The sequence below is a fragment of the Gibbsiella dentisursi genome (assembly GCF_039539505.1).
Classification (GTDB): domain Bacteria; phylum Pseudomonadota; class Gammaproteobacteria; order Enterobacterales; family Enterobacteriaceae; genus Gibbsiella; species Gibbsiella quercinecans.
The window spans coordinates 172658-288000 of the sequence record NZ_BAABDG010000002.1 but is presented as its reverse complement, the minus strand read 5'-3'; the positions used below and the strand labels follow the sequence as shown (position 1 = coordinate 288000).

The 115343-nt window shown below is 57.0% G+C and carries 109 protein-coding genes and 1 other RNA gene (2 of these 110 running past the window's edge); 42 read left to right on the top strand and 68 right to left on the bottom strand.

The features are described from left to right. On the bottom strand, positions 1-2779 hold the 5' portion of the coding sequence (gene mscK / locus ABFX35_RS01705) for a mechanosensitive channel MscK (protein ID WP_346080815.1). It extends 524 nt beyond the left edge of the window; 2779 of the gene's 3303 nt are visible here — the first part of the coding sequence; the start codon lies at positions 2777-2779; its stop codon lies off the left edge, out of view. Between the two features lie 209 nt (positions 2780-2988). After that, complete coding sequence (gene acrR, locus ABFX35_RS01700; protein WP_346078816.1) at positions 2989-3672, bottom strand: multidrug efflux transporter transcriptional repressor AcrR; 684 nt, start codon at positions 3670-3672, stop codon at positions 2989-2991. A gap of 142 nt (positions 3673-3814) precedes the next feature. On the opposite strand from acrR, the gene sdeX reads away from it, so the two are divergent. The 4 genes from sdeX to ykgO all read left to right on the top strand — a co-directional run bounded on the left by sdeX (position 3815) and on the right by ykgO (position 8734). Beyond that, positions 3815-4996: a multidrug efflux RND transporter periplasmic adaptor subunit SdeX gene (gene sdeX, locus ABFX35_RS01695; protein ID WP_346078815.1), complete on the top strand. Its 1182-nt coding sequence runs from the start codon at positions 3815-3817 to the stop codon at positions 4994-4996. 17 nt (positions 4997-5013) lie between these two features. After that, on the top strand, positions 5014-8160 hold the full coding sequence (gene acrB, locus ABFX35_RS01690) for a multidrug efflux RND transporter permease subunit AcrB (protein ID WP_279023083.1): 3147 nt from the start codon (positions 5014-5016) through the stop codon (positions 8158-8160). Positions 8161-8327: 167 nt separating this feature from the next. Continuing rightward, positions 8328-8582: a type B 50S ribosomal protein L31 gene (locus tag ABFX35_RS01685; protein ID WP_095845579.1), complete on the top strand. Its 255-nt coding sequence runs from the start codon at positions 8328-8330 to the stop codon at positions 8580-8582. Between the two features lie 11 nt (positions 8583-8593). Continuing rightward, positions 8594-8734: a type B 50S ribosomal protein L36 gene (ykgO, locus tag ABFX35_RS01680; RefSeq protein WP_073529259.1), complete on the top strand. Its 141-nt coding sequence runs from the start codon at positions 8594-8596 to the stop codon at positions 8732-8734. 101 nt (positions 8735-8835) lie between these two features. Here the strand turns inward: ykgO and ABFX35_RS01675 are convergent, their stop codons facing one another. The 4 genes from ABFX35_RS01675 to ABFX35_RS01660 are packed head-to-tail and all read right to left on the bottom strand — an operon-like array spanning position 8836 to position 11542. Continuing rightward, the gene (locus ABFX35_RS01675) at positions 8836-9714 is read right to left on the bottom strand and encodes a metal ABC transporter substrate-binding protein (protein ID WP_346078813.1); all 879 of its coding nucleotides are present in this window, start codon (positions 9712-9714) and stop codon (positions 8836-8838) included. 27 nt (positions 9715-9741) lie between these two features. Continuing rightward, entirely contained in the window at positions 9742-10599 is an 858-nt protein-coding gene (locus tag ABFX35_RS01670) for a metal ABC transporter permease (protein WP_346078812.1), read from the bottom strand. Further along, complete coding sequence (locus ABFX35_RS01665; protein WP_346078810.1) at positions 10596-11306, bottom strand: metal ABC transporter ATP-binding protein; 711 nt, start codon at positions 11304-11306, stop codon at positions 10596-10598. The genes ABFX35_RS01670 and ABFX35_RS01665 overlap by 4 nt, the downstream gene beginning before the upstream one ends. Next, positions 11303-11542 (bottom strand): hypothetical protein, encoded by a 240-nt coding sequence (locus tag ABFX35_RS01660; RefSeq protein WP_346078808.1) that lies wholly within the window; start codon positions 11540-11542, stop codon positions 11303-11305. The genes ABFX35_RS01665 and ABFX35_RS01660 overlap by 4 nt, the downstream gene beginning before the upstream one ends. A 182-nt stretch (positions 11543-11724) precedes the next feature. Here ABFX35_RS01660 and ABFX35_RS01655 point away from each other — a divergent pair, with 182 nt between their 5' ends. The 3 genes from ABFX35_RS01655 (at position 11725) to ABFX35_RS01645 (ending at position 12859) form a co-directional block, all read left to right on the top strand. Then, the gene (locus ABFX35_RS01655; protein WP_279023070.1) at positions 11725-12078 is read left to right on the top strand and encodes a hypothetical protein; all 354 of its coding nucleotides are present in this window, start codon (positions 11725-11727) and stop codon (positions 12076-12078) included. Positions 12079-12237: 159 nt separating this feature from the next. Further along, a complete protein-coding gene (gene tomB / locus ABFX35_RS01650) occupies positions 12238-12606 on the top strand; it encodes an Hha toxicity modulator TomB (protein ID WP_279023068.1) in 369 nt (122 codons plus the stop codon). Positions 12607-12655: 49 nt separating this feature from the next. After that, positions 12656-12859, top strand: a complete 204-nt coding sequence (locus tag ABFX35_RS01645; RefSeq protein WP_279023066.1) for an HHA domain-containing protein — start codon at positions 12656-12658, stop codon at positions 12857-12859. A gap of 587 nt (positions 12860-13446) precedes the next feature. Here the strand turns inward: ABFX35_RS01645 and ffs are convergent. Further along, an RNA gene (gene ffs, locus ABFX35_RS01640) (signal recognition particle sRNA small type) lies at positions 13447-13543 on the bottom strand. A gap of 155 nt (positions 13544-13698) precedes the next feature. Between ffs and ABFX35_RS01635 the strand changes: the two genes are divergently transcribed. Further along, a complete protein-coding gene (locus ABFX35_RS01635) occupies positions 13699-14013 on the top strand; it encodes an MGMT family protein (RefSeq protein WP_279023065.1) in 315 nt (104 codons plus the stop codon). Positions 14014-14054: 41 nt separating this feature from the next. Here the strand turns inward: ABFX35_RS01635 and ABFX35_RS01630 are convergent, their stop codons facing one another. Next, positions 14055-14543 carry a YbaY family lipoprotein gene (locus tag ABFX35_RS01630; RefSeq protein WP_279023063.1) on the bottom strand — a complete coding sequence of 163 codons (489 nt, stop codon included), beginning with the start codon at positions 14541-14543 and terminating at the stop codon, positions 14055-14057. A gap of 227 nt (positions 14544-14770) precedes the next feature. On the opposite strand from ABFX35_RS01630, the gene tesB reads away from it, so the two are divergent. Then, positions 14771-15637, top strand: a complete 867-nt coding sequence (gene tesB / locus ABFX35_RS01625; protein ID WP_279023061.1) for an acyl-CoA thioesterase II — start codon at positions 14771-14773, stop codon at positions 15635-15637. A gap of 86 nt (positions 15638-15723) precedes the next feature. On the opposite strand, the gene amtB is transcribed toward tesB, so the two are convergent. From amtB to ABFX35_RS01600, 5 genes are all read right to left on the bottom strand, one after another. Continuing rightward, the gene (gene amtB / locus ABFX35_RS01620; RefSeq protein ID WP_121525299.1) at positions 15724-17010 is read right to left on the bottom strand and encodes an ammonium transporter AmtB; all 1287 of its coding nucleotides are present in this window, start codon (positions 17008-17010) and stop codon (positions 15724-15726) included. A 38-nt stretch (positions 17011-17048) separates the two neighbouring features. Beyond that, positions 17049-17387, bottom strand: coding sequence for a P-II family nitrogen regulator (gene glnK, locus ABFX35_RS01615; RefSeq protein ID WP_002208627.1), 339 nt, complete (start codon positions 17385-17387; stop codon positions 17049-17051). Positions 17388-17744: 357 nt separating this feature from the next. Next, on the bottom strand, positions 17745-19523 hold the full coding sequence (locus ABFX35_RS01610) for a SmdB family multidrug efflux ABC transporter permease/ATP-binding protein (RefSeq protein WP_279023057.1): 1779 nt from the start codon (positions 19521-19523) through the stop codon (positions 17745-17747). Further along, on the bottom strand, positions 19516-21291 hold the full coding sequence (locus ABFX35_RS01605) for a SmdA family multidrug ABC transporter permease/ATP-binding protein (RefSeq protein ID WP_346078784.1): 1776 nt from the start codon (positions 21289-21291) through the stop codon (positions 19516-19518). The genes ABFX35_RS01610 and ABFX35_RS01605 overlap by 8 nt, the downstream gene beginning before the upstream one ends. A 173-nt stretch (positions 21292-21464) precedes the next feature. After that, positions 21465-21926, bottom strand: coding sequence for an Lrp/AsnC family transcriptional regulator (locus ABFX35_RS01600; RefSeq protein ID WP_279023053.1), 462 nt, complete (start codon positions 21924-21926; stop codon positions 21465-21467). A gap of 121 nt (positions 21927-22047) precedes the next feature. Here ABFX35_RS01600 and ABFX35_RS01595 point away from each other — a divergent pair, with 121 nt between their 5' ends. Continuing rightward, a complete protein-coding gene (locus ABFX35_RS01595) occupies positions 22048-23088 on the top strand; it encodes a PLP-dependent cysteine synthase family protein (RefSeq protein WP_346080813.1) in 1041 nt (346 codons plus the stop codon). A 76-nt stretch (positions 23089-23164) separates the two neighbouring features. Here the strand turns inward: ABFX35_RS01595 and cof are convergent, their stop codons facing one another. Continuing rightward, positions 23165-23983, bottom strand: coding sequence for an HMP-PP phosphatase (gene cof / locus ABFX35_RS01590; protein WP_346078782.1), 819 nt, complete (start codon positions 23981-23983; stop codon positions 23165-23167). Positions 23984-24090: 107 nt separating this feature from the next. On the opposite strand from cof, the gene ABFX35_RS01585 reads away from it, so the two are divergent. Next, the gene (locus ABFX35_RS01585; RefSeq protein ID WP_346078780.1) at positions 24091-25785 is read left to right on the top strand and encodes an SgrR family transcriptional regulator; all 1695 of its coding nucleotides are present in this window, start codon (positions 24091-24093) and stop codon (positions 25783-25785) included. A gap of 119 nt (positions 25786-25904) precedes the next feature. Further along, complete coding sequence (gene queC, locus ABFX35_RS01580) at positions 25905-26603, top strand: 7-cyano-7-deazaguanine synthase QueC (protein ID WP_279023048.1); 699 nt, start codon at positions 25905-25907, stop codon at positions 26601-26603. 25 nt (positions 26604-26628) lie between these two features. Here queC and ABFX35_RS01575 read toward each other — a convergent pair whose 3' ends face one another. The 9 genes from ABFX35_RS01575 to bolA all read right to left on the bottom strand — a co-directional run bounded on the left by ABFX35_RS01575 (position 26629) and on the right by bolA (position 37362). Beyond that, positions 26629-27042, bottom strand: coding sequence for an acyl-CoA thioesterase (locus ABFX35_RS01575; RefSeq protein ID WP_279023046.1), 414 nt, complete (start codon positions 27040-27042; stop codon positions 26629-26631). Positions 27043-27181: 139 nt separating this feature from the next. Beyond that, positions 27182-27544: a ComEA family DNA-binding protein gene (locus tag ABFX35_RS01570; RefSeq protein ID WP_279023044.1), complete on the bottom strand. Its 363-nt coding sequence runs from the start codon at positions 27542-27544 to the stop codon at positions 27182-27184. 138 nt (positions 27545-27682) lie between these two features. After that, positions 27683-29566, bottom strand: coding sequence for a peptidylprolyl isomerase (gene ppiD / locus ABFX35_RS01565; RefSeq protein WP_346078777.1), 1884 nt, complete (start codon positions 29564-29566; stop codon positions 27683-27685). Between the two features lie 176 nt (positions 29567-29742). Then, entirely contained in the window at positions 29743-30015 is a 273-nt protein-coding gene (gene hupB, locus ABFX35_RS01560; RefSeq protein WP_095845600.1) for a nucleoid-associated protein HU-beta, read from the bottom strand. 214 nt (positions 30016-30229) lie between these two features. Beyond that, positions 30230-32584 carry an endopeptidase La gene (gene lon / locus ABFX35_RS01555; protein WP_279023040.1) on the bottom strand — a complete coding sequence of 785 codons (2355 nt, stop codon included), beginning with the start codon at positions 32582-32584 and terminating at the stop codon, positions 30230-30232. Between the two features lie 318 nt (positions 32585-32902). Then, complete coding sequence (gene clpX, locus ABFX35_RS01550; protein ID WP_095845602.1) at positions 32903-34174, bottom strand: ATP-dependent protease ATP-binding subunit ClpX; 1272 nt, start codon at positions 34172-34174, stop codon at positions 32903-32905. Between the two features lie 155 nt (positions 34175-34329). Next, the gene (clpP, locus tag ABFX35_RS01545) at positions 34330-34953 is read right to left on the bottom strand and encodes an ATP-dependent Clp endopeptidase proteolytic subunit ClpP (RefSeq protein WP_095845603.1); all 624 of its coding nucleotides are present in this window, start codon (positions 34951-34953) and stop codon (positions 34330-34332) included. 432 nt (positions 34954-35385) lie between these two features. Beyond that, positions 35386-36687: a trigger factor gene (gene tig / locus ABFX35_RS01540; protein WP_279023037.1), complete on the bottom strand. Its 1302-nt coding sequence runs from the start codon at positions 36685-36687 to the stop codon at positions 35386-35388. A 360-nt stretch (positions 36688-37047) separates the two neighbouring features. Continuing rightward, a complete protein-coding gene (bolA, locus tag ABFX35_RS01535; RefSeq protein WP_095845605.1) occupies positions 37048-37362 on the bottom strand; it encodes a transcriptional regulator BolA in 315 nt (104 codons plus the stop codon). A gap of 74 nt (positions 37363-37436) precedes the next feature. On the opposite strand from bolA, the gene ABFX35_RS01530 reads away from it, so the two are divergent. The 9 genes from ABFX35_RS01530 (at position 37437) to ABFX35_RS01490 (ending at position 46608) form a co-directional block, all read left to right on the top strand. After that, positions 37437-37685: a hypothetical protein gene (locus ABFX35_RS01530; RefSeq protein WP_131929011.1), complete on the top strand. Its 249-nt coding sequence runs from the start codon at positions 37437-37439 to the stop codon at positions 37683-37685. Positions 37686-37697: 12 nt separating this feature from the next. Further along, positions 37698-38276 carry a lipoprotein gene (locus ABFX35_RS01525; protein ID WP_279023034.1) on the top strand — a complete coding sequence of 193 codons (579 nt, stop codon included), beginning with the start codon at positions 37698-37700 and terminating at the stop codon, positions 38274-38276. Positions 38277-38331: 55 nt separating this feature from the next. Continuing rightward, entirely contained in the window at positions 38332-39810 is a 1479-nt protein-coding gene (ampG, locus tag ABFX35_RS01520; protein WP_279023033.1) for a muropeptide MFS transporter AmpG, read from the top strand. Between the two features lie 427 nt (positions 39811-40237). Next, the gene (cyoA, locus tag ABFX35_RS01515) at positions 40238-41197 is read left to right on the top strand and encodes a cytochrome o ubiquinol oxidase subunit II (protein ID WP_279023031.1); all 960 of its coding nucleotides are present in this window, start codon (positions 40238-40240) and stop codon (positions 41195-41197) included. A 4-nt stretch (positions 41198-41201) separates the two neighbouring features. After that, complete coding sequence (gene cyoB, locus ABFX35_RS01510; RefSeq protein WP_279023029.1) at positions 41202-43193, top strand: cytochrome o ubiquinol oxidase subunit I; 1992 nt, start codon at positions 41202-41204, stop codon at positions 43191-43193. Next, positions 43183-43797 (top strand): cytochrome o ubiquinol oxidase subunit III, encoded by a 615-nt coding sequence (locus ABFX35_RS01505; protein ID WP_095845610.1) that lies wholly within the window; start codon positions 43183-43185, stop codon positions 43795-43797. Before cyoB ends, ABFX35_RS01505 begins: the two co-directional genes overlap by 11 nt. Further along, positions 43797-44135 (top strand): cytochrome o ubiquinol oxidase subunit IV, encoded by a 339-nt coding sequence (locus ABFX35_RS01500; protein WP_095845611.1) that lies wholly within the window; start codon positions 43797-43799, stop codon positions 44133-44135. The genes ABFX35_RS01505 and ABFX35_RS01500 overlap by 1 nt, the downstream gene beginning before the upstream one ends. 17 nt (positions 44136-44152) lie before the next feature. Next, the gene (gene cyoE / locus ABFX35_RS01495; protein WP_346080811.1) at positions 44153-45043 is read left to right on the top strand and encodes a heme o synthase; all 891 of its coding nucleotides are present in this window, start codon (positions 44153-44155) and stop codon (positions 45041-45043) included. 200 nt (positions 45044-45243) lie between these two features. Further along, the gene (locus tag ABFX35_RS01490; RefSeq protein WP_279023026.1) at positions 45244-46608 is read left to right on the top strand and encodes an MFS transporter; all 1365 of its coding nucleotides are present in this window, start codon (positions 45244-45246) and stop codon (positions 46606-46608) included. Positions 46609-46655: 47 nt separating this feature from the next. Here the strand turns inward: ABFX35_RS01490 and ABFX35_RS01485 are convergent, their stop codons facing one another. Further along, on the bottom strand, positions 46656-47147 hold the full coding sequence (locus tag ABFX35_RS01485; RefSeq protein ID WP_279023025.1) for a YajQ family cyclic di-GMP-binding protein: 492 nt from the start codon (positions 47145-47147) through the stop codon (positions 46656-46658). A 322-nt stretch (positions 47148-47469) separates the two neighbouring features. Between ABFX35_RS01485 and panE the strand changes: the two genes are divergently transcribed. Continuing rightward, positions 47470-48381, top strand: a complete 912-nt coding sequence (panE, locus tag ABFX35_RS01480; RefSeq protein ID WP_346078770.1) for a 2-dehydropantoate 2-reductase — start codon at positions 47470-47472, stop codon at positions 48379-48381. After that, positions 48344-48934 carry a protein deglycase YajL gene (yajL, locus tag ABFX35_RS01475; RefSeq protein WP_346078768.1) on the top strand — a complete coding sequence of 197 codons (591 nt, stop codon included), beginning with the start codon at positions 48344-48346 and terminating at the stop codon, positions 48932-48934. The genes panE and yajL overlap by 38 nt, the downstream gene beginning before the upstream one ends. Positions 48935-48990: 56 nt before the next feature. Here yajL and thiI read toward each other — a convergent pair whose 3' ends face one another. Continuing rightward, entirely contained in the window at positions 48991-50439 is a 1449-nt protein-coding gene (thiI, locus tag ABFX35_RS01470; RefSeq protein WP_279023019.1) for a tRNA uracil 4-sulfurtransferase ThiI, read from the bottom strand. 188 nt (positions 50440-50627) lie between these two features. Here thiI and xseB point away from each other — a divergent pair, with 188 nt between their 5' ends. The 3 genes from xseB to dxs all read left to right on the top strand — a co-directional run bounded on the left by xseB (position 50628) and on the right by dxs (position 53791). Further along, positions 50628-50891, top strand: a complete 264-nt coding sequence (xseB, locus tag ABFX35_RS01465; RefSeq protein ID WP_346078766.1) for an exodeoxyribonuclease VII small subunit — start codon at positions 50628-50630, stop codon at positions 50889-50891. Positions 50892-50896: 5 nt separating this feature from the next. Further along, complete coding sequence (ispA, locus tag ABFX35_RS01460; RefSeq protein WP_346078764.1) at positions 50897-51799, top strand: (2E,6E)-farnesyl diphosphate synthase; 903 nt, start codon at positions 50897-50899, stop codon at positions 51797-51799. 126 nt (positions 51800-51925) lie between these two features. Continuing rightward, complete coding sequence (gene dxs, locus ABFX35_RS01455) at positions 51926-53791, top strand: 1-deoxy-D-xylulose-5-phosphate synthase (protein ID WP_346078762.1); 1866 nt, start codon at positions 51926-51928, stop codon at positions 53789-53791. Positions 53792-53868: 77 nt separating this feature from the next. On the opposite strand, the gene pgpA is transcribed toward dxs, so the two are convergent. The 6 genes from pgpA to nrdR form a co-directional block, all read right to left on the bottom strand. Further along, on the bottom strand, positions 53869-54363 hold the full coding sequence (gene pgpA / locus ABFX35_RS01450) for a phosphatidylglycerophosphatase A (protein WP_095845621.1): 495 nt from the start codon (positions 54361-54363) through the stop codon (positions 53869-53871). An 8-nt stretch (positions 54364-54371) separates the two neighbouring features. Then, on the bottom strand, positions 54372-55349 hold the full coding sequence (gene thiL / locus ABFX35_RS01445) for a thiamine-phosphate kinase (protein WP_346078759.1): 978 nt from the start codon (positions 55347-55349) through the stop codon (positions 54372-54374). A gap of 51 nt (positions 55350-55400) precedes the next feature. Then, entirely contained in the window at positions 55401-55817 is a 417-nt protein-coding gene (gene nusB / locus ABFX35_RS01440) for a transcription antitermination factor NusB (protein WP_346078758.1), read from the bottom strand. A 20-nt stretch (positions 55818-55837) separates the two neighbouring features. Then, complete coding sequence (ribH, locus tag ABFX35_RS01435; protein WP_095845624.1) at positions 55838-56308, bottom strand: 6,7-dimethyl-8-ribityllumazine synthase; 471 nt, start codon at positions 56306-56308, stop codon at positions 55838-55840. Between the two features lie 107 nt (positions 56309-56415). Then, on the bottom strand, positions 56416-57525 hold the full coding sequence (gene ribD, locus ABFX35_RS01430) for a bifunctional diaminohydroxyphosphoribosylaminopyrimidine deaminase/5-amino-6-(5-phosphoribosylamino)uracil reductase RibD (RefSeq protein WP_279023006.1): 1110 nt from the start codon (positions 57523-57525) through the stop codon (positions 56416-56418). An 11-nt stretch (positions 57526-57536) separates the two neighbouring features. Next, entirely contained in the window at positions 57537-57986 is a 450-nt protein-coding gene (gene nrdR / locus ABFX35_RS01425; protein ID WP_095845626.1) for a transcriptional regulator NrdR, read from the bottom strand. 190 nt (positions 57987-58176) lie between these two features. Here nrdR and ABFX35_RS01420 point away from each other — a divergent pair, with 190 nt between their 5' ends. Next, positions 58177-58731: a SadB/YajI family lipoprotein gene (locus tag ABFX35_RS01420; RefSeq protein ID WP_346078755.1), complete on the top strand. Its 555-nt coding sequence runs from the start codon at positions 58177-58179 to the stop codon at positions 58729-58731. 75 nt (positions 58732-58806) lie between these two features. On the opposite strand, the gene secF is transcribed toward ABFX35_RS01420, so the two are convergent. The 5 genes from secF to queA form a co-directional block, all read right to left on the bottom strand. Continuing rightward, positions 58807-59775: a protein translocase subunit SecF gene (gene secF / locus ABFX35_RS01415; protein WP_279023003.1), complete on the bottom strand. Its 969-nt coding sequence runs from the start codon at positions 59773-59775 to the stop codon at positions 58807-58809. Positions 59776-59785: 10 nt separating this feature from the next. Next, positions 59786-61633 (bottom strand): protein translocase subunit SecD, encoded by a 1848-nt coding sequence (secD, locus tag ABFX35_RS01410; RefSeq protein WP_346078751.1) that lies wholly within the window; start codon positions 61631-61633, stop codon positions 59786-59788. Positions 61634-61657: 24 nt separating this feature from the next. Continuing rightward, complete coding sequence (gene yajC, locus ABFX35_RS01405) at positions 61658-61990, bottom strand: preprotein translocase subunit YajC (RefSeq protein ID WP_279022999.1); 333 nt, start codon at positions 61988-61990, stop codon at positions 61658-61660. A gap of 154 nt (positions 61991-62144) precedes the next feature. Beyond that, a complete protein-coding gene (gene tgt, locus ABFX35_RS01400; protein WP_279022997.1) occupies positions 62145-63269 on the bottom strand; it encodes a tRNA guanosine(34) transglycosylase Tgt in 1125 nt (374 codons plus the stop codon). Between the two features lie 61 nt (positions 63270-63330). Further along, positions 63331-64401 (bottom strand): tRNA preQ1(34) S-adenosylmethionine ribosyltransferase-isomerase QueA, encoded by a 1071-nt coding sequence (gene queA, locus ABFX35_RS01395; protein ID WP_346078749.1) that lies wholly within the window; start codon positions 64399-64401, stop codon positions 63331-63333. Positions 64402-64521: 120 nt separating this feature from the next. Between queA and ABFX35_RS01390 the strand changes: the two genes are divergently transcribed. The 3 genes from ABFX35_RS01390 (at position 64522) to ggt (ending at position 67920) form a co-directional block, all read left to right on the top strand. Next, the gene (locus ABFX35_RS01390; RefSeq protein WP_346078747.1) at positions 64522-65103 is read left to right on the top strand and encodes an ACP phosphodiesterase; all 582 of its coding nucleotides are present in this window, start codon (positions 64522-64524) and stop codon (positions 65101-65103) included. A 232-nt stretch (positions 65104-65335) separates the two neighbouring features. After that, the gene (locus ABFX35_RS01385) at positions 65336-65938 is read left to right on the top strand and encodes a peroxiredoxin C (RefSeq protein WP_095845634.1); all 603 of its coding nucleotides are present in this window, start codon (positions 65336-65338) and stop codon (positions 65936-65938) included. Between the two features lie 218 nt (positions 65939-66156). Further along, entirely contained in the window at positions 66157-67920 is a 1764-nt protein-coding gene (ggt, locus tag ABFX35_RS01380) for a gamma-glutamyltransferase (protein WP_346078745.1), read from the top strand. 610 nt (positions 67921-68530) lie between these two features. Here ggt and malZ read toward each other — a convergent pair. The 7 genes from malZ to phoB form a co-directional block, all read right to left on the bottom strand. After that, positions 68531-70411, bottom strand: coding sequence for a maltodextrin glucosidase (malZ, locus tag ABFX35_RS01375; RefSeq protein WP_346078744.1), 1881 nt, complete (start codon positions 70409-70411; stop codon positions 68531-68533). A gap of 201 nt (positions 70412-70612) precedes the next feature. Next, on the bottom strand, positions 70613-72019 hold the full coding sequence (gene proY, locus ABFX35_RS01370; RefSeq protein WP_346078742.1) for a proline-specific permease ProY: 1407 nt from the start codon (positions 72017-72019) through the stop codon (positions 70613-70615). Positions 72020-72186: 167 nt separating this feature from the next. Continuing rightward, the gene (gene brnQ, locus ABFX35_RS01365) at positions 72187-73506 is read right to left on the bottom strand and encodes a branched-chain amino acid transport system II carrier protein (protein ID WP_279028066.1); all 1320 of its coding nucleotides are present in this window, start codon (positions 73504-73506) and stop codon (positions 72187-72189) included. A 448-nt stretch (positions 73507-73954) separates the two neighbouring features. Further along, complete coding sequence (locus ABFX35_RS01360) at positions 73955-75061, bottom strand: cobalamin-independent methionine synthase II family protein (RefSeq protein ID WP_279028068.1); 1107 nt, start codon at positions 75059-75061, stop codon at positions 73955-73957. 174 nt (positions 75062-75235) lie between these two features. Further along, positions 75236-76213: a PstS family phosphate ABC transporter substrate-binding protein gene (locus ABFX35_RS01355; protein ID WP_346078739.1), complete on the bottom strand. Its 978-nt coding sequence runs from the start codon at positions 76211-76213 to the stop codon at positions 75236-75238. Between the two features lie 14 nt (positions 76214-76227). Next, entirely contained in the window at positions 76228-77544 is a 1317-nt protein-coding gene (gene phoR, locus ABFX35_RS01350) for a phosphate regulon sensor histidine kinase PhoR (protein WP_279028073.1), read from the bottom strand. Between the two features lie 30 nt (positions 77545-77574). Further along, positions 77575-78264 (bottom strand): phosphate response regulator transcription factor PhoB, encoded by a 690-nt coding sequence (phoB, locus tag ABFX35_RS01345; protein ID WP_095845642.1) that lies wholly within the window; start codon positions 78262-78264, stop codon positions 77575-77577. 281 nt (positions 78265-78545) lie between these two features. Here phoB and sbcD point away from each other — a divergent pair, with 281 nt between their 5' ends. Together sbcD and sbcC are read left to right on the top strand one after the other, a co-directional pair. Further along, positions 78546-79778 carry an exonuclease subunit SbcD gene (gene sbcD / locus ABFX35_RS01340; protein ID WP_346078736.1) on the top strand — a complete coding sequence of 411 codons (1233 nt, stop codon included), beginning with the start codon at positions 78546-78548 and terminating at the stop codon, positions 79776-79778. After that, positions 79775-83026, top strand: a complete 3252-nt coding sequence (gene sbcC / locus ABFX35_RS01335) for an exonuclease subunit SbcC (protein ID WP_346078734.1) — start codon at positions 79775-79777, stop codon at positions 83024-83026. The genes sbcD and sbcC overlap by 4 nt, the downstream gene beginning before the upstream one ends. Positions 83027-84143: 1117 nt before the next feature. Here sbcC and qhpR read toward each other — a convergent pair. Together qhpR and ABFX35_RS01325 are read right to left on the bottom strand one after the other, a co-directional pair. Then, positions 84144-85208: an AraC-like transcriptional regulator QhpR gene (qhpR, locus tag ABFX35_RS01330; protein ID WP_279027017.1), complete on the bottom strand. Its 1065-nt coding sequence runs from the start codon at positions 85206-85208 to the stop codon at positions 84144-84146. A 225-nt stretch (positions 85209-85433) separates the two neighbouring features. Continuing rightward, complete coding sequence (locus tag ABFX35_RS01325) at positions 85434-86444, bottom strand: phosphotransferase enzyme family protein (protein ID WP_346078731.1); 1011 nt, start codon at positions 86442-86444, stop codon at positions 85434-85436. A gap of 402 nt (positions 86445-86846) precedes the next feature. On the opposite strand from ABFX35_RS01325, the gene eat reads away from it, so the two are divergent. From eat to rdgC, 3 genes are all read left to right on the top strand, one after another. Beyond that, the gene (gene eat / locus ABFX35_RS01320; RefSeq protein ID WP_095845647.1) at positions 86847-88214 is read left to right on the top strand and encodes an ethanolamine permease; all 1368 of its coding nucleotides are present in this window, start codon (positions 86847-86849) and stop codon (positions 88212-88214) included. 241 nt (positions 88215-88455) lie between these two features. Further along, on the top strand, positions 88456-89313 hold the full coding sequence (licT, locus tag ABFX35_RS01315) for a BglG family transcription antiterminator LicT (RefSeq protein WP_095845648.1): 858 nt from the start codon (positions 88456-88458) through the stop codon (positions 89311-89313). A 178-nt stretch (positions 89314-89491) separates the two neighbouring features. Beyond that, entirely contained in the window at positions 89492-90403 is a 912-nt protein-coding gene (gene rdgC, locus ABFX35_RS01310; protein WP_346078728.1) for a recombination-associated protein RdgC, read from the top strand. A gap of 63 nt (positions 90404-90466) precedes the next feature. Here the strand turns inward: rdgC and ppnP are convergent, their stop codons facing one another. Next, positions 90467-90757, bottom strand: a complete 291-nt coding sequence (ppnP, locus tag ABFX35_RS01305; protein WP_095845650.1) for a pyrimidine/purine nucleoside phosphorylase — start codon at positions 90755-90757, stop codon at positions 90467-90469. Positions 90758-91291: 534 nt separating this feature from the next. Further along, positions 91292-91816 (bottom strand): shikimate kinase AroL, encoded by a 525-nt coding sequence (gene aroL, locus ABFX35_RS01300; protein ID WP_121555748.1) that lies wholly within the window; start codon positions 91814-91816, stop codon positions 91292-91294. A 72-nt stretch (positions 91817-91888) separates the two neighbouring features. Between aroL and ABFX35_RS01295 the strand changes: the two genes are divergently transcribed. Next, the gene (locus ABFX35_RS01295; RefSeq protein ID WP_346078726.1) at positions 91889-92026 is read left to right on the top strand and encodes a hypothetical protein; all 138 of its coding nucleotides are present in this window, start codon (positions 91889-91891) and stop codon (positions 92024-92026) included. 2 nt (positions 92027-92028) lie between these two features. On the opposite strand, the gene ABFX35_RS01290 is transcribed toward ABFX35_RS01295, so the two are convergent. Next, positions 92029-94146 carry a TonB-dependent siderophore receptor gene (locus ABFX35_RS01290; RefSeq protein WP_346078724.1) on the bottom strand — a complete coding sequence of 706 codons (2118 nt, stop codon included), beginning with the start codon at positions 94144-94146 and terminating at the stop codon, positions 92029-92031. Next, on the bottom strand, positions 94139-95254 hold the full coding sequence (locus tag ABFX35_RS01285; RefSeq protein WP_279027026.1) for an ABC transporter substrate-binding protein: 1116 nt from the start codon (positions 95252-95254) through the stop codon (positions 94139-94141). The genes ABFX35_RS01290 and ABFX35_RS01285 overlap by 8 nt, the downstream gene beginning before the upstream one ends. A 149-nt stretch (positions 95255-95403) precedes the next feature. Here ABFX35_RS01285 and ABFX35_RS01280 point away from each other — a divergent pair, with 149 nt between their 5' ends. Next, positions 95404-95865 (top strand): GNAT family N-acetyltransferase, encoded by a 462-nt coding sequence (locus ABFX35_RS01280; RefSeq protein ID WP_095845654.1) that lies wholly within the window; start codon positions 95404-95406, stop codon positions 95863-95865. On the opposite strand, the gene ABFX35_RS01275 is transcribed toward ABFX35_RS01280, so the two are convergent. The 3 genes from ABFX35_RS01275 to ABFX35_RS01265 all read right to left on the bottom strand — a co-directional run bounded on the left by ABFX35_RS01275 (position 95852) and on the right by ABFX35_RS01265 (position 98004). Next, entirely contained in the window at positions 95852-96418 is a 567-nt protein-coding gene (locus ABFX35_RS01275; RefSeq protein WP_346078722.1) for a class I SAM-dependent methyltransferase, read from the bottom strand. The genes ABFX35_RS01280 and ABFX35_RS01275 overlap by 14 nt on opposite strands. 240 nt (positions 96419-96658) lie before the next feature. Continuing rightward, the gene (locus tag ABFX35_RS01270; protein WP_279027038.1) at positions 96659-96940 is read right to left on the bottom strand and encodes a YdgH/BhsA/McbA-like domain containing protein; all 282 of its coding nucleotides are present in this window, start codon (positions 96938-96940) and stop codon (positions 96659-96661) included. Between the two features lie 293 nt (positions 96941-97233). After that, entirely contained in the window at positions 97234-98004 is a 771-nt protein-coding gene (locus ABFX35_RS01265; protein ID WP_279027029.1) for a class I SAM-dependent methyltransferase, read from the bottom strand. 99 nt (positions 98005-98103) lie between these two features. Between ABFX35_RS01265 and ABFX35_RS01260 the strand changes: the two genes are divergently transcribed. Together ABFX35_RS01260 and ABFX35_RS01255 are read left to right on the top strand one after the other, a co-directional pair. Continuing rightward, positions 98104-98889, top strand: coding sequence for a helix-turn-helix transcriptional regulator (locus tag ABFX35_RS01260; protein ID WP_346078720.1), 786 nt, complete (start codon positions 98104-98106; stop codon positions 98887-98889). Positions 98890-99012: 123 nt separating this feature from the next. Further along, positions 99013-99693: a DUF2076 domain-containing protein gene (locus ABFX35_RS01255; RefSeq protein ID WP_279027031.1), complete on the top strand. Its 681-nt coding sequence runs from the start codon at positions 99013-99015 to the stop codon at positions 99691-99693. 182 nt (positions 99694-99875) lie between these two features. On the opposite strand, the gene ABFX35_RS01250 is transcribed toward ABFX35_RS01255, so the two are convergent. Beyond that, entirely contained in the window at positions 99876-100139 is a 264-nt protein-coding gene (locus ABFX35_RS01250; RefSeq protein ID WP_279027032.1) for an ABC transporter ATP-binding protein, read from the bottom strand. Positions 100140-100401: 262 nt separating this feature from the next. On the opposite strand from ABFX35_RS01250, the gene ABFX35_RS01245 reads away from it, so the two are divergent. Then, on the top strand, positions 100402-101013 hold the full coding sequence (locus ABFX35_RS01245) for a hypothetical protein (RefSeq protein ID WP_346078717.1): 612 nt from the start codon (positions 100402-100404) through the stop codon (positions 101011-101013). A 6-nt stretch (positions 101014-101019) separates the two neighbouring features. Here the strand turns inward: ABFX35_RS01245 and ABFX35_RS01240 are convergent, their stop codons facing one another. The 3 genes from ABFX35_RS01240 to pagP all read right to left on the bottom strand — a co-directional run bounded on the left by ABFX35_RS01240 (position 101020) and on the right by pagP (position 102673). Beyond that, positions 101020-101328, bottom strand: coding sequence for a putative hemolysin (locus ABFX35_RS01240; RefSeq protein WP_346078716.1), 309 nt, complete (start codon positions 101326-101328; stop codon positions 101020-101022). A gap of 59 nt (positions 101329-101387) precedes the next feature. After that, the gene (locus tag ABFX35_RS01235; RefSeq protein ID WP_095845663.1) at positions 101388-101876 is read right to left on the bottom strand and encodes a YjjA family protein; all 489 of its coding nucleotides are present in this window, start codon (positions 101874-101876) and stop codon (positions 101388-101390) included. Positions 101877-102079: 203 nt separating this feature from the next. Next, on the bottom strand, positions 102080-102673 hold the full coding sequence (pagP, locus tag ABFX35_RS01230; RefSeq protein ID WP_183096718.1) for a lipid IV(A) palmitoyltransferase PagP: 594 nt from the start codon (positions 102671-102673) through the stop codon (positions 102080-102082). Between the two features lie 597 nt (positions 102674-103270). Between pagP and ABFX35_RS01225 the strand changes: the two genes are divergently transcribed. Then, complete coding sequence (locus ABFX35_RS01225; RefSeq protein ID WP_346080809.1) at positions 103271-103990, top strand: DUF554 domain-containing protein; 720 nt, start codon at positions 103271-103273, stop codon at positions 103988-103990. Between the two features lie 4 nt (positions 103991-103994). Here the strand turns inward: ABFX35_RS01225 and ABFX35_RS01220 are convergent, their stop codons facing one another. Beyond that, positions 103995-105095 carry a DUF1615 domain-containing protein gene (locus ABFX35_RS01220; protein WP_346080807.1) on the bottom strand — a complete coding sequence of 367 codons (1101 nt, stop codon included), beginning with the start codon at positions 105093-105095 and terminating at the stop codon, positions 103995-103997. 181 nt (positions 105096-105276) lie between these two features. On the opposite strand from ABFX35_RS01220, the gene tehB reads away from it, so the two are divergent. Next, positions 105277-106134 carry an SAM-dependent methyltransferase TehB gene (gene tehB, locus ABFX35_RS01215; RefSeq protein WP_279028212.1) on the top strand — a complete coding sequence of 286 codons (858 nt, stop codon included), beginning with the start codon at positions 105277-105279 and terminating at the stop codon, positions 106132-106134. Between the two features lie 68 nt (positions 106135-106202). Here the strand turns inward: tehB and ABFX35_RS01210 are convergent, their stop codons facing one another. The 11 genes from ABFX35_RS01210 to ABFX35_RS01160 all read right to left on the bottom strand — a co-directional run. Further along, the gene (locus tag ABFX35_RS01210; RefSeq protein WP_346078713.1) at positions 106203-107714 is read right to left on the bottom strand and encodes a sugar ABC transporter ATP-binding protein; all 1512 of its coding nucleotides are present in this window, start codon (positions 107712-107714) and stop codon (positions 106203-106205) included. A 50-nt stretch (positions 107715-107764) separates the two neighbouring features. Then, positions 107765-108988: a sugar ABC transporter substrate-binding protein gene (locus ABFX35_RS01205; protein WP_346078711.1), complete on the bottom strand. Its 1224-nt coding sequence runs from the start codon at positions 108986-108988 to the stop codon at positions 107765-107767. Positions 108989-109108: 120 nt separating this feature from the next. Next, positions 109109-110143, bottom strand: coding sequence for an ABC transporter permease (locus tag ABFX35_RS01200; protein ID WP_346078709.1), 1035 nt, complete (start codon positions 110141-110143; stop codon positions 109109-109111). Further along, entirely contained in the window at positions 110140-111186 is a 1047-nt protein-coding gene (locus ABFX35_RS01195) for an ABC transporter permease (protein WP_346078707.1), read from the bottom strand. Before ABFX35_RS01195 ends, ABFX35_RS01200 begins: the two co-directional genes overlap by 4 nt. A 49-nt stretch (positions 111187-111235) precedes the next feature. Beyond that, positions 111236-111715 carry a nitrile hydratase accessory protein gene (locus tag ABFX35_RS01190; RefSeq protein WP_346078705.1) on the bottom strand — a complete coding sequence of 160 codons (480 nt, stop codon included), beginning with the start codon at positions 111713-111715 and terminating at the stop codon, positions 111236-111238. 3 nt (positions 111716-111718) lie between these two features. Continuing rightward, positions 111719-112090 (bottom strand): SH3-like domain-containing protein, encoded by a 372-nt coding sequence (locus ABFX35_RS01185; protein WP_268993564.1) that lies wholly within the window; start codon positions 112088-112090, stop codon positions 111719-111721. Beyond that, complete coding sequence (locus tag ABFX35_RS01180; protein ID WP_250645090.1) at positions 112087-112401, bottom strand: SH3-like domain-containing protein; 315 nt, start codon at positions 112399-112401, stop codon at positions 112087-112089. Before ABFX35_RS01180 ends, ABFX35_RS01185 begins: the two co-directional genes overlap by 4 nt. 13 nt (positions 112402-112414) lie before the next feature. Next, on the bottom strand, positions 112415-113026 hold the full coding sequence (nthA, locus tag ABFX35_RS01175) for a nitrile hydratase subunit alpha (RefSeq protein ID WP_346078702.1): 612 nt from the start codon (positions 113024-113026) through the stop codon (positions 112415-112417). A 406-nt stretch (positions 113027-113432) separates the two neighbouring features. Next, the gene (locus ABFX35_RS01170; RefSeq protein WP_131929008.1) at positions 113433-114038 is read right to left on the bottom strand and encodes an ANTAR domain-containing response regulator; all 606 of its coding nucleotides are present in this window, start codon (positions 114036-114038) and stop codon (positions 113433-113435) included. A 20-nt stretch (positions 114039-114058) separates the two neighbouring features. Further along, a complete protein-coding gene (locus tag ABFX35_RS01165) occupies positions 114059-115222 on the bottom strand; it encodes a transporter substrate-binding domain-containing protein (protein ID WP_346078700.1) in 1164 nt (387 codons plus the stop codon). An 11-nt stretch (positions 115223-115233) separates the two neighbouring features. Next, on the bottom strand, positions 115234-115343 hold the final stretch of the coding sequence (locus ABFX35_RS01160) for a nitrilase-related carbon-nitrogen hydrolase (RefSeq protein ID WP_346078698.1). The gene runs 1597 nt beyond the window's last position; the window shows 110 of its 1707 coding nt (coding positions 1598-1707); the start codon falls outside the window, past its right edge — the gene reads right to left on this strand; it ends in the stop codon at positions 115234-115236.

Genomic DNA, 115343 nt, shown 5'->3' with positions numbered 1-115343 from the left:
TGCGCACCGGCCGCTCAAACAGGATAATCAGGCCGGAAACAAAGTTGGCGAAGATTTCCTGCAGGCCAAACCCCAGCCCCACCGACAGCGCGGCGACCAACCACTGCAATTTGTCCCACGAAACCCCAAGCGATCCCAGCGCTGCCACGGCACCCACGGCAGTAATCAAATAGGTGAGCACGGTCGTGATGGCGTATGAGGTGCCCTGGCGCAGTTGCAAACGTGAAAGCACCAACACCTCGAGTAAGCCCGGCAGGTTACGCGTCATCACATAGGCGACGATGATCGCCAAGATTGCCACCAGCAGATTGCCCAGCGTCACCGTCTGCGGCATGTTACTACCGGCGATAACGCTGCTGTAGTGCCACAGGCTAATGCTGTCGAGATAGGCGATCACCGTAACCAGATCGGACCAAATCGCGTAAAGCGCCGTGGCGAATACCATAAACAGCACCATGGTGGTCAGGCGCAGCGACTGTTGGTTGATTTGATCGAGGGCCAGCGGCGGCTCCTCGACCGGCTCGCTGCCCTCCGCCCCTTCTTTCACCAGGTTTTGGCGCCGGGCGATAGCACGGCGATAGGCCAGGCGGCGGGCGGCGACGCTCAGCCCGCGCAGCGCGCTCAAATAGACGATGTTCCACAGGAAAAACAGATAAAGGCTATCAATCCAACGGTCGGCCAGCCGCAGGGTGGTGTAAAAATAGCCGGCGAACATCAGGCCGAGCAACATCAACGGTGTTGCGGCAATGGCCGTCACCAACACCAGGCGTACCGCATGCGAGCCCTTTTCACGCCAGCTATCGCGGCACATCGGGAATACCAACACCGCCAGTAACGCCAGCGTCAGAATGATCACCACCTGGCCAATCGCATCTTCCACCAGCCGCAGCGGTGCTTTTTCCCCCAGTACCGTCCAGAAAATCAACGGCTGCAACGCCAACCCCAGCCGCAGCACCTGGCGGCGGTAGTGCGCGCACAACGCGCCGGCGATATTGAAATGCCGTTCGGCGATCCCACCCGGCGAAAGCATGCGGAAGGAGAAGCTGAACACCAGCCAGAACAGCGATTCATGCTGCGATAGCGCCCACAGGAAATCGCTGATGCCCATTTCCGCCCGGTAACACCAGTAACCCGCGCCCAGCAGCAGGCCGCACCCCGGCACCACCTTCAGCAACGTCAGCGCAATGGCTTTCGGTGTATGCAGTTGACCATCACGTTTCAATTGCCCCACGTCATTAGCCAACTGTTGCAGATGCGCGTCGATCTGCCGGTAGCGCCAGCGCAACAGCCCGATCAATATCAGCAGCGGCACCAGGAAAACCAACGCGTTCAAGCCCCCGGCCAGCATTTTTCTGCCGTCAAAAGTGATATGCAGAGAAGCGAGCTGATCGTTGATCGCACCGGGCAGCGCCTTCAGCCAGGCCAGATCGATCGGCCGGTTGCTGTTCACCCAGAAAATTTGCTGCGTCAGCGTTTCCTGCAACGAATCATAAATGCCGCTCAACTGTTGCTGATTCACCTGCAGATTGATCGCTAACGCCAGTTGGTTGCTAAGCTGTTTGTTCAACTGATCCAACAGCTCACGGCGCATTTCAACAATTTCATCAAGTGCATCGACCACATCACCGTTGGCGCTTTCCTTGTTATCAACCAGCAGCTTATTGACGAAGTCGTCCCCTTTGAACAGATCGTCGCGCTGCTGATTCAGCTCAAACTGCTCCAGGCGCAGATCGGCGATGCGGTTGGTCATATCGGTCACCAGGCTGGCCGGCGGCAGGTTTTGTTGCTGCTGATAAAGAATGCGCGACAGCACCAGGCTGCCCTTGAGCATCTGTATCTGTTCTTTCAGGTTGCGTTCCGACTGCAAGCCGCGATCAAGCCAGTTCCTGACCTGAATATTTTGCTGGAACAGGGTATTGCTCTCTTGGGTTGCGGCGATCAGGCGCTGGCTGAGCTGGCGGTTGACGTCCAGCTCACGGCTCACCAGTTGATCATGTTGAATGTCGGTGGCGTCCGCCGGGTTCTGCGCCTCTTTGGCGGTTTTCTCCGACAGCGTGAGGCGCTTGCTGTTGACCACGCTCTGCAGCACCTGCACGGTGCGATCGAGCCGGTCGATCTGCCCATTGGTGTAATCCCGCTGCTTCTGTAGCAGATCCTGCAGTGTGGTGTTCGCTTCCAGGCTTTTGCGCTGCAGCTCCAACTGCGCGCTCAATAGCGCCTGCTCCGTGTTGTACATCACCTCCTGGGTGGTGCGCAGCGTGGCTTGGCCGGGCGTCTGGCCGTTGAGCAGGTTACGGATCGTCTGCAGGCGCTGCGATAGAGAATACATGCTGCTCTGCACCCGTTCCGGCTGGGTTTGCAGCGAGATAAGCTGGCTGTTGTAGGCCGACAGGTTTTCCTGGGCGTTCTGCAGATCGTCAAGCATCTGGTAGAGCCGGCTTTCCAACTGGCGCAGTGAAAGCGGCTGCAGCTCCGCGCGCATCGCCGCCGCATTCTGCTGCGTTTTCACGTCTTCCAGATCCTGCATCACCTGGCGCAGCTTGGCCGGCGCCTGTTGAACCTGCTGTTTCAACTGGGCCGAATCCTGCTTCACCCGTTCGATCGCATCCAGCAAGACCAGCGTACGGTTGAGATCCTGCTGTTCAAGCCGGTTTATCTGCGTCAGGTTTTTTTGCTTATTCAGCGCATCCAACTGGGCCTGCACTTCGCCGCGCGCCGGCAGATCGTAGCTGAGCGCCGCCCACGCGGGAGCGAACCACAAGGCAAGAAAAAGCGGCATGATAAACAGAAGAACGGTACGCAAAGCCCTCTTCATGGAGGGGCGCCGCACCGAAGAAGAGAAACGGCTGACTGACCTGCAACGCATGATTTCATATCTGTCCAACAGAAGAAGCTAAAGGGTAGCACGCGTGCTGGCGGAAGCAAAAAGGGGAAAACGTTGCAGAGAATGTCAGGGCCGGTTGGCCCCGGCGTGAAACCGCCTGCCGGCTAAGAGCGGGGACAATCGAGGTGTGGGTGCGCGGGCCCCTGCTCGCCGACTTTAAGCCGCAGCGTTGGGCAAAACTGCACCATTTCAATAAAGGTATCCACCAGCATTTCCGCCTCGGCCTTTAAATCAAAGCTCTCCGACATAAATAGCCAGTTTTCCATCAGGCCGGTAATATAAGCCCGCAAAATAATTGCAGCGCGCCGGGTATCGAGATCATTCGGCAGTTGCCCATGCCGTATAATATTGCGTAACCGCGTTTCGATACGCTCGTAACCGGCGAGATGAAGCGCCTTGCGCGCTTCATAAAGCGGCACCATTTCGCCGACGAATTCGCATTTATGGAATACAATTTCCAGCAGGGCCCGGCGGCGCTGGTCATCCACCGCCGATGAAAGAACCTGTATCAGCACTTCGCGTAAAATACGCAGTGGATTATCAGGGTACTTTGCCCGATACTCTAGTTCTAAGTCGTCTATTATCGACTCTGATATTTCCCAGACCTCATTAAACAGGTCTACTTTATTTTTGAAGTGCCAATAAATGGCGCCCCGAGTCACCCCAGCCGCGGTGGCAATATCGGCAAGCGACGTGGAGGAAACACCACGTTCAGAGAATTCTTTCACCGCAGCATCTAAAATATGCTGTCGGGTTTCCAGAGCCTGCTGTTTGGTTTTTCGTGCCATAGCGTTGCTTTTTCGGGGAAGCGTGATTTACATACATTTGCGAATGTATGTACCATAGCACGCACATATAATTAACGCAGCAATGGGTTTAAAAGCTTGTGATCCATTGATCATTTTGAAATCGGACACTTGAGGTTTTTATATGAACAGAAACAGAGGGTTAACGCCTCTGGCGGCAGTTCTGATGCTTTCAGGCAGCTTAGTGCTAACAGGATGTAACGATCAAGGAACCCAACAGCAAAGCGCCGCGGCTCAAGCGCCCGAAGTGGGGGTGGTTACCTTGAAGAGCCAACCACTTAATATGACTACCGATCTTCCAGGCCGTACCGCTGCGTATCGCGTCGCTGAAGTTCGCCCACAGGTCAGCGGAATTATTCTCAAGCGTAACTTCGTTGAAGGCAGTGATATCAAAGCCGGTGAATCGCTGTATCAAATCGATCCCGCGACCTATCAGGCAACCTATGACAGCGCCAAAGGCGATTTAGCCAAAGCCGAGGCCGCTGCCGCCTTCGCCCGCCAGACGCTTAACCGTTATAAACCCTTGCTGGGCACCAATTACATCAGTAAACAAGACTACGATGATGCAACCTCCACCCTGCAACAGGCCAATGCGGCAGTCATCGCCGCCAAAGCCGCAGTGGAAACAGCACGTATCAACCTGGCTTATACCAAAGTCACCTCACCTATTTCCGGTCGCATCGGTAAATCCGCGTTTACCGAGGGTGCACTGGTGACCAGCGCGCAAACCACCGCATTGGCAACCGTGCAACAATTAGATCCAATGTATGTCGACGTTACTCAGTCCAGTAACGATTTTCTGCGGCTGAAGCAGGAACTGGCCAACGGTTCGCTTAAGCAGGAAAACGGCAAGGCGCGGGTGAAACTGCTGCTTGAAAATGGCCAGGAATACGATCAGGAAGGTTCACTGGAATTCTCTGACGTGACCGTCGATGAAACCACCGGTTCCATCACTATTCGCGCGGTGTTCCCGAACCCGAACGATACTTTGTTGCCAGGCATGTTTGTTCGCGCCCGCCTGGATGAAGGCGTGCGCGACAACGCGCTGCTGGTGCCACAGCAAGGCGTAACGCGTAACCCGCGTGGCCAGGCGACCGCGTTGGTGGTTGGCGCTGACAACAAAGTTGAGTTGCGTAACCTGCAGGCCGATCAAGCCATTGGAGATAAATGGCTGGTTACGGACGGACTGAAATCCGGCGATCGCGTGATCGTCACAGGGCTGATGAAAGTCAAGCCGGGTGTCCCGGTTAACGCACAAGAAGTCGACACTCAGGCGCAGCCACAGACCGAAGCGCAGAAGTCATAAAAAGGAGCCGGTAATACATGGCTAAGTTCTTTATAGATCGCCCGATTTTCGCCTGGGTAATCGCCATCATTATTATGTTGGCGGGGGTACTTGCGATACTGAAACTGCCTATCGCACAGTACCCTACCATTGCGCCACCGGCGATAAGTATATCCGCAACTTATCCCGGCGCTGATGCTACCACGGTGCAAAATACCGTCACGCAGGTTATCGAACAGAACATGAACGGTATCGATAACCTGATGTATATGTCTTCCACCAGCGACTCCTCCGGGAGCGTAAAAATCACCCTGACGTTTAATTCAGGTACCGATCCCGACATCGCACAGGTGCAGGTGCAGAACAAACTGTCACTGGCCACCGCCTTGCTGCCGCAAGAAGTGCAGCAACAGGGCCTGCAGGTTGAGAAATCCAGCAGCAGCTTCCTGATGGTTGCGGGCTTCATCTCCGACGATCCGACCATGACCCAGGACGATATCGCCGACTATGTGGCTTCAAACGTCAAAGATCCGCTCAGCCGCTCACCGGGCGTGGGTGAAGTTCAGCTGTTTGGCGCACAGTACGCCATGCGTATCTGGCTCGATCCCAACAAACTGAATAAATACCAGCTCACCACGGCAGACATAACGGCGGCCATCACGGAGCAAAACAGCCAGATCGCCGCGGGCCAGTTGGGCGGCATGCCGCCGGTGCCGGGGCAACAGCTTAACGCGTCGATCATCGCGCAAACCCGCCTGACCTCACCGGAGGAGTTCGGCAATATCCTGTTGATGGTGAACAGCGATGGTTCGCAGGTGCGGCTGAAAGACGTGGCGCGCATTGAGCGCGGCGGTGAAAACTATGCCGTAACCGCACGTTATAACGGCAAACCGGCTTCCGGTTTGGGGATTAAACTGGCGACCGGCGCCAACGCGCTGAATACCGCCGCCGCGGTGAAGGCCGAACTGGCGAAGCTGCAACCCTTTTTCCCACAGGGTATGCACGTCGTTTACCCTTACGACACCACCCCGTTTGTGAAGATCTCCATCAACGAAGTGGTGAAAACGCTGTTTGAAGCGATCGTACTGGTCTTCCTGGTGATGTACCTGTTCCTGCAAAACTTCCGGGCAACGTTGATCCCAACGATCGCCGTACCGGTCGTGCTGCTTGGGACCTTTGCCATCCTGGCCGCCTTTGGCTTCTCAATCAATACCCTGACGATGTTCGGTATGGTGCTGGCGATAGGCTTGCTGGTGGATGACGCCATCGTGGTGGTGGAGAACGTCGAGCGCGTCATGGCCGAAGAGGGCCTGCCGCCGAAAGAAGCCACCAAGAAATCGATGGGGCAAATTCAGGGCGCATTGGTTGGCATCGCGATGGTGTTGTCGGCGGTATTCGTGCCGATGGCCTTCTTCGGCGGTTCCACCGGCGCCATCTACCGTCAGTTCTCCATCACCATTGTTTCGGCGATGGCGTTGTCGGTGCTGGTGGCATTGATCCTGACGCCGGCGTTATGCGCCACCATGCTCAAACCGATCGCCAAAGGCGATCACGGCGTGAAAACCGGCTTCTTCGGCTGGTTCAACCGCCTGTTTGAGAAGAGCACGCACCATTACACCGACAGCGTGGGCAGCATTCTGCGCAGCACCGGGCGCTATCTGCTGCTTTATCTGCTGATCGTGATTGGCATGGCGGTGCTGTTCCTGCGCCTGCCCTCTTCATTCCTGCCGGATGAAGACCAGGGGATGTTGCTAACCATGGTGCAGCTGCCGTCCGGCGCCACCGAAGAACGCACCTCGAAAGTACTGCAGGAAGTCACCGACTACTTCCTGACCAAAGAGAAAGACAACGTAAACTCGGTGTTTACCGTCGCCGGTTTCGGCTTTAACGGTAACGGCCAGAACAACGGCCTGTCGTTCGTCAGCCTGAAAGACTGGAGCGAACGCCCCGGTGACGAAAACAAGGTTGATGCGATCGCCGGCCGCGCGATGGCCGCTTTCTCACAGATCAAAGACGGTATGGTGTTTCCCTTCAACCTGCCGGCGATTATTGAGCTGGGTACCGCCACCGGCTTTGACTTTGAGCTGATCGATCAGGGCGGCCTGGGGCATGAGAAACTGACCGAAGCGCGTAACCAACTGCTGGGCATGGCGGCGCAGCACCCGGATATGCTGGTGGGTATGCGTCCGAACGGCCTTGAAGATACGCCGCAGTTCAAACTGATCATCGATCAGGAAAAAGCCAAGGCGCTGGGTGTTAGCTTATCAACCATCAATACCACGCTGAGCACCGCGCTGGGGGGTTCGTACGTTAACGACTTTATCGACCGCGGCCGTGTGAAGAAAGTGTATGTTCAGGCCGACGCGCCGTTCCGTATGCTGCCGGAAGATATCAATAACTGGTATGTGCGCGGCACAAGCGGCCAGATGGTTCCGTTCTCCGCCTTCTCATCGGCGAAGTGGGAATACGGCTCACCGCGTCTGGAACGTTATAACGGCCTGCCGGCAATGGAAATCCTCGGCCAGGCGGCACCGGGCAAGAGCTCGGGTGAAGCCATGGCGTTGATGGAAGAGCTGGCGGCCAAGCTGCCATCCGGCATTGGCTTTGACTGGACCGGTATGTCGTATCAGGAACGGTTGTCCGGCAACCAGGCGCCATCGCTGTACGCCATCTCCATTCTGGTGGTGTTCCTGTGTCTGGCGGCGCTGTATGAAAGCTGGTCGATTCCGTTCTCGGTTATGCTGGTGTTGCCGCTGGGGGTTATCGGCGCGCTGTTGGCCGCCACGATGCGTGGCCTGAGTAACGACGTTTACTTCCAGGTGGGCCTGCTGACAACCATTGGGCTATCGGCGAAGAACGCGATATTGATCGTGGAATTCGCCAAGGATCTGATGGAGAAAGAAGGAAAAGGCTTGATCGAAGCCACGCTGCAAGCTGTTCGCATGCGTTTGCGCCCTATTCTGATGACCTCGCTGGCGTTCATCCTTGGTGTACTGCCTTTGGTTATCAGCACTGGAGCAGGTTCCGGCGCACAGAATGCGGTAGGTACCGGCGTAATGGGCGGTATGGTTACCGCAACCGTGCTGGCGATCTTCTTCGTACCCGTGTTCTTCGTGGTGGTTCGCCGCCGCTTCTCCAGGAAAACGGAAGACGTGGAGCATAGCCACCCGGTTGAGCACCACTAAGCGAATAACTCTTTAAACAAAGGCCGCGAATGCGGCCTTTTTCTTTTGTCTGCGCCGCAGACGCCAACCCAGCCTACTCACGTTGAACCCCCTCCATTTTCTGGTTGATCCGCGGCCCTTCACAGCGCATAATAATGTTATAGTATAACATCACATTGAGACCAACCATGAAACAAGGAATTCATCCACAGTACCGCACCGTGGTTTTCCATGACCTGAGTGCCGATACCTACTTCAAAGTGGGTTCTACCATCAAGACCGACCGCACCATTGAACTGGACGGCGAAAGCCTGCCGTACGTCACCATCGATGTCTCTTCCGCTTCCCACCCGTATTACACCGGTAAGCAGAAAGAGTTTTCCAAAGAAGGCAGCACCGCACGCTTCCAGCAGCGTTTCGGCCGTTTCATCAGCCGTAAGTAAGGGGATTTACCATGCAGGTTTTAAGCTCATTGCGTTCAGCAAAAAATCGTCACCCGGATTGCAAGATTGTGCGCCGCCGCGGCCGCATTTATGTGATCTGCAAATCCAACCCACGTTTTAAAGCGGTGCAAGGGCGCAAGAAAAAACGCTGATTCGCCGTGACCGTTCGATAAGGCCCGTTGTTAATACAACGGGCCTTTTTGTGCAGAAAAAAATCATGAAATAACCGCCCTGCTGGCAGGGCGGTTAGGCTTTACTTCATACTGGCGGCAATGGTTTCAACATTGTGCTTGAAGGCCTGAACATAGGTTGCCGCCGGGCCTTCGGGTTTTGACAACGCTTCCGGATACAGTTCGCCGCCGGCTTTCGCACCGGTTGCCGCTGCGATCTGTTTCACCAGGCGTGGATCGGTTTGGTTCTCGATAAAGTAGGTATGCACGTGTTCTTGTTTGATCTGTTTGATCAAACCGGCCACATCGCTGGCACTGGCTTCAGCCTCGGTGGAGAAACCCACCGGCGCAAGGAAGGTGACGCCATATTCCTGGCCGAAGTAGCCAAACGCATCGTGGCTGGTTAGCACTTTACGTTTTTCTTGCGGCACCGCGGCAAACTGCGCCTTGGCCCAGCTATCCAATTGTTCCAGCTGCTGTATATATTCAGAACCCCGCTGGCGGAAATAGCCGGCGTCTTGCGGATCGGCCGCAATCAGGGCGTTCATCACATTGGTTGCGTACTGCACGCCGTTTTTCATGCTGTTCCACGCATGCGGATCGGTCACCGTTTCGCCATCTTCTTCCATTTTCCTGGAATTAATCCCCTCGGACGTGGTGATCACTTTACCACGGTAGCCGGAAGCGCTGACCAACCGATCTATCCAGCCTTCCATTCCCAGGCCGCTGACGAACACAACATCGGCCTGCGACAGCAGCTTGCTGTCTTTCGGCGACGGTTCAAAACTGTGCGGATCGCCATCCGGGCCGACCAGCGTGGTGACCTTAACGTGCTCTCCCCCTACCTGCTTGACGATATCGCCAAGGATGGAGAAGCTGGCGACGGCATCAACAGTCTTCGCCAGCGCCAGTGGGCTCGACAACATCGCGGTAATCGCCAACGCGACGGGTAAACGTTTCATGATTTTCTCCTTGCACATAAGCACTTCTCAACGGCGCGCGCGGGCGAAAATCCCGCCTCGCGTCCCAAACAAAACCGAGATAAAGAACACCACGCTGGCGCTGAGCACAATCGCCGGCCCCGCCGGCAATGAGGCGTAGTATGACCATTCCAGCCCAACCAGGCTGGCAAGCATGCCGATCCCCATCGCCACCGCCAACGTATGCGGCAGATTCCTGGCCCAAAAACGCGCGCTGGCGGCGGGCAGCATCATCAGCCCCACTGACATCAGCGTGCCAAGGATCTGGAACCCGGCCACCAGATTGAGCACCACCAGCGCCAGAAACAGGCCGTGTACCCAGGCCAACCAGCGCGGAGCGCTGACGCGTAAAAAAGTGGCATCGAAAGATTCAATCACCAGCGCCCGGTACAACACCGCCAAGGCAATTAATGAAAAGCTGGTGATGGAACCAACCATCAACATCGCCTGGCTATCCACCGCCAGAATCGAGCCGAACAGCACGTGCAGCAGATCAACGCTTGAGCCGCGCAATGACACCAGGGTGACCCCCAACGCCAGTGAGCCAAGATAAAAGCCGGCAAAGCTGGCGTCTTCTTTGAGCGGCGTGCGGCGGCTAACCAGCCCAGAGAGCATCGCCACCGCCAGGCCGGCAATAAAACCGCCCACGCCCATCGCCACCAGAGACATGCCGGAAATCAGATAGCCGATAGCCGCCCCCGGCAAAACCGCATGCGACAACGCATCCCCCACCAGACTCATGCGCCGCAGCAGCAGGAACACGCCCAGCGGCGCCGTGCTGAGCGACAGCGCCAGGCAGGCCACCAACGCACGGCGCATAAAACCGAAGGAAGCAAAGGGATCGACCAATAAATGCAGCCACATCATTGCGCCACCGCCATTTGGCACAGCGGCGCCGTCGCCACATTCAAGCCAGGAATATGCTGCAGCACATGGTCGGCATCCCCCCAGTGGCAACAATCCGGCGTTAACAGCAACGCCAGCGGGAAGTGGTCAGCCACCATCGCCATGTCATGCAACACGGCGATAATCGTTTTCCCCTGCTGGTGCAGTTGGGCGATAACCTGCAGCAATAGCTGGATCGTCGCGCTATCAATGCCGGTGAAAGGTTCATCAAGCAGGATTAACGGAGCCTGCTGGACCAATAAGCGGGCGAACAACACCCGCTGCAGTTGACCGCCGGAAAGCTCTCCCACCGGCGAACGCACCATCGCCCCCATGCCCACGTTATCCAGGGCCGCGTGGATCTGCCGGACGGAGTCTTTGCTCAGCCGGCCAAACATCCCGCTCTGATGCCAGCACCCCATGGCGACCAGATCGTTCACCAGCATCGGGAACTGGCGATCCAACTCTGCCTGCTGCGGCAGATAGGCCAGGTGGGTTTTCTGCCGGGGGAAAATCAGGCGCCCGCCCTGCAACGGCTGTAATCCGGCCAGGGTTTTTAATAATGTGGATTTGCCTGTGCCGTTGGCGCCAACGACCGCCGTCAGTGAACCGCGCGCGAAACAGCCACTGAGTGCGGGGAATAAAACCTGGCCGCCGTAACCGATCTCGGCCTGTTGCAGTTGTATCATGGCAACTGCACCGCCCAGGCAATCGCTAACCAGAGCAACACCAGAAAGAGAGCCGCAACGCCGCAGCGCAACGCGGCAGAAGCAGTAAAGAGCGTTTTCAAACAGAACATAAACGTACCCAGTAACATAAACCACGCGTGCATATTGTTACTATATAACATCACAACATTAATCACGAGTTCAAGCGGTCCGTAACGCTTTTCTGCAACCGAACGTAACAATGGATGCGCAGCCATGGCTGGCAATAGCCGATAAACCCTCAGCAGTGATTGATACATTCAACGTAAATAGGGTTATTCGCGAGTATAAGAAGTGTTATTGAAAGTAAAAAAACATTTATTCAATAAAAAGAGTGCCGACGAAACGCTAAAAAAGGAGTAAGATAGGCACCCTTAATCGTGATGAAGCAAGATGCGCCATGTTGGTAACGCTCGACTGCCCCCTGCAATCCTCAGCACTTTCTGTTAAAAAATTAAAGGAAGTGATTGAAGACAATTTGGCTGAACTGGTTCCGGCATTGACCACTGGGTTGAGTTTTTATTCCGAAAGTGCGCGTTACGTCCCAAATTCATTAGAAATACTTGAGATTAAGCCATTGCATAACAACGAATATTCAATGCATTATTGTTATCAATGGGAGATTTTCAACGGTTGTCTGGACATCAGCGCAAAGGAAAACATCACTGATGATGTTGCCTTTACGTTTAATGATGGGAAGTTGTTATTCGATATAATCGATCGCTCACGCCCATCGACGTTCGATGAATTGTAAGTTTACGTAATAGTTACAGGCTAAGTGCGAAAAAATGATTTATATTATTATGGTCGGAGTTTTTTATTAACCGTGGTAAGCCACCTCCGTCAATGATATCAATCAGCTTACTCACAAAGTGTTATCAACACCGAAATTAAGACTTGCGGAGGGGATGATATGGATGAGTATTCGCCTAAGCGGCACGATATTGCTCAACTGAAGTTCTTGTGTGAGAATCTTTATGATGAGGGCCTGGCGACAATCGGCGACAGCCATCATGGTTGGGTGAACGATCCAACGTCTTCCGTCAATCTCCAGCTTAACGAGTTGATCGAACATATTGCTTCGTTTGTGATGAGTTATAAAATTAAACACATGGACGAAAGCGCACTGTCGGATCTGGTCGAAGAGTATCTCGACGATACTTATACCCTTTTTAGTAATTACGGTATTAATGATTCAGACTTGGGCCGCTGGCAAAAAACCAAGGCACGATTATTCAGAATGTTCTCAGGAGAGGGCACCTGTACGGCAATGAAATCTTAAGAGATAATCAACTCTGATTCTTCTCCCTGTTTTTAGATTAAAGGTTACTATGACAAAGATCGACTATTTGATGCGGTTACGTAAATGCACCAACCTTGACACGCTGGAGCGTGTTATTGAAAAAAATAAATATGAGCTTTCCAACGACGAGCTTGAGCTGTTTTATTCCGCAGCCGATCACCGCCTGGCGGAGCTCACCATGAATAAGCTGTATGATAAAGTCCCTACCGCTGTCTGGAAATACGTACGCTAAAAACATTGAGCCGATATACTATCGGCCTCAATGTTACAATTAATATCAATTTCCCTATTTATTTTACGTATTTTCCTATTGCATACGCTTATGTACCTAGCCTGGCTAAGTTCAATTAGCGCAGCGGGTTGTACGCAATACATCAGGTTGTATGTAGAGTGCTTGCAACTCGCGCCGGTGGGTCTCCTCATCAGCATTTGAATCCGCGCCAGGCAAATGTCTCCGTCGTATCCAGCACGTGAATACTTACCTAAGTCAGCGCATTAGGATTAATCCGTTATATCCGTCTTACCATTGAAGACAGTGCGGTACTGCCAGCAGGAAATATTGAGCCATTCCATATCAACTATTAGCTACGGCTGATTTTCTCACTCTTTTATCTCCTCATCAGACGCGCTATACCGGGTCAGCCATTTTGTGGCTGTAAATGTTAAGCCGCGTTTGCTATGGGAAATACAGGCCACCCAAACAAAAGCCAACAATTGATAAGCTCCACAAACGAATGTGGGCCGAAGGTGGCGCTTAAGGCACGGGCGGTTATGCAAAGACAGGAGAAGGGGATTATCAGGTGCTGAAATGGGTGGAGGCCCTGCCAGCTACATCCCGGCACACACGTCGCCTGCTGCGGCTGCTTCCTTCCGGACCTGACCGAGTTCACAAGTTAGTGTTGCGGGAGAACCAACAGGGCCTCCATTGACGGCTTCGTTATTCTGAAGCGGTGGGCATTATCGGTGATGGCCAGCCAAATAGCAAGCCAAGCCGGGCCAACCGCTGTTTTCTTACCCACTGCGCCTGTGGCACAATTTCAGGCATGATGCTAAACAGTAGGAATGTGAAACATGGAGCAGCAAGACACTTCGTTCCGCCAACGCGTATTTCAGGTGATTGCCGCCATCCCCTACGGCAAGGTCACCACCTATGGCGAAGTGGCGCGCCTGGCAGGCTCCCCGCGCGCAGCACGCCAGGTGGGCGGGGTGTTAAAGAAATTACCGGCAGGTTCAACGCTGCCGTGGCATCGGGTGATCAACCGCCATGGGCAAATTTCACAGCAAGGGGAAGATTTCCAGCGCCAGCGACAGGCGCTGCTGGAAGAAGGGATTATATTCGCCGCCCATAGCACGGTGGATTTATCCGTTTACGGCTGGCGCTGGTAACGCCCTCCCCGGCGCATACCGGGGAAGGTGATGATTTAAGGCTAGTTGGTTAACGTGCCCTGCACCGGCACGTTTTGCACCGGCACCAACAACAAGTCGGCGCGAGCACCGTTGCGGTTTAATACCTGCTGGATAGTATCGGTGATAAAGGTCATCTGCCCATTCACGGTGATCGCCGCACTCAGGATAATGCGCGCGTTTGGCTGAATATCGGCCGGGTTAAAGGGCACCACAAAGGTAAATGGCGCCTGCTGGCCTTCGGTACGGATCACCCGCTGGGCGATCACTTTGGAAGGCGCATCAGACACGGATGCATCGGATAGCGTTACCGTCAGCACCGCATCGGGCGGCAGCGCCACGCGCTGGCGGATATTCACCGTCCCGGTGACCGCCGGGCCACGGATCTGCATCTGCTGCGGCGTTGCCGGGCTGCCGGCCGTCGGCGTGGGAACATCCCCACTTTTCTGGGCGCACCCAGCCAAAGCCATAGCCAGTAGCGCAGCACCGCTCGTCAATTGCCAGAGTTTCATGGTTCAGCCTCCTTTTTATTATCAATGCGTTGGCGGTTTTAACCGCCTTAAATATTAAAGTTAGCACATTATCCTGATAACACACGGACGTTCGATTCTTAATCGTACAACCCGCTGATTACACGGGTAATTAAACACACGCACTTTTGCCACGCAACGCGGTATATTGACGAGCGGCTACCCATTTCCGCACACTGCGCCAGAGACAAGAAATAAAGGATGAATGCATGAGCCAGGCATTGAAAAACCTCCTCGATCTGCTCGATCTGGAGAAAATAGAAGAAGGGCTGTTCCGCGGCCAAAGTGAAGACCTGGGCCTGCGCCAGGTATTCGGCGGCCAGGTTGTCGGCCAGGCGCTGTATGCCGCCAAACAAACGGTGCCGGCTGAACGCACGGTGCACTCATTTCATAGCTATTTCCTGCGCCCCGGCGATAGCAGCAAAGCGATTGTCTACGATGTGGAAAACCTGCGCGATGGCAACAGTTTCAGCGCCCGCCGGGTCAGCGCGATTCAAAACGGCAAGCCGATCTTCTACATGACAGCGTCGTTCCAGAGCCAGGAAAGCGGCTTTGAGCACCAAAACACCATGCCGGATGTACCACCGCCGGAAACGCTGATGTCGGAATCCGAGATCGCGCAGAAAGTCGCTCACCTGCTGCCGGAAACGATCCGCGATAAGTTCACCGGTCAAAAACCGATTGAAATGCGCCCGGTTAAATTCCATAACCCGCTACAGGGCAGCGTGGAAGAACCCCACCGCTACGTTTGGTTCCGCGCCAACGGCAGCATGCCGGACGATCTGCGCACCCATCAATACCTGCTGGGCTATGCGTCTGACTTCAACTTTTTACCGACCGCGCTCCAACCCCACGGGCATGGCTTCCTGGAACCCGGCATGCAGGTTGCCACCATCGATCACTCGATGTGGTTCCATCGCCCTTTCCGCCTGGATGACTGGCTGCTGTATGCGGTAGAAAGCCCTTCAGCCTCCGGCGCGCGCGGCTTTGTGCGCGGCCAGTTCTATACCCGCGACGGCATTTTGGTCGCCAGTACGGTGCAGGAAGGCGTTATCCGCCGCCATTCGGCGGAATAAAATAGCAAAAGGGCGATGTCACCATCGCCCTTTTCTATCGTTATATTTTTTTATTAAATATTCAGCGCACTGCCCATCTTCAATGTTTATTCGTTGTAGGCGCTCTCACCATGGCTGTTGAGATCCAAGCCTTCGCGTTCTTGATCTTCCGGTACACGCAGGCCAACGATAGCACCCGCAACCTTGAAGGCGATGAACGCGGCCACGCTTGACCATACCAGAGTAATCACTACGCTAACCAGCTGCACCCATACCTGATGGCCCATGGTCACGCCTTCTGCGTAGCCAGTGCCGCCCAGAGAAGAAGCGGTAAACACGCCGGTCAGGATACAGCCAACGATACCGCACACGCCGTGCACACCAAACACGTCACAGGTATCATCCACTTTCAGCCATTTTTTCAGCGTTACCACACCCCACAGGCCGGCAATGCCGCCCACCAGGCCGATAATCAACGCACCGCCAACACCCACGGTACCCGCAGCCGGCGTAATCGCAACCAGGCCAGCGATACAGCCGGAGCTTGCGCCCAGCAGTGAAGGCTTGCCGCGCAGGATCCATTCCGCAAAGGTCCAGGACAGGATGGCCCCAGCAGTTGCGATAACCGTGTTCAGGAACGCCAGAGCGGCAATCCCGTTCGCGGCGCTGGCAGAACCGGCGTTAAAGCCGAACCAGCCGATGTACAGGATAGTTGCACCGGTGAATACCATCGGCAGGTTATGCGGTTTGAACGCTTCTTTACCAAACCCGGCACGTTTGCCCAACAGGTAAGCGCCAATCAGGCCAGCACTTGCCGCATTGATGTGCACCACGGTGCCACCGGCAAAGTCCAGCGCGCCGTCGGCAGCCAGGTAACCACCGCCCCACACCATGTGAGCGATCGGCAGATAGGAAATGGTGAACCAGATCGCAGCGAAAATCAGCACTGCGGAGAAACGGATACGTTCAGCAAACGCACCGATCACCAGCGCCACGGTAATGCACGCAAAGGAGCATTGGAACGCGACGTGAACCATTTGGCTGAAGGTGCCGGTCAGGCTTTCCACACCAATACCTTTCAGCAGCGCCGTTTGAAAACCGCCGAAGAACGCATTGCCTTCGCTGAACGCCAGGCTATAGCCATACAGCACCCAGAGCACACAGATCATCGCAAAGGTCACGGCGACCTGAGTCAGCATAGACAATATGTTTTTAGAACGCAGCAAACCGCCGTAGAACAGCGCAATGCCAGGCATAGTCATGAACAGCACCAAAGCGGTGCAAATCATCATAAACGCGTTATCACCAGTATCTGCCACTGCCGGAGCCGCCATGGCCAAAGAAGGAGCCATAGTCAGCGTACCCAGGCCCAACATGGATAAAAGTTTTTTCATTATCAATCCATCCCCATTTACTTAACTGAGCCTGTGATTTACAGAGCTGCTTCGTCTGTTTCGCCTGTGCGAATACGAATAACACGTTGCAATTCGGCAACGAAAATTTTGCCGTCACCAATCTTACCGGTGTAGGCCGCCTTACTAATAACATCAATAACTTCATCCAACTGATCGTCGGCGATTGCGATATCAATCTTAACTTTAGGTAAGAAGTTGACGCTGTATTCGGCTCCACGATAAAGCTCAGCATGCCCCTTCTGGCGACCAAACCCTTTCACTTCGGTTACGGTCAGCCCTTGAATACCCACAGAGGATAGGGCTTCACGCACGTCCTCCAGTTTGAATGGCTTTATCACCACGGTAACCAGCTTCATATTGCCCCCTCCACGAATTAAGCTCAAACTCACCCTTGTACGGGGGTATTAAAGCAAAGGTTATGCCACAAATAATTTTGCGCAGAATTTCAGCAAATTAACCGTTGGAGAGGCAGCCAAAGGCACGGTAGGGCGTGCGCGGTGTTGGCCGTTGCCTGCAAAGATTCGCTAACGCGCACCAAAACGGTGCATCGTGTGCCATAAAAGCGCATGCCGGGGCGTTTAAGGGAGAGAATGCTTGATCGTGGTGCGTGGGCATTTTTACGGTGCGCCGCGCGGCCAGGCGAGGCATTGATTTCCTCTCCTGCCGGAGAGGAAATCGCGCTGACAAGTGCGAACCTGAAGTGACGACAGGCCCTATACGGGCTGGGAGTCCTCCTGCATTGCGGCGGCCAGCTCATCCCCCACCAGTTGCAATTGATACATCTGATAGTAGCGGCCACGTTGCGCCAGCAGCTGCTGGTGCGTCCCCTGCTCGACTGCGTGGCCGTGGTGCAATACCAGGATGGCATCCGCATCCACAATGGTCGACAGGCGGTGAGCAATCACGACCAGCGTCGTCTGTTCACGAATCAGGCCCAGGGCACGCTGAATCGCCTGTTCCGTGCCGGAATCAATATTGGCGGTGGCTTCGTCGAGGATCAGGATCTGCGGCGCCTGCACCAGGACGCGCGCCATGGCCAGCAACTGCTTCTGCCCGACCGACAGGTTGTTCCCCTGTTCCCCCAGGCGGGTATGGATGCCCTCGGGAAAACCGCGCACCAACTCGGCAAGTTGCACCGTCTCCAGCGCCTGCCAGACCGCCACTTCACTGATATCGCGCCCCAGCGTGACGTTGGCCAGCACTGAATCGGCGATAACCACCGGATCCTGCTGCACCATGGCCACGCCCGTGCGCAGCGCCCGGTGCGACAGGCTGGGCAACGGCCGGCCGTCCAGCCGCACCTCGCCCTCATTGACCGGATAATAGCCCATCAGCAAATTCGCCAGCGTGCTTTTACCACTGCCGGTGTGGCCCACCAGCGCCACAAAGCCGCGGGAAGGCACCCGAAGCGAGATATGCTGCAAGACCGGCTTATCATGACGGTAGGCAAAGCTGACGTTAGCAACCTCGATGCTACCGCTGGCCAACGGCCGATCGTCAGCACCATAGCTTTGCTGGCGGCGATCCATCAATTCAAAGATGCGCTCACCGGCAACCACCGCCTGCTGCAGCATGGATTGCTGCGACGTCAGCGCGATCAACGGCTCATTCAAACGCCCAAGGTAACTGATAAAGGCATACAGCACCCCCACGCCGATTGTGCCTTGCCCCCCCAGGCTGAACAGCATCAACAAGCCGCAAAGCACCATGGCGGAAAACAGGCTGAGCAACGGCCGCAGCAGGAAACCGTCAAGGCGCAATGTCTGCATACGCGCGAAGTAATGCGCGCGGCTGGCGTTGTTCATTTTCTCACTGAAGCGGGCTTGTTGACGAAACTGCTGGATAACGCTCATGCCGTTAATCACTTCGTTGAAGCCATTGTTGATATCAGCCAGATAGTGGCGCACTCGCCGGACGATCGGCGTGCTGTAGTATTGGTATACCCACATCACTACGATCACCGCGGGGAAAATGCAGATCGCCACCAGCGCCATCCGCCAGTTAAGGCCAAACATCGCTACCAGCATCGCGCCGATCAACGCCGCGCTTTTCAGCACGGTGGAGACGACCGTGACATACAAATCCTTGATGACTTCGGTGTCGTTGGTCACGCGCGAGATCAACTGCCCCACCGGCTGAGTATCAAAGGCGCTGAGCGGCTGGCGCAAGGCCGCGTCCATCACCTCGGTGCGCAAGCGCTGCACTATGCCAACCGCCGCCCGGTTGAACAAAATGGCCTGAAAGTAATGCAACGCCGCCGCCAGCAGTTCCAGCAACACATAGGCCACCGCCAGCCCGGCGGTGATCATCACCGGCAGATTTCCTTTGGATACATAGCTATCAATAAAATAGCTGACCAAAATCGGCCCGGCGACTTCGGCCGCCGCGGCAATCCATAGCATCACCACTGCCAGACCCAGCATTTTACGGTATGGCGATCCATAGGCCAGCAGCCGTTTCAGCGTCGGCCACTGCTTTTGCACATTATTCATTCGCTACCTTTTCTTCCACGATGTCGGCAACATCATCCAGCGCCGCTTCCAACTGCTGGTAACGGTACATGTCGCGATACCAGCCGGGCTGGGCCGCCAACTCGCTATGCACATCGCGCTGCACCACCGTGCCATGCTGCATCACCAGGATCTCGCTGGCTTCCGTCAGCGCCGAGAGGCGGTGGGCGCTGATGATGACCGTGCGGTTTTTCCCCCAACTGCGCAAATTGTGCAGGATCTGGTGTTCGGTGCGGCCATCAACGGCGGAAAGCGCATCATCCAGAATTAAAATTTCAGCTTCCAGCAGCAGCGCACGCGCAATAGAAATACGCTGCTTTTGCCCGCCGGAGAGCATCACCCCGCGCTCGCCCACTTCGGTTTCATACCCTTGCGGCAGGCGCAGAATGTCGTCATGAACCCTGGCCAGGCGCGCCGCCTGTTCGATTTCCTGCTGCGTGGCCCCCGGCTTACCCAGGGCGATATTGTTCGCCACACTGTCAGAAAACAGGAACGGCGTTTGGCTCACCACCGACAGGCGCGAACGCCATGCATCCAATTTCAGCTGCGTCAGCGGCAGGCCGTTGTAGCTGATCTGGCCGTCATCGATATCAAACTGGCGCTGGATCAACGCCAGCAAGGTGGTTTTTCCCGCGCCGGTGGGGCCGCATAACCCCAACATTTGCCCGGGCGCCAGGTTCAGCGCCACATCATGCAGCGCCGGGCGCGAATTTTGCGGATAGTGGAAGGCACGGATGTCCACAGCCAGAACGCCGCGCCCGGCGGGCAGATCCTGTTCGCCATCCTTTACCACCGGCGCATCGTCCAACAGGCTGCGAATTCGGCTATAGGCGGCGCTACCGCGCTCAACGATATTGAACATCCAGGCCAGAGCCAACATCGGCCAAATCATCAGGCCAAGGTACATCACAAAACTGGTCAACTGGCCCAGCGTTAGCGTGCCCTGCACCACCATCCAGCTACCGCCGCCCACCGCCAGCAGGTTGGCCGCACCGATAGCACTGTAAATGGTGGGATCGAACCTGGCGTCTATCCGCGCCACCTGCATGTTCTTGGCGCCGGTTTGTGCCGCCACTTCGGCAAACTGGCTCGACTGGCGATCCTCCAGGCCGAATGCCTTGATCATGCGGATACTGGTCATACTCTCCTGCGCCTGATCGTTCAGGCTGGAGAACGCCGCCTGGGCGGACTTAAAGCGCTGGTGCAGTTGATCGCCATAATAATTGATGATAATCGCCATCACCGGCATAGGGATCAGCGCCAACAGGGTCAGTTGCCAGCTGATTTGCGTGCTCATCACCACCAACACCGCCAGCCCCATGACCAGCGAATCCACCAGCGTCAACACCCCCTCGCCGGCGGCAAAAACCACGCGATCCACATCATTGGTGGCGCGCGCCATCAGATCTCCGGTGCGGTGGCGCAGGTAGAAGGAAGGGTTCTGGCGGCTAAGCTGTTGATAAAGGCGCTCGCGCAGTTCAACCGCCAGTTGATAAGCCGCGCCGAACAACAGCACCCGCCATACATAACGCAGCAGGTAAACCACAATCGCCGTGCCTAACATCAGCCCCAGCCATGCCATCAGCATGCCGGTGGACATCTGCTTTTGCGTAATGCCATCGACGATAATACCCACCAGCTTGGGCGGCAGCAGTTGCAGTATCGCGATGATGATCAGTAGCGCCACAGCCCCCAGGTAGCGGCGCCATTCACGGCGGAAGTACCAGCCGATTTGAGCAAATAATCTCACGCAGTTTTATTCCAGAAGATAGTGGTTTAGTTCCTTTGATTCGGCGAACGGCGCCCGGCCGCGGTACATTTGTCTCTTGCCGGGGTTACCTGCCCATCTCGCGCAGCGCGTAGAGGCCCCCACGTTTTAGCGCAGTAGAATACCATTGTTAACCGGCCAGTTTGTTGAACTTTTCACTCCGCCAACGGCAGTGCGGTAGTGTATTTGATTTTTTCCATCGCGAAGCTTGAAGTCACATCAATCAGCCCCGGCACGCCATTCACCAGGCGCTTGTAAAAATTGTCGTAGCTCTTCATATCAGCCACTTCCACCTGCATCAGATAATCGTATTCCCCGGCCATGCGATAAAATGCCAGGACTTCGGGCATTTGTCGGGTGAACTGCACAAACGCCTGATACCAATCACTGCTGTGCTGCTGGGTTTTAATCAAAACAAACGCCGTTAGCCCAAGGCCCAGTTTATCGCTGTCCAGCAGCGCCACGCGCTTGCGGATGTATCCTTCATCTTCCAGGCGCTTTAACCGTTTCCAGCAGGGGGTTGACGTCAGATGCACCGCATCGGCCAGCGCCTGCAGCGGCTGTGTGCAATCCTGTTGCAGCAGGTTTAACAACTTACGGTCTGTTTTATCCAACATAACGCCACTCCAGAGAAAAATTTTCTCCATTTAGCCAAAACTGTAGGCTAAATGGCAACCTTTTTCCCTGATGGAAACGCTATGCTAGCCCACATAACCTTCCCTATTCTGAGGCCTGATGATGACAAACGCTTGGGTAAAATATGCGATCGGCGAAATAGAAGCGGATTTCCAACGCTCAGCCGATACGCACCTGATCCGCCTGAACTTGCCGAACTTCCCCGGCATTAACCTGTACCTCAAGGATGAAAGCACGCACCCCACCGGTAGCCTGAAACACCGCTTAGCGCGCTCGCTGTTTCTTTATAGCCTGTGCAACGGCTGGATCACGGAAAACACCACGATTATCGAAGCCTCGTCCGGCAGTACCGCGGTATCCGAAGCCTATTTCGCCCGACTGATCGGCTTGCCGTTTATCGCCGTGATGCCCTCATCCACCGCACGCCGTAAGGTGGAACAGATCACCTTCTATGGCGGGCGCTGCCATTTTGTCGATAATTCCGCACAGATTTATGCCGCCTCGGAAGAATTGGCCAACACGCTCAATGGCCATTACATGGATCAATTCACCTACGCAGAGCGGGCCACCGACTGGCGCGGAAACAACAATATCGCCGACAGTATTTTCCGCCAAATGGCGCACGAACCTTTTCCGGTGCCCAGACACATTGTCATGAGCGCTGGTACCGGCGGCACCTCCGCCACGCTGGGGCGCTATATCCGCTATAAGGGCCATGACACTCGGCTCACCATTGTGGATCCGGAAAACTCGGTATTTTATGACTGCTACCACCGTGGCGATCGCTCACTGACCGCCAACTGCGGCAGCCGGATTGAAGGTATCGGCCGCCCGCGCGCGGAACCGTCGTTCATCCCCTCGGTAATCGATGACATGCTGCGGGTGCCGGATGCCGCCAGCATTGCGACGCTTTACTGGCTGGCCGAGGTGCTGGGGCGCAAGGCCGGCGGCTCTACCGGCACCAACGTTTGGGGGGCGCTGCAGTTAGCGCAGCAAATGCGTACCCGTGGCGAACAGGGGGCGATCGTCACCCTGCTGTGCGACAGCGGGGAGCGTTATCTGGATACCTACTATAATCCGCAGTGGGTCAATAGCCACATTGGGGACGTAGAACCTTATCTGACACAGCTCCGCGCGCTGTAAGCACATAACTTAACAGCTTAATAAGTTGAGATAAAAAAGCCGGGCGAGCGAACCCGGCTGGCTGGAATGGGCTCCGTCATACGGGGGTATAGGGGGAACCAGATGCGCTCAGCCAATGCTGCAAATAATGGGCGACCGCCTGATGTTCACAATGGCCGATAACCTGTAGCTGCGGTAGCTGTGCCTTAAGCTGTGGCAATGCATTCCCCATCACCAGGCCACAGCCGACCGCGGCCAGCATCTCTTTGTCATTCATGGCATCGCCAAACGCCATGCAGTCTGCCAGCCGCAGCCCAAGGTGCTCCGTCAGGCACGCCAGGGCCGAACCTTTGTTGCAACCGTGCGGCAACACATCCAGGCAATCATAAGCCGAAAAACAGACGTCAATCCTGGCGCCAAAATGCTGAAGCAGCCGGCCCTGCAGCGAGATTAACGCCTCATGTGGCCCGCAGAAGCAAATCTCACTGTTGCCGAAAGCCGGTAAACGGCGCAAATCCGCCAACTGATAACTAAAACCGCTCAGATGGTGTGCTTCCAGTATGCCGGGCACCGCTTGGTCGGTTAACCAGCCTTCGTCACGGAATACGTGCGTACTGGTTTGGGCCCCCCAGTCACTATGCAGCAGCTCTTCCGCTACGTCGGCGGCCAGATCGGTTGCATGCAACTGCCAGCCGTCGCTGTCGTATACGCGCGTGCCGTTACCGGTTATCAAATACCCCTTCAGGTCAAGCTGCACCATGATCGAGCGGGCATCCAAATAGTGCCGCCCGGTGGCGAAGGCCAAAATAACGCCGCGTTCGATCAACCGGTTCAACACGGCCAGGGTTTCATCCCCCACGCGGTGCGCCGGCGTCAGCAGTGTGCCATCCATATCAAAAGCCGTTAGACGATACATAGAGCCATCTCTTAAGAAGTGTGAGCAGGATTACAATCACTGCAGTATGAGGTGGTATTTGCGGAAGTAATAGTGAACAATTTTTCAAAAGCCTTCCGGATTTCACTATGCGCCTGGTGCACCGCCTCTGCCAGTATCAACGCCTGTTTCAACAATTCGGCACCACTCCGGCCAGCGTGACCGTCAGCAACGTGGCGGCGATACTGTATTGCAGTGAACGCCATGCCCGAACCCTGGTACAACAGCTGCAGACACAGGGCTGGCTTAGCTGGCAGGCCCAGGCCGGGCGCGGCAAACGCGCGCAGCTACAGTGCCTGAAAACCCCGGATGAACTGCGCGCCAGCCACCTGCAACGGCTGCTGCAAACCGGCGACCACCAGGGCGCCCTGATGATGGCTCAGTTGGCGCCGCAACACCTGCAGGATTTGCTCAGCCCCTATCTTGGCGGGCAATGGCTGGCGGGCAGCCCGACGCTGCGCATCCCCTATTATCGCAGACTGGAAGCGCTCGATCCGCTCACCCTTACCGGCCGCGCGGAACAACACCTGGTTTCGACACTGTTTGCCGGCTTAACGCGGTTTAATACCGGCAACCCCGAACCGGCGCCGGATCTGGCGCACCATTGGCAAGTCGACCGCGACGGCCTGCGTTGGCGCTTTTTCTTGCGCAGCCAGTTGCGTTGGCATAACGGTGAAAACCTGACCGGCCAGCAGTTGCTGCAAACGCTGGAAAAACTGCGCCATCACCCACGTAGCCAGGCAAATTTAAACAGCGTGGCGGCGATCACCCTGCCCCACGCGCTATGCCTGCAGTTTGATCTACACACGCCAGATTACTGGCTGGCACACCGCCTGGCGGAATATCCGTGCCTGATACCCCACCCGCAAGAGCCGACGCTGGGCGCAGGGCCATTCAAACTGGCCCTGAATGAGCCACATCTGATACGGCTGGAGCAGCACCCGTTCTACCATCTGCAACACCCGTATCTGGAACGCATCGAATACTGGATCACCCCCGAGCAGCCGGGCGGCGCCAATTGCCATTATCCGGTAAGGATCACCATTGGCCAGCAGGAGGATCTGGCGCAGGCCCGCCCGGTGCAGCGCAGCCTGAGCCCTGGCTGGTGTTACCTGGCGCTTAACCTGCAGCGCGCTACCCTGAGCGAAGCCCAGGGCAAAAAGCTGCTGATGCTGATCCAGCAATCGAGCCTGCTTAATAACCTGCCCATTCCCAACGGGGTGATTACCCCTTGCCAGGAAATGCTGCCCGGTTGGCAGATCCCACGGCACATTGCAGATGAAACGGTCGCGTTGCCGCGCAGGCTGGTGCTGCTTTACCGCCCGCCGATGGAGCTGGAGGCGGTCACCCTGGCGCTTCAGCGCCTATTGGCCCAGCACGGCTGCACCCTTGAGATCCACTACTTCGCTGGCAAGCGCTGGCAAAGCGAAGAACAGGTGGCACAGGCCGATCTACTGCTGGCCGATCGGCTCATCGGCGAAGCGCCGGAGGCGTCGCTGGAAAGCTGGTTGCAACAGGATGTGCTCTGGCGCGGCATTCTGCCTACGGCATGCTGGCGCCACCAACGGCAAACGTTGCGCCGCATCCAGCAGCAGCCTGCGCCACTAGCGCGTTTCCACCAGTTGCAGGCCTACTTTCAGCACCTGATGGCAACGGCCACCATCACGCCGCTTTTCAACTACCAGTACCAGGTGAACGCCCCGCCGCATATCCATGGCGTCACGCTGACCGCCTACGGCTGGTTTGACTTCAGCCAGGCGTGGCTGCCACCGCCGGGCACATAGCCGCGAGAACTGCCGGGCATGCAGGGCAAGGGCACATCTGCTACCATAACAGCCGCCATTTTCTACTCCGGCCGCCCGAATGTGCATCGGGAGGGGCCCATACCAATAAGGTTAATTGAATGAAACGTGCTGTCGTCGTTTTCAGCGGTGGACAAGACTCCACGACTTGCTTAATCCAGGCACTACAACACTATGATGAGGTTCACTGCATCACCTTCGATTACGGCCAGCGCCACCGTGCTGAGATCGAAGTCGCTCAGCGGCTCGCCCACCAACTGGGCGCCAAGGCGCACAAAGTGCTGGACGTGAACCTGCTCAATGAATTGGCGATCAGTAGCCTGACCCGCGACAATATTCCCGTGCCGGCCTACGGCAGCGAACAACCCGATGCGCTGCCGAGCACCTTTGTGCCGGGCCGTAATATCCTGTTTCTGACGCTGGCGGCCATTTATGCCTACCAGGTTGAAGCCGAAGCGGTGATCACCGGCGTATGCGAAACCGATTTTTCCGGCTACCCCGACTGCCGCGACGCGTTCGTCAAGGCGCTCAACCACGCCGTGGTGCTGGGTATTGCGCGCGATATTCGTTTTGAAACGCCGCTGATGTGGCTGAACAAAGCGGAAACCTGGGCGCTGGCCGATTATTACCACCAGTTGGCGCTCGTGCGCCAGGAAACCCTGACCTGTTATAACGGCATTCAGGGCGATGGCTGCGGCGAATGCGCCGCCTGTAACCTGCGCGCCAACGGGTTAAGGCAATATCAGGAAAACCAGGCGGCCGTGCTGGCGAGCCTGAAGCAAAAAACCGGGCTGGCCTGAAGCAACCGAACCGGCACCATGGGCACTACGCCCCACTGCTTTGCTGCGTGAGCGCCAATAGGTGCTCACGCAGTTCCCCTTCGATGGGCAACGCCCGCTGGGTGCGCAGATCCACACACACAAAGGTTAACAACGCATCCGCCACCCGCTCCCCTTCCGGCGGCCGGGTGATGCATTGGCTCAACACCCCGCTTTTGCCGTTCAGTTGCTCAACCTGGCTATCGATCAGCAGGGTATCGCCCAATAGCGCCGGTTTGCGGTAGTTGATATTGATGTTCACCACAATAAAGGCAACGTTGTTGGCCGCCAGCCACTGAAACGCCGCCAGTTCATCCAGCCACGCCCAGCGTGCTTCTTCCAGGAACTCCAGATAGCGCGCGTTATTCACGTGCTGATAGACATCAAGATGATACCCGCGAACTTTGATCGAGGTTTGCATAGCCAGAAGCCACTCCAGTTGAGGATAAGGCAATTGGGCGCCGCCTGGCGGCACCGGCAGCACGAAACAGGTACGACCTGTAAAATGTAGCAAAAGAACGCGGCTGCCAAGGCAGCTTGCCATACAGCCGCGATCGCGATCACAGTTTCAAACGGGCGCGGTTGCGCTCAAATAGCGCCGGGCCGATCCCTGGCACCTCCTGTAATTGTTCTATCGCCGTAAATGGGCCGTTCTGTTCACGGTAGCGCACAATGGTTTCGGCTTTTTTCAGCCCAACCCCCTTCAGCACGCTGGCAAACTGCTCGGCGCCCGCCGTATTAATACTGACCAGTGCATCTTCTTCAGCAGCGCCGGCCGCCGCTTCATGCTGCGCCACCGGCCGATCGGGCGCGTTATCCTGCGCGCTGGCCGGCACGCTGAACAGGCCAAGCAGCAGGGCGGCAAACAGGGCTTTCAGATTAATACGCGGGCAGTGCGCCGCTTTTCTTTCATTCGGTTGCATGCTGTATCCTCCTTGTGTTTAACAGCACGGCTACCTTGCCGCAGCGGCTGATGGGCAACAAGTGGCAGACGCCAGATGTGGAAAAGGCCGCGAAAGCGGCCTTTGGTTATTACATTGCGTTGCAAAGAAATGCGGAGATTATTGCGGCGATTGTTCCGCAGAACCCATCTTAATCTTGGCCTCGGTGCGCAAGTTAGCCAGCAGCGAGTCAAAGGTCACGCCAGTGGCGCTTTCTTGCATTTTCTCAGCAAAGGTTTTCATTTCGTTTTCCGGCAGGGTGCCCGGTTTCACCGCATCCAGTGCAATCAGCACCACATTGTCCTGGCGATCCTGCGACATACCATAAACCGGCTTGCCCTCTTGCGGGTGTGGCAGAGCGAACACGCTTTCCACCAGCGGGCTGTCTTCCGGCGCACGCGCCATCTTCTGCACGCTGCCGAAGCTCAGGCCAGCAGCTTTCATTGCCTCATCGCCTTTGCCCTGCTTCAGTTCAACCAGCAGTTTTTCACCCTGCAGTTTGGCTTCCTGCTCCGCTTTGCTGCGTTTTACCAGTTCGGCAACCTTATCTTTCACGTTGTCGAACGGCTCAATCCCTTCAGGCTTGTGGCCGGTAACGCGAACCACGAATGCGCGATCGCCTTCAACGTTAATCACATCGGAATTGCTGCCTGGCGCGCCGTTTTCACCGATCAGCGAACCGTCGAAGATTGCCTGGGTCAACTGTTTGAAGTTCAACGCCGCCGGTACGTTATCACGCGTGAACCAGCCGGTTTCAACCGCTTTTTCCCCAGCGGCTTCTTCTGCGGATGCCAGGGATTCATTATCACTGGTAGCCGCTTCACTGACCTTCTGTTGCAGCGCGTAGTAGGCATCCACCGCTTTTTCCTGCTTCACCTGCTGTGCGATGGCATCACGCACTTCGCTCAACGGTTTGATCTGCTCCGGCTGAATATCATTGAGGCGCACAATCAGGTAGCCAACGGAAGAGGCTACCACGCCCGAAAGCTGCCCTTTCTCCGTCAGGTTAGCCTGCTTAAGCTCATCCGCCGTGGTTTCCGGTTCCAACCAACCCAACTCGCCGCCGTTACGGCTGGAGATGATGTCGGTAGACTTTTCTTTCGCCAGTGCGGCAAAATCAGCGCCGCCTTTCAACTGCTCCAGGAGCGCCTTTGCTTCGTCTTCGGTTTTCACCTGAATGATGCTGTAGTTTTTGCGCTCAGGCTGGCCATAGCTGCTCTTATGCTGATCGTAGTAGGCGGCGATTTCCGCATCGGTCGCGGCCTGTTTATCCTGCATTGCCGCCGCATCCATTGGGATATAGCTGACTTTCACCTGCTCTGGCGCGATAAAGCTGTTCTTGTGTTGATCGTAGTAGGCGCTCAGTTCATCATCGCTTGCCGCCTGTTTGGCGATTAACGCTTGCAGATCCAGCGTTGCCAGCCGCACGTCGCGCTCTTGCAACACCAGTTCAGCCATGGCCTGGGATTCGGCAGGCAGTATAAAGCCGGAATTCGCCACGCCCTGAATCACCTGCTGGTTAACCAGTTGCTGGCGCATGTACTGTGCGAAGTTTTCCGCGCTGTAGCCCATCCGGCTAATCAAATCGAGATATTTTGCATTATCGAACTGGCCGTTGGTCTGAAAATAAGAGGCCTTACGGATAGCGTCCTTGACCTGATCGTCGCTGATGCTCAGGCCCAATTTTTTGGCGTATTGATCCAACAGCATGTTGTCAATCAACTGTGACAGCACCTGGCGACGCATCTGCTGCATGTAGCCTTCGTTACCCGCCAGCGCAGAGAACTGGTCACCCAACTGCTGCTGCATGCGGCTGCGTTCACTCTGGAAAGCCTGCTCCAGTTGAGCACGTTCGATCACCTGACCATTGACTTTCGCTGCATAATCGCCGGAACCACCGATCAGGTAGTTGCCCACGCCGGTCAAAACGAATGACACGATAATCAAGGCCAGAATGATTTTGAGCACGACGTGATTAGCTGCCGCGCGTAAATTGTCCATCATAGTGTGACAACACTCCGCTGTGATGTGGATTAAAAGCCCTTGCGCAGGCGCGTTCCCTGCAACAAAAATAAAAAAAGCGCACCGTTTCGATGCGCCTTATATCTTACCTTACCAACTCCGTTGCGTCAGGTGATTGTTTGTCAAGAAATCGCTGACGCGACCGGTAGATGTGGCGATCAGTTTACGGCGTCTTTCAACGCTTTACCTGCGCGGAAAGCCGGAACTTTGGCCGCAGCAATTTTGATCTCTTTACCGGTTTGTGGGTTGCGGCCAGTGCGGGCTGAACGCTCACGCACGGTAAATGAACCGAAACCTACCAGAGCCACGTCATCCCCTTCCTTCAAGGATTCCGTAACGGATGCAATGATTGCATCTAAAGCACGCCCAGCTGCCGCTTTCGAAATATCAGCATCTGCGGCAATTTTGTCGATCAGTTGTGACTTATTCACTCTACCATCCCCTCTAGAATTCTATCGTCGCACCGAAAAATCCCTACGGTTGCGACAGCGCAGCTGTTATTCAAACCCGTCAGGCCCGGATAACCTGCCACAGCGTGGCATAACGTGGCCTGACAGCCCCCTAAGTTAGCGGTACAAAAAAACGCTGGCAAGTCCGAAATAGCTTACCAGCGCAAGATTTATCGATGGTTTTTGCGATCCATCACTATTTTACCGCTACCGGCTGGGCGCCAAAGGCCGGATTTTGCAAGGCGATGTTCAAAACTTCGTCGATTTTCTGAACCGGATGGATCTCCAGATCGGCAATGACGTTATCCGGAATCTCTTCCAGATCGCGCTTGTTCTCGTAAGGGATCAGCACGGTTTTGATACCACCACGGTGCGCCGCCAGCAGTTTTTCCTTCAAGCCACCGATCGGCAATACCTGGCCACGCAGCGTGATCTCACCGGTCATCGCCACATCGGCGCGCACCGGGTTGCCGGTCAAACAGGAGACCAGCGCGGTACACATGGCGATACCGGCGCTTGGGCCGTCTTTCGGCGTCGCGCCTTCCGGCACGTGCACGTGGATATCACGCTTCTCGTAGAAATCTGCGTTGATGCCCAGTTTGTCGGCGCGCGCGCGCACCACGGTCAACGCCGCCTGAATCGACTCCTGCATCACCTCACCCAGGGAACCGGTGTAGGTCAGCTTGCCCTTGCCCGGCACACAGGCGGTTTCGATGGTCAGCAGATCGCCGCCCACTTCCGTCCACGCCAGCCCCGTGACCTGGCCCACGCGGTTTTCGGTGTCCGCACGGCCGTAGTCGACGCGCTGCACGCCCAGGTAGTCTTTCAGGTTGTCGCCGTTGATTTCGATGTGCTTGAGCGACTTATCCATCAACAGCGCTTTTACCGCCTTACGGCACAGCTTGGAAATTTCACGTTCCAGGCTACGCACCCCGGCTTCGCGGGTGTAATAGCGGATGATGCCGATGATCGCGCTGTCGTCGACGGTCAGCTCGCCCTTTTTCAACGCATTACGTTCGATCTGCTTCGGCAACAGGTGCTGCTTGGCGATATTCAGCTTTTCGTCTTCGGTATAGCCGGAAAGACGGATCACTTCCATACGGTCCAGCAGCGGCGCCGGAATGTTCATCGAGTTCGAGGTGGCGACGAACATAACGTCGGACAGATCGTAATCCACTTCCAGATAGTGATCGTTGAACGCCACGTTCTGTTCCGGATCCAACACTTCCAATAACGCAGAAGCCGGATCGCCACGCATGTCGGACGACATTTTGTCGATTTCGTCGAGCAGGAACAGTGGGTTTTTCACCCCGACCTTCGCCATTTTCTGGATCAACTTACCCGGCATAGAACCGATATAAGTCCGGCGGTGGCCGCGGATCTCTGCCTCATCACGCACGCCGCCCAAGGCCATACGCACGTATTTGCGGCCGGTCGCCTTGGCGATCGACTGGCCCAGCGAGGTTTTACCCACGCCCGGAGGCCCAACCAGGCACAGAATCGGCCCTTTGATTTTGCTGACGCGGCTCTGCACCGCCAGGTATTCCAGAATACGGTCTTTAACGCGCTCCAGGCCGTAGTGATCGGTATCGAGCACTTCCTGGGCCTTGACCAGATCCTTTTTCACCTTGCTGCGCGCATTCCACGGCACCTGCAACATCCAATCGATGTAGCCACGTACCACGGTGGCTTCCGCCGACATCGGCGACATCATTTTCAGCTTCTGCAGTTCTGCTTCGGTTTTTTCACGCGCATCTTTCGGCATTTTCGCCGCTTCGATCTTACGCTTCAGCGCCTCATACTCATCCGGCGCGTCGTCCATCTCGCCCAGCTCTTTCTGAATGGCCTTCATCTGCTCATTCAGATAATACTCGCGCTGGCTTTTTTCCATCTGCTTTTTGACGCGGTTACGAATGCGTTTTTCAACCTGCAGCAGATCGATTTCCGACTCCATCATCGCCATCAGGTACTCAAGGCGTTCGGTGATGTCGGACATTTCCAATACTGACTGCTTGTCGCTGAGCTTCAACGGCATATGCGCGGCAATGGTATCGGCCAGCCGTGCGGCGTCGTCAATACTGTTGAGCGAGGTCAGCACTTCCGGCGGGATTTTCTTGTTCAGTTTGATATAGCCTTCAAACTGATTAATGGCCGTGCGCACCAGCACTTCCTGCTCGCGTTCATCAATGGCCGGAGATTCAAGGTATTCCGCCTGGGCGGCAAAGTGTTCGCCACTGTCGGAAAGCGTCGTGATACGCGCGCGCTGCAAACCTTCGACCAACACTTTTACCGTGCCGTCGGGCAGCTTCAGCATCTGTAGGATCGACGCTACAGTACCGACAGAAAACAGATCGTTAATGCCAGGTTCATCCGTTGAGGCCTCTTTCTGTGCCACCAGCATGATCTTCTTATCGTGATCCATTGCCGCTTCGAGGCACCGAATTGATTTTTCCCGGCCAACAAATAACGGGATCACCATGTGCGGATAAACCACCACGTCGCGCAAAGGCAGAACGGGGATTTCAATGCGTTCGGAACGCTCAGGGTTCATAGAGCTCTCTCTTAGTTTAATTTCCGCCAGGTTTGAGGGGAATCTCATGAGACGTAAGCATCTATACCCTTCATCTTTCAAGTTGTCACGGCGTTGGCTACTTTCACGCCTCCGTTGCCCAGTGAACTAAGCGGTTGAAATGAGCGCTTAGCCGCCGCCATGCTGCACGTTGAAATCTATTGGGTATCACGTTTCACAAAATCTGGTTAATGAGTATATGGGGATGAATCTCTTACATTCAACGGCAAGAATGTGTGGAAAAGGAAATGGGGGATAAAATCCCCCATTTCCTGATAACTTTCTGGTTTAGCTGGTTAATTATTCGCCTGATGCCTGCGCTTCAGGCTTGCCGTAAATCAGCAGCGGTTTAGACTGGCCGGCAATCACCGATTCGTCGATCACCACTTTATCCACGCCATCCATTGACGGCAGATCATACATGGTGTCCAGCAACGCGCCTTCAACGATGGAACGCAGGCCACGTGCACCGGTCTTGCGCGCCATGGCTTTCTTGGCAATGGCGTTCAGCGCTTCATCACGGAACTCCAGCTCGGCCCCTTCCAGGTTGAACAATGCCTGATACTGCTTGGTCAGCGCATTTTTCGGCTCTTTCAGGATTTGGATCAGCGCGTCTTCGCTCAGTTCGCTCAGCGTCGCTACCACCGGCAAGCGGCCGATGAACTCTGGGATCAGACCAAACTTGATCAAATCCTCCGGTTCAGCCTGCAGCAGCAGTTCGCCTTCGCTGGCCTTTTCCGCCTCGCCTTTCACCGTGGCGCCAAAACCAATGCCGGAACCGGTGTTGACACGCTGGCCGATGACTTTATCCAGGCCGGCAAACGCACCGCCGCAAATAAACAGGATCTTGGAGGTATCAACCTGCAGGAATTCCTGCTGCGGATGCTTACGCCCGCCCTGCGGCGGCACCGCGGCGATAGTGCCTTCGATCAGTTTCAACAGCGCCTGCTGCACGCCTTCGCCCGACACGTCGCGGGTGATGGACGGGTTGTCTGATTTACGGGAAATCTTGTCGATTTCATCGATATAGACGATGCCACGCTGCGCCTTCTGCACATCGTAATCACATTTCTGCAGCAGTTTCTGGATGATGTTTTCCACGTCTTCGCCGACATAACCTGCCTCGGTCAGCGTAGTGGCATCCGCCATGGTGAATGGCACATCCAGGAAGCGCGCCAGCGTTTCCGCCAGCAGCGTTTTACCGCTACCCGTCGGCCCGATCAGCAGAATATTGCTCTTGCCCAACTCGATGCCATTGCTGGTATCGCCGTTGCGCAGGCGTTTGTAATGGTTGTATACCGCAACCGCCAGCACTTTTTTCGCCGGCTCCTGGCCGATAACATAATCATCCAGGTGCGCACGGATCTCATGCGGGGTTGGCAGTGCGCTGCGCTCGCGATGCGGGGCAACTTCTTTTATCTCTTCGCGAATAATGTCGTTACACAGATCAACACATTCATCGCAGATATACACCGACGGCCCAGCAATGAGCTTACGCACTTCATGCTGGCTTTTGCCGCAGAAAGAGCAGTACAGCAGCTTTCCCGAACCGTCTTTGCGCTTATCTGTCATGAGTCAAACCTCTTCTTTAGTCTTTGTCCCGCAGGAAAACTACGGCAACCGTGCGCCCAAACCTATACCAAGAGCACCGATGATGCTGACACAAAGCGGGCCAAACCCGCTTTGAATATTATAGTAGCCATCGGCCCGCATTGGATTAAGCCACGTTAGCTACGGTGCGTCAGCACGTTGTCCACCAGGCCGTATTCTACCGCCTCTTGTGCAGACAAAAAGCGATCTCGCTCGGTATCAAGTTCGATCTGTTCCAATGACTGCCCGGAATGGTGCGCCATCAGTTCATTCATACGCGCCTTCACTTTCAGAATTTCCCGTGCGTGAATTTCAATATCGGTCGCCTGGCCCTGGAACCCACCCAATGGTTGGTGAATCATCACGCGGGAGTTCGGCAGGCAGAAACGCTTGCCTTTCGTTCCTGCCGTCAGCAGGAAGGCTCCCATGGAGCACGCCTGGCCCATACAAATGGTGCTGACGTCCGGTTTGATAAACTGCATGGTGTCATAGATTGACATGCCTGCGGTAATCACGCCACCCGGCGAGTTGATATAGAGGAAAATGTCTTTTTCCGGGCTTTCCGCTTCCAGGAACAGCATTTGCGCCACAATCAGGTTAGCCATATGGTCTTCAACCTGACCGGTCAGAAAAATGATGCGCTCTTTCAGCAGGCGGGAATAGATATCGTAAGAACGCTCCCCGCGTGAAGTCTGTTCCACCACCATTGGCACCAAAGCCATGCTAGGTGCAAATTGATCTCGTTCGCCACTGTATGACATTACCGTCTCCTAATAGAAATTGCCTTGGCACCCTTACCGACCGATTCTACTTGAGAACGGCCACCATGACTACGCCAAGAATCCGACATACTCCGCGCCTGACCGACGGTTGCTGTCATTGTGCGTTATCCGGCAAACACCCTTTGATGTGAGAGTAAACATTAATTGGGGAGCCTGGCCGTGATTTCAAGGCCAACCGGCAATAACACCACAGCATTTCCTGACAGGCTAATAGCCCTATAGTGGCACAGCGACCACCCCGCCCCTGAGCATCTGGCGTAATGCCGCCGTTACAGAGTAAATATAGTGCATATTGCCATAATTAAGCTGATATTAATCAGCAAGGTGGCAAAAAAGAAAAGCCCGTAACCGAAGCTACGGGCTTTTTTGTTTCAGCGCTGGGCGGCTATCCGCCAGGCGCGTCTACCGGCATTACGCCTGAGTTTGGTTCATCAGTTCGCTGAACGTGGTGGCTTTTTCAGTCACTTTCGCTTTAGCCAGCAGGGCTTCAACCGCCTGCTCTTCCAGCGCTACGTTACGCATGTTGTTCATCAGCTCTTTGTTTTTGCTGTAGAACTCGATGACTTCGCTCGGATCTTCGTAAGCGGAGGCCATTTCTTCGATCAGCGCCTTAACGCGATCTTCGTCTGCTTTCAGCTCGTGGCTGCTGATCACTTCGCTCAGCAGCAGGCCAACCACTACGCGGCGCTTGGCTTGCTCTTCAAACAGTTCGCGCGGCAGCTCCAACGCTTGCTGTTCGTTGCCACCGAAACGCTGTGCAGCCTGGCGGCGCAGCACATCGATTTCACCGTCGACCAGCGCTGCTGGTACGTCGATTTCGTTAGCAGCAATCAGGCCATCGATAGCCTGAGTTTTGATGCGGTTACGCACCGCGCCTTTCAGTTCGCGTTCCATGTTTTTGCGCACTTCGGCACGCAGGCCGTCGAGTGAACCGTCAGCCACGCCGAAACGTTTGATGAACTCTTCGGTCAGCTCTGGCAATTCACGTTCTTCGACTTTCTTCAGAACGATAGCGAACTTGGCGGCTTTACCCTTCAGGTTTTCCGCATGGTAATCTTCCGGGAAGCTCACGTCGATGGTGAATTCTTCGCCGGCTTTGTGACCCACCAAACCTTCTTCAAAACCTGGGATCATGCGGCCCTGGCCCATTGCCAGTACGAAGTCGGCCGCTTTGCCGCCTTCGAACTCTTCACCGTCGATAGCGCCGGTGAAGTCTACAGTTACGCGGTCTTCCGCAGCCACGGCGCGATCGGTTTCTTTCCAGGTCGCCTGCTGTTTGCGCAGGGTTTCCAGCATCGCGTCAACGTCGGCATCGTTCACGTCAACAACCGGTTTTTCAACTTCGATGGTTTCCAGGCCTTTCAGCTCAACTTCCGGATACACTTCGAACTCGACGGCGAAAGTGAAGTCTTCACCTTCTTTGTACTCGCCCGGTTGGTAGTTTGGCGCACCGGCCGGGTTCACTTTTTCTTTGATGATAGCGTCAACGAAGTTGCGCTGCATCAGATCGCCCAGAACGTCCTGACGAACAGAAGCGCCGTAACGACGTTCAACGATGTTCATCGGCACTTTGCCTTTACGGAAGCCATCGATACGCACGTTTTTCGCCGCGTTGATCAACTCTTTTTTAACAGCCTGACTGATGACATCAGCGGGTACAGTAATAGAGAGACGGCGCCCAAGGCCTTGGGTGGTTTCTACTGAAACTTGCATCTTGTTACCTCAAAAAAATCACAGTGCTCGGTCAACTCCGTTCCAAGAACCAGGACGGCCACATAAGAACCGAGTTCCCTGATGTCAGAAGTGTCCCGAAACCATTCCGGAAAAATAGACGCGACATTATAGCGGCGCATGCGGAGGGAGTCGAGGAGAGCAGGGCGGCGAAGACGAGTTAAACTCACACTTTTACCTAATTCCCCTAAAAGAACACCCGCTGCCGCCACATTTGCGCTGCATGCCATACGGCTGCCGCCATCAAAAAAACAGAAACGGCCCGCAGGCCGTCGCAAAATTCGCCAGTAGTAATACCTTAAATCAGGGTGAAAGTTCCACTGAAACCTGTAGATTTAGCCCTTAGGCCAACGTCCCCGCACCGCGGCAAGGCGGTGAAGCCGGCACGGTGTCCTGCAGCCCTTCCCACTCTTTCAAGGTATAGGTATGCAGCGCCAATGCGTGCACCCCGTCGGCCAACTCCTGCGCCAGCGCGCCGTAAATCGCGCGGTGGCGGTTAAGAAAACGTTCGCCGATAAAACGATCGCTGACGATCACCACTTTGAAATGGCTTTCTGAGCCCGCCGGAACGTTATGCCGATAGCTTTCATCAACCACTTCCAGATACGCGGGCTCAAACGCCGCCCTTAACTTTGCCTCTATTTGCTCGCGAATCATAGGATCTCCTTACTACGCCGGCAGAGGAACACGCCATCTAGCTCAATAGTAGCCGTTTTTCATCTGGTTAGACTATGCCCAATAAAAATTTCTCGACAGAGCGCGGAAAAAACCGCCAATCGACGCGCCCGCTTGGGCTTTTTCCGATTGAGAGCGGCGAAAAAGCGTGTTTTCATCAACCACAGTTAAAAATTTGCCGCCCTCCGGCGTTCAACACTTCCCCCGGCCGGCGGCGATGCTATGATGTCGGCGCTTTTATGATGAGCTTTCCCCATTTGATTGGCCTGCGCCGACTGGCGCCCGACAACGCAACCCACGAATGACGAGAACGTAATATGCTAAAAAAACTGTGTATTCCCTTGTTGGCCGCCCTGATGCTTGCAGGCTGCGCCACCAGCAGCAATACCCTGAACGTCACGCCGAAGATCGTCCTGCCGCAACAGGATCCTACTTTGCAGGGTGTCACCATCAGCATCAACGGCGCAGACCAGCGCCCGGATCAGGCACTGGCGAAGGTTAACCGCGACGGCCAACTGATCACCCTGACGCCTTCACGCGATCTGCGCTTCCTGTTGCAAGAAGTGCTTGAAAAACAAATGGGCGCGCGCGGTTATATGATCGGCCCTGATGGGCAGGCCGATCTGCAAATCGTGGTGAACAACCTGTACGCCGACGTTTCTGAAGGGAACCTGCGCTACAACATCACCACCAAGGCGGATATTTCAATCATCGTTCAGGCGAAAAACGGCAGCAAACAGGTGAAAAACTACCGTTCCACCTATAACGTGCAGGGTGCCTTCACCGCCAACAACGACAAGATCACCAGCGCGGTCAATACCGTTCTGGGCGATGTCATCGCCGATATGGCGCAGGACACCAGCGTCAGCGATTTCATCAAGCAGAACGCGCGTTAATCAGTCAATGCCTTAATTGCCGCCCGGAGCATCGGGCGGCGCAGACAAGGATCCCATGTCGAAACAGTATCTGAATATCTTCACCCAGCGTAACTCCGCCATTCTTCTGCTGCTGGGCTTTGCTTCAGGCCTGCCCCTGGCCCTGACCTCCGGCACACTGCAAGCCTGGATGACCGTTGAAAACATCGATCTGAAGACCATTGGGATTTTCTCGCTGGTCGGGCAGGCGTATGTTTTCAAGTTCCTCTGGTCACCCTTTATGGATCGCTACACGCCGCCGTTTCTTGGCCGGCGCCGCGGCTGGCTGCTCATCAGCCAACTGCTCCTGGTGGCGGCCATTGTGGCGATGGGCTTTATGCAGCCCGCGCAACATCTGTGGTGGCTGGCGGCGCTGGCCGTGCTGGTGGCCTTCTGTTCCGCCTCGCAGGATATTGTGTTCGATGCTTATAAAACCGATCTGCTGAGCGCGGAAGCGCGCGGCGCCGGTGCGGCGATCTCGGTGCTGGGCTACCGGCTGGCCATGCTGGTGTCCGGCGGGTTGGCGCTCTGGCTGGCGGACCGTTACCTTGGCTGGCAGGCGACCTACTGGCTAATGGCCGCGCTGATGCTGATCGGCGTCGCCGCCACCCTGATGGCGCCCGAACCGGATGAGCAGGTGCCGGTGCCGCGCAGTATGGAACAGGCGGTGGTCGCGCCGCTGCGGGATTTTTTCGCCCGCAATAACGCCTGGCTCATCCTGCTGCTGATCGTTATGTATAAGATGGGGGATGCCTTCGCCGGCAGCCTGAGCACCACGTTTTTGATCCGCGGCGTCGGTTTCGACGCAGGGGAAGTGGGGCTGGTAAATAAAACCCTCGGGCTGTTCGCCACTATCGTTGGCGCGCTGTTCGGCGGGGTGCTGATGCAACGCCTGACGCTGTTCCGCGCCCTGATGCTATTCGGCATCCTGCAAGCGGTATCAAACGTGGGGTATTGGATCCTGTCGGTGACCGATAAAAACATCATCACCATGGGCAGCGCCATCTTCCTGGAAAATTTGTGCGGCGGCATGGGCACGGCGGCCTTTGTCGCATTGCTGATGACCCTGTGCAACAAATCCTTCTCCGCCACCCAGTTTGCTTTGCTCTCCGCCCTTTCCGCCGTTGGCCGCGTTTACGTCGGGCCGATCGCCGGTTGGTTCGTTGAAGCGCACGGCTGGCCGCTGTTTTATCTGTTTTCTATCGTTGCCGCGCTGCCGGGGCTGTTCCTGCTGGCGATATGCCGGCAAACACTGGAATATACCCAGAACACCGACGGCTTCCTGCCGCGCACCGAATACCGCAATGCCTACCGTTGGGCGCTGCGCTTGCTCACCGCCGGATGTGCCCTGCTGGGGCTTTGGCTGTTGCTGTTGATCGGCAACGCGCTGGGTTGGCTCAACCTGCCGGCGCTTGCCGATAACACGTTAGAGGCCGGCGCGATCCTGAGCGTAGCCGGCATTGCGATGGGCAGCCTGCTCGACTATTTGGCGCTGCGCCGCACCCGCCTGGCGTAATACCTGCGGCGGCCGGTTTTTCCGGCTGCCGCAAAATATGTGGTAACCAAATTTATTTAAAAAGAATCGCCCTAATTATTTTCATCCACAAACGCCAGCAAAAAAATAAAAATAAATACACCTTTTAACTACATTTATTTTACATTAAATATACTTCCGTTTTTGTTTAAAACATAGTCGGTAAAGCGTATAGTCGCCCATAACCGTTGCTTTTCCTGAACATACGGCCAGAGTGCGGCGATGCCATACGGCAACACATTGTTGCTATTGGTAATTGTCACTCAACAGTAACATCTGTGACACCCTTAACAGAAAGTGTCAACAAGGCACTGACACTCCTTGAAGCGTGTTTACAGTGTTGCAACCTTCCCGTAAAATGCCCGCACATATGAAACGACAATAGAGCCTTTGTAATTGAGGTCGTTAGATGAGACTTAAGAAATACAATAAAAGTATTGGGATGCTGTCATTAATTGCATCCACTGTATTGCTCAGTGGCTGTGATACCGTGTTGATGAATCCCAAGGGAGCAATAGGCGTTGAACAACGGACACTGATACTCACTGCGATCGCGCTGATGCTGATCGTTGTGATACCCGTTATCTTTATGGCGTTTGCCTTTGCCTGGAAGTATCGTTCCTCCAACAAAGACGCCAAATACAGTCCGAACTGGTCACACTCCAACAAGATTGAAGCTGTCGTCTGGACCATTCCTATCATTATCATCGCTATCCTGGGCACCATCACCTGGAAAACGACCCACGCGCTGGATCCGTTCAAGCCGATTGTCTCCGACAAGAAGCCGATGACGATCGAAGTGGTGTCGCTTGACTGGAAATGGCTGTTCATCTACCCAGAACAAGGGATTGCGACCGTTAATGAACTGGCTTTCCCGAAAGACGTTCCCGTCGAATTCAAGATCACCTCTAACTCGGTAATGAACTCGTTCTTTATTCCTCAGTTAGGTGGGCAAATTTATGCGATGGCCGGGATGCAGACCAAACTGCACCTGATCGGCAATGAAGCAGGCGAATACAAAGGTATTTCCAGCAGCTTCAGCGGCCGCGGGTTCTCCGGCATGAAATTCACCGCGATCGTCACCCCAACCGAAGGCGACTTCGACCAGTGGGTAGCCAAGGTGAAAGAATCGTCTAACAACCTTAATACCACCGACGACTTTAACAAACTGGCAGAGCCGAGTGAAAACAACCCGGTTGAGTACTTCTCCAGTGTCAAACCGAATTTGTTCAAAGAAACTATTGCCAAATTCATGGGCGACATGCACATGCACCACGGCGCACCGGCAGAAGCCAACGCGCACGAAGGTATGGACATGAGCCAGGGTATGGACATGGGTGAACACGCTCACGCCGGAGCCGAGGAATAATCTGATGTTGGGAAAATTAACACTTGATGCGGTTCCGTACCATGAGCCGATCATCATGGTCACCGTTGCTGCAATTGTGGTTGGAGGCCTGGCACTGCTGGCGCTGATAACATATTTGGGCAAATGGAAGTGGTTGTGGAGCGAATGGCTGACCTCCGTTGACCATAAACGAATTGGTATCATGTACATCATCGTTGCGATGGTGATGCTGCTGCGTGGTTTTGCCGACGCCATCATGATGCGTAGCCAGCAGGCGCTAGCCTCTGCCGGTGAAGCAGGCTTCCTGCCGCCTCACCACTACGATCAGATTTTCACCGCGCACGGTGTCATCATGATCTTCTTCATGGCGATGCCGTTTGTGGTCGGCCTGATGAACATCGTGGTGCCGCTGCAGATTGGCGCGCGTGACGTTGCCTTCCCGTTCCTGAACTCCCTGAGCTTCTGGTTCTTTGTCGTCGGCGTGGTGCTGATTAACCTCTCCTTAGGGGTGGGTGAATTCGCTCAAACCGGCTGGCTGGCCTATCCGCCGCTGTCGGGCAAGGAGTACAGCCCCGGCGTCGGGGTTGATTACTGGATATGGAGCCTGCAGATTTCCGGCCTTGGCACCTTGCTGACCGGCGTGAACTTCTTCGCAACCATCATGAAAATGCGTGCCCCTGGCATGCCGATGATGAAAATGCCGGTGTTCACCTGGGCCGCGCTGTGCACTAACGTGCTGATTATCGTTTCGTTCCCTATTCTGACCGTTACTGTGGCGTTGCTAACCCTGGATCGCTATCTGGGCACCCATTTCTTCACCAATGATATGGGCGGCAACATGATGATGTACATCAACCTGGTTTGGGCCTGGGGCCACCCGGAAGTGTACATTCTGGTGCTGCCGGTCTTCGGGGTGTTCTCTGAAGTAACCGCCACCTTCTCGCAGAAACGTCTGTTCGGCTATACCTCTTTGGTATGGGCAACCATTGCGATTACCGTTTTGTCATTTATCGTATGGCTGCACCACTTCTTCACCATGGGTTCCGGGGCGAACGTTAACGCCTTCTTCGGTATCGCCACGATGATCATTTCCATCCCAACCGGGGTGAAAATCTTCAACTGGCTGTTCACCATGTATCAGGGCCGCATTCAGTTCAACTCCGCTATGCTGTGGACCGTTGGCTTCATCATCACCTTCTCCATCGGTGGGATGACCGGCGTGCTGCTGGCCGTGCCGGGCGCAAACTTCGTGCTGCACAATAGCCTGTTCCTGATTGCGCACTTCCACAACGTTATCATCGGTGGCGTGGTGTTCGGCTGCTTCGCCGGCCTGACCTACTGGTTCCCGAAATCCTTCGGCTTCACGCTGAACGAAACCTGGGGCAAACGCGCATTCTGGTTCTGGATCATCGGGTTCTTCGTTGCCTTCATGCCGCTGTACGCGCTGGGCTTCATGGGGATGACCCGCCGTATCAGCCAGAACATCAACCCTGAGTTCCATCCGTTGCTGATGGTGGCTGCGGGCGGTGCGGCGCTGATTGCCTGCGGTATCCTGTGCCAGTTGATTCAGATCTTCGTCAGTATCCGCGATCGCGATCAGAACCGCGATCTGACCGGTGACCCGTGGGGCGGCCGTACGCTTGAATGGTCTACCTCTTCACCACCGCCGTTCTACAACTTTGCCATCACCCCGGAAATTCACGATCGTGACGCATTCTGGGATATGAAAGAAAAAGGCGAAGCGTATAAGAAACCGGCGAAATACGAACAGATCCATATGCCTAAGAACACCGGCGCCGGCGTGATTATCGCCTTCTTCAGCCTGGTATTCGGTTTCGCGATGATCTGGGAAATCTGGTGGATGGCGATCATCGGCTTCATCGGCATGATCGTGGTCTGGATTGCCAAGAGCTTCGATCAAGATGTTGATTACTATGTGCCTGTTGCCGAAATTGAGCGCATTGAGAACCAACACTATGAACAAATCAGCAAAGCAGGCGTGAAACATGTCAACTGATACTCTGACTAACCATAACGCAGCCCATGCAGAGCATGGGCACCATGAGGCGGGAGAGACCAAAGTCTTCGGATTTTGGATCTACCTGATGAGCGACTGTATTTTGTTTGCGAGCTTGTTCGCAACCTATGCAGTACTGGTTAATGGGACCGCAGGCGGTCCCTCTGGCAAGGATATTTTCGATCTGAAGTTTGTGTTGGTCGAAACCTTCCTGCTGTTGTTTAGCTCCATTACCTACGGCATGGCGATGATCGCCATGAACAACGGTAAAGTGAGCGGCGTTAACCTCTGGCTGTTCCTGACCTTCCTGTTCGGCCTGGGCTTTATTGGGATGGAAATCTATGAATTCCATCACCTGATTACCGAAGGCTTTGGCCCGGATCGCAGCGCATTTCTGTCCAGCTTCTTTGCGCTGGTGGGGACGCACGGGATTCACGTTGCTTCCGGCCTGATCTGGATCGTTGTGATGATGCTGCAGGTGGGCAAACGCGGCCTGACCAGCACCAACAAAACCCGCCTGATGTGCCTGAGCCTGTTCTGGCACTTCCTGGACGTGGTGTGGATCTGCGTATTTACCGTTGTTTACCTGCTGGGGGTTATGTAATGAGCCATTCATCCCATGAAACCTCTCACGGCGGCGCAAGCCACGGCAGCGTCAAGTCTTACCTGATCGGCTTTATTCTGTCGATCATCCTGACGGTGATCCCGTTTGCGATGGTAATGAACGGCGCAGCCTCTCATTCCACTATTCTGGCGGTTGTTGTCGGCATGGCAGTAATTCAGGTGATTGTTCACCTTGTTTACTTCCTGCACATGAATACCTCATCGGAAGAGCGCTGGAACCTGGTGGCATTGCTGTTTACCGCTATGATCATCGGTATTGTTGTGGTGGGTTCACTCTGGATTATGTACAACCTCAACGTCAATATGATGGTCAGTTAAGAGCCGAGCCGCACGTGATGATTAAGCAATACCTGCAAGTAACGAAACCAGGAATTATTTTCGGCAATTTAATTTCTGTCGTCGGGGGATTTCTGCTCGCGTCCAAAGGGAGCATCGACTATCCCCTGTTTCTCGCCACCCTGGTCGGGGTTTCGTTGGTGGTCGCATCGGGTTGTGTTTTCAACAACTATATCGATCGCGACATCGACAAAAAAATGGAGAGAACGAAGAATCGGGTGCTGGTAAAAGGCCTGATCGCACCGAGTGCCAGCCTGGTTTACGCTACCGTCCTGGGTATTGCCGGCTTTGTCCTGCTGTATACCGCGGCCAACCCACTGGCCATGTGGCTGGCGGTGATGGGCTTTGTGGTTTATGTCGGCCTTTATAGCCTGTATATGAAACGCCACTCGGTCTACGGCACGCTGATCGGCAGCCTGTCCGGCGCTGCGCCGCCGGTGATCGGCTACTGTGCCGTCACCAACGAGTTCGACGCCGGAGCGCTTATCCTGCTGGCGATTTTCAGCCTGTGGCAAATGCCGCATTCCTATGCGATTGCCATTTTCCGCTTCAAGGATTACCAGGCCGCCAATATCCCGGTGTTGCCGGTGGTGAAAGGCATTTCCGTCGCCAAGAACCACATCACGGTCTACATACTGGCGTTTATGATCGCCACGCTGATGCTGGCCCTGAGCGGTTATGCCGGCTACAAATACCTGATTGTCGCCGCGGCAGTGAGCGTATGGTGGCTGGGTATGGCGTTGCGCGGCTATAAGGCTGAAAACGACAGTATCTGGGCGCGCAAGCTGTTTGTGTTTTCGATCGTCGCCATCACCTCCCTGAGCGTGATGATGTCAATCGACTTCAGCACCAGCACGGCGCAGGAAGCGCTGCTGACCTACGTGTGGTAAGCCGTAAACATCGCCGTATTGCATGGGCCGCTTTTGCGGCCCATTTTATTCGTATCGTGGGGCGCACCGGTAATATCTGTTAAACAACATTCGATTTACCCCCCCTGCCCCACACACTAAAATGCTTCCACTATTTTTAGAAACCATTCGGCAGGCCGTGCAGCGCAATCGCCTGCCGAATGGTTTTTACCGAGGTAACAATGAACGACAATACCATGACTCCACAGGAACGGCGGGCAACCTGGGGGCTCGGCGTAGTTTTCTCGCTGCGCATGCTCGGCATGTTTATGGTGCTGCCGGTCCTCACCACCTATGGGATGGCGCTGCAAGGCGCCAGTGAGGCGCTTATCGGCTTCGCCATCGGCATTTACGGTTTGGCGCAGGCCGTGTTCCAGATCCCCTTCGGATTGGTTTCCGATCGTATCGGCCGTAAGCCGCTGATTGTCGGCGGCCTGCTGCTGTTTACCCTCGGCAGCGTCATTGCAGCCGTGACCGATTCCATCTGGGGGATCATTCTGGGCCGCGCCCTGCAGGGGTCCGGCGCCATCGCCGCAGCGGTGATGGCGCTGCTGTCCGATCTGACCCGCGAGCAGAACCGCACCAAAGCCATGGCCTTCATCGGCGTCAGTTTCGGCATTACCTTCGCCATCGCCATGGTGATCGGCCCGATTGTCACCCACGCCTTTGGCCTGCACGCGCTGTTCTGGATGATCGCCGTGCTGGCGCTGGCCGGGATTGCCATCACGCTGTTGGTGGTGCCCAATGCCGACAGCCACGTGCTGAACCGCGAATCGAGCATCGTCAGCGGCAGCTTTCACAAAGTGCTCCGCAACCCCAGCCTGCTGAAGCTCAACCTCGGCATCATGTGCCTGCATATTCTGCTGATGTCGAGCTTCGTGGCCTTGCCGCTGGCAATGGAACAGGCGGGGCTGGCGGCGCAACAGCATTGGGTTGTTTATCTGGTAACCATGCTGGTGTCGTTTGCCGCCGTCGTGCCTTTCATCATCTATGCCGAGAAAAAACGCCGCATGAAGCGGGTTTTCACCGGCTGCGTGGTGGTTTTATTCTGCGCCGAGATAGTGCTGTGGTTCTCCGGCGCCCACCTGTGGGGCATTATCGCCGGCGTTCAGCTCTTCTTCGTCGCCTTTAATGTAATGGAAGCGATTCTGCCTTCGTTAATCAGCAAGGAATCCCCCGCCGGTTATAAAGGCACGGCGATGGGGGTCTACTCCACCAGCCAATTTATCGGCGTGGCAATCGGCGGCAGCGCCGGCGGCTGGCTGTATGGCCTGCTGGGCGCGGGCGGCGTATTCATTGCCGGGGCGTTGGTGGCCGCACTGTGGTTCCTGGTATGCCGCACGATGAAAGAGCCGCCGTACGTCAGCAGCCTGCGCATTACGCTGTCTGAGCTGGCGGTGAAGGATTCTGCGCTGGAACAGCGTTTGAAAGCGCAACCGGGCGTGGCGGAGGCGATCGTCGTGGCGGATGAGCGCAGCGCCTATGTGAAAGTGGACACGCAGCAGACGAATCGCCGGCAGTTAGAAGCGTTAGTCAATTCACTGTAAAGCCAAGGGCCAGCATGCTGGCCCTTGGCATTGTCTGGGCAGAAAAGTTAATCGCGGAAGTTCTTGAACTGGAACGGCTGCCCCAGATCCCCGCCGCGCACCAGCGCCATCACGCTTTGCAGATCGTCACGCGATTTACCGGTCACGCGCACTTCATCGCCCTGAATCTGCACCTGTACCTTCAGTTTGCTGTCTTTGATCAGCTTCACCAGCTTCTTGGCCTGCGTGGTTTCAATACCCTGCTTGAGCTTAGCCTCGACGCTGTAGGTTTTGCCGCTGTGCTCCAGCGCATCCGGGATCTCCAGCGCCGCGCCGTCGATGCCGCGCTTGGCCAGCTTCTCACGCAAAATATCCAGCAACTGCTTCACCTGGAAATCCGATTCGCTGGCCACTTTGATGCTTTCGTTTTTTTCGTTCAGCTCAAAACTGGCCGGCACGTTGCGAAAATCCCAACGGGTGCCGAGATCGCGTGACGCATTGTCAACGGCGTTACGGACTTCCTGCATATCAATTTCAGAAACGATGTCAAAAGATGGCATACTTCCTCCTTCTGAATACGACCTATCCCAGTAGGCGTATTGGTCATCGCCACCCAGAGCGCTTACGGGCCCGACATGGCAAATAAATTTAGCCTAAAACAACGTTAGGCCATTCGATGGCGAGCATAATAACCGCTTTACCCGGGAAGACAAAACTCTACGGATCGCCGTGGTGAGCCCGGCAACGCGAAAGTCTATAATGATAAGACCGCCGTTGAGCGGAACCCCGAACACCAGGACAGTGCCCCGCAATAGGCCGTGGCGCCCAATGACCGCCAGCGGCGCTGACGTACGATTGCGGGGCACTGCTTAGGGAGGCAAAATGAAAATAACGGTTCTTGGTTGCGGCGCGCTCGGCCAACTGTGGCTCGCCCAACTTTATCGGCAAGGGCACGAGGTACAAGGATGGCTCCGGGTGCCCCAACCTTTTTGCCCGGTGAATGTCATTGCCCCCGACGGCAGCGTATTTAACCACAATCTTCCGGCTAACGATCCCGCGCACCTGGCGCAAAGTGAACTCCTGCTGGTCACACTGAAAGCCTGGCAGGTTTCCGGCGCGGTCAACGCTCTGCTGCCACACCTAAACCCCCAATGCGCCGTATTGCTTTTGCATAATGGCATGGGTACCCAGGATGAGTTGGACGCCAACAGCCAGCCGATGCTGCAAGGCACCACCACCCACGCGGCGCGCCGTGACGGCTCGACCATTATTCATGTGGCTAACGGCACCACTCATATCGGCCCCACCTCGCCCGGCGCCATGCACCTCAGCAGCCTGGCCGAAGTGCTGCATCAGGCGCTGCCTGACGTTGCCTGGCACAACAACATCACGGCGGCCAACTGGCGCAAGCTGGCGGTGAACTGCGTGATTAATCCACTCACCGCGCTGTATGACTGCCGTAACGGCGCGCTGCGCCAACACCTGCCGGAAGTCGAAGCCGTCTGCAACGAAGTTGCCGCCGTCATGGAGATGGAAGGTCTGCACACCTCCAGCGAAGGGTTGCTGCTGTATGTGCTGCAAGTGATCGACAGCACTGCAGACAATATTTCCTCTATGCTGCAGGACATTCGCGCCCAGCGGCACACCGAGATTGATTACATCAACGGTTACGTGCTGCGCAAGGCGCGCAGCCACGGCCGTGTGCTGGCGGAAAATACCCGATTATTCGAACTGATTAAGAAAAAGGAAAATGATTATGAGCGTATCGGCGTTGGTATGCCTGGCACCTGGTAGCGAAGAAACCGAAGCCGTCACGGCGATCGATCTGTTGGTGCGGGCCGGCGTTAAGGTCACCACCGCCAGCGTGGCGGGGGACGGCGGGCTGACCATTACCTGTTCGCGCGGCGTCAAACTGCTGGCGGATGCACCGCTGGTGACGATTGTGGATGAGCCGTTTGACGCCATTGTGTTGCCCGGCGGCCTGAAAGGGGCCGAATGCTTCCGCGATAGCCCGCTGCTGGTGGAAAAAGTCCGCCGCATGCACCTGCAAGGCAAAATCGTCGCCGCCATCTGCGCGGCGCCGGCGCTGGTGCTGCAACATCACGATCTGTTCCCGGTGGGTAACATGACCGGCTTCCCCGGGCTAAAAGACAAGATTCCGCAGGATAAATGGATGGAGCGCCGCGTGGTGTTTGACCCACGGGTCAACTTGCTGACCAGCCAAGGGCCGGGCACCGCCATGGAGTTCAGCCTGAAGCTGATCGATTTACTGTTGGGGAAAGCGAAAGCGGCGGAAGTGGCGGCGCAGTTGGTGTTGATCCCAGGGATGTACGATTTCAGCGACTGATCCCTTCAGGCCGCAGCGTTGCCGGCTGCGGCCTGAAAGCGGTTCATCGTAAAGCGTTAAGGGCGATACACTTTAACGTTGGTGTAGCCTTGCTCCAGCAGGTACAGCGCCTGCAGGCGGCTCATCACGCCGCGCTCGCAGTACAGCAAATAGGTTTTGCTCTGGTCCAGATCGCCAAACTGGCTGCCAAGCTTGTAGAACGGCAGCGATTTCACTTCAACCTGCGCCAACTGCAGCGGCTTTTCATCCTGCTCGTCAATCGCGCGGATATCCAGAACCACATCGCTGGCAGCGAACGCCGCCACGGTCTCGACTTCCGTTACCTGTTCCTGAACTTCGCTGGCGATAGTGCGGATATCGATGTTTTTCGCCTCGCGCACCACGCGATCGAGGATAGTGAAGTCGAACTTGCCCTCCTCCTCTTCGATCTTTTCTTTAACCGCCTTCACCGTTGGACTTTTGGAAATCACACCGCAGTATTCCGGCATGGTTTTGGCGAAGTCTTCGGTGCCAATCGCCCGTGCGATATTGATGATGTGCTCTTTATCATGGGAGATCAGCGGGCGCAGAATCAGCGTGTCTGACACATTGTCGATCAAACGCAGATTGGTGAGCGTTTGGCTGGATACCTGGCCCAGCGCCTCGCCTGTGACCAGCGCCTGCACGCCGTAGCGCTCCGCCACCTGGGAAGCGGCACGCACCATCATGCGTTTCAGCACCACACCCATCTGGCCGTCATCAACTTTTTCCAGGATCTCCCCCACCACCGGTTCAAAATCAACCGCCACAAAACGCACTTTGTGCGAGCTGCCAAAGCGATTCCACAGGTAGTGCGCCACCTGCTTAACGCCGATTTCATGCGCCGAGCCGCCGAGGTTAAAGAAGCAATAGTGCACACGGCAGCCACGGCGCATCAGCATATAGCTGGAAACACCGGAATCAAAGCCGCCGGAAATCAACGACATAACGTCTTCCTGCGTACCGATCGGGTAACCGCCGATCCCTTCACGGCGCGCTTTCACCAGCATCAACTTATCGTCTTCGATCTCCAGATTAACCGTCACCTGCGGGTGCGTCAGTTTGACCCGCGCACTGGCGATATGCTGGTTTAAACCGCCGCCGACGTAGCGCTCCACGTCCTGGGAATTGAAGTCCTGTTTGCCGCGGCGCTTAACGCGCACGCAGAAGGTCTTCCCTTCCAACTGATCGCGATAGGCTTCCAATGTTTGTTCGAAGATATGGTGAATATCGGTATAGGCGCGGTCTTCCACCTCGAGAATATGGTGGATACCGGGAATACGCGTCAGCGCATCGGCAATTGCCGGGCGCTGGTTTTCGTCTTTGGCGCGCACCTCGATGAAATCCCAGTGCCGCACCACCGCCAGCGTTTCATCATACTGCTTCAGGACGTTACGAATGTTGGTCGTCAGGATCTTGATGAAGCGTAAACGCACAGATTGGCTTTTTATGGTGATTTCTGGGAACAATTTAATGATAAACTTCATGGCGGTCTTTATAGTCAGATAAGGATTTCGGGGGAAAAAGAGTCACAATATATTCGGCGGTCGGAGTATATCACCATCTGGTGCCGCTCTGCGCGCAAAACCATACATGCGCGCCATGATTTACTGTTCAAAATCCGCTACGATAGTCTTTAGCCCTACTGTTCACATGATGATGTAAAAAGAAAATTATGCCGAAAAAACCTGCACAATCAGGCAGTACCGAGCAAACCCTTAGCTTTGAAAGCGCGCTGCAGGAGCTGGAAGGGATCGTCACCCGTCTGGAAACGGGCGAACTACCACTGGAAGACGCGTTGAACGAATTCGAGCGCGGTGTACAGCTGGCGCGCCAGGGCCAACAAAAGCTGCAGCAAGCGGAACAACGCGTGCAGATCCTGCTTAACGACGGCACCGATGAAGCGCCCCTGACGCCTTTTACCCCGGATGCTGAGTAATTGCTATGACTGACTTTAACAGCCAGTTACAGGCCTATCGCCAACGGGTCGATCGCGCACTGACGGATTTTCTTGCCCCCTTGCCCTTCAACGACAGCAGCCTGGTGGAAGCCATGCGCTACGGCGCACTGCTGGGCGGCAAACGGCTGCGCCCGTTTCTGGTGTACGCAACCGGGCAAATGTTTGGTCTGCAGCCAGGCAGCCTGGATGCCCCGGCAGCGGCCATAGAGTGCATCCATGCCTATTCGCTGATCCATGACGATCTGCCGGCGATGGACAATGACGATCTGCGCCGCGGCCTGCCGACCTGCCACATCAAATTTGGCGAAGCGAATGCGATTCTGGCCGGCGACGCGCTGCAAACGCTGGCGTTCACCATCCTGGCGGATGCCGAGATGCCCGATGTCGCCCTGTGCGATCGTCTGGCGATGGTTTCCGAGCTGGCCAGCGCCAGCGGCGTCGCCGGCATGTGCGGCGGCCAGGCGCTGGATCTGGCCGCGGAAGGCCTTCAGATTAATCTGGAAGCGCTGGAGCAGGTTCACAACCATAAAACCGGCGCATTGATCCGCGCAGCGGTGCGCCTGGGCGCGCTGGCTGCGGGTGAGAGAGGCCGCGCCGCCCTGCCGTTGCTCGATCGCTACGCCGCAGCCATCGGGCTGGCGTTTCAGGTTCAGGATGACATTCTTGATGTCATCGGTGAAACTGCCAAGATTGGTAAACGCCAGGGCGCCGATCAACAGCATGGCAAAAGCACCTACCCGGCCTTACTCGGGCTTGACAGCGCGAAGGCAAAAGCGTGGGATCTCTACCAGGAAGCATTAGCCGCCCTGGATGCCCTGGCAGCGCAATCTTATAACACCGCGCCACTACGAGCGTTAGCCAGCTTCATTATTGAACGCGATAATTAATGTGTAACGAACGTTATACCCCATAGATTTCGAGGTGCGGCTGGCCACATCGCTCAGTGGCCGGGCTACGTGATGGCCGCTGCACCCTGGAAGATAAAGGGCATACTCCTCTGATATGAGCATCGAATGAGTCTTGATATAGCCAAATACCCAACATTGGCGCTGGCGGAAAACCCCGAGGAACTCCGCTCCCTGCCGAAAGAAAGCCTGCCGAAGCTGTGTGACGAACTGCGGCAATACCTGCTGGACAGCGTCAGCCGCTCCAGCGGTCACTTTGCTTCCGGGCTGGGTACCGTCGAACTGACGGTGGCGTTGCACTACGTCTATAACACGCCGTTCGACCACCTGATATGGGACGTGGGGCACCAGGCCTATCCGCACAAGATCCTCACCGGCCGGCGCGATCGCATCGCGACCATCCGCCAGAAAAACGGCCTGCACCCTTTCCCGTGGCGCGCGGAAAGCGAATATGACGTGCTGTCCGTGGGCCACTCGTCCACCTCGATCAGCGCCGGGCTCGGCATGGCGGTAGCCGCCGAGCGCGAGGCCAAAGGCCGCCGCACGGTGTGCGTGATCGGCGACGGCGCCATCACCGCCGGCATGGCGTTCGAGGCCATGAACCACGCCGGCGATATCAACCCGGATATGCTGGTGGTGCTGAACGACAACGAGATGTCGATTTCCGAAAACGTCGGTGCGCTCAATAACCACCTGGCGCAGTTGCTGTCCGGCAAGCTGTATTCCACGCTGCGCGAAGGCGGCAAAAAGGTGCTTTCCGGCCTGCCGCCGTTCAAAGAGTTGGTGAAACGCACCGAAGAACACCTGAAAGGCATGGTGGTGCCGGGCACGCTGTTCGAAGAGCTGGGTTTCAATTACATTGGCCCGGTAGACGGGCATGACGTGCAAGGGCTGGTCGCCACGTTGAAAAACATGCGCGATCTGAAAGGCCCGCAGTTACTGCATATCATGACCAAAAAGGGCCGTGGTTACGCCCCAGCGGAGAAAGATCCGATCAGCTTCCACGCGGTGCCGAAGTTCGATCCGGCCAGCGGTACGCTGCCCAAGAGCGCCGGCGGCCTGCCGACTTATTCAAAGATTTTTGGCGAATGGCTGTGTGAAACCGCCGCCAAAGACAGCGCGCTAATGGCAATCACCCCGGCGATGCGCGAAGGCTCCGGCATGGTGCAGTTCTCGCGTGAATATCCGCAGCAGTATTTCGACGTGGCGATCGCCGAACAGCATGCGGTAACCTTTGCCGCAGGGCTGGCGATCGGCGGTTACAAGCCGGTGGTGGCCATTTACTCCACGTTCCTGCAGCGCGCCTACGATCAGGTGATACACGACGTGGCGATTCAAAACCTGCCGGTGCTGTTCGCGATCGATCGCGGCGGCATCGTCGGCGCCGACGGCCAAACCCATCAGGGCGCATTCGATCTCTCTTTCCTGCGTTGCATCCCGAACATGGTGATCATGACGCCGAGCGATGAAAACGAATGCCGCCAGATGTTGTACACCGGTTACCATTACAGCGGCGGCCCTAGCGCGGTGCGCTACCCGCGCGGCAACGGCACCGGCGCCAAACTTGAACCCCTGGCGGCCCTGCCATTGGGTAAAAGCGTGGTGCGCCGCCAGGGCGAAAATATCGCGATCCTCAACTTCGGCACGCTGCTGCCTGCGGCGCAAGCCGCGGCCGAAGCGCTGAACGCCACGCTGGTGGACATGCGCTTTGTCAAACCGCTGGATGAACAACGGGTATTGGAAATGGCGGCCAGCCACAGTGCACTGGTGACAGTGGAAGAGAACGCCATCATGGGCGGCGCCGGCAGCGGCGTGAATGAACTGCTGATGGCGAAGCGCCAATGGGTGCCGGTGCTTAATATCGGCCTGCCGGATCGTTTCATTCCGCAGGGCAGCCAGGAAGAAATACGCAGCGATCTGGGCCTGGATGCGGCCGGGATCCAGCGGCAAATTGAAACCTGGCTGGCACAATAATCAACCGTAAGAAAGCGCCGCCAACGGTAAAGCAACAACGATTGCGCTAAACCGGCGGCGCCATCTCAGCAAACCGCTTAAAACAACGCCACCGGCCAGTGATGGCCGATGGCATAAATAACCCCCGCCCCTATCACCCCGGCCACGATATCATCAATCATAATGCCCATACCGCCGTGCACATTGCGATCGAACCAGCGGATCGGCCACGGCTTCCAGATATCCAGAACGCGGAAAATCACAAAGCCGGCGGCGACCCACTGCCAATCGTTAACCGGCAGCGCCATCAGCGTAATCCACATCCCAACAAACTCGTCCCAGACGATGCTGCCGTGATCGTGCACACGCATGTCTTTGGCCGTCTGGTGGCACAGGTAAACGCCAATGCAGATGCTGAACATCACCAACAGCGAATAGAGCTGCCACGGCAACTGTATCAACAGCAGCCAGAAAGGGATCGCCGCCAGCGAACCCATCGTGCCGGGCATCACCGGCGACAGGCCGCTGCCAAAACCGGTCGCCAGCAGGTGCCACGGGTTGCGCAGCCGCAACCGGCGTTTTGCTTCATCCATGTGGCAATTTACTCCCCGCGGAAATGATCAAAGCCCGCCCAGGGCAGTTCGACAACCTGCTCTGCGCGATGGAAGGTAATACCTTCGGAAAGCGGGCCAACCTGGCCGATACAGGTGTAATCGGTGCCAAGATGGTCCAGCGCCACTTCCAGCGCGCCGCGGTTGATTTCCGGCACGGTGAAGCACAGCTCGTAGTCCTCGCCGCCGGTCAGCGCCCAGCGCAATGCCTGGTCAGCGTCGCCCAGGCCGACCAGCGCCGGGGAAAGCGGCAATGCGCCCAGATCAATGCGCGCGCCGCACTCGGAAGCCTTGAGCACGTGTTTCAGATCGGAAATCAGCCCATCGGAAAGATCGATAGCCGCGCTGGCCAGATCGCGCAGCGCCTGCCCTTGCAGCACGCGCGCATGCGGGCGCAAATGGCGGCCCAGCAGATAGTTGCACGCCGCCCCATCGTTCACCGCCAGGCGCTGTTGCAGAATGGCCAGGCCAGCGGCGCTGTCACCCAGCGAGCCGGTCACGTAGATCCAGTCGCCGACGTGGGCGCCTGAACGCGTTAAGGCGCGCCCGGCCGGCACCAGGCCGTGAATAGTGAGCGTCATGCTCAACGGGCCGCGGGTGGTATCGCCGCCAATCAACTGCATGCCGTAGTAATTCAGCTGTTCGAACAGGCTGTCGCTGAACGCCTTCAGCCAGGGTTCGTTAACTTCAGGGAGGGTCAGGGCCAATGAAAGCCAGGCGGGATCGGCGCCCATGGCGGCCAGATCGCTCAGGTTCACCGCCAGCGCTTTATAGCCGAGATCGGCCGGATCGATATCCGGCAGGAAATGCACGCCCGCAACCAGCGTATCAGTACTGACGGCCAACAGCTGTTTCTCTGGCACTGCCAGCAGTGCGCAGTCATCGCCGATGCCTAACTGAACATCCCGGCGCACACTCTTGAACCGGTCAAAATAGCGGGCAATGAGGTCAAATTCGCCACATGCCATGGTCGATATTCCAGATAAATGAATTTAAGGCCGGTCGCCCGGCCTTAATTTTTATTTTTTCTTGCGGATGGTCGGCGCTGCTTTATCCAGCACGCCATTCACAAACTTGTGGCTATCTTCAGCACCGAAGGTTTTCGCCAGTTCGATCGCTTCATTGATAGCCACTTTGTAAGGCACATCTTCGCGCATTTTCAGCTCAAACAGCGCCAGGCGCAGAATGGCTTTTTCCACCTGACCAAGCTCTTCGAGCTGGCGCGACAGGAAAGGTTTCATCAGGGCATCCAGAGTACCTGCATTCACCGCCACACCGGACAGCAGTTCGCGAAAATAAGCAACGTCAACATCTTTGACGTCCTGCTCCGTCAGGAACTGTAATTCAACATCGGCAATGTCATTTTTAGACAACTGCCAAGAGTAAAGCGCTTGAACAGCGCACTCACGAGCGCGGCGACGAGCAGCAGGTTTCACGGAATTCCCCTTAACTAAATTCAGGCTTTAATAGCTTTGATAACATTAATCATTTCAAGCGCGGTCAGGGCAGCTTCTGCACCTTTGTTACCCGCCTTGGTACCGGCACGTTCAATCGCCTGTTCGATGCTTTCTGTCGTCAGCACGCCGAAGGCAACCGGAACTTCAGTGTTCAAAGAAACACTGCCCAGGCCGGAGCTGGCTTCGCCCGCCACATATTCAAAGTGTGCGGTGCCCCCACGGATCACCGTACCCAGAGCGATCACCGCGTCGTATTTACCGGTGTTGGCCAGCACGCGCGCCGTCAGCGGCAGCTCATAGGCACCCGGCACCCAGACAACGGTGATGTTGTCATCCGCCACCTGGCCGATACGCGTTAGCGCGTCGATGGCGCCAGACAGCAGGCTATCGTTGATGAAATTGTTAAAACGCGCAATGGCGATCGCCACACGGGCTTTAGGAGTAGCAACAACACCTTCGATCACTTTCATGGGCTTTCCTTAAAAATGAGTTCAATACCCCGCAGGGGGGCGGATTCTATCATATTCTTCATCCGCCTGCGCGGCGGTTTTGTAAAACGGCCGGCAGGCGTTCAGATTTAGGCTTTCGCCTTCAGGCGCAGGCGTAAATCGGGGCCAATCTGCCGCACTTCGCTAAACACCAGCTCCGGCGCATCGGCCAGCGCCTGCAGCCCAGGCAGATGGCACAGCCCCCGGCCATTATCACCCAATAATTTCGGCGCAATATACACAATGAGCTCATCCACCAACCCGGCCTGCAACAACGCGCCGGCCAGGTGAGCGCCCGCTTCTACCCAAACGCTGTTTATCTGGCTTTGCGCCAGCTGCATCATCATCACTACCAGATCGATACCGCCGCCGTGCGCCGGGAAGATGCGCTGCTCCACCCCTTGCGGCCAGTTTTGCGCATCCGGTTGCAGGCGCGCCAGCCAGGTAGCGCCCGGTTGGTTCACCACCCGGTGCTGCGGCGTCACGCGGTTTTGGCTATCGAGGATAATGCGCACAGGCTGGCGCAGGTTTTCACGCGGATAAACGCGCTGCGTGCCGCTGTCCAGCTCATCCCAGCGCACGGTCAGGGAAGGATCGTCCGCCAGCACCGTGGCGCTGGTGCTGAGAATGGCGGCGCTTTGCGCCCGCAGCCGCTGCACGTCCTGCCGGGCCTGCGGGGAGGTGATCCACTGGCTCTCGCCAGAGGCCATGGCGGTGCGGCCGTCAAGCGAAGCGCCTATTTTCAGTTGCACATAGGGAAAACCGGTGCGCATCCGTTTAAGAAAGCCGGGGTTGATCGCCTCGGCCTCCGCCAGCATCAGGCCATGGCGCACTTCAATGCCGGCCTGCTGCAGCCGGTACAAGCCGCGGCCAGCGACCTGCGGGTTGGGATCCTGCATGGCGGCCACTACCCGGCGCACGCCGGCGGCGGCCAGGGCATCGGCGCAGGGCGGCGTGCGGCCATGATGGCTGCACGGCTCAAGCGTCACATACGCGGTGGCGCCGCGCGCCAGCTCCCCGGCCATGCGCAACGCGTGCACCTCCGCATGCGGCTCACCGGCACGCAGGTGGTAGCCTTCGCCGACAATCTGGCCATCACGCACGATCACGCAGCCAACGTTCGGATTCGGCGCCGTGGTAAAACGCCCCAGCCGCGCCAGTTCAAAAGCGCGGGCCAGGTAAAATTCATCGTTATGCATAAAAAACCCTGTTAATCCTGCAGCTTGGCGATCTCTTCGCCAAACTCACGGATATCCTCAAAGCTGCGGTATACCGAAGCAAAGCGAATGTACGCCACCTTATCCAGCTTTTTCAGCTCGTCCATCACCAGGTTACCCACCAGTTTGGTCGGCACTTCGCGCTCACCGGTGGCGCGCAGCTGCGATTTTATATGATTAATGGCGTTTTCCACGTCATCGGAGCTGACAGGGCGCTTTTCCAAGGCTTTGAGCATGCCCCGGCGCAGTTTGTCTTCGTTGAACGGTTCACGCACTTCGTCGCTTTTAATCACCCGCGGCATCACCAGTTCCGCCACTTCGAAGGTGGTAAAACGTTCATTACAAACCAGGCACTGGCGGCGACGGCGCACCTGGGAACCATCGCCAACCAGGCGGGAATCAATGACTTTGGTATCAACGGCGGCGCAGAAGGGGCAATGCATAACACGTCCTGATAAACAATCTGAGAATTAATACAGTTTAACCTGAACTCCGGGTACAACAAAAGCGAGCGCTCATTTGTTGCGATCCGCTTCTCAGGCCGGTATTGCCCTGTTCAGGCACTAAAACATGACTTTCTGCCTGCGGCTGGCTAAGCTGGGCACCGGCGTTATTGCAAAGGAAACGGCCCCCATGTCTACCCGTTATCGCCCGGCCTGCCTGCTGGCTACCGCAGTGCTACTGGCCGGCTGTGCGCAACAAACAGAACTACCCAAGCTACATAATCAGGTGGTTGAGCTAAAACAGAAGCTGAATACGCTGACCAACCAGGCCACGGCGCTGGAGCAGCAAAACCAGCTGAACCAAAGCTCCACCCGCGGCGCTTACCTGCTGCCGGCCGCCGACAGCCCAGCCAAATTGCAGAGCAGCATCGGCGAGTTGAGCATCGCCCTTACGCAGATCCGCGCCGAAGCCGGCGGCGCCCAGGCCGTACTGCAACTGCAGGCGCCGCCAGGCCACACGCTGCCGCCGTTCCATGCCGTGGTGGAATGGGGGCAGTTGGATAGCGCCAGCGGGAAACCGCTCAGCACAAGCTCCCTGTCGCAATCCATCGCCGTGGGCGATACGCCGCCGGCGAGCAGCAAGCGCCAGATTGAACTGCGTTTCAGCGGGATCACGCCGGAGCAGTTGGGCTATGTCCGCCTGCACAGTATTACACCACGTGATGCGCAAAGCCCTGTGCCATAAGCGGGAACCGCACAAAAAAAGAGCGCAGCCGGCATGCCGGACTGCGCTCTTTTTATTGCGTGAGACGACTGCAGATTAAGGCAGAATCGAGGGCTGGTCGGCGCCTTCTTTTTCCACTTTCTGCTGCAGCATGTGCTCGCGTTTCATCCCCAGTTTCAACGCCAGCGCGGACGCGACGTAGATGGAGGAAACGGTACCGATCGATACACCAATCAACATCGCCAGCGAGAAGCCTTGCAGCATCGCACCACCGAAGATGTACAGCATCAGCACCACCACCAGGGTCGTCCCGGACGTCATCAGGGTACGGCTCAGGGTCTGGGTTAACGACACGTTCATGATTTCGTAAGGCGTGCCGCGACGGATCTTGCGGAAGTTCTCACGAATACGGTCAGAAACCACGATGCTGTCGTTCAACGAGTAACCGATAACCGACATCAGTGAAGCGATGATGGTCAGATCGATCTCGATATGAAATAGCGACAGCACGCCCATGGTAATGATCACGTCGTGCGCCAGGGCGATAACCGCCCCCAACGCCAGGCGCCATTCAAAACGAAAGCCGACGTAAACCAGGATACAAATCAGCGCAACCAGCAGCGCCATGCCGCCGGTTTGCGCCAGTTCGCTCCCCACGCTCGGGCCAACGAATTCAATGCGCTTCACCGTGGCGCTTTTGTCCACCGATTCATTCAGCACGCTGATAACTTTATTACCCAGCTCCTGGCCCGCCTGCCCGGAAACCGGCGGCATGCGCACCATCACATCGCGGCTGCTGCCAAAGTTCTGCAGAACCGGATCCTGGAAGCCGGCCTTTTCCAGCGTATCGCGCATCAGATCGAGATCGGCCGGTTTATCCAGGCTGATCTCAATAACAGTGCCGCCGGTAAAGTCCAGGCCCCAGTTAAAGCCGCGCACCGACATGATGGCAATGGACGCGATCAATAGCACCAGCGAGATGCCAAAGGCCACGTAGTCCCAGCGCATAAAGTCGATGACTTTACGGCCGTAGTTGAGTTGCTCAACAGTATAATCCTGTGCCACAACGCACTCCTCAGATAGACAGCTTGTTAATGCGTTTGCCGCCGTAAAGCAGGTTGACGATGGCACGGGTACCGACAATCGCGGTGAACATGGACGTCGCCACGCCGATTGCGGTGGTTATCGCAAAACCTTTGATCGAACCGGTGCCTACCGCATACAAAATCACCGCAGTGATCAGCGTGGTAATGTTGGCGTCGACGATACTGGAAAACGCGCCTTTATAACCTTCATGAATCGCTTGCTGAACGGAACGCCCGTTCCTCAGCTCTTCCTTGATACGCTCGTTAATCAGTACGTTGGCGTCAACCGCCACCGCCAGCGTCAGCACGATACCGGCAATCCCCGGCATGGTGAGCGTGGCGCCCGGCAACAGCGACATCACGCCGACAATCAGCACCAGGTTGGCCACCAGCGCGCTGGTAGCGATAACGCCGAATTTACGGTACCAAACCACCATGAAGACGATGGATGCCACCAGGCCCCACAGACACGCTTCCAGCCCTTGGGTAATGTTCTGTTGCCCCAGGGTTGGGCCAATGGTGCGCTCTTCCACAATCTGGATAGGCGCAATCAAGGCGCCCGCCCGCAGCAGCAGCGACAGTTGGCGTGCTTCGTTCGGGTTACCGATACCGGTGATGCGGAAGCTGTTGCCCAGACGCGACTGAATATTCGCCACGTTGATCACTTCTTCCTGCTTCACCAGAATCGCACGGCCATTGGCATCTTTTTTACCGCTGTCCTTGTACTCCACAAACAGGGTAGCCATTGGCTTGCCGATGTTGTCCTTGGTGAAGTTGGACATGGTCGTACCGCCGGCGCTGTCCAGTGAGATATTCACCTGCGGCTGGTTGTACTCGTCGGTGCTGGAGGTGGAATCCGTAATATGGTCGCCGGTCAGAATCACCCGTTTGTACAGCACGATCGGCTGCCCTTCACGGGTGTATTTCACCTCGGAGTCGCCCGGCACACGGCCGTTGGCGGCTGCCGTGCTGTCGGCGTTGGTGTTCACCAGGCGGAATTCCAGGGTGGCGGTAGCGCCAAGGATTTCTTTCGCGCGCGCGGTATCCTGGATACCCGGCAGCTCAACCACAATGCGGTCTGCGCCCTGGCGCTGCACCAAGGGTTCAGCAACGCCGAGCTGGTTGACGCGGTTGCGCAGGATGGTGATGTTCTGCTGGACGGCGTATTCACGCGCTTCGCTCAGGCGTGCATCGGTCAGCGTAGCCTTCAGCGTGTTGGTGCCGTTGGCGGAGAGCACCAGATCGCGCTGGCGCGGGGTCATGTAGCTGATGGCCTCATCGCGCGCGGCATTGTCGCGGAAACGCACTTCGACGCCGTTGTTGTCGAGCTTGCGGATGGTGGCGTAAGGAATGCCCTTCTCACGCAGCTCGCTGCGCAGGGTATCCATGGTCTGCTCTTGCAGCTTGCCCAGGGCGGTGTCCATGTCCACTTCCATCAGGAAGTGCACGCCGCCGCGCAAATCAAGGCCGAGCTTCATCGGCTCAGCCCCCAGCATGGTCAGCCACATTGGCGTCGCCGGGGCAAGGTTCAGTGCCACAACGTACTTATCGCCCAATGCCTCAAGCAAGGCTTCGCGGGCACGCAGTTGCACATCGGGATCTTTAAAGCGAGCAAGGATGGCGCCATCTTCCAGCGCGATAGACTTGCTTGCGATGTTGTCTTTTTCTAATACGGTACGGACCTGGTCCAGCGTAGCTTCACTGGCGGCGACGCCGCGCGCGCCAGTGATTTGTACGGCCGGATCCTCACCGTAGATGTTGGGAAGCGCATAAAGCAGACCGATGATGATCACAACGATCAGCATCAGATACTTCCACAAAGGATAACGGTTTAGCACGGCAATTCCCTTCGGGAAAAATAATTACAGGGCCTTCATGGTACCTTTCGGCAGAACGGCCGCCACGAAGTCACGCTTGATCATCACTTCCGTGGTGTCGTTAAGCGCAATGGCGATAATACCGGTTTCACCCACTTTGGTTACGCGGCCAATCAGCCCGCCGGTGGTCAACACTTCATCACCTTTACCGATCGAGTCCATCAGCTTCTTGTGCTCTTTGGCACGTTTCTGCTGCGGGCGCAGGATCATGAAATAGAAAATCAGACCAAACACCACCAGCATAATGACCAGAGAGTACGGGCTTCCCTGAGCCGGGGCTCCAGCGGATGCGACGGCGTCGGAAATGAAAAAGCTCATTGAAATTCCCTCATTAAGTTATCAATTATTTAATCAAGCGTTTCTTGCCCTTCAACGGCCAAAGCGCAGCGCCGCCAGCCCTACTGAACCCCGAAGCGAACGTGAATACGCCTGGGGGGCATTGGCCGGCCACCGTGCCGCGCGTTGACGCTTATCAGGCCTTTAAAGGTGGAACCGGCTTGCCGATCCGACCGTAGAAATCAGCAACGAACAGCTCTAATTTACCCTCTTCAATGGCTTGGCGTAAACCCGCCATCAGGCGTTGGTAATAGCGCAGGTTATGGATGGTGTTCAAACGGGCACCCAGTATTTCATTGCAACGATCAAGATGGTGCAGGTAGGCGCGGCTGTAATGACGGCACGTATAGCAATCACACTCGGGATCCAGCGGGGAAGTATCATCCTTGTGCTTGGCATTGCGGATTTTTACCACGCCGTCGGTCACGAACAGGTGGCCGTTACGGGCATTACGCGTTGGCATCACACAGTCAAACATGTCAATGCCGCGGCGCACGCCTTCCACCAGATCCTCCGGTTTACCCACCCCCATCAGGTAGCGGGGCTTATCCTGCGGGATTTGCGGGCAAACATGTTCGAGAATACGATGCATGTCCTCTTTCGGCTCGCCTACCGCCAAGCCGCCCACAGCGTAACCATCAAAGCCGATATCCACCAGCCCTTTTACTGAAACATCGCGTAAATCTTCGTAAACTCCGCCCTGGATAATGCCGAACAGCGCATTTTTGTTGTTCAGCTCGTCAAAACGCTGGCGGCTACGTTTCGCCCAGCGCAGCGACATTTCCATCGAGCGTTTGGCGTAATCCCAATCCGCCGGGTATGGCGTGCACTCGTCAAAAATCATCACGATATCAGAGCCGAGATCATACTGGATCTCCATCGATTTTTCCGGGCTGAGGAATATCTTGTCGCCGTTGATCGGATTACGGAAGTAAACGCCCTCTTCCTTTATCTTGCGCATCGCCCCCAGGCTAAACACCTGAAAACCGCCGGAGTCGGTGAGAATCGGCCCGTGCCACTGCATAAAATCATGCAGATCGCCGTGCAGTTTCATGATTTCCTGGCCAGGGCGCAGCCACAGGTGGAAGGTGTTGCCCAGCAGGATCTGTGCGCCGGTTTCCTGGACTTCTTCCGGCGTCATGCCTTTTACCGTGCCGTAGGTGCCGACAGGCATAAAGGCCGGCGTCTCCACCACGCCGCGCTCAAACACCATCCGGCCGCGACGTGCGCGGCCATCGGTTTTTTGTAATTCGTACTTCACTCAGCCTCCAGCATCAGAGAAAAGAAATAGTCTGATGTCGTTTAACAGGGATATCGGGGGGTTAAGCGCCGACGGTTTCTTGTTCCGCCTGCGGGTTACGGCTGATGAACATCGCATCGCCATAACTGAAAAATCGATATTGTTCGGCCACCGCCTGCCGATAGGCATGCATGGTGTGCTGGTAACCGGCAAACGCCGAAACCAGCATGATCAGCGTGGACTCCGGCAGATGGAAGTTGGTCACCAGCGCGTCAATCACCTGATAGTGATAGCCGGGATAAATAAAGATGCGGGTGTCGCCGAAAAACGGCGCGATCGGCGCATCCTGGCTGGCCGCCGCGGCGCTTTCCAGCGAACGCACCGAGGTGGTGCCCACGGCGACCACCCGTTTACCGCGCGCCTTGCAGGCCAGCACCGCATCCACCACCTCTTGCGGCACTTCAGCGTATTCGGCGTGCATCACGTGGTCTTCAATGGTGTCCACCCGCACCGGCTGGAAGGTGCCGGCGCCAACGTGCAGGGTGACAAACGCCATTTCCACACCCTTTTCACGCAGCGCCGCCAGCAGCGGCTCATCGAAATGCAGCCCGGCGGTCGGCGCCGCCACCGCGCCCGGCTTTGCGCTGTATACGGTTTGGTACAGTTCGCGATCGGCATCTTCATCCGGGCGATCGATATACGGCGGCAGCGGCATATGGCCGACGGCGTTGAGCAGGGTGAAAACATCGCGATCGTCATTGAAGCGCAGCTCAAACAGCGTATCGTGGCGCGCCACCATCGTGGCGTTGATGCTTTCGTCATCCCCCAGCAGCAGCTCGGCCCCCGCCTTCGGCGCTTTCGACGCACGCACGTGCGCCAAAACGCGGTGCTCATCCAGCACGCGCTCTACCAGCACTTCAATCTTGCCGCCGCTGGCCTTGCGGCCAAAGACCCGCGCCGGGATCACCCGGGTGTTGTTAAATACCAGCAGATCGCCCGCTTCCAGTTGGTTCAGCAGATCGGTGAATACACCGTGCGTCAACTCGCCCGTTGGCCCATCCAACTGCAGCAGACGGCAGGCGCTGCGTTCAGCCTGTGGATAACGGGCGATCAGTGATTCGGGGAGTTCAAAAGAAAAATCGGCGACGCGCATGAATATTCACTTCTTCAATATTTAGTCGGTTGGTAAAAAACAAGCGGCCTAGTCTAAAGCGGTGCGCGTTCAGCAGCAAGAAATAAGGAGGATTTGCCCACGTTGAGGTATAGTTGCCGCATGAATTTTCTTGCGCATCTCCATTTGGCCCAGTTGGCGGAAAGCTCCCTGTTGGGCAATCTGCTGGCCGACTTTGTCCGCGGCAACCCGGCGGGCGACTATCCCGCCGCCGTGGTCGGCGGCATTATGCTGCACCGCCGCATCGACGTGCTGACCGATTCGCTGCCGCAGGTTAAAGCCTGCCGTCGCTATTTCAGCCCTGAACACCGCCGCGTAGCGCCGATCACGCTGGATGTAGTGTGGGATCACTTCCTGGCGCGCCATTGGCAGCAGATCGAACCGGCAATCAGCCTGGCCCACTTTAGCCAGGCGGCGCGCCGCCAGATCGTCCCGCACCTGCCGCACACGCCGGCGCGCTTCCAGAACCTGAACCATTACCTGTGGCAAGAGCGCTGGCTGGAACGCTATGCCGAACTGCCCTTTATCGCCAACGTGTTGGCGGGCATGGCCAAACGCCGCCCGCGCCTGGCGGCGCTGGCAGGCTCCTTTCACGATGTAGAACGCCACTATCATCAGCTTGAAACACATTTCTGGCAGTTTTACCCACAGATGATGCAGATGGCGAAAGAAAAAACGCTGTAATTGAGGGGGCGCAAACCACAGATCCACCGGCTTTACAGCTGATGGGCATCGCCGGCTTGCCCTTTGCCATAAAAAGGTTATTTTTAATCTTCGAAAAGTTTTACTGATTGCTTCGATAGGTGAAAGCTATCTCATCGATTGGTCTTTTTACCCTTTATTCACCAACACATGGCCCCTATACTTGCGGCCGTCTTTTACATCAACCACTTACCAACTATTACAGGAGTAATTCATGGTCCTGGTAACTCGTCAAGCCCCTGACTTCACTGCAGCAGCCGTACTGGGCAACGGCGAAATCGTTGAAAATTTCAACCTGAAAAAACACCTGAACGGCAAACCTGCCGTCCTGTTTTTCTGGCCAATGGATTTCACCTTTGTATGCCCTTCAGAACTGATCGCCTTCGATCACCGTTATGAAGAATTCCAGAAACGTGGCGTTGAAGTGGTCGGCGTTTCTTTCGACTCTGAATTCGTCCACAACGCATGGCGTAACACCCCTGTCGATAAAGGCGGCATCGGTGAAGTGAAATACGCAATGGTTGCCGACGTTAAGCGCGAAATTCAAAAAGCCTACGGCATTGAGCACCCGGAAGCCGGCGTTGCTCTGCGCGGTTCTTTCCTGATCGACGCCAATGGCGTTGTGCGCCACCAGGTGGTGAACGATCTGCCGCTGGGCCGCAACATCGATGAAATGCTGCGTATGGTCGACGCGCTGCAGTTCCACGAAGAACACGGCGAAGTCTGCCCTGCACAGTGGGAAAAAGGCAAAGAAGGGATGGGTGCCTCTCCAGATGGCGTTGCTAAATACCTGTCTGAAAACGCCGCTAAGCTGTAATTCCACGCGGATGTCAACCAGCCGGCTAGCGGATCTCCGCTGGCCGGTTTTTTTTTGCCCGCCGGCCGTACCTTACTTTACTTCATTGTTTTCTAATTATTTTTTCCTCAACATTTTGCGCGCGCCCCGTTCTGTGGTAACTATTATCACGCTGGTAAATTATTTATGGCATGTGAAAAACAACCAACACAATAAAAACTGACAGGGCAGGTAAGACTATGTTTTTACAAAAATGGGGCAAGCCGCTCACCATGGCGGCCATGCTGGTGAGCAGCAGCCTGTATGCCGCCTCGAACCCGGCGGTCGAAGCTCGCAACGGTATGGTGGTGACGTCGCAACATCTGGCTTCGCAGGTTGGCGTCGATATTCTCAAAATGGGCGGTAACGCCATCGATGCCGCCGTCGCCGTCGGCTATGCGCAGGCGGTGGTCAACCCGTGCTGCGGTAACATCGGCGGTGGCGGCTTTATGACCGTACACCTGGCGGACGGCACCGATACCTTTATCAACTTCCGTGAAACCGCGCCGGCCGGCGCCAGCGCCAACATGTATCTGGACGCCGACGGCAAGGTGAAAAAAGGCGCCAGCCTGTATGGCTACCTGGCGGCCGGCGTACCGGGCACGGTGCTGGGGATGGAAACCGCGCGGCAGAAATACGGCAAACTGAGCCGCGAACAGGTCATGGCGCCGGCGATCAAACTGGCTCGCGAAGGATTTATCCTGACGCGTGCCGATACTGACATTCTTGATACCACCGTCGCCCGCTTTAAGCAGGATCCCGAGGCGTCGCGGATTTTCCTGCGTAAAGACGGTTCGGCGCTGCAGCCGGGCGATCGCCTGGTGCAAACCGATCTTGCGCATACGCTGGAAGCGATCGCCAAAGCGGGCCCAGATGCGTTTTATCACGGCAAAATCCCGCAGGCAGTGGAAGCCGCGGCGAAAAAGGGCGGCGGCGTTCTGACGGCGGCCGACTTCGCCAACTATAAGGTCACCGAAACGGCGCCGATCACCTGTAGCTACCGCGGCTATAAGTTTGTTTCCTCGCCGCCGCCAAGCTCGGGCGGCGTTGCGCTGTGTGAAACGCTCAACATTCTTGAAGGCTACAACCTGCAAAGCATGGGCTTTAACTCGGCGGCGACGATACACACCATGGCCGAAGCCATGCGCCACGCCTATATGGACCGCAATACCTATTTGGGCGATCCGGCGTTTATCAATAACCCGATCGATCGGCTGTTGAGTAAAAGCTACGCCGAACAGATCCGGGCGAAAATCGTCCCGGGCAAGGCAACGCCTTCTGAAAACGTGCAGCCAGGAATGGAACCGCATGAAAAACCGGAAACCACCCACTATTCGATCGTCGATCATGAAGGCAACGCAGTTTCCACCACCTACACCGTCAACGGCCGCTTCGGCGCCGTGGTGATCGCCCCGGGCACCGGATTCTTCCTCAATGATGAGATGGACGACTTCACCGTGAAGGTGGGCGAGAAAAACCTGTACGGACTGGTGCAAGGCACGGCAAATGCCATCGCCCCCGGTAAGCGCCCACTATCATCAATGAGCCCGACGCTGGTGACCAAGGATAATAAAATCTTTATGGTGCTCGGCTCACCGGGCGGTTCGCGTATTATCACCATCACCCTGCAAACCGCGCTGAACGTGATCGATCACGGTATGGCGCCGCAGGAGGCGGTAGACGCGCCGCGCATCCACCAGCAGTGGTTGCCGGATGAGGTGTATTACGAGCAGCGGGGCGTTTCCGTTGATTCGCTGAAAATCCTCAACGATATGGGCTACAAGATGGTGGAACAAACCCCGTGGGGCGCCGCGGAGCTGATTTTGGTCGGTCTGCCTGGCGCTGCGGGCGTAACGCCGGCCAACTCGGGCAACGATTCGGCGGTGTCCGGCAAGGTGCGTGAAGGCTACCTGTACGGCGCCAACGATGTCCGCCGCCCAGCCGGTTCTGCCATCGGGTATTAATTTCTTCGCCCTCACCCCAACCCTCTCCCACAGGGAGAGGGAGCATAGCCTGCCCAGTATGTCCGTTGGGCAGGCTTATTTACGCTTCCCCCCCCTCACCCTAACCCTCTCCCACAGGGAGAGGGAGTAGAGCCTGCCCGCTGTACCCGTTGGGCAGGCTTCTTACGCTTCAACCGCCCTCACCCTGACCCTCTCCCACAGGGAGAGGGGACAGAACCTGCCCGGTATGCCTGTTACGCAGGTTTATTTACGCTTCAACCGCCCTCACCCCAACCCTCTCCCACAGGGAGAAGGAGCAGAGCCTGCCCGATATGTTCGTTGGACAGGCTTATTTACACTTCAACTGCCCTCACCCTAACCCTCTCCCACAGGGAGAGGGGACAGAACCTGCCCGATATGTCCGTTGGGCAGGCTTATTTACGCTTCAACCGCCCTCACCCCAACCCTCTCCCACAGGGAGAAGGAGCAGAGCCTGCCCGGTATGTTCGTTGGACAGGCTTATTTACACTTCAACTGCCCTCACCCTAACCCTCTCCCACAGGGAGAGGGGACAGAACCTGCTCAGAAGGCCATTTGATCAGCCAACACCGAATTTCGCGCCAGACGATGTTTAGTCACCCTGCTCATCAACAACACCGGGCTGCTCCCTCTCCCTGCGGGAGAGGGTTGGGGTGAGGGCGCGCCACACCGCCACTGACTCCTCCGTCAACTGCAGCCTCATCCCCCCTTCCTCTGCAATTAGCAGGCTTTCGCCCTCTTCCTGCTGCCACGCACCTGGCGTCAGCAACGGGCTGTACGGCAAAACCACCTCGCCGCCGCCATTGCGCTGCAACGCCACCAAAATGCGCTCCTGATGGTAAGCACGTACAAACACCAGCGTTTCACCGGCAGCGTACAGCACCTGGCAGCCGCCGCGGCGCAGGGCCAGGCTGCGTTTGCGCAGTGCCGCCAACCGTTGCACCTGTGTCAGCAAAACCGGGTTCCAACGGCTTTCATCCCACGGGAATGGCTTGCGGCAGAAAGGATCGTTCGCGCCATCCAGGCCAATTTCGTCGCCGTAATACAAGCAAGGCGCCCCTATCCAACAAAACAGCCATGCCAACGCCATCTGCATGCGCGGCATATTATGGTCAAGCAGCGTAATAAAACGGGCGGTGTCGTGGCTATCCAACTGATTAAACAAAATAAGCTGGCGCCCATGCGGCAAGCCGGCACGGTATTCATCCATCCAATTGGCGCAGGCGGCGGCATCGATCTGCACCGGATGGTGCGCCACGTCCAAACCCGCCAAAAAGGCGCGTACCGGCAGGGCAAATCCCATGTAGTTCATCGCCGCATCTTCCACTCCGGCATGCAGCCAGCGGCGAGCATCGCCGAAGTGTTCGCCCAGCACATAAGCCTGCGGGTTTTCCTGTTTGATCGCCCGGTAAATCCCGGCCAGGTGGCGCAAGTTACCGGCCGCGCCGCCATTTTCGCCCAGCATATGCACCACATCCAGCCGCCAGCCGTCGATACTGTACGGCGGCCGCAGCCAGTGGCGCACCACGCTGTCTTCCCCCAGATAAATCGCGTGGGCAACCTGCGGCGCGGCAAAGTTCAGCTTCGGCAAACTGGTGTGCCCTTTCCAACTGAGCGCCTGCCCGTCCGGGTAGAAATTAAACCAGCCCCGGTACGGGGAAGCCGGGTTATGGCAAGCGCCATCGCCATGGTTTTGGTAACGATCAAACCATGGGTGCGAATCGCCGGTGTGGTTAAAAACCCCATCCAGCACCAGCTTCATACCCACCTTGCGAGAACTCACTCGCAAACGCAGCAGCGCATCGTTGCCGCCGAAGTACGGATCCACCTGGTAATAGTCTTCGGTATCATATTTGTGCACGCTGGGGGCGGTGAAGATCGGGTTAAGGTATAACGCCGTCACCCCCAGACGCTGCAGGTAGGGAAGTTTTTGGTGTATGCCGTCCAAATCGCCGCCATAAAAGGTGGAGGCGGCATGGTTATCTTCCAGTGGATGTTGCCAATCGCGGCGAATCACATCGCTGGCCGCCGCGTGATGGTAGTAACTGCCGTCCTGGATACCGTGGCTGCCGCCGCTGCTGGCGAAGCGATCGGGAAATATCTGGTAGAACACCTGATCGGCCACCCAGGCCGGGCCGCTGTCCGGCACATCCAGCGCAAACTGCGCCAGTTGCCCCGGCGGCATGGTTGCCCACCCCAATGGGCCAAACCAACGTTGGCTATGCGCCCACACCAGCTTAAAGCCATAGCGGCGCGTCGCTTCCCCTTCGTTTAAGGTCAAGCGGGCCTGGTAACGCCACAGCCCCTCGCTGGCCCGCGCTTTCATCGGCAGCAACCATTCCTCATTATCCGGTTCCGCGCGCAAAAACACCTGTTCAGGCAGTTCATCCCCCTGCAGCCAGAGCGTAATGTACAGATACGGCCCTTTCTGCGCCACGAATGGCGGGGCCGCAAGATGCCAGGCATTGAGCATGAAGTTTCTCCTGTGATACGAAACAAAACGGACGAATGATTTACAGTGCCATAGTGGATCGCATTCCCCCTCCTCTTTTACCGGCAATCGCGGGGAGGAGCCAGGGGGTGGAGACAGGATGCGCTTGGTGGGTTACAAGCAGGCGGCAGTAAAACAGGCGGGTATTAAAACTGCGCCGGCACAGGGCCGGCGCTTACGTAATTACTCTTGCTGGGCGGCCGGTACGGCCTGTTTTTTCTGGCGATTAATCTTGATGTAATACCCGGCTAGCAGCAGCACCACCCACACCAGGCCGGCGTACAACGAAACGCGGGTGGTCGGGAAGTAGCCAATCAGGCCGATGATGAACACCAGGAAAACGATCGCCACCGCCGAGGTCAACACACCGCCGCGCAGTGGGAATTCCAGCGCTTTAACCTGCTCCGGCTTCAGCTTGCGGCGAAACGCGATCTGCGAGCATAGGATCATGATCCACACCCACACGGTGGCGAAGGTGGCCAGCGAAGCAATCACCAAAAAGACGCTTTCCGGCATGATGTAGTTAAGATAAACCGCCACCAACAACGCGGTCATCATGACGACCACCGTCACCCACGGAATACCGCGTTTGGATACCCGGCTGAAAATCTGCGGCGCATGGCCTTGTTCCGCCATACCGTGCAGCATGCGGCCAACCCCGAACACATCGCTGTTAATTGCCGACAGCGAAGCGGTGATCACCACAAAGTTAAGGATGCCTGCCGCTACCGTGATGCCCATATGCTGGAAAGTCAGCACAAACGGGCTACCATTGGTGCCCACCTGGTTCCAGGGGTAAATCGACATGATGACGAACAGCGTGCCCACGTAGAACACCAGAATACGCCACGGTACGGAGTTGATGGCTTTCGGGATCGATTTTTTCGGATCTTTGGCTTCACCGGCGGTAATACCGATAATCTCGATGCCGCCATAGGCAAACATCACCAGTTGCAGCGACAGAATCGTCCCCATAATGCCGTTGCTGAAGAAGCCGCCGTTGGCCCACAGGTTATGGATACCGGTTGGCTGCCCGCCGTTGCCGATGCCCCAGATGATGATGCCGATACCGGCAAGGATCATGATAATGATGGTGGCCACTTTGAAGAACGAGAACCAAAACTCCAGTTCACCAAAGACCTTCACGCTCATCAGGTTGATGCCGCCGAGAATCAGTACCACGCTCAACACCCAGATCCAATGCGGCACCTCGGGGAACCAGACGCCCATATAGATACCGAAGGCGGTCACGTCGGCAATCGCCACGATCAGGATTTCAAAACAGTAGGTCCAGCCGGTGATATAGCCCGCCATCGGCCCCAGATAATCCTGCGCATAGCGTGAGAACGAACTGGCCTGCGGGTTATTGACCGACATCTCCCCCAGTGCACGCATAATGATGAAAGCAACGATGCCGCCAATCAGATACGCCAGCAGCACGCTGGGGCCGGCCATCTTGATCGCGTCCGCCGAGCCATAAAACAGACCGGTGCCAATCGCGGAACCGAGCGCCATAAAGCGAATATGGCGGGTGCTCAGGCCACGCTTGAGCTTATTGGCCGGTTGCTGTGTAGATGATTCCTGTTGCATACAAAAAAACCTGTTTTCTGCGAGCCGTTCCCAACCCATGCCGTTGCCGATTCAGCCCGTTGCGCCGGGAACAGCGCCGCGGGCCGAATAAATCAATGCCTGGAGGGGTAGGCTCTAATACGCAAAAAAGCCACGGACATGTCCGTGGCCCAAACTCAGACCGGGGGTTACTGATGCACTGTCACTTCAGCCCGTGAGCAGACACGGTCATAAATCGCGACCATAACCAGCATCAATAACGAAGGCGGCAACCAGGCCAGCCCTTGCTCAGCCAGCGGCAAATGGGTAGACCAGGCCGGCAAGAATGGCTTGAAGTTAGACGCCTTAACGGCGTCAAGGATACCAAATAACAGGCTGACCAGCATAACCGGCGCCACAATACGCTTGGCGCTGTTCCACCAACGCAGGGTGAAGCTCATCAGCACCAGCACAATGCACGGCGGATAAATGGCGGTCAACACCGGAATCGAGATCTGGATCAGGTGGCTCAGCCCCAGGTTAGACACCACCATCGAGAACAGGCCCAGAATAAACACCAGCGTTTTATACGAGAACGGCAGATATTGCGCAAAGAATTCGGCGCAGGCGCAGGTCAGGCCGACCGCCGTGACCATGCAGGCGATGAAGATCAACGCCGCCAGGAAGGCGCTGCCCGGGCTGCCAAAGGTATGCTGCACATAGGCATGCAGGATCACCGCGCCGTTGGTGGCTTCCGGCACCAACACGCCGCTGCCAGAGCCCAGCTTGAACAGGCTCAGATAAACCAGCGTCAGGCCAACCCCGGCGATCAAACCGGCCAGGATAGTGTAACGGGTCAGCAGGCCGGCGTTTTTCACGCCACGAGAACGCGCAGCGTTAACGATAACAATGCCGAACACCAGCGCCCCCAGGGTATCCATCGTCAGATAGCCATTGATAAAGCCAGAAGAGAACGGCACGCCCTCATAGGCTTCAATCGCAGGAATCGGGGCACCCACCGGCCAAAACACCGCGGCAACGCCCAGAATACCCAGCGCAATGATTTTCAGCGGCGCCAGAAAGCGGCCCACGGTATCAAGCAGGCGCCCAGGATAAAGCGAAATGGCGATCACCAGCGCAAAGTAGATCAGGCTGTAGACCAGCAGCGGCGCGGCGCCTTCGCCGGTCAGCGGAGCAATACCCACTTCAAAGGAAACGGTGGCGGTACGCGGCGTGGCAAACAGCGGGCCGACGGCCAGATAGCACACGGTGGCCAGCACCAGGCCGGCTTTACGGCCAATCGGCGTGCTAAGCGCATCGATCCCGCCACCCACGCGTGCCAGCGCGATCACGGTGATCACCGGTAGCCCGACCGCTGTCAGCAAGAAACCGAGTGCGGCAGTCCAAACGTGTTCGCCGGATTGCAAACCCACCATCGGCGGGAAAATAATATTCCCCGCGCCGACGAATAAGGCAAAGGTCATAAAGCCCAATGCCATGATGTCTTTTGACGTTAAACGATGACTCATAAGGTGTCGTGTTGCCTGTTAAATAAAAAATTGCCTGTTGTGTGGTGGCGAAACGCCCCACCCGGGTTGCCGGCTTGCCGCGCCATCGTCGTTGCCCGTAACAATAGAAAAAACGCACCCAGGTGGAGCTTTATTCCTTGAATAACGGTAACCACTGTTGATGATGGGCTGGACTTTAGAAGTTATAAAAATAGAGGATTAGTCCGACAACGGGGACTAAGTAAAACGTTTATAGCGCAGAAAGGCAAGACGAGGATTCTAAAGCAGAGCAATCGACCAGATAATATTTAACAGCCAGTTGATCATGCCGAACTTTATGAAATATACACTACATGATTTGTATTATTTTTGAGCGACCACCTCACAAAATGTGAAACATAGCGCCGTTCACCGCGCAAAACACACAATTACTGCGTTGTTTATGCGCGGTTCACTCTTAGGCCGGCGGCTAGCGCCAAACCTGCTCGGCAATATCCACCACGCTGCGCAGTTTATCCCACTGCTGCTGTTCGCTTAGGCTATTGCCCTCTTCCGTTGACGCAAACCCACACTGCGTGCTGAGGCAAAGCTGCTTCAGATCGACATACTGCGCGGCTTCCGCAATGCGCGTTTTCACCACTTGCGGATCTTCCAGCTCGCCGGTTTTGGTGGTGATCAGGCCCAACACCACCTGCTGTTTGCCCGGCTTGATAAAGCGCAGCGGCTCAAACCCACCTGAACGTTCGTTGTCATATTCCAGGAAGAAAGCATCGATGTTCACTTCGCCGAACAGGATCTCGGCAACCGGTTCATAACCGCCTTCAGAGATCCAAGTGGAGCGGAAATTGCCGCGGCACACATGCAGCCCCACGGTCAGATCTTCCGGTTTGCCTTCCAGCGCCTTGTTCAGCACATCGGCATAGGTGCGCGCCAGCTGCGCCGGATCTTCACCACGCTCACGGATCTGGCGTTTCTGATCTTCAGAACACAAATAGGCCCACACCGTGTCGTCCAACTGCAGATAGCGGCAGCCGGCGTCGTAGAATGCCTTGATCACATCGCGATAGGTTTGCGCCAGATCGGCGAAATACTGGCCAAGATCCGGGTAGACCTGGGGGTCGATCGATTGGCGACCACCGCGGAAATGCAGCACGCTTGGGCTTGGGATGGTCATCTTAGGCACCGCATCGCCGGCCACGCTCTTCAGAAAACGGAAATCGTCCAGCATTGGGTGCGAGCTGAACCCCAGCTTGCCGGTCACCTTGATGCCGCGCGCCGCGGTCTGCACGCCATTAAACTGGATACCCTGCGTGGCCTGGTAGCCTTCCACGCCATCCAGCCCTTCCAGAAAATCAAAGTGCCACCAGGCACGGCGAAACTCCCCGTCGGTCACGACCTTCAGGCCAATTTCCCGCTGCTTGGCAACAACGTAGCGGATCTGCTCGTCTTCAACGGCACGCAATTGCGCCGCGTCAATCTCGCCGCGCTGAAACTGCTGGCGCGCCGCTTTCAACGGCGCAGGGCGCAACAGGCTGCCGACAACATCGGCATGGAATGCATGACTGGATTTGGACATGTCTGCTCCTGGTTAAATGCAGGCGGCATCCGCCGCCAACCCAAATAGTTTACACGATGAATTATTACGCTGTGTTATTTTCAGACTTCTAGACGGCTAAATCTGTAGGAAAGCATCCTGTCATGCCGCATCAAAAGCAGCAATTGAGGAATTTTCATGTGTATTGAGAAAAATTCACGATCCCGATGCGCTCGGCGATAGCGTACCGCGGGCGAGTGGCTCCAGCCCCAACGCGGCACGCGTTTTACGCAGCGTATCCGGCGGCAGCGGCAGATAACCGTCGTGGTTGATCAGGCTTTGCCCCTGGCTGGAAAGCACCCGATCGAGAAACGCTGCGGTCAGCGGTTCCAGCGGCTGGTTGGGCGCTTTGTTGATATAGATATACAGGTAGCGCGCCAACGGGTAGCTGCCGTTGCGCACGTTGTCTTCCGTTGGCGGGATATACTCATCACCGCGTTCAGCCAGCGGCAGCAGGCGCACACCGCTGGCGCGAAAGCCAATGCTGGCGTAACCGATGCTGTTGAGCGAACCAGCCACCGCCTGCACCACGGAAGCCGAACCCGGTAGCTCATTCACCCGCGCCATAAAATCACCGCCGCACAGGGCGCGTAACTTAAAGTAGCCGTAGGTGCCGGAAGCGGAATTGCGCCCAAACCGTTGAATGCTACGCTGCGCCCAGTCCCCGGTCATGCCCAGTTGCCCCCAACGCTGCAACGGCGGTTGCTCGCTGCAGCGGCGGGTGGCGGAAAACAGCCGATCAAGCTGCGCCAGGTTGAGCCCGCGCAGCGGGTTATCCTGGTGCACCAGCACCACCAGCGCATCCACCGCCACCGGCACCGCCAGCGGCGCATAGCCATAGCGGTGCTCGAACGCCGAAACTTCCGCCGCCTTCATCGGGCGGCTCATCGGGCCAAGCTGCGCCGCCCCGGCCGCCAGCGCCGTAGGGGCGGTGGAGGATCCCGCGGCCTGAATCTGCAGGTTGACGTTCGGGTAGTGCTGGCTGAAATCCTGCCCCCACAGCACCATCAGGTTAGCCAGCGTATCGGAACCGACGCTGGACAGGTTGCCCGACAGCATACCGTCGGGTTGCGCCAACAGGCTACGGCCAACCAACAACAGGCCAAGCAACCCCCAGCGGGTAAATCGGATCATAGCGGGCCCATGCGTTAATGTTTCACCGCATTCTCTGATAAAGCCGCCGGCACAATCAACCGATTAGGCAGGGTGAAGATAAAACGGGTGCCGATACCGGGTTCGCTAAGCACTTCCAGCCGCGCATCGTGGTGGCTCAGGGCATGCTTGACGATCGCCAGCCCCAGCCCGCTGCCGCCGGTCTGGCGCGAACGGGCTTTATCCACCCGGTAAAAGCGTTCGGTCAGGCGCGGAATGTGTTCGGCGGCGATGCCGGGCCCATTGTCGCTCACCTGGAACTCGGCGCCGTGCGGGGTTTGCTGCCAGCTCACTTCGATATGGGTACCCGGCGGCGTATGGTTGACCGCGTTATACACCAGGTTGGAAACGGCGCTGCGCAACTGATCTTCGTTGCCAAACACACTCAACTGTTCATTCACCCGGAAGTTTATCTCGTGGTTGCCGTGGCTTAGCGACTGCGCCTCACGCTGCAATACGCGCAGCAACAGCGGCATATCGACTTTCTCGTGCATATCCACCAGCGGCGCCGCTTCAATACGCGACAGGGTCAACAATTGTTTGACCAGGCCATCCATCCGCTTGGTCTGTTCCTGCATGGTGGCCAGCGCTTTGCCGCGCATCGAGCCGCCCGGCTCGGCATCGCTCATCATTTCCAGATAGCCCTGCAGCACCGTCAGCGGCGTACGCAACTCATGGCTAACGTTGGCGAAGAAGTTGCGCCGCGTGCCTTCCAACTGGCGCATCTGGGTGACGTCGCGCGCCACCATCAGCAGTTGCCCTTCGGCGTAGGGCATCACGCGGAACTCCACGTAATGCTCATTATTCAACTGCAACGTCAATGGTTTACTGAATTCCTGCTGCTGCAGATAATGGGTGAACTCCGGGTAGCGCAGCAGGTTAAGGATGTGCTGGCCGCTATCTTCGGGCCAGCGAAAGCCCAGCAAATGCTGCGCCAGGCCGTTACACCAGAAGATATTGCCCTCTTCCGTGGTCATCACCAACGCATCCGGCAGCGATTCTGCCCCGCTGCGAAAGCGTTTGATCAGCAGCGCCAGTTCACGCCGGCGGCGGCGATTGCGCTGCTGCATTTGATACAGGCCATAAAACAGCGGTTCCCAGCTCCAGCGGCCGGGCGGCGGCGTCATGCTGCGATCCACCCACAGCCAGTGGGAAAGTTTGAGTTGGTTAGAGTAATTCCAGACCAGCGCCGCCAGTACGGCAATCAACAGTAGCCAGGGTAAATAGCCGACAATCAACCCCAACAGCAAGGCGGGAAGACAAAAAAGGGCCAGTTCCAGCGCCAGCCGCTTCCAGGATAGGTTTTCTAGCACGCTATGTTCTCCTGTGCGTTACCAATGAGTCTAGTAGCGCGTTGAGAACCGATAGCCAGTACCGCGAACGGTTTGAACCATTTTGTCATGACCACTGCTCTCCAGCGCCTTACGCAGCCGGCGGATATGCACGTCAACGGTGCGGTCTTCTACATACACGTTAGTGCCCCAGACATGATTAAGCAATTGTTCACGGCTATAAACACGTTCGGGATGAGTCATGAAAAAGTGTAGCAGCTTGAATTCGGTCGGGCCCATATCCAGAGCCAGCTCATTGGCCATAACACGGTGCGATGAGGGATCCAGGCTCAGCCCTTGCATTTCGATCATATCATCCACCGCCATCGGGGAGATACGGCGCATAACCGCTTTGATGCGCGCCACCAGCTCTTTCGGTGAAAACGGCTTGGTGATGTAGTCATCAGCCCCCACCTCCAGGCCCCGCACCCGGTCTTCCTCTTCCCCGCGGGCGGTCAGCATCATCACAGGAATATCGCGGGTCAGCGCTTCGCGCTTCATATGTTTGATAAATTGGATACCGGAGCCGCCGGGCAACATCCAGTCAAGTAACACTAAATCAGGGAACGGCTCAGACAGGCGCGTCACGGCGCTGTCATAATCCTCGGCTTCCAACGGTTGGTAACCATTTTGTTCCAACACAAAGCACACCATCTCGCGGATCGGCGCTTCGTCTTCCACCACCAATATGCGTCTTGCCATCGTCAATCCTGCTAATGTGTTAACGTTCTGTGAGGCCGCGTGCCATCATTTTGCAGTTGCGCGTAAGCGCCACCAGCAGCCACGTAGCGTAAATTCAGCCTTGTTTGCGGGCGCCATTATGCGTCAGTTTTATGACAGATTTATGAAACAAATCACCATAGCAACCGCATTGCGGGGTCAGGATAAGCATAGCGATTATTACAATTTACACAGAAATATCATACTTCTGCCCTATTCCTCTTATAATCACCGCCAGGATGATATCGCCACGGGAGAGCCGCATGCGCCTGATTCACACGTCTGATTGGCACTTGGGCCAGTTTTTTTTCACTAAAACCCGCGCTGCGGAGCACCAGGCTTTTCTGCACTGGCTGATCGCCCAGGTGGAACAACAGCAGGTGGATGCGCTGATCGTCGCCGGCGATCTGTTCGACAGCGGCTCGCCCCCCAGCTATGCGCGCGAGCTGTACAACCGCTTCGTGGTCGAGCTGCAGCGCACCGGCTGCCAGTTGGTGGTGTTGGGCGGCAACCATGATTCCGTGGCGACGCTTAATGAATCGCGCGAGCTGCTTTCCTGCCTGAATACTACCGTGGTGGCCAGCGCACAGGCCGATCTGGAGCGACAGATCGTGGTACTGCACCAGCGGGACGGCCAGCCCGGCGCCGTGCTGTGCGCCATCCCCTTCCTGCGCCCGCGCGATCTGCTCACCAGCCAGGCGGGGGAATCCGGCGCGCAAAAACAGCTCGCCCTGCAAGATGCCATTACCCGCCACTACCAGGCGCTGTACCAGGCCGCCTGCGACCGCCGTACCGAGCTGGGCATGACGCTGCCGATCGTCGCCACCGGGCATCTGACCACCGTTGGCGTCACCACCTCTGACTCGGTGCGTGACATTTATATCGGCACGCTGGATGCCTTCCCGGCCCAGCACTTCCCGGCGGCGGATTATATCGCCCTGGGCCATATTCACCGGGCGCAAACGGTGGCCAAGAGCGAACACATCCGTTACAGCGGCTCGCCGATCCCACTCAGCTTTGACGAGCTTGGTACGGGTAAAAGCGTCTACCTGCTGGACTTCGCCGACGGCCAGTTGCAGCAGGTGACGTCGCTGGCGATCCCGTGCTTCCAGCCGATGCAGCTGATTAAAGGCGATTTGCAGCAGATCGAACAGCAGCTGCAGCCGTTCGCCGATTACCAGGGGGAACTGCCGGTATGGCTGGATATTGAGGTGGCAACCCAGGATTACCTCAGCGATATTCAGCGGCGCATTCAGCAAATGACGGAAGCGCTGCCAGTGGAAGTGCTGCTGCTGCGCCGCAGCAAGGAGCAGCGGCGGCTGGCGATCACCCAGCAGGACAAAGAAACGCTGAACGAATTGAGCGTCGACGAGGTCTTTGAACGGCGGCTGGCGCTGGAGCCGGAAATAGATGAAGCGCGGCAACAACGTATCCGCCTGCTGTTCCAGCAGGCGGTGGCCAACCTGGCGCAGCCCGATGAGGAGCCTTCCGCATGAAAATCCTGAGCCTGCGCTTAAAAAACCTTAACTCGCTGCAGGGCGAGTGGAAAATCGATTTTAGCGCCGAGCCATTCGCCAGCAACGGGCTGTTCGCCATCATCGGGCCGACCGGCGCCGGCAAAACCACGCTGCTGGACGCCATCTGCCTGGCGTTGTACCACCAGACGCCGCGTCTGCACGTCTCCCCCAGCCAAAACGAACTGATGACGCGCCACACCGCCGAATCGCTGGCCGAAGTGGAATTTGAAGTGAAAGGCATCGGCTACCGCGCCTTCTGGAGCCAGCGCCGCGCCAAAAACCAGGCGGAAGGCAACCTGCAGGCGCCGAAGGTTGAACTGGCGCTGCTGGCAGACGGCAAAATCATCGCCGACAAAGTACGCGACAAGCTGGATTTGATCGCCACCATCACCGGGCTGGACTTCGGCCGCTTCACCAAATCCATGATGCTGTCACAGGGGCAATTTGCCGCCTTTTTGAATGCCGACGCCAACGATCGCGCCGAACTGCTGGAAGAGCTGACCGGCACCGAAATTTACGGCCGGCTGTCCGAACAGGTGTTTGAGCGCCACAAACAGGCACGCATCGATCTGGACGCCCTGCACCAGCGCGCCAGCGGTATTGAACTGCTGAACGACGAACAGCGCCTGGCACTCGAAAAGCAACGCGCCGAACTGGGCGAGCAAGAGGCCGCACTGAGCCAACAAACGCAGCGCCAGCAGTTGGCGTTGAACTGGCTACAGCAGTGGCGGCAGGCGCAACAGCAGCAGCAAACCGCCCAGGCCCGGCTGGCGGCCGTGCAACAGGAACACCGCCAGGCCGAACCGCAATTGCAACGCCTGGCGCGCAGCGCGCCGGCGGAAAAACTGCGCCCCTTAATGGAGCAACGCGCACGCTGCCGCCAGGAAGCGGCGGCAATGCAGCAGCACATCGCACAGCTTACGCAGCAGCAGGAACAGCAGTTGGCACAGCTTGCACCGCTGCAACAGGCGCTGGAAAAAGCACGCGCCGAACAGCAAGCGCATGCCGCGCATCAGCAGCAGCAAGTCACGCTGATTGACGAACAGGTGGTGCCGCTCGACGGCCACATCGCTCTGCTGCAGCAAACCCTGACGGAAACGCAGCAGGCCTGCGACGCTCAGGCGCAGCAGTGCAGCCAGCAGCAGCAACAGTTAACGCAGCTCAATGCGGAACGCGCCCAATTGGCAGCGCAGGCCGAACAATATCAGGCCAAACAGACACAGCTCACAAACGCGCTGGCGCAGCAACAGCAACAACAGCAGGCGCTGGAGGCCGCCGCACCGCTGGCCACGCTGCGCCAGCATCAGGCCAGGTTGGCCGAGCAGCGCCCTGTCCGCCAGCGCTTATACACGCTCGCCTCCCTGGCGCAGCAAATCGCCCAGCGCCTGGAGCCGCAACGGCAGGAGTTCAGCGAACGCCAAACCCAGCTTACCAAGCTGCAACAACAGCTCGAGCTGGCCCGCCAGCAGTTCAAACAACACCGGGCGCTTGAGCAGGAGGTGGAAAAGCGGTGGGAGCTGGAAAAACGCATCGTCAGCCTGGAAGCCGAGCGCGCGCATTTGCAAAGCGGCGAGCCGTGCCCGCTGTGCGGCGCCACCCAGCACCCGGCAATTGCGCAGTACCAGGCGGCTAAACCTTCGGAAACCGAACGGCGCCTGGTGGAAATACGCCAAACCACCGAAGATTTGCAACGCCAGGGCACCGAGCTGCGCACCCGCAGCGAAAGCCTGCAAGAACAGCAGCAGCGCCTGCAGCAGGCCATCGCACAGGACGAACGGCAGCAGGCGGAACATGCCAACGATTGGCAAGCCCTCAGCGCGCCGTTGAATTTGGGCTTCGGCCTGCATGACGGCACACAGCTGGAAGCCTGGCTGGCAAGCTGCGAAGCCGAGGAAAGCCAATGTCAGCAACAGTTGCAACAGCACGAACAGGCGCTCCAGGCAGTGCAACAGGCCAAAGACGCGCTGACGGCGTTGCAACAGGAACAGCTGCGCAGCCAACAGCAACAGCTGCTGCTGGACGAACGCCGCGGCCAGTTGGAGAAAAACCTCAGTGAGGCGCAAAGCCAGCAGCAACGCCTGCAGCAGCAGTGTCAGGAAAGCACGCGAGCGCTGGGCGAACTGCGTGCGCAACGCCTGGCGCTGTTTGGCGAACAGCAGGTCGCACAGGTGCGCGAGCAGTTGCGCCGCCGCCAGGCGTCGTGCGAACAAACCAGCAGCCAGGCGGTGGAGCAGCTGCAACAGGCTCAGGCGCAAAGCGATCGCCTGGCCGGGCAGCTTGCCGAATTGGAAAAACAGCAACGGCAATGGGCCGAGCGTCTGCAACAGGCTGAACAACACTGGCAGCAAGCGCTAGCGGCCAGCGAGTTTGACGATGAAGCGGCATTTACCGCCGCCATGCTGGATGACGCACAGCGCCAACAACTACAACAGTTGAAAGAAAGGCTGCAGCAACAGCAGGCCGAGGCCCAGGCGCTGCTGGCGCAGGCCCAGCAAACGCTGGAACAGCATACGCAAACCCGGCCGCAAGACATGGATGAAGCCGATGCCGACGCCGGCGCGTTAGCCGAGGCATTGGCGGATCTGGCGCAACGGTTGAAAACGCTGCAGCAGCGCCAGGGCGAAGTGCAAAGCCAGTTGGCGAGCGACGCCGCACGGCGCCTCAGCCAACAGGCGCTGTTTGAGCAGATCGCCCAAAGCCAGCAGCATTGCGACGACTGGAGCTACCTTAACCAGCTTATCGGTTCGAAAGAAGGCGACAAATTCCGCAAGTTCGCCCAAGGGCTGACACTCGATCATCTGGTGTATTTGGCCAACCTGCAGTTGGCCAGGCTGCACGGCCGCTATCTGCTGCAGCGTAAAACCAGCGATGCACTGGAGCTGCAGGTGATGGATACCTGGCAGGCGGATGCGGTGCGCGATACCCGCACGCTGTCGGGCGGTGAGAGCTTTCTGGTCAGCCTGGCGCTGGCGCTGGCGTTGTCCGATTTGGTCAGCCACAAGACCAGCATCGATTCGCTGTTTCTGGATGAAGGCTTCGGCACGCTGGATGCCGAAACGTTGGATACCGCGCTGGACGCCCTCGACAGTTTGAATGCATCCGGGAAAACCATTGGCGTGATCAGCCACGTCGAAGCGATGAAGGAGCGCATTCCGGTGCAGATAAAGGTGAAAAAGATCAATGGGCTGGGGGTCAGCAAACTCGAGAGCCAGTTCCGGGTGGCATAAACCACCGGGCAACCTAACCCTCGGTTTTGACATAAGTTAATCCCAAAGACAACGCATTTGGTGAGTGGAGCACCGGGGTTGAAGCCATTGAAGGCGCCGAACGGCGGAACGTAGCATAGGCGAAACCGCCAGGACGGCGGTTTCAGGCGAGACAGGCAGGGACGCCTGTCGTAGCCGGCCGTGATGCGCAGTGACACAGTGAGGGTAGCCGCGCAACGGCCGCCTGATATGGCGCAGGCGTGGGTCGTTAGGGGCCGCGCCCACGGCCCCTAACTCGGGCGCGGGCTACGGTGCCACAAAAAACGACCGAGTTATAGCGACCGAAACCCTCTCGGTCAGGGCAAAGAACATTGCCGAAACGGTACTCTGCCACCACCAGCGTAAATAGAATTGCCTTAATAGTATCGAGTTTCTCTGCGGCAATAGTGGCAGGCAATTGTCAGGGCCGCAGGCCCGGCCCCGACACCCCGGCCTGCGCTTAACATGGCCTGCCCGCTGCGCGGGTACCCTCGCGGCGTCCCCGTCGCCGGGCGGGTCGGCTACGACAAACATCCCTGTTTGTCTCGCCTCAACCGGCCGTCCGTGGCCGATTGCCCCTGGCAACGGTGCCTTGCTCGGCAGCCCAAGATGCGCGCTAAACGTCAACACCCCAATCTATCGCCACCGGGCAACCTAACCGCCGATTTTGACACAATCAAAGACGATTCATTAGGTGAGTGGAGCACGGGTGTGGAAGCCATTGAAGGCGCCGAACGGAGGAACGTAGCATAGGCGAAACCGCCAGGACGGCGGTTTCAGGCGAGACAGGCAGGGACGCCTGTCGTAGCCGGCCGTGATGCGCAGTGACACAGTGAGGGTAGCCGCGCAGCGGCCGCCTGATATGGCGAAGGCGCGGGTCGTTAGGGGCCGCGCCCACGGCCCCTAACTCGGGCGCGGGCTGCGGTGCGACAAAAAGCCACGATATTATAGCGACCGAAACCCTCTCCGACCTCAACAAAGAACGTTGACGATACAGTACTCTGTAACCCGCCGCATCGTGATAGATAACCACGATGCCGTAGCGACTGCCCCCCCTCCCCCGAACACAACAAAGCACGTTAACGAAACGCCCTCCCCCTTAATTCGGCACCTGCCGCCACTGCCGCGGGCTGATACCAAACCAGCGCCGAAAAGCACGTGAAAACGCACTCACCTCCGAATACCCCAACAACAACGCCAGCTCGGAAATCGGCAAATGGCGCTGCTGCAAATAGTACGTCGCCAGCTCACAGCGCACCTTATCCACCAGCGCAGTAAAAGTCAGCCCCTGATCGCGTAGCCGCCGCTGTAGCGAACCGGCAGACATCCCCATTTTTTCCGCAATCATTTCCAGCACCGGCTCACCGCTGAGCAACGCATGGCGCACCTGGGCGCGCGCGCCGTCCACCAGCGTCTGGTGCGGCTCCTGCGCGTTAAGCCGACGGATCGCATCCTGCACCACCATCAGCAACGTCGCGTCACGCTCCGGCATCGCGCGAGCCAGATCGCGTTTGGGCAAGATCAGGGAATTGTAAGGCTGATCAAAATACACCGGGGCATCGAACAGCTTGCAGTGCTCATGCCAGCTTTCCGGCCGCGGATGTTCAAAATGCACCTCGCGCGGCGCCCAACGGCTGCCGAGCACGTGGCGGATCAGGTTCATCACCATGCCGAGCGTCAGTTCGGCATCCTGGCGCTTGCACAGGATAGCGCCGTGCTGCACCTGATAATCGAAGCGATAATATTCCCCCTTATCGACCAGCCGCGTCAGCGTACTGTGCTGGTGATAAGGGAATGCCGTCACCAGATTCTTCAACGCCATTTCCAGCGTTGGCGAACACAGGCCGACATAGCCAATCAGGCCTAATGACTGCGGTTTAAACTGCTGGCCGTAGTGCAAACCGAAGTTATCACAACCGGAATGGCGCGCTGCCTGCTCCAGCACCTGGCAATAGTTGGTCAGGCCGATACTGAGCGTCGGGCAGGCCAACTGTTCCGCATCAATGCCGGAAATGCCGAAAATCCGATCAACATCGCCACCCTTATTCTGTATGAACTCGCTCAGGCCGCTGGCAGCGGCGGCCAGAACGCCACGGTTGCCTTGTGCCAGACCGGCATCCAGATGTGAGAACAACCCCGGCTGGCTGGAAAGTGCTATCTGCATGATTCATCCCACTGTGGTTGTAAAATGATTCAGGGAATGAAGCAACTTCTGTACCAGATTGCTCACAGCGCCGGGTTAACCGAGCCAACACTGCGCGCTACCGGCAAACTGCGGCGTGCAGGGCATTTTAAAGCACGCCAGTGCACGCCTAATATTGGCCGTTGCCGGTTAACCTTTCACCACCGCGATACATCACCGCCATCGGGCCGCCCGGTTTTGGTGCGCCTAGGCGGCGCCTACCGGCAGCAGATCGGTTTCCAGATAGCGGCGGCACAAACGCACGCTTTCCGCCGCCCAACGATCGCCAAGGCTAAGCGCCATTTCCGTTTCGGCATGTGAGCCAATCCAGGCCAGCATCTGAATACGGCGCTGAATGATAAAAGTCGGCACCATCGCCAGATCCTGTTCACTCAGTGAGCAAACGCGCTGATAACCGGCCAGCCAGTGCTCCACCCATTCGGCCGCCCGCGGGTGGTGCTCAACGAAGCTGATCGCCGCCGCAAGATCGTGCAGATACCAGCCGAAGCCACAGTCATCAAAATCGATCACCCGCGTTTCATTGCCCTGCAGCAACAGGTTGGTCAGGCGGAGATCGGCGTGGATCAGCCCATAACGCTGGCGATCTTGCCCGTACTGCGCCAGTTCCCGGCCAACGCGCGCCAGCGTGGCTTCAATCACCGGGTGATCGGCCTGCGCCAGGTTGGGGGCATCCTGCCAGCGCCCCCAGTGGCCCGCTTCCCCCACCATTGATGGATGATCCCAGATAATACGCCGGAAGCCCGCCGGCTGCTGCCAGCTGCGACTGTGCTGATGCAGTTGGGCGGTAATCTCCCCCAGCCGCTGAAAAGCACGAGGATCCACCTCGGTGGTCGGCATATCGCCTTCGATCCAGTGGAACACCACCAGATGGCGCGCTTCACCGTTGGCCAAAGTGATAGTTTGTACTCGTTCGCCATCCTCGCCATAGACCGCCTGCGGCACCACGATGCCGTGCTCACGCAGCGCATCCAGCCAGTCCAATTCACTGGCGATTTCATCGCACTGGTGATAGTTGGCGCGGTGAATGCGCAGGGCATAACGCCGCCCATCGGCGCTATCAAGCTTGAAAGTGGCGTTTTCGGAACGGCATAACAGCGTCAGGGCGCCGTTCAGGGTGGCTGCATAACGCTGCAGCCCGCGTTCGGCAATCTGCTGCAGGGTATGATTATCCAACGTGTCGTACTGTGTTGCGGTCATCGCGCGTCACTCCATAGCGGTCAACAGGCTTCCAGCATGATGTGGCCGGGCCCACTCCGCTTGACCGCAGGGCGCAAAATATTGACTTTAGGTTGCAAGCGCGTTTCTTAATGGCAAAAATTGACCGTAAATGGCCCTTTTCGTTATTCCGTGGTCAAGTTTCCCCTCAGTTGCACAGGCATTATCCCCCCAAGGGCTGCGCGAGCAGCACACCCTACCCATAAGGCCACACTCGCCAAGATGGCTAGTATCTTTTTGAAAAGCATACTTTTTCGGTGCACTGATAGCACCCGAATATCTTGCAGGGCGGTCTGGCAGGCCCAGACCGGTGGAAATGACGTCCGCCCGCGCCGGTTGACCGGCGTCTGGCGGCTATGCACCGTTTCGATCGGGAGAACACCAATGACCATGCAACTCAAACCCACGCTAAACACCTTGCACCTATGGGGGATTGCCGTCGGGCTGGTAATTTCAGGGGAATACTTTGGCTGGAGCTACGGCTGGGGCGTTGCAGGCACCCTCGGGTTCCTGATCACCACGCTATTAGTGGCGACCATGTACAGCTGCTTCATCTTCAGCTTCACCGAACTGACCACCGCGATCCCACACGCCGGCGGCCCGTTTGCCTACAGCCGCCGCGCTTTCGGCGAAACTGGCGGCCTGATCGCCGGGCTGGCCACGCTGGTCGAGTTTGTGTTTGCTCCGCCGGCTATCGCCATGGCGATCGGCGCCTACCTCAACGTGCAGTACCCGGCGCTGAACCCCAAGGTGGCGGCCGTCGGCGCCTATGCGATCTTCATGACGCTGAATATCCTCGGCGTTAAACTGGCGGCGCTGTTCGAATTGTGCGTTACCGTACTGGCGGTGTTCGAACTGCTGGTGTTCATGGGGGTAGTGGCGCCGGGCTTCAGCTTCAGCAACTTTGTGCTCAACGGCTGGGCCGGCAGTAATACATTCAGCGGCACGGCCGTGGCAGGCATATTCGCCGCCATTCCGTTCGCCATTTGGTTCTTCTTGGCTATTGAAGGCGCCGCAATGGCCGCCGAAGAGGCCAAGGATCCCAAACGCACCATTCCACGCGCCTATATCTCCGGCATTATGACGCTGGTGCTGCTGGCGCTGGGCGTGATGCTGCTGGCCGGCGGTGCCGGCGACTGGAGCAAGCTCGCCAACATTAACGATCCGCTGCCACAGGCGATGAAAATGATCGTAGGCGAGAATTCCGGCTGGATGCACATGCTGGTGTGGATCGGCCTGTTCGGGCTGGTGGCCAGCTTCCACGGCATTATCCTCGGCTATTCCCGCCAGTTCTTCGCCCTGGCGCGCGCAGGCTATCTGCCCACGTCGCTGGCGAAGCTGTCGCGGTTTAGAACGCCGCACCGCGCCATTCTTGCCGGCGGGGTCATCGGGATTGCCGCGATCTTCAGCGACGGCGTGATCAACCTGCAGGGGATGAGCCTGACCGCCGCGATGATCACCATGGCGGTATTCGGTGCCATCGTGATGTACCTGATGAGCATGCTCAGCCTGTTCAAACTGCGCCGCAGCGCGCCGGATCTGGAGCGCAGCTTCCGGGCGCCCGGCTACCCGGTGGTGCCGGCCATCGCACTGGTGCTGGCCTTCGTTTGCCTGATCGCCATGCTGTGGTTTAACCCGATCATCGGCGGCCTGTTTATCGCCCTGATGGCCTGTGGCTACGTTTACTTCCTGCTGACCAAAACTCAGCGCCGCAACGCACCGCAGGATATGATGCTGTCGGGCAGCGACTGATAAATGTGATCCCGGCGGCAGTCCATGGTGAAAAGCGTTGAACCGCTACTGAGAACCGTTATCATAGAGCGGTTACAGGATTGTCACTGTGTAAATCCCCCACATCACGCGCATTAGCAGAAAGGCAGCATGCCTGCGTAGCGAAGAAGAACGTGGGGGCGCAGGCAAAACCTGACATCCGGGGCTATACCTGGGCGTCAGGTTTTTTTGTTTTCAGCGAGCAACAACGCCGGGAAAAGCCATGAAGATCGCTAAAATACTTAATAATAACGTGGTGATTACGCTTGATGCGCATACGGAAGAAACAGTAGTAATGGGCTGCGGCATCGGCTTTAAAAAGAAAGTCGGCGACAGCGTAGATGAGAGCCTGATTGAAAAAGTCTTCACCCTGAACCAGGGGGAAGTGAGCGAACATTTCAAACAATTGCTGGCGGAGATCCCTTTAGCCTGCGTCACTACCGCGGATAAAATCATTACCCTCGCCCGCGAGCGCCTGCCGGGCAAACTGCACAACATTGCTTATATCACTCTGACCGATCACATTCATTCCGCGCTGCAGCGCCATGAACAAGGGGTTAACATCCGCAACGCGCTGCTATGGGATATCAAAAAGCTTTACCCTAATGAGTTCGCTATCGGGCGGGAGGCGCTGGCGCTGATTGCCCAGCGGCTTGGCGCCACGCTGCCTGAAGATGAGGCGGGGTTTATCGCGTTGCACCTGGTCAATGCCCAGTTGAACGACGAAATGCAAAACACCTTGCACATCACCCGCGTGATGCAGGAAATCCTCAACATCGTCAAATACCATTTCCAATTTGATTACAACGAAGAAGCGTTAAGCTACCACCGCTTCGTTACCCACCTGAAGTTCTTCGCCCAGCGCCTGCTGGGGAAAAACTACGTCGACAACGCCGATGATTCGCTCTACCAGATGGTGAAAGAGAAATATCGCACCTCGTTCGCCTGCGCCGGCAAAATCAACCAACACATTGAGAAACACTACCAGCATCAGCTCACTACCGAAGAAATGCTGTTCCTGACGATCCATATCGAGCGGGTGCGCAGCGAAAGCGAAACGCCCTCCCTCGACACCGACTAAGCGGCGGCCGGTGGCCGCTTGCGCATCACCACACGCCCCGGCGCCCATCCCGCCGCTGAACCCGACGGAGAGGGAATTGCGTGGGAAGAGGGCGATTTTTCACGGCTGATTGGTTATCATGCCGCCCTGCTTTTGATGAATCAGCGTGTAAAATGCACGCCCAGCCTGGGATAACAATATGCTGTGGTTTAAGAATTTGATGGTTTACCGTTTGAGCAGCGACGTGGCGCTGAACGCGGATGAAATGGAAAAACAGCTCAGCGCCTTTTCGTTCACGCCGTGCGGTAGCCAGGATATGGCGAAAACTGGCTGGGTCTCCCCGATGGGCTCCCACAGCGACGCGCTGACCCACGCGGTCAACGGCCAGATCGTGATCTGCGCCCGCAAGGAAGAGAAAATCCTGCCCTCACCGGTCATCAAGCAGGAACTGCAGGCCAAGATCGACAAGCTGGAAGGCGAGCAGCATCGCAAGCTGAAGAAAACCGAGAAAGACTCGCTGAAAGATGAAGTGCTGCATAGCCTGCTGCCACGGGCCTTCAGCCGTTTCAACCAGACCTTTATGTGGATCGACACCGTCAACAATCTGATCATGGTCGACGCCGCCAGCGCCAAACGCGCCGAGGACACGCTGGCGCTGCTGCGCAAGAGCCTGGGTTCATTGCCGGTGGTGCCGCTGACCATGGAAAGTCCGATCGAACTGACGCTGACCGAATGGGTGCGTTCCGGCGAGCTGCCGGCCGGTTTTATCATTCAGGACGAAGCCGAGCTGAAGGCGATATTGGAAGAAGGCGGCGTGATCCGCTGCAAAAAGCAAAACCTGATCAGCGACGAAATCGCGGTGCATATTGAAGCCGGCAAGCTGGTGACCAAGCTGGCGGTGGACTGGCAGGAGCGGATCCAACTGGTGATTGCCGACGACGGTTCGATTAAGCGCCTGAAGTTTGCCGATACGCTGCGCGATCAAAATGATGATATTGACCGTGATGACTTCGCCCAACGCTTTGACGCCGATTTTATTCTGATGACCAGCGAACTGGCTGCGCTGATCCAGAACCTGATTGAAGCCCTGGGCGGCGAAGCCCAGCGCTAACCTGCCAACGTGGGCCGGCGGCTTGCCAGCCCACGTTGCGGCAGTTACCGGAATCTTTCGGGCTTACTCACTCAGGTAACGGCACAGATACGAAGTGGCTTCGGCCACCTGCAAATTGAATTCACTGTTGCCCGGCACCCGGAAGGATTCGCCGGGGTTAAATTCTTGCCACTCGGTGGCGCCCGGCAACAGCACATTCAACGCGCCGCTGACGACTGTCATCTCTTCCGGCTTGCCGGTGCCAAAAGTGTATTCCCCTTTGGCCATCACCCCAACGCTTGCCAGGCCAATGCTATCGCTGTCAAAACCAATCGACTTCACTTTCCCGCCAAAATACTCATTTACATTCAGCATAACGCGTCCCGCTAATTATCTTTGTGGAAAGGCCATATTGGGGGATTGAGCGCGCCCTGTCACTGGTTTTTCACGCGCAAATAGCGGCAGGCCGTAGCGGAAAATGCTATTGAGGCCACAGTGTTCAGGCAGGTATTGCGGCAACATTGGGGAAAATCCATGAAGTCATCCCACGGCGGCCTGGGAGAAGAAAATTTTATTGCGCGTTAAACCGAGGATTAGCGATCAACCACCGTTGAAGAGAACTATAGATTACGCAGAATGTAGAGCGCGATTGAAGCCTCAAACAGGATAATCAACAGCGCCCAAAAGGCCGGTAAGGCTTTGGCATGTTGGTGAAAAAACCGCTGGAGCGCTTTCATAGTCGATTTACCCGTCAGGCCCGCTGGCCCGTTGAACAACCTGATTGATGCAGGAACTGTCACGCTGTTGCTTACTCTACGCGCCACCCAGCGCAGGCGCAAGCAGGCGAACCGGCGCGGGGCCGGTTCAATAGAGAAAAATACCATGGATTGGCCGAGGCGGCTGGGGAAGTTACTTTACCGTCTCGCGCTGTAGCACGGCCAGGATCTGCTCCACCACCTGCGCCGGGTGGGTAGTGCCGTCCAGCACGTGGTGGGCGGCCTCCTGATACAGCGCTTCACGCGCAGCCAGCACATCACGCATTTCCTCTGCAATCGGCCGGCCGGTCAGCGTTGGGCGCTGCGCATCTTGCGGGGAAACTTGCAGCCGCTGGGCCAATACCCCGGCAGGCGAACAAAGATAGATCACGGTGCCCTGCTGCTGCATAAAGCGGCGGTTTTCTTCCGCCAGAATCACGCCGCCGCCGGTGGCGATAACGGTGCGCGGTTGGGTAACCGCCTGCAGTGCGAGGGTTTCACGCTGACGAAAGCCCGGCCACCCCTCTTTCTCAACCATTTCCATCACACTCATCTGCGCAGTCTGCTGCATAAACAGATCGGTGTCGACAAAATGATAGCCCAGCGTCTGCGCCAGTGCGCGCCCCACGGTCGTTTTACCGGCTCCGCGAGCGCCTACCATGAAAATGGGTTGTGTCATGACGGGTTGTCCCTTGATTACGATGGCTTGAGCACAAGCCTGTACACTGCTTAACCAGTGCACGGTCACTTAATGATATGGTTGCTGCATCATACCGTCATCAGCCTGTATTTCAATCTTTACAACGGCGTAAATGCCACGGCGCGCGGGCCGGTAGGCGCGGAACAGCGCGCGGCCCGCGAGCACGGCGGCAAAGTGCGCCGCCGGTAGAGTTAGAAATCAACGCTGGCGCGCAGCACCACTTCGCGCGGCTCGCCGATGGACACTCGCAGGTTGTTGCCGCTGGACGGATAATAAGTTTTATCGAACAGGTTTTTCACGTTCAACTGCCATTTCACCCGATAACCGTTAACCGGCATGGTATATGCCGCGAACGCATCGGCGACGGTGTAGTTGTCCAGATAAAAACTGTTCGCCGCATCCCCCGGCCGGCGGCCGACGTAACGCGCGCCCGCGCCCACGCGCAGTTCATCGCCGCTGTACAGCCCGAGCGATCCCAGGTTTTGGGTCAGGAACAGCGAAGCGGTATGACGCGCCACGTTGGTCATTTCCTTGCCCTTGTTGTCCGGATCGTCCACGACGCGCGCGTCGGTATAGGCATAAGTACCGATAATGCTGAGAGAATCGGTAATATTGCCGGCAACGTCCAACTCCACGCCCTGTGAACGCACGCGCCCGGCGGTGCGGGTAACCGTCTCGCCGCCCACCAGCTCACTGACCATCACGTTGCGCTTGGTGATATCAAATAGCGCCAGCGTACCGGTCACGCCGTTAGGCAGCTCAACCTTGCTGCCCACTTCCCAGGCCTTGCCCTGCTCCGGCGGCAGCGCGCCGATCTGCGTGGCGATCGACGAGTTCGGCTTAAACGATTCGGTGTAGCTGCTGTAGAGCGAAACGTTCGGCGTCAGCTTGTACACCACGCCGGCGCGCGGCACCAGCTTACTGTCAGAGCTGTCGGCGCCCACGACGAACGGCCGCCCTTTGCCGGCGTACACGTCAAAGGAGTCATAACGCAGACCGCCAATCACCAACCATTTTTCATTCAATTGGATTGAGTCCTGCATAAACCAACCATAGCTGGTCAGGTTCTCACGCTGATCGCTGTCTGCGGCGCTCACCGCGGTGGAAGCCGGCATCAGGCCGTACACCGGATTATAGATATTGAAGCTGGTGTCGCGGGTGCCGCGGATCATATCGCCGCGGAAGGTGCGGTTGTCTTCAAAATCAAAGCCGAACAGCATCTGGTGGTTAACGCTCCCCCAGTCCACATCTCCGTTCAGGGTCAGTTGCGCGGCATGCGCGCGGCTCACGGCGTGGGCCGTCGAATCTGCCTGGCGGGTCAATACCCCGGTGGTCGGGTTGAGCGCGGTTGCTCGCGCCTGATTATCGCTGTAGGCGTTGCGGTTATAGGAATAGGTTAATGAGGTTTTCCAACTTTCGTTAAGCGTTTGGTCAACCTGCAGCGTCACGCTGTCCTGATCGCCGCGTGTGGCGTTGTAACTCTCGTCAAAACGGCGATCGCGCGGCGTATTGACCGGTTTGCCGGTGCGCGAATCAATAATGGTGCCGCGATCGAACGGCGTCAGGTATTCCATGTGCTCATAGGCCAGGCGCACCGTGGTGGTCTCGCCATACCACATCAGCGATGGCGCGATCACGGTTTGGCGGTTGCGGCCAAAGTTACGCCAGTAATCGGTTTCGTCATGATCGACGATCATCCGGTAAGCAAAACCGGAGGTGCCGATCGGCCCGGTGACGTCCAGTTGGCCGCCACCGCCGTTAAAGCTGCTGCCCCAGCCTTCCACATGGGTATGCTGCTGCAACTGCGGCTTTTTAGTGATCATGTTGATCATACCGCCGGGTTCACCCATGCCATACAGCATGGAAGCCGGCCCTTTCAGCACTTCTACACGCTCGGTGGTCGGCGTGAAGTTGCGTGCCTGTACCGAGCGGATGCCATCACGCAGGATCGAGCCATCGCGGTTATCGCCAAAGCCGCGCTTCATTACCGCGTCCTGGGTTCCGCCTAAGGTGTTGCCCTGGGTAATCCCGCTGACGTTATACAACGCCTCATCCAGATTGCTTACCGCCTGATCGGCAATCACCTGCTGCGGCACCACGTCAATCGCCTGCGGAACGTTCAGCAAACGGGTTTCACTGCGGGTGCCGGTTACGCTGGTGATCGGCTGGTAACGTTGTGCCCCTGCTCCGTCTTTCTGGGCCGTAACCACCAGCTTTTCCTCTGTCTTTTGTTCCTCGCCGATCGCCGGCGCCGAAACACAGACAGCCAGAGGGATTACGCACCATAGACGGCGCTTATCATTATTCATTTGTTAACTGACTCCAATAAGTCCCAGAAAAAGGCAATGGTAAAAATTGTTGGTAGAGCTGCTTGAAGGTTTGCTCCGGATCAATATCGGCAAACAGCGCTGGGTAGAAAGCTTTGGCAAACATCTCTACCGCCACCACGTGGTAGGGGCTGAGATAAAAGTTGTGCCAGATACTCCAGGCTTTGTGGTCCTTCACGGCGCGCAGGTTGGCAAGCAAGGGCTGGTTTTGCATCAGTTGGCGGAAGCTTTCATCCGCCTCCTGCTGTGTTACCTGCGGCCCCAGTAGCAGGCTGGAATAGCGTTTTCCCTGTGGCCCGGCCATGCCGGTGCCAATATAAATTTGTGGGTTGGCGGCCAGGATGGTTTCCGGGTTCAGCTCGCCATAAACCCCTTTAATGCTGGCATTTGCGATATTATCGCCGCCGGCAAAGGCCACCAGATCGCCCAGGTTGCCGTGGGCGGCCGTGGTGCAGCACGTCTCGCGCCGCCCCAGATGCAGGTGCAGCAACACCGTGGGCTTGCTGCCCTGATAGCCGGCCAGCCGCTGCTGGATCACCGCCATATGCTGCTGATAGAACGCGACAAACTGCTCTGCTCGCTGCTGCCGGTTGAGCACCTCGCCCAGCAGGCGCACGCTGGGCACCGTGTTGTGCAGCAGATCTACCCGCAGATCGACGTAAATCACTGGGATATTGGCGCGCATCAGCCCTTTGAGCAGCATGTCGCTGTCGCCTTCTTCGCGTGCAAAACGCGGTAGAATGACCAGATCGGGGCGCAGTTGCAGCAGGCTTTCTGCATTAATCTGGCGCAGGTTGCCCGGGCTAATTAATGGGATCTGTTTAATCGCAGGGAATTTTTCGGTGTAAAGCTGCCAGCTTTGCGCATCATAACGCGCCAGATCTCCCGGCCAGCCGATGACCCGCTGCGCCGGGTTCCCCGGCTCCAGCAGCGCCAGCGTATACAGCATGCGGCTTTCCCCCAACACAATACGCTGCGGATTGTCCGGCACATTGACCTGGCGGCCCAGGATATCGGTAACGGTTTTCGCCTGTACGTTGATTACAGCGAATAGCAGGGAAAAGAGGCATAAAATGAGGGGATTTCGCATGATTTATATCAATAAGAAAAATTTTGCGCATAATAATCATTCATATTAACGCTTTCAATAAGCGGCAAGCTTAAACCGATTTAGAAAGTTAAAAAAACGCAATATACGGTGATAAAGCGGGAGAAATAGCGGGAAAACGGGAGAAAAAGATGCCGCAACGCATTGTGCCTCTGGCCGACGTTCCCCAGTTTATTGACGTTTGCGCCGCCTGGGCGTTTGAACAATGGGGCTCACAACACGGTGGTACGCTGGAACAGGCACGCCAGCGCTTTCGGCTGTGCGCGCGGCAAAGCGCCGATCATGCCACGCTGCTGATGGTGGCCGGCCCTACCCCACTGGCGATGGCCAGCCTGTGGCCCAGTGACGATCACCACCGTATGCCGCTTTCACCCTGGCTGACAGGGCTATTTGTCCACCCGGACTATCGGCGACAGGGCATTGCACAACGCCTGACGCAGGCTATCGAACGCCTGGCACGGCAACGGCATTACCCGGCGTTATACCTGAAAACGGATTCAGCAGAAATGCTCTATGCCCGTTGGGGCTGGCAGGCGATCGAACGCCGCACACAACCTGGCGGCAACGTCGTGATCATGGTCAAACGCCTTTAATCGGGGTGCATACGTACACCAGCGCCGGCGGGAAGTTGCGCACCACGCGCAGCTTTTTCCAATAAAAATAACGCGACAGCAACTTTTCAGACAGCGGACTGTATTGGAATAGCACCAACACCCCCGCCCGTGCATTTAGCCTGGCCTGCGCCTGCTGCAAAATACGCATGCTGACCTTTACCGGCATCGACAACAGCGGCAGGCAAGAGAAAATCACGTCATAGTCCTGGCTCAATTGCTCGGCGGAATGCGCCATCACCCGCAGGCGACGCTCGTCAATCTGGCGCAGTTGGCGCACAAAGCCGGGTTGGATTTCGTAGGCGTCCAACACCGCATCCGCACGCATACGGGCCAGAATACGCTTGGTCAATACCCCATCAGCGGCGCCCAACTCGGCAATCGACAAGGCGCGGGTCCATTCCACCTGATTGAGCATCGCCTGACAAAGCCAGGGGGAGGAAGGCATTAGGGTGCCAACGGTGCGAGGTGCTGCCATAAACTGCTGGATATAGGAAAAATGGTTCTTCAACTGCAGCCGCGTCGCATTTAACATTCAAACCTCCTCTGGTTGGAAGCCTCTAATCTGAGCCGAAATTCTTAGCGTTTCATTAAAATAAATCCGAAAGCGGCCCAAACAGTTGTAATAAAATGCAACAGGCATATTTGAGGCAGAAAAAAACGGCTGCAATAATAACCTGCGGGCCTTCTGACGTTAGCCGTGCCGGGTATTATTTACAACCGTTTTATATTATGGTGGGTCATTAATAACGTGGGGAAGATCTCACCTGGTGTATTAACGATAAATTTCCGCATTGCCGCGCCAATTACTTGAATCCCCCGGGGTATCTACCCCAATGACGCGATAATAGGAAGCGCCGTCTTGCGCTGCTTTTTCTTTCAGCTCATGGATTGCATCATCTGTAGAACCGGTGATGCCGGAAACAGAAACGACCCCAATACTTTGCAGGTTACGTGCCTGTTCACTATCGACCTGCTTTGGCGATAAAGACGCCGCGAGGCTGGAGAAAGAGGCAGTCGCGATCACAACGGCGGCGATGGTAGGTAATAATTTCATCATTGGCTCCTATTTTTCTGGCTGACTGAACGTCAGTGATATTAATTATTAACCAGCCAATGAAAACCGACGTAATTCGATGTAAAGAACATCAATTATTGTGAGAGAAATAAGGAGAAAATGCGTCAAACCTACCATCAGGATAAAACCGCAGGCGAAATGATATCATTATTCAACGGGTAACATTCGCTGGCAAAGATTGTTCACCGCAGGGAAAACAGGTTCTTTTCCCAGGATATTCATAACATAACAGTGGGCAGCCGCTATGGCTGTGGCTGCCCGTAGGCGCTCGCTTACCCTTTACTGGCGGTAATCATCATGATGTCCGTGGAAAACGAACCGTCTGGTTGGATAGCGAAATGGTTAATCACCTCTTGCGAAGCCCCCTGCTGCAGCGCACGGATCGCCGTCACGAAGTGCTCCGGCGTGCGCATCCTCGCCACCCAACTGCTAAACTCCAGCAACAAACGGTCTGCCGTCACGCCGCTGATGGTAAGCCCGGCTTCGGTGAACATGTTCAACCATTCACCTGGTGCGTAATCACGCACGTGCGAGGTGTCGCGCAGCACCTCAACCGTTTGCAGGTAAACATCCAGCAACGGGTGCCCCGGCGAGACCACGTCCATCAACACCACTTTGCCGCCTGGCTTCAGCACACGTTTCACTTCACGCAGCGCCTGGCCGACATCATGCCAGTGGTGGGCCGAGTAACGGCTGATCACAATATCAAAGCTGGCATCGTCGAACGGCAGGGATTCAGCAACGCCCTGCTGCTGCACAATGTTGTCCAACCCTTTTTCTGCCGCGGCCTGGCGCACCACCTCCAGCATCTGCGCAGACAGATCGTATGCCACTACCTGTGCCGCACTGGCCGCAGCGGTGAAACTGGCATGCCCGGCGCCACAGCCCAGATCAAGCACGCGCGCGCCCGCTTCGGCCGCCAGCAGCGCAGCCAGCCGTTGCAGATCTTTACCCTGCGCATGCACCGCGCTGGTCAGATAGGCGCCGGCCTGTTCACCGAACTGGCGATCGACCGCGTTTTTATGGCTGTTACTGGTGCTCATGTTTGCTTCCCCTGTTTTAGTGGTGTGTAAACACTATAATCGGGAGATTATACGGGTACAATATAACCTGTTATCCTAGTATGAATAGGTACTACCCTTATGCCAACAGACGCTTTATCCGGCCCCAAGGCCCTGGGCGCGTTTTTGCGCGCGCACCGTGAACGTATTACGCCGGAGATGCTCGGCCTGCCCAGTGCGCCCCGGCGCCGTACCAGCGGGCTGCGCCGCGAAGAGCTGGCGCAAATCAGCGGCATCAGCGCCACCTGGTATACCTGGATTGAACAAGGGCGCGATGTCTCCATCTCCCCAGACACCCTGGCGCGTATTGCGCAAGCGCTGCGCCTGGGGCCGGCCGAGCGCCACTATCTGTTTACCCTGGCGCGCATGGCCGATCCGGCGCAGGAACAGCAGCAGGAAACCACCAACGACGCGCTGCTGCAAAGCGTGCAGCAGATCGCCGTGCCCAGTTACCTGCTGGGCAACACCTGGAATATTGTGGCCTGGAACGCGCAGGCTGAGCAGTTGTTCTGCGGCTGGCTCGATCGGGCCGATACGCCGAATCTGCTGCACTTTATGTTTTTCCATCCGTTGGCAAAAACCCTGGTGAGCAGTTGGGATGAGCGCGCCAAACGCATCGTGGCCGAGTTTCGCGCCGAAACCAGCCATCATCAGGGCACCGAAGAGATGCGCGCGTTTGTGCGCCACATGACGCAGAACAGCGAAGCCTTTAACCACTGGTGGCAACAGCACGATGTGATGGCGCGCGAAGGTGGCGAACGGGAATTTATTCACGCCCGGCAAGGCCGGCTGCGCTTTCGGCAAATGACCTTCCACCCGGCGGAAAACAGCGGGTTGAAGCTGGTGATGTTAATCCCGCTGCCGTAACTGGTAACAAATTCACAAATAGCTTTACCTACGGGCGATTTATCATGCCGCATGAACGCGCTAGGGTGGACGTTATCCATGATGATTTTCATCACGTGATTTGCATCTTCGCGAGGTTAACTTATGCAAACGGAAGAACAACGCCTTATCGATGGTCTGTTTAGCCGCCTGAAAGACACAGAGCAAAAAACAGGCCCGCGGGATCGCCAGGCTGAACAGCAAATTAGCCAGTACATCCGCGCACAACCGGCCGCCCCGTATTATATGGCGCAGGCGCTGATCATTCAGGAAGCGGCGCTGAAACAGATGGATCAACGGGTGAAAGAGCTAGAAAACCAGGTGGCCCAGTTACAGCAAAATAATGCCGGCCAACAGGGCAGCGGCGGCTTTCTGGCCGGGCTGTTCGGCGGCGGCAACCGCACGCCCCAGGCGCCGCAGCCAACCCAGCAAAATAACGCCGCCTGGGGCAACCCACAATACAGCCAGCCGCAGGCCGCGCCTTCCCGGGCGGCGGGTTTCCTTGGCGGCGCGTTACAAACCGCGGCGGGCGTGGCGGGCGGCGTAATGTTGGCCGATATGCTAACCGGCATGTTCCACCATACCCAACCGGAAGAAATCGTTAACATCATCAATGAAGCACCGGCTGATGACAGCGCGATGCAGCAGTTTGACGCCGCCAACAATCTGGATACGTTCAATAATGGCGATGCGGGGTTCCAGCAGGCAGATTATTCAAACGACAATGATTTGACCGATAGCGGCTTCGATAGCGACCTCAACGACGACGACGGTTCATTTCTTTGATGTGAATGGTGTAGCCCAACAGAGGCCAGAGAGGATAGTCAGGGTGTTCGGCGCGCAGGGTATTGGCTTTGCCGCCGGCATCTATCAACGCGAAAACTCACACAAGGCCAACAAACAGCAATAACGCTGCCCGGCCAGCGCAAAATGCGGGCAAAATGCCGATAATTGGCGGGTGGCAGCGTTCAGGGCTGCTGTGCGGTCTCCGCGCCGTCGATTTTCGCCAGCGCCTGCCGATAGATTTTCACCTTCCGCCGTTTGCGCAGCCAGGTGACGGCTGAAACCACAAACACCGTGCCGGACATCGCCAAAACGTCAGCCGGATGGCCGTAAAACACCATCAAAATAAAATAAGCCGCAGAGACAATCGCCACCCATTTTGCCATATTCCCCACCGCGTTCTTTTCGTTGCTAAGCCGGCGGATAGACTCTTCTTCACTGATGCCCATACATGCTCCTTGTTTTGGCTGAACAGGCTATTATATTGGGCCGGGCTGTTGATATTTCAATCACTCCGAAGGTAAAGATGCGTAAATGTCGCGGTTTTTCCCCGGTATTTCATTCAGTTGCCTATGCAGGATGATGACGCAGGCCGGCACTGGCGGGCGCGGTAATGCCGCCGGCAGAAAAAACGTTGCAAATAAAGATGTTGGCTATACTGGTGAAATAACGTTACCCCAGACGTAACGATTTAAGCGCGAAGGAAAAACGATGCTGGTAGAAATCGTAAAATGGCTGTTCAAATTGCCCGGCAGGTTGGCTGGAGGGATCTTCAAAAATCGCCTGACGATTTTTGTTTTCTTTATGCTGCTGGCGGCCGCGCTGTTCGGCATCAAGCACTATCTTCGCGCGCCTCAGCCCAGTGACGAACTGGCCGCCGCGCCCTTACGCCATTATGCCATTACGCGTGAGTTACCGCACCGTGAAGCGCGTGAACACTGCGACGGGCCGCTGCATGATAACAACGGGCAACCCTGGCCAAGCGCCGCTGGCTACCTGCACCCGCCAACGCGCCAGGCCGGCGCCAATGCGCCGTCGTTGACGTTGGATAATCAACACAACAACTTCCCCGTGGTGGTGAAACTCGAGCCCCAGAACGCGCCGCAGCAATCGGCCGAGGTTTTCATTCCCGCCAGCGGGCGCTTCAATATAAAAATCACGCCGGCGCAGGAATATGTGGTGAAAATCAAGGATATCAACAGCGGCTGTTTTTTCCAGTCCCCGCCGCTTGCCCTGGATAAAACGCCGCAGCAGCGGCTTTCCCTGCAATTGGCGGCGGCGGAAGGAATACCGTACCACCCGATCGGCAACGGCGGGTTTTAACTGCGGCTATTTTTTCACCGGGTGATCGCGGCGGAACAGCGCCCAGCTGTCGAGTGCCTCACCGTTTGGCAGCGTGCAGATACTGTACTGCCCTTGGTCATTTTTTTTGGCGGAGAGCGTGCCGCCAATTTGCGTACAATAAACGTCTGCGGGGTTCGCCATACCGATCGTCGCCCGCGGCGGCGGCGGTGCTTCGCGGTTTGGCGCACGGCTGCACCCAGGCAGCAATGTAACGGCCGCCAACAGCGGCAGGCAGTAGGCGGCAATCGCGCGCCGCGCAGGGGAAATGCGGGAAGGAACCAACGTTTTATTCATGTAGCCCACCTTGGCTAATAGCGTCTGAATTACCGGCGCGGCGGCCGCGCCGTCTATGATCAGGAAATAAAAGCTTTACCCTGCTGCAACACCAGATCGCAGGCTTTTTGTTTCACTTTCTCTGTCAGTTGCGAACTGCCAAGGCTGTTGAGATCCACACTCTTGCCTTCGCGGGTCTGCAACAGGCCGCCCAGCCCTTGCTGGTAATCCTGGCTATTGGCGTTTTCGCTGCTGCTGATGCCCAGCTTACCCAACAGTTTGTCTTTCACCGTTTCGGTGCCGCTTTGCGACAGCACGTTGTTCTTCACACAATATTGCAGAACGCCGGCGGCGTTGGTCATGCTGCCGGAACTCAATGCGTTATTGCCGCCGTTCAGCAGGCCGGTTAATGAAGACAGAGAGGTACTGCCGCTATCGCTGCTCCCCGATTTGCTCAACTCACCCGCCGCACTGCTGAGGGAATCCATCAGGCCAGCCGCCTGGGCGGCGCCGCAGGCCATGGTTGCGCTCAATGCCAGCGCCAGCAATACACGATATTTGTTGCTCATAATGCGAAAACTCCTGTTTTTTCTTCATGATAACGGCCAAAAATCAGCGTTATACGTTAAAAGCCAAATAATCCTATTAAGCGCTATATGGACGCCCACCGTGCCGACAAGTTCCTTTTATCTTGGCCAACGCAGTATTTTAGGAATAGAGGAAGAAAATATCGGGCGATATCACAGGGGGCCGTGTTACCGGCCCTTGCAGGTTAAAACTGCCAGCGCAGCCACGCGAAGAATACGTTGCCGTTATTGTATGTGCCCGGAATATACGTGGCTTGAAAGGTCAACCGCTTATAGCCGATAGAAGCCAACGGCAGCGGTGCCGGGATCGGAATATAGTCCCAGTTATGGCGTGCGGTAACGCTGGTGGTAAAACCTAACCCCAGCCGGAAATCCTTATCATCCAGCGGGCGCCAGATTTTCTCATAGGCATAGCCGCCAATCGGTTCCCATTTATTGAAGGAATCCTTGAATGCCATGATATAAATACCGTGCCAATCACCGTCCTGATCGAAACGCGAAATACCATAGCCTGCGCCCCACGGCCGCTCATTGTACTTGTCGATCTTTTCCTGATCGTAAGTCCAACGGTTATGCCAGGTAATCGCCGGCAGGTATACGTCATGATTCGGCGAGTTGTTCCAGGTTTCCGCCACATTGCTTTTGAAGCGTTGCCATAACCCCGGATTCTCCGTCTGCTGCACATTGCCATTTTCTGCACTAACCTCGGCATAAGAAGGCAGTGCAGGAAATATCAACGCCAGGGAGCAAGCCAAAAGTGTCCGTTTAAAAAACATCATAGAACTCCTGCATAAATTAAGGCCGGGGATTCTTACCGATCGTATGGAGAATATCAAGAACTGTATTTTCTTTATCCAGCGACTTTTATCACTTGTTGACGGTCTATTAAGTTTCGTTATCGCCAGAGGCATGAATATCAACGGCCTATCCCCGTCATACTGCACGTTGCAGGCATGCGGGTGGTTACTCGATTCCAGACGGCTGGCATCGTGTGATATTAGGTATGGCTTCACCTAGCGGCATGTGCAATATCGGGTGTCAGCGATTCTGCCCATATCCGGTACCGCGCTCTATCAGAAAAAACCTATACTCGAAATAATTTGCAGGATAACCGGCAAAACCAACGCGTTTATGACAAAAGTTTAGCGCACCACCAGCAGGCGGGTAATTTTAATGCCGGCAGATATATACATGTCATCCTTCAAGCTGCCGCTTTGTTGGCTGCGTTCAGCAACCCCGGTCACAGAGTTATCTATGCTCCCGCGGATTTCCTCACTTGCCGCCTCGATGCACCTTGAATGATTTTGTGTATAGTGGCGGCTGCAACGCGCAGGCGTATGGCAGGGGCAATATTTTAATTTTGGGAGACGGGAATGATGGTTGTTGGGCCATTTATCAATGCGGCGGCAATTATGCTGGGCGGCATCGCCGGCGCCGTACTAAGCAACAAACTGCCGGAGCGGGTGCGCCTGGCGTTGCCTTTAACGTTCGGCATTGCCTCCATGGGCATGGGCGTGGTGCTGATTGTCAAAGTGGCGCACATGCCGGTTATGGTGCTGTCGCTGGTGCTTGGCGCCCTGATTGGCGAGCTTTGCTACATTGAGCGCGGCATTGGCCGCCTTGCCGGTTGGGCGCGCGGGCTTATCGCCCAGCGTTCACCCGCGCGCTCGGCGCCGGCCGGCGGCCAACAGGAGTTTTTGGACGCGTTCGTCGCCATTGTGGTGCTGTTTTGCGCCAGCGGCACCGGCATTTTCGGATCGATGCACGAAGGCATGACCGGCGATGCCAGCGTGCTGATCGCCAAATCGTTTCTCGATCTGTTCACCGCCACCATTTTCGCTGCCTCGCTGGGGATCGCCGTGGCGCTGATCGCCATTCCCCAAATGGCGATCCAACTGCTGCTGGCATTCGGCGCGGTGTTTATCCTGCCGCTCACTACCACCGCCATGCAGGCGGATTTCTCTGCCGTTGGCGGGCTGATGATGCTGGCGACCGGGCTACGCATCTGCGGCATCAAACTGTTCCCGGTGGCGAACATGCTGCCGGCGCTGGTGCTGGCGATGCCTATTTCATCGCTGTGGTCAGCCTTCTTCTAGCCAGCTACTGCGCCCTGGCCAGGCAGCGCTGGTAGCGCTCGTCCACCCGCTTGGCAAACCAGGCGGTGGTCAGCTTGCGGGTGATTTTCGGGCTTTCCAGCGAAATGCCCGGCAGTATCGCCCGCGGCAGCGTTTTACCGGCGGCCTTATCTGCCTGTGCATAAACCCGCTGGTAGAGCGTAGTGTCTTCAAACGCCTGCTCGTTGCCTTTTTCCAACGCACGACGGATCGCCGAATCACTCAGCGCCAGGCGCGTGCCCAACGAGCGCACCGCCAGTTCGGTTGAACCGGGCTTGTCCGTGCCGTAATTGATCACATCGCCGTCCAACGCCAGAGGAATGCCGCTCAGGCGGCTGACCGCGCTTTGGAACGCGGCATTGCGGCTGGCGTACCAACCGGCATTGAAATCGGCAAAGCGATAAATAGGCTGGCTGTAATCAGCCGGGTAGCCAAGCAAGTGCATGATGCCGAAATACATGCCGCCACGGCGGCTGAACACTTCACGGCGAATCGAGCCGTCGATGGCGTAGGGGTAACCTTTGGCGTGCGCCTCGGCGAACGCAATGCTGACCTGCATCGGCCCGCCGGTGCGCACCGGGTTCAGGCGGCCAAACAGCTTCTGCCCCATCGGTACCATATCGATGAAATCATCAAAGATCTCGCTCAGTTCTTTTTCGCTACGCACTTTGTCCAAACGTTCGCTATAGCTTTTGCCGCTTGGCGATGTGATCAACAACGCGGTGTGCACCAAAAACGGCGGAATATGCATTTGGCCGGCGCGGCGATCGATCTCTTGCCAGGCGATTTTCGCCAGCCCCGGCACCTGCGGGTTAGCCTGGAAGGTGGACTCCTGCTCGGTAACGGCCAATACCGCGCACAGGTTCTCATTGCTGGCGGGGATGCCCTGCGCCACAAAGGCGGCGGTAATGTCAGTGGCCCAGCCCTGGCGATCGCTGGCATTTGCCGGCAGCAGCCGGCCCAATTGCGCTTTAACGTCCGCCGGGCGCGGCGCCGGCGCCTCGGGGGCTTTGCTGGTACAGCCGGCCAGCGCCAGCAACGCAGCCAGCACGCAGCCACGCGGCGCAAAAATACGGTAATTTGGCATTTTTTCCCTGAAGATCATCGAATAGACTGCGGTGACGTTATCCCAGCCGGGCATTATGATCCAGCCCACACGGCGGAAAAACGCCTGCCGGCCATGTTAATCACTGCCGATAAGGTGTATTTTATATACATCTTATTAATCATCATCAGGCCGAAACCGGCGCCACATCAGGGGAAAACCCATGGAAACACTATTCTGCTATAAAACCATGCCGCAATGGGACAACGCCACGCTGCCCGCGGCTTTCCGGCAAAAACACAACACGCAAGCCGGCACCTGGGCCAGGCTGCGGATACTGCGCGGCACGTTGGATTTTGCATTGATGACCGAAGCCGGGGAAACCACTCAAACCCTGCAGTTCACCCCGGAAAGCCAGCCGCCGTTCGTGGAGCCGCAGCAATGGCACCGCATCGTTTCCTGTTCTGCCGATATGCTCTGCCAACTGGCGTTTTACTGCAGCGCGGAAGACTACTACCAGAAAAAACACGGCCTGACGCGCACCCACTCTGAAGTCATTGCCGCCGTGGAGCAGCTCGCCCCCGGCAACGCGTTGGATCTGGGCTGCGGCAGCGGGCGCAATGCGCTGTATCTGAACCTGAAAGGCTTCAACGTAACCGCCTGGGATAAAAACCCACTAAGCATCGCCACGCTCAACGGCATTATCGATCAAGAAAGGCTGAGCAACATCACCGCCGCCGAGCGGGATCTCAACAGCCTGCGCCTTAGCGGCCAGTATGATTTTATCCTCTCGACGGTGGTGATGATGTTCCTGGAGCCCTCCACCATACCGCGCCTGCTGCTGGACATGCAGGCCAGCACCGTGCCCGGCGGCTATAACCTGATCGTCGCCGCAATGGATACCCCTGACTACCCGTGCCCGCTGCCCTTCCCGTTCACTTTTAAGCCCGGCGAACTGAAAAACGCCTACCAGGGCTGGGATATCATCAAATACAACGAGGACGTGGGCGCACTGCATAAAACCGATGCCGAAGGCAACCGTATCCGCCTGCGTTTCGCCACCCTGCTGGCGCGGAAATAACGCCCACGGTTGCGCCACAACCGGCGCTCTGGCGGCATTCCCGCGGCCCATCGGCGCGGGAAACCCCCTTAGCCCGCACGGTTACCAGTCATAAAGCCGACCATCTCCCCTTCATCAAGCTGCTCCTGCGGCAGATCGGCGACGATCCGCCCGCTATACATGATCAGGCAGCGATCCACCAGCGCCTGTAGTTCAGCCAGATCCGTTGAATACACCAGCACCGCCCCGCCTTTAGCGGCAAAGCGATTGATCGCCTGGTAGATGATCTCTTTGGTGCCCACGTCAACGCCACGGGTGGGATCAAACAGCAGCAGCGTTTCTGCGCCGGTCAACAGCGCGCGGGCAATCAACGCCTTTTGCTGATTGCCGCCGGAAAGGTTACTGATTTTGAAGTTCAAATAGCGCTCGCTCAGTTCCACTTCAGGCGCGACGCCCTGGATCGATCGCCGCTCGCGATCGCCAAAAATCAGCCCCGCACGGGCAAAACGTTGCAAAACCGGTTGGGTGACATTTGCCGCCGTCGAGAGCGTGGGGAAAATCCCCTCGCTTTTACGATCCTCGGCCACAAAGGCGATGCCGCCATGCTTATGCAACGCGTCACGCGGGTTACGCAGCGTAACTTCATGATCCTGCAACAGCATTTGCCCGCCCTGCGGGCGCATCAGGCCCGCCAGCGTGCGGAACAGTTCGCGCTGGCCCTGCCCCTCAAGGCCGGCTACGCCAAGGATCTCGCCTTTAAACAGTTGGAAAGACACATCGCGGAAATTTTGCCCGCACAGATCGTTGGCCACCAGCGCCGCCTGTTGCCGCTGCGGCGTCGCCCGCGCGGCGGCCTGGCTGCGCGCAGAGCGCCGGCCCACCATCATTTCAAAGATATCGCCATTGGTGACCTGCGCCAGTTGCACCGTCGAGATGGTTTTGCCGCTGCGCAGCACCGTGGCATGGCTGGCGATCGCCCGGATCTCGGCCAGGCGGTGGGAAATATACAGCACCGCGGTGCCCATCGCCGTCAGGCGACGAATCAAGGCAAACAGCCAGTCGACATCGGCCAACGCGCCGGTCGGCTCATCCAGGATCAGCAGCCGCGGGCGGTAATGCATTGCCCGCACGATCTCGATCCGCTGGCGCGCCGCCAGAGAAAGACTGTCGACGCTGGCGCCGGCCGGGATATCAAAAACGTTGTGATCCGCCAGGATCTGCTCCGCCTGGCTCAACATCCGTTTGGGCGAGCTAAAGACGATCTGCTGCTTTAATGACTTCGGCAGGAAAAAGTTCTGCGCCACGCTCAGGTTGGGTAACAGGCTAAGCTCCTGAAAGGCGGTGCTGACACCGGTATGGCGCGCCTGCACCAGAGTGCGCGGCGTGTAGGCCTTGCCCTCCAGCGTGATGCTGCCGGCGTTGGGCGCCACCACGCCGGACAGGATTTTCACCAGCGTCGATTTCCCCGCCCCGTTCTCCCCCAGAATCGCCTGAACCTGCCCTGGCGCAATGTGCATTGAGACGCTTTCCAGCGCCACGGTCGCGCCATAGGATTTGGCGACCGCCGAAAGCTGCATACCTTCTGACATCAGTTGTTGCATGGTCGGGTACCTCCTTCCCGGTGGTGGCCGGCACCACCGGGATATGGGGATCAGGGTTGAACGGTCGGCTGCACTTTGGTCAGCTTGTACTGATCCGGCGCCGCCTGGCAGCGTTCGCAGTTAATGCCCGGCTCATCCGCCGCTTTAACGATCTCCGCCGGCAACGGTTGGATGGTGGCGCCCGGCGTCGGGATGCCTTTCAGCGCTGAATCCAGCGAGATCTCCGGCAGGTATTGCGGATGGTAGATTTCGGTGGAGAAGCCTTCCGGCACCAGATTTTTTTCAAACACGTTGCAGCCATTGGCAATGGTGCGGCCTTGGCACAGTTTGATCTGATCGGCGGTGACCCACGGCAATGGATATTCGATATTGGTGGGCTCCAGCTTGCGCTTGCCCGTAAGCACTTCCATCATCAGCTTGAAAGCATAACCGGCCGTGGCGGGTGGTGAACCGGCAGAAACGCCGTTCAGGCCGCGCTGGCGATAATCAGCGTTGAGGAAGCCCAGACGGAAACCGTTCATGTTTTCGCCCATGATCGGCATCATGCGGCCTTTGCGATCGGCCACCGCGTTCAGCACGCCGGCCTCGCCCAGTTCCGACCAGATACCGTCAACATCCGGGTGCGCCGCCAACGCTTTGGCGGTTTCACGCTGGCTGATGCGGTCATCCCAGTAGCCGTAGTATTCAGACACCACCTGGATCTGCGGGTATTTCGCGAAGATATGCATGGCGCCGTCATAGTGGCGCTTATCGACCGACGTGCCCGGCACGCCGCGGTTCATAAATATCTTCCCTTTGCCGCCGAGCTGATTAACCAATTCCTGCGCCATATTCTCGCCGGCGCCGGCGGAAATATAGCTCACGTTGTAGGCACATTTTTCCGTTACCGTGGAGTCAAACATGAAGAACTTCACCCCCTGGCTGCAGCCGCGCCGCACCACCCGATTGAGCGCGGTGGGTGAAATCGGGAAGCTGATAATGCCGTCGGCTTTAGCGGCAATCATACTTTCATAAGCCGATATTTGCGCCTGCGGATCGGTGCCGGAAATAACCTCGGTCAATTCAACCATTTTGTCGTAAGGCGGCGTTTTCGCCAGCGCCTTGATGATATTGGCGGTTTCACTCATCCAGTTATTCCCGCTATAGCTTAAACTCAGGTAAATTTTATATTTCTTCGGCTCCTCCTCGGCGTGCGCCGCGGAAAAATAACCCAGTAACCCCAGCGTGAGGGCGGCCGCGGCCGCACATCTTTTAAGACGTGTATGCAGAAACATAATTAACTCCTAATATTCACCCGTTATACGTCAAGCATTAAGCACGCGCGGATCCCGCCGGGCCGCTGCCGGAAATATATTGGATTGCACTGTTATTGTGAATGAAACAACGTCGTTTTATTAACGCGTAAATAACGCCCTGGTTTTGCCGGTCAGAAAAATAAATGAATTTGCCGAACCGGACTGGAACAATAACGCCACGGTGATAATGGCGCCGGAGACAATTAACCGCCACCCCTGATCGAGCCCGGTGGCGGCAATAACCGAATCCACGGTGACTAAAAACAACGCTCCGGCAATGGTGCCGATAAACGTGCCCTTGCCGCCGAGAATCGACGATCCCCCCACCACCACCGCGGCGATGGAAGGCAACAGGTAGGGATCGCCCATGCGCAGGGTTGCGCCGTCGGAATAGCCCGTGAGCAATGCCCCGCCCAGCGCCGCACACAGGCCGCTGAGCGCGTAAGCGCCCACGGTAGTCGCCCCCACCGGGATACCGCTGACCTTCGCCGCCCCCGCGCTGCCGCCCAGCGCATACAAATTGCGCCCAAACACCGTGCGGGTTTGTATCGCCAGCCCCAGCAGACTAAAGACGATAAAGAACAGCACAATGCACGGAACGCCGAACAGGTTTCCTTTCACCAGCTCGGTCAGCAGCCGGGGCGATGCGCCCAGGGTGCTGCCGCCGCTGGCGCCCAGGGCCAGTGAGGCCACGATAATCCCGGTGCCCATCGTCATAATGAACGGCGGGATGCGCAGCAGCGTGATCCCCAGCCCGCTGATGGCGCCGATGGCCGCCGCGGACAGCAGGATAAAGGGCAGCATATAGGCGATATTGTCGCCACTGCTGCCGATCATGCCTGCCGACATCACGCCGCCGTACATAAACAGTGAAGCCACCGACAAATCCATGCCGCCGGCCAAGATCACCAGCCCCTGGCCAAACGCCACCACCAGCAGGAACGAGGTCAGGGTGATAATCATCAATACCTGTGCCCAGGAGCCCAACGCGGGGCTAATCGCGCGGGAAAACAGGATCATCAACACGGTCACCGCCAGCAGCAGCAACGGCGCCACGGCTTCCGGGTTGAAGCGGCTGCTACCGCGCTGATCGATACAGCCTTCGCCGGGCACCGTGAGGGTTGATTTATTCATGAGCTTGCTCCTGCGCGTGTCGGGCGGTTAAGCAGCTTTTCGCAGACGATCGCGAAAATCAGCAATACCCCCTGGAAAAAGCCGATGTAGAAGGATGAAACGCCCATCGCGAACAGCATCTTTTGCATCAGCAGCAATACCGCCGCCCCCACCATCGAACCGAAAGCGCCGCCACGCCCGCCGCTGAGGCTGGTGCCGCCCAGCGCCACCGAGGCAAACGACAGCAGCAAAAAAGGCAGCCCGGAGTTGGGATCGCCGGTGGCCGTTTGCGCGCTGAGCATAAACCCGGCGGCGCCGTAAAAGCAGCCCGCCAGGATGAAAGCCTTACAGCGCGCCCACTTCACGCCGATGCCGGACAGCCCGGCGGCGGTGTCGTCCGCGCCGATGCCGGACAGCCCGGCGGCGGTGTCGTCCGCGCCGATGGCATACAGCGCAATGCCGGTATCGGTGCGCTTGATCGCCAACCACACCAGCGCAAATACCGCCAGCACCAGCGCCGACACCGGAATGGTCTGCCATAGCGTATCCGTCAGCGTATCGCTGACGAACTCGGCAACCGAACCGCCGGGTACCGGCATCAGGATCAGGGCAATCCCCTGGCCGATAATCATGGTGCCGAGCGTCGCGGCGATGCTCTGGATGCCGCGGTAAGCCACCAGGTAGCCGTTCACCAGGCCAAACAGCGCGCCGACGCCCATGCAAAGCAGCAGGGTAATCAGCGCGCCGCCCGGCCCTTCAAACGGCACCAGGGCGGTCAGTACGTTGGCGATGGAGATCACCCCGGCCAGCGACAGATCGAACCCGCGCGTCAGCACCACCAGCGTTTGCCCGGCCGCCGCCAGCGCCAACGGCGCGGCGTTGTTGATCAGGTTGGCGATGGCGTAGGCGCTGAAGGCGCTGGGTTCCGACCAGCCATACAACGCATACATGATCAGATAGACCACCACCGCCAGCGTGGCCCCGCGCAACGGCGGGATTTTGCCTTTTTTGGGCCGTAAGGAGCCCGGGGCCTTGTGTTGAAGGCCCTGTGATACGTCACTCATGGTCGAGCGTCCTGTTTAGCTGATTGCGGAATGAAAAGGCGGTTCCCGCTTAACGTAGCCCCGGCACCACGGTGATCGGCTTGGGCGCCAGGCGCCCGTGGCCGTCATGGTGGTGATGGTGATGCGCATGATGATCCTGCGCCACCCGATCGAGCGTGGTGCAGGGATCGGCAATATGCGCCATGCGATGCAGGGAAACCGGCTGGCCATGTGGCGTGTGCAGATAGGCCAGGTGCCACAGCGCCTGCCGCTCGATCACATCCTCGCCGCTTAGCAGCGCCTTTTGCTGCAACAAGGTTTCCAGCGCGCTCAGCCACTGGCGATAGTAGGCTTCGCCGGTGGTTTCACCCTCACGCTGCGGCTGCTGGCGGATGGTGTCGGCAAACGTCTGCACCCATTCGCTCCAGCGATACAGGCCATTGCGCGACAGTTGCAGCGCCGTGGCGAAGGCTTCGGCCTGCCAGGGTTCGCCGAAAGCGATTTCCGGCTCATCCGCCTGGCCTGTGGTCTGTAAGGTCATGCTGATCATCGCTTACTCCCCCTTGGCGCCGTTGGCAGGCTCAATGTAGTCATCCCACAGATCGAGGTAGACCGCGTCTTTGCTCTGCGTTTCTTCGCCCCACAGCGCCTGCGCTTCAAAACGCACGCTGTAAACATGCTGCGGGTTTTCGCCCTTGCCGTGGGCGTAGGTGTCCGGGAACACAAAGGAGCCCTGGTGGCGCACCACGGTGCCGATCCGGCCGCGCACGTAGCGCGGCAAGCGGGTATGCCCCAGCGGGTTGATATTTTTGGCCTGCACTTTATCGCCGGCGGCAAAGCGCACCGGGCGATCGGTGGGGCGCACGTACACCGGGTTGGTTTTCACCGCGCCATAAACCTGATCTTTTTCTAAAATTTTCATCATGCTTTCTCCTGCTGCGCCAGTTGCTGAACTTTCGCTTCCAACTCTTCGGCGGTGAACAGGCCGTTATCCAGCCCCAGGGTTTCCATCGCGTGATACCAGTGCACGTAATAAGGCGTGCTCAGGTACTCCGCCGGGTCCATCACCTCGATGGCATGGCGGAATTCGTCAATCGGGCACAGGCCACCGGCAAAATACAGCGCAATGGTTGAAAATACCTGTTTCTCCCATTCGGCTTTAAACACCGGTTCGCCGGGGTTGATCGCCACCGGGCCAAGGTTATGCATACCGCCGACATCATGAATTGAGTTCATCGTTTTCTCCTGTTCAAGCTTTGGCTACCGGCGGCAGCACCGCAGTGCCAATCATCGAATCGCGCGTTACCAGCGCGGCCAGTTGGTCTTCGCTCAGGTTCTCGCTGCCGGCCGGCCGCTGCGGCAGCACCATGTAACGGATTTCGGCGTTGCTGTCCCAAACCCGCACTTCCACGCTGGCCGGCAGTTGCACGCCGAACTCTTCCAGCACCGCCCGGGGTTCGATCACCGCGCGTGAACGGTACTGCGGCGCCTTATACCAGGTGGGCGGCAGCCCGAGCGTCGGCCACGGGTAGCAGGAGCACAGGGTGCACACCACCATGTTGTGAACATCCACGGTGTTTTCCGCCACGAACATGTGGGCGCCTTCAAGGCCGGTAAAACCAAGCTCGGCGATGGCCGCCGTGGCATCATCCAGCAGGCGTGCCTTATAGGCCGGATCGCTCCAGGCTTTGGCGACCACCCTGGCGCCGTTCTTCGGCCCAAAGCGGTGCTCAAAAATATCGATAATTTCATCCACCGCTTCCGCTTTCAGATAGCCCTTCTCAATCAATAAAGACTGGATAGCTTTAATCCGTAAGGTCGGAATATTCGGTGGTGTGGTTGGCTCCAGAATATCGCTCATGGTCTTTCCTCTTTTTTTACTTAATGCCGGATAACGTGCCTGGTGTTGCGGATACCGCGCAAAAAAAAAGCCCCGTCAACTCTTGCGAGTTGCGGGGCATCTTTGCCGGTGTCCTGTTTATACTACTGCATTACAATCAATGCACAATCAAACGGTAATTTACGGGACGACAAAATGAAAAGCTTAACTGGTAAACAGTATGTTGCAAAAGTGATGCCATTCTCCCGGTTTATTTTATTTATATCCTAACTCGTTAAATTATTGGTTAATTTTATTTTTCTCCGCTGACCCGCGTTGATTAACGCTGCATTCAGACGACCTGTTTAAGTGCATTCTTTTCCCCATTGTGGTGCGGCAAGCCTTGCCAATAAACCTGGGGTACCCCCTGGGTTAACTGAAGGGTATATTATCCGCAGCGTGACTTGAGCGTTGATAACCACTCCTGCTTACGCGCCAAAAAAATAATACTGAATTCCTCTACCGTCTGCTGTTGCTCAGTCGCCAAACGCCGCAGTAATTCATAAGACTGCTGCTCGCTGCATTTCAATTCCTGAATTAAGGACAGCTGCGCCGACAATAAAAAACGCCGTGAACGAATACGCAGTTCCTGTTGTTGCAGCGTATCTTTGTGCGCGCGCTGGCGCTCAAAATGGTGCCGCGCCAGAATAATCGTCGATAAAATACCGTCGGTTTTTACCGGTTTGCGCAGGCAGCCGTCCACCTCCTGATCGATCACCCACGCCAGGCGGGAAGGCGTTTCCAGCCCCATCAGGGCGATTTTCGGCAGCTCGGGCCAACTGCCCTGGCCGATTTGCCGAATAAGCTGGCTATTGTCCGAATCAAAAATCACGCCGTCGTAAGGTTCGCTGAACACATCATGATGAAAATCGCCAAAGCTGTTTCCCTGAATGCCAAGCCGCTGAAACTGCAGCAGCAAGTGCTTTTCGTCACGAGGCGAGCAGCCGAACAGCGCAATTTTCAAACCACGCACTATCAGTCGTTTTTTCTGCACATTGCACCTCGCACCGTGTTCTATAGCGAAAAATCAGACCAGGTTAACCACGGATCCGCTTTTACCGGTTCCGGCGACTGCCACAGAATCTCGAAGCTGCCGTCTTTGCGCAGCCGGGCCAAACGCGGCGTCAGGCTGGCATGATTATTTTCCCGATTGATGCGGGTGGTGCCATTTGGCGCCGCCAGGCTTTCGCCGTATGCCGCCTCGCGCACCAGCGAAATGTCGTCGCTGCCGCAGCGGTTGATCGCCCGGGCCAAAAAGTGCCCGCACATCCAGGCCGCTTCCGCATCCACCGTCGGGGTTGCGCTGTCGCCGAAGCGGCGCCGGTAACGCTGAATAAACTGGCGGTTCTGTTCGTTGTCGATGCTTTGAAAATAGACCGCGGAAACCAGATAGCCCTCCAGCGCATCAGCCCCCACCATCGCCACTTCCGATTCACACAGCGTCAGGCTAAGCCGCGCAATATGCGTTGAGCGCAGAAATTCATGATCCTGCGCCATGCTTTTCCACACGCGGTAAAAGCGATAGGCCGAGATCCCCACCAGCGTGACCAGGATCACCGGCGGGCGCCGGCGGATAATATCCAGGATCACCGCTTCAACATCGGTATCGCCCAGCGGCAGGAACTGGCTGCGGATCAGGGTGCCGCCCTGGCAATCCAGCGCATCGCGCGTGATGCGGTCGATCTCTTCCGACCAGATATAGTGCGAACCGACGTGATAGATTTCCCCCGGATAGTGGTTCATCACATAGCTCAGCATCGGCAAGACATGCTGGTTGGGCACCGCGCCCAGATACATCACGTTGCTGCTGCTTTCAAAGCCTTCATAACGGGCGCTGTGCCACAAAAGCGCATTGGCGCCCTCCACCAGCGGCAAAATGATCTTACGCGACGCCGAGGTATAGCAGCCGACAATGTGCTTTACCCCGTGCCGGTGCAGCAGATCGCGGCAGTAACGGTAGTAGTTGTCCAGATCGCAGGCCGGATCGTAAATCACCGGCGCCAGGGTGAAGTTCAGCCGGTTATCGGCGTTAACTTCTTCAATCGCCAACATAATGCCGTTGAGCATTTCCCGGCCGATACCGCCATATTGGCCCGATACGGAATAGAGCACGCCGACCGGGATGGTGGTTTTATGCTGATGATCGCGTGCCAAAGGGTAGCTGTCTGTCGAAAACATAGTTCTCCCGTTTACTCACATTCGCTGCCAATCGGATTGATCAACGGCCGGTAATAGTGCGGCTGGCGCATGGCCACCAGGTCCTTACGCCGCACCACATTGGTGGGGTAACCGGAATCCA

Bases quoted from the DNA above. Each gene is read 5' to 3' on its own strand.
- cof (WP_346078782.1), bottom strand. From the start codon at position 23,983: ATGTATCGTCTAACGGCTTTTGATATGGATGGCACACTGCTGACGCCG.
- clpP (WP_095845603.1), bottom strand. From the start codon at position 34,953: ATGTCATACAGTGGCGAACGAGATCAATTTGCACCTAGCATGGCTTTG.
- ABFX35_RS01505 (WP_095845610.1), top strand. From the start codon at position 43,183: ATGTCAACTGATACTCTGACTAACCATAACGCAGCCCATGCAGAGCAT.
- acrR (WP_346078816.1), bottom strand. From the start codon at position 3,672: ATGGCACGAAAAACCAAACAGCAGGCTCTGGAAACCCGACAGCATATT.
- ABFX35_RS01385 (WP_095845634.1), top strand. From the start codon at position 65,336: ATGGTCCTGGTAACTCGTCAAGCCCCTGACTTCACTGCAGCAGCCGTA.
- ABFX35_RS01655 (WP_279023070.1), top strand. From the start codon at position 11,725: ATGTTGGTAACGCTCGACTGCCCCCTGCAATCCTCAGCACTTTCTGTT.
- ABFX35_RS01485 (WP_279023025.1), bottom strand. From the start codon at position 47,147: ATGCCATCTTTTGACATCGTTTCTGAAATTGATATGCAGGAAGTCCGT.
- ABFX35_RS01610 (WP_279023057.1), bottom strand. From the start codon at position 19,523: ATGAATAATGTGCAAAAGCAGTGGCCGACGCTGAAACGGCTGCTGGCC.
- ABFX35_RS01260 (WP_346078720.1), top strand. From the start codon at position 98,104: ATGCCAACAGACGCTTTATCCGGCCCCAAGGCCCTGGGCGCGTTTTTG.
- panE (WP_346078770.1), top strand. From the start codon at position 47,470: ATGAAAATAACGGTTCTTGGTTGCGGCGCGCTCGGCCAACTGTGGCTC.
- dxs (WP_346078762.1), top strand. From the start codon at position 51,926: ATGAGTCTTGATATAGCCAAATACCCAACATTGGCGCTGGCGGAAAAC.
- glnK (WP_002208627.1), bottom strand. From the start codon at position 17,387: ATGAAGCTGGTTACCGTGGTGATAAAGCCATTCAAACTGGAGGACGTG.
- ABFX35_RS01190 (WP_346078705.1), bottom strand. From the start codon at position 111,715: ATGATCAGCATGACCTTACAGACCACAGGCCAGGCGGATGAGCCGGAA.
- ABFX35_RS01660 (WP_346078808.1), bottom strand. From the start codon at position 11,542: ATGGCTGCGCATCCATTGTTACGTTCGGTTGCAGAAAAGCGTTACGGA.
- clpX (WP_095845602.1), bottom strand. From the start codon at position 34,174: ATGACAGATAAGCGCAAAGACGGTTCGGGAAAGCTGCTGTACTGCTCT.
- ABFX35_RS01195 (WP_346078707.1), bottom strand. From the start codon at position 111,186: ATGAGTGACGTATCACAGGGCCTTCAACACAAGGCCCCGGGCTCCTTA.
- ppnP (WP_095845650.1), bottom strand. From the start codon at position 90,757: ATGCTGAATGTAAATGAGTATTTTGGCGGGAAAGTGAAGTCGATTGGT.
- queA (WP_346078749.1), bottom strand. From the start codon at position 64,401: ATGCGCGTCGCCGATTTTTCTTTTGAACTCCCCGAATCACTGATCGCC.
- proY (WP_346078742.1), bottom strand. From the start codon at position 72,019: ATGCAACAGGAATCATCTACACAGCAACCGGCCAATAAGCTCAAGCGT.
- yajL (WP_346078768.1), top strand. From the start codon at position 48,344: ATGAGCGTATCGGCGTTGGTATGCCTGGCACCTGGTAGCGAAGAAACC.
- tehB (WP_279028212.1), top strand. From the start codon at position 105,277: ATGGAAACACTATTCTGCTATAAAACCATGCCGCAATGGGACAACGCC.
- ABFX35_RS01575 (WP_279023046.1), bottom strand. From the start codon at position 27,042: ATGCAAACCTCGATCAAAGTTCGCGGGTATCATCTTGATGTCTATCAG.
- ABFX35_RS01675 (WP_346078813.1), bottom strand. From the start codon at position 9,714: ATGAAACGTTTACCCGTCGCGTTGGCGATTACCGCGATGTTGTCGAGC.
- bolA (WP_095845605.1), bottom strand. From the start codon at position 37,362: ATGATTCGCGAGCAAATAGAGGCAAAGTTAAGGGCGGCGTTTGAGCCC.
- ABFX35_RS01355 (WP_346078739.1), bottom strand. From the start codon at position 76,213: ATGATCCGATTTACCCGCTGGGGGTTGCTTGGCCTGTTGTTGGTTGGC.
- ABFX35_RS01295 (WP_346078726.1), top strand. From the start codon at position 91,889: ATGATATGGTTGCTGCATCATACCGTCATCAGCCTGTATTTCAATCTT.
- qhpR (WP_279027017.1), bottom strand. From the start codon at position 85,208: ATGCAGATAGCACTTTCCAGCCAGCCGGGGTTGTTCTCACATCTGGAT.
- sdeX (WP_346078815.1), top strand. From the start codon at position 3,815: ATGAACAGAAACAGAGGGTTAACGCCTCTGGCGGCAGTTCTGATGCTT.
- ABFX35_RS01360 (WP_279028068.1), bottom strand. From the start codon at position 75,061: ATGTCCAAATCCAGTCATGCATTCCATGCCGATGTTGTCGGCAGCCTG.
- ABFX35_RS01635 (WP_279023065.1), top strand. From the start codon at position 13,699: ATGGAGCAGCAAGACACTTCGTTCCGCCAACGCGTATTTCAGGTGATT.
- ABFX35_RS01630 (WP_279023063.1), bottom strand. From the start codon at position 14,543: ATGAAACTCTGGCAATTGACGAGCGGTGCTGCGCTACTGGCTATGGCT.
- ABFX35_RS01240 (WP_346078716.1), bottom strand. From the start codon at position 101,328: ATGAATAAAACGTTGGTTCCTTCCCGCATTTCCCCTGCGCGGCGCGCG.
- rdgC (WP_346078728.1), top strand. From the start codon at position 89,492: ATGCTGTGGTTTAAGAATTTGATGGTTTACCGTTTGAGCAGCGACGTG.
- ggt (WP_346078745.1), top strand. From the start codon at position 66,157: ATGTTTTTACAAAAATGGGGCAAGCCGCTCACCATGGCGGCCATGCTG.
- amtB (WP_121525299.1), bottom strand. From the start codon at position 17,010: ATGAAAAAACTTTTATCCATGTTGGGCCTGGGTACGCTGACTATGGCT.
- ykgO (WP_073529259.1), top strand. From the start codon at position 8,594: ATGCAGGTTTTAAGCTCATTGCGTTCAGCAAAAAATCGTCACCCGGAT.
- xseB (WP_346078766.1), top strand. From the start codon at position 50,628: ATGCCGAAAAAACCTGCACAATCAGGCAGTACCGAGCAAACCCTTAGC.
- ABFX35_RS01490 (WP_279023026.1), top strand. From the start codon at position 45,244: ATGAACGACAATACCATGACTCCACAGGAACGGCGGGCAACCTGGGGG.
- ribH (WP_095845624.1), bottom strand. From the start codon at position 56,308: ATGAAAGTGATCGAAGGTGTTGTTGCTACTCCTAAAGCCCGTGTGGCG.
- tomB (WP_279023068.1), top strand. From the start codon at position 12,238: ATGGATGAGTATTCGCCTAAGCGGCACGATATTGCTCAACTGAAGTTC.
- ribD (WP_279023006.1), bottom strand. From the start codon at position 57,525: ATGCATAACGATGAATTTTACCTGGCCCGCGCTTTTGAACTGGCGCGG.
- lon (WP_279023040.1), bottom strand. From the start codon at position 32,584: ATGAACCCTGAGCGTTCCGAACGCATTGAAATCCCCGTTCTGCCTTTG.
- ABFX35_RS01270 (WP_279027038.1), bottom strand. From the start codon at position 96,940: ATGAAATTATTACCTACCATCGCCGCCGTTGTGATCGCGACTGCCTCT.
- ABFX35_RS01645 (WP_279023066.1), top strand. From the start codon at position 12,656: ATGACAAAGATCGACTATTTGATGCGGTTACGTAAATGCACCAACCTT.
- licT (WP_095845648.1), top strand. From the start codon at position 88,456: ATGAAGATCGCTAAAATACTTAATAATAACGTGGTGATTACGCTTGAT.
- cyoB (WP_279023029.1), top strand. From the start codon at position 41,202: ATGTTGGGAAAATTAACACTTGATGCGGTTCCGTACCATGAGCCGATC.
- ispA (WP_346078764.1), top strand. From the start codon at position 50,897: ATGACTGACTTTAACAGCCAGTTACAGGCCTATCGCCAACGGGTCGAT.
- cyoA (WP_279023031.1), top strand. From the start codon at position 40,238: ATGAGACTTAAGAAATACAATAAAAGTATTGGGATGCTGTCATTAATT.
- ABFX35_RS01235 (WP_095845663.1), bottom strand. From the start codon at position 101,876: ATGAGCAACAAATATCGTGTATTGCTGGCGCTGGCATTGAGCGCAACC.
- ABFX35_RS01200 (WP_346078709.1), bottom strand. From the start codon at position 110,143: ATGAATAAATCAACCCTCACGGTGCCCGGCGAAGGCTGTATCGATCAG.
- ABFX35_RS01670 (WP_346078812.1), bottom strand. From the start codon at position 10,599: ATGATGTGGCTGCATTTATTGGTCGATCCCTTTGCTTCCTTCGGTTTT.
- acrB (WP_279023083.1), top strand. From the start codon at position 5,014: ATGGCTAAGTTCTTTATAGATCGCCCGATTTTCGCCTGGGTAATCGCC.
- ABFX35_RS01285 (WP_279027026.1), bottom strand. From the start codon at position 95,254: ATGCGAAATCCCCTCATTTTATGCCTCTTTTCCCTGCTATTCGCTGTA.
- nthA (WP_346078702.1), bottom strand. From the start codon at position 113,026: ATGAGCGATATTCTGGAGCCAACCACACCACCGAATATTCCGACCTTA.
- aroL (WP_121555748.1), bottom strand. From the start codon at position 91,816: ATGACACAACCCATTTTCATGGTAGGCGCTCGCGGAGCCGGTAAAACG.
- yajC (WP_279022999.1), bottom strand. From the start codon at position 61,990: ATGAGCTTTTTCATTTCCGACGCCGTCGCATCCGCTGGAGCCCCGGCT.
- thiL (WP_346078759.1), bottom strand. From the start codon at position 55,349: ATGGCATGTGGCGAATTTGACCTCATTGCCCGCTATTTTGACCGGTTC.
- ABFX35_RS01500 (WP_095845611.1), top strand. From the start codon at position 43,797: ATGAGCCATTCATCCCATGAAACCTCTCACGGCGGCGCAAGCCACGGC.
- ABFX35_RS01280 (WP_095845654.1), top strand. From the start codon at position 95,404: ATGCCGCAACGCATTGTGCCTCTGGCCGACGTTCCCCAGTTTATTGAC.
- eat (WP_095845647.1), top strand. From the start codon at position 86,847: ATGACCATGCAACTCAAACCCACGCTAAACACCTTGCACCTATGGGGG.
- ABFX35_RS01205 (WP_346078711.1), bottom strand. From the start codon at position 108,988: ATGTTTCTGCATACACGTCTTAAAAGATGTGCGGCCGCGGCCGCCCTC.
- ABFX35_RS01325 (WP_346078731.1), bottom strand. From the start codon at position 86,444: ATGACCGCAACACAGTACGACACGTTGGATAATCATACCCTGCAGCAG.
- ABFX35_RS01265 (WP_279027029.1), bottom strand. From the start codon at position 98,004: ATGAGCACCAGTAACAGCCATAAAAACGCGGTCGATCGCCAGTTCGGT.
- ABFX35_RS01165 (WP_346078700.1), bottom strand. From the start codon at position 115,222: ATGTTTTCGACAGACAGCTACCCTTTGGCACGCGATCATCAGCATAAA.
- queC (WP_279023048.1), top strand. From the start codon at position 25,905: ATGAAACGTGCTGTCGTCGTTTTCAGCGGTGGACAAGACTCCACGACT.
- ABFX35_RS01420 (WP_346078755.1), top strand. From the start codon at position 58,177: ATGTCTACCCGTTATCGCCCGGCCTGCCTGCTGGCTACCGCAGTGCTA.
- cyoE (WP_346080811.1), top strand. From the start codon at position 44,153: ATGATTAAGCAATACCTGCAAGTAACGAAACCAGGAATTATTTTCGGC.
- ABFX35_RS01185 (WP_268993564.1), bottom strand. From the start codon at position 112,090: ATGATGAAAATTTTAGAAAAAGATCAGGTTTATGGCGCGGTGAAAACC.
- ABFX35_RS01390 (WP_346078747.1), top strand. From the start codon at position 64,522: ATGAATTTTCTTGCGCATCTCCATTTGGCCCAGTTGGCGGAAAGCTCC.
- sbcD (WP_346078736.1), top strand. From the start codon at position 78,546: ATGCGCCTGATTCACACGTCTGATTGGCACTTGGGCCAGTTTTTTTTC.
- sbcC (WP_346078734.1), top strand. From the start codon at position 79,775: ATGAAAATCCTGAGCCTGCGCTTAAAAAACCTTAACTCGCTGCAGGGC.
- ABFX35_RS01180 (WP_250645090.1), bottom strand. From the start codon at position 112,401: ATGAACTCAATTCATGATGTCGGCGGTATGCATAACCTTGGCCCGGTG.
- ampG (WP_279023033.1), top strand. From the start codon at position 38,332: ATGTCGAAACAGTATCTGAATATCTTCACCCAGCGTAACTCCGCCATT.
- tig (WP_279023037.1), bottom strand. From the start codon at position 36,687: ATGCAAGTTTCAGTAGAAACCACCCAAGGCCTTGGGCGCCGTCTCTCT.
- ppiD (WP_346078777.1), bottom strand. From the start codon at position 29,566: ATGATGGACAATTTACGCGCGGCAGCTAATCACGTCGTGCTCAAAATC.
- ABFX35_RS01255 (WP_279027031.1), top strand. From the start codon at position 99,013: ATGCAAACGGAAGAACAACGCCTTATCGATGGTCTGTTTAGCCGCCTG.
- ABFX35_RS01530 (WP_131929011.1), top strand. From the start codon at position 37,437: ATGCCCAATAAAAATTTCTCGACAGAGCGCGGAAAAAACCGCCAATCG.
- ABFX35_RS01210 (WP_346078713.1), bottom strand. From the start codon at position 107,714: ATGCAACAACTGATGTCAGAAGGTATGCAGCTTTCGGCGGTCGCCAAA.
- thiI (WP_279023019.1), bottom strand. From the start codon at position 50,439: ATGAAGTTTATCATTAAATTGTTCCCAGAAATCACCATAAAAAGCCAA.
- nrdR (WP_095845626.1), bottom strand. From the start codon at position 57,986: ATGCATTGCCCCTTCTGCGCCGCCGTTGATACCAAAGTCATTGATTCC.
- ABFX35_RS01595 (WP_346080813.1), top strand. From the start codon at position 22,048: ATGACAAACGCTTGGGTAAAATATGCGATCGGCGAAATAGAAGCGGAT.
- ABFX35_RS01685 (WP_095845579.1), top strand. From the start codon at position 8,328: ATGAAACAAGGAATTCATCCACAGTACCGCACCGTGGTTTTCCATGAC.
- malZ (WP_346078744.1), bottom strand. From the start codon at position 70,411: ATGCTCAATGCCTGGCATCTTGCGGCCCCGCCATTCGTGGCGCAGAAA.
- ABFX35_RS01600 (WP_279023053.1), bottom strand. From the start codon at position 21,926: ATGTTGGATAAAACAGACCGTAAGTTGTTAAACCTGCTGCAACAGGAT.
- ABFX35_RS01250 (WP_279027032.1), bottom strand. From the start codon at position 100,139: ATGGGCATCAGTGAAGAAGAGTCTATCCGCCGGCTTAGCAACGAAAAG.
- ABFX35_RS01275 (WP_346078722.1), bottom strand. From the start codon at position 96,418: ATGTTAAATGCGACGCGGCTGCAGTTGAAGAACCATTTTTCCTATATC.
- ABFX35_RS01665 (WP_346078810.1), bottom strand. From the start codon at position 11,306: ATGATACAACTGCAACAGGCCGAGATCGGTTACGGCGGCCAGGTTTTA.
- tesB (WP_279023061.1), top strand. From the start codon at position 14,771: ATGAGCCAGGCATTGAAAAACCTCCTCGATCTGCTCGATCTGGAGAAA.
- ABFX35_RS01220 (WP_346080807.1), bottom strand. From the start codon at position 105,095: ATGCCAAATTACCGTATTTTTGCGCCGCGTGGCTGCGTGCTGGCTGCG.
- ABFX35_RS01525 (WP_279023034.1), top strand. From the start codon at position 37,698: ATGCTAAAAAAACTGTGTATTCCCTTGTTGGCCGCCCTGATGCTTGCA.
- phoB (WP_095845642.1), bottom strand. From the start codon at position 78,264: ATGGCAAGACGCATATTGGTGGTGGAAGACGAAGCGCCGATCCGCGAG.
- ABFX35_RS01290 (WP_346078724.1), bottom strand. From the start codon at position 94,146: ATGAATAATGATAAGCGCCGTCTATGGTGCGTAATCCCTCTGGCTGTC.
- ABFX35_RS01245 (WP_346078717.1), top strand. From the start codon at position 100,402: ATGCTGGTAGAAATCGTAAAATGGCTGTTCAAATTGCCCGGCAGGTTG.
- ABFX35_RS01570 (WP_279023044.1), bottom strand. From the start codon at position 27,544: ATGCAACCGAATGAAAGAAAAGCGGCGCACTGCCCGCGTATTAATCTG.
- pgpA (WP_095845621.1), bottom strand. From the start codon at position 54,363: ATGGATGAAGCAAAACGCCGGTTGCGGCTGCGCAACCCGTGGCACCTG.
- pagP (WP_183096718.1), bottom strand. From the start codon at position 102,673: ATGATGTTTTTTAAACGGACACTTTTGGCTTGCTCCCTGGCGTTGATA.
- brnQ (WP_279028066.1), bottom strand. From the start codon at position 73,506: ATGAGTCATCGTTTAACGTCAAAAGACATCATGGCATTGGGCTTTATG.
- ABFX35_RS01585 (WP_346078780.1), top strand. From the start codon at position 24,091: ATGCGCCTGGTGCACCGCCTCTGCCAGTATCAACGCCTGTTTCAACAA.
- ABFX35_RS01225 (WP_346080809.1), top strand. From the start codon at position 103,271: ATGGTTGTTGGGCCATTTATCAATGCGGCGGCAATTATGCTGGGCGGC.